This window comes from Pseudomonas multiresinivorans, from assembly GCF_012971725.1.
GTDB lineage: Bacteria > Pseudomonadota > Gammaproteobacteria > Pseudomonadales > Pseudomonadaceae > Pseudomonas > Pseudomonas multiresinivorans.
On record NZ_CP048833.1, the window covers coordinates 2,312,133 to 2,419,427 of the forward strand.

The 107,295-nt window shown below is 62.2% G+C and carries 130 protein-coding genes and 2 tRNA genes (2 of these 132 running past the window's edge); 77 read left to right on the forward strand and 55 right to left on the reverse strand.

What is annotated here, in order from left to right:
* A protein-coding gene (locus G4G71_RS10715) for a UTRA domain-containing protein (RefSeq protein ID WP_054911168.1) crosses the window boundary here: on the forward strand, window positions 1-490 show its 3' portion. The gene continues 227 nt to the left of window position 1, outside the view; 490 of the gene's 717 nt are visible here — the last part of the coding sequence; its start codon lies beyond the left edge, outside the window; its stop codon occupies window positions 488-490.
* A 181-nt stretch (window positions 491-671) separates the two neighbouring features.
* On the opposite strand, the gene G4G71_RS10720 is transcribed toward G4G71_RS10715, so the two are convergent.
* The 6 genes from G4G71_RS10720 to minC all read right to left on the reverse strand — a co-directional run bounded on the left by G4G71_RS10720 (window position 672) and on the right by minC (window position 5,375).
* Window positions 672-1,073, reverse strand: a complete 402-nt coding sequence (locus G4G71_RS10720; RefSeq protein ID WP_169937460.1) for a GFA family protein — start codon at window positions 1,071-1,073, stop codon at window positions 672-674.
* 59 nt (window positions 1,074-1,132) lie between these two features.
* On the reverse strand, window positions 1,133-2,422 hold the full coding sequence (locus G4G71_RS10725) for a M18 family aminopeptidase (RefSeq protein ID WP_169937462.1): 1,290 nt from the start codon (window positions 2,420-2,422) through the stop codon (window positions 1,133-1,135).
* Between the two features lie 178 nt (window positions 2,423-2,600).
* Window positions 2,601-3,236: an RluA family pseudouridine synthase gene (locus tag G4G71_RS10730; protein ID WP_169937464.1), complete on the reverse strand. Its 636-nt coding sequence runs from the start codon at window positions 3,234-3,236 to the stop codon at window positions 2,601-2,603.
* 75 nt (window positions 3,237-3,311) lie between these two features.
* On the reverse strand, window positions 3,312-3,566 hold the full coding sequence (minE, locus tag G4G71_RS10735; protein WP_045210300.1) for a cell division topological specificity factor MinE: 255 nt from the start codon (window positions 3,564-3,566) through the stop codon (window positions 3,312-3,314).
* Complete coding sequence (gene minD / locus G4G71_RS10740; RefSeq protein WP_169937466.1) at window positions 3,563-4,378, reverse strand: septum site-determining protein MinD; 816 nt, start codon at window positions 4,376-4,378, stop codon at window positions 3,563-3,565. Before minD ends, minE begins: the two co-directional genes overlap by 4 nt.
* Window positions 4,379-4,439: 61 nt before the next feature.
* Complete coding sequence (gene minC, locus G4G71_RS10745) at window positions 4,440-5,375, reverse strand: septum site-determining protein MinC (RefSeq protein WP_169937468.1); 936 nt, start codon at window positions 5,373-5,375, stop codon at window positions 4,440-4,442.
* A 144-nt stretch (window positions 5,376-5,519) separates the two neighbouring features.
* Here minC and G4G71_RS10750 point away from each other — a divergent pair, with 144 nt between their 5' ends.
* Both G4G71_RS10750 and G4G71_RS10755 read left to right on the forward strand, forming a co-directional pair.
* Window positions 5,520-6,449: a lipid A biosynthesis lauroyl acyltransferase gene (locus G4G71_RS10750; RefSeq protein ID WP_169937470.1), complete on the forward strand. Its 930-nt coding sequence runs from the start codon at window positions 5,520-5,522 to the stop codon at window positions 6,447-6,449.
* Between the two features lie 45 nt (window positions 6,450-6,494).
* Window positions 6,495-7,679: a patatin-like phospholipase family protein gene (locus G4G71_RS10755; protein WP_169937473.1), complete on the forward strand. Its 1,185-nt coding sequence runs from the start codon at window positions 6,495-6,497 to the stop codon at window positions 7,677-7,679.
* A gap of 121 nt (window positions 7,680-7,800) precedes the next feature.
* Here the strand turns inward: G4G71_RS10755 and G4G71_RS10760 are convergent, their stop codons facing one another.
* From G4G71_RS10760 to G4G71_RS10780, 5 genes are all read right to left on the reverse strand, one after another.
* Window positions 7,801-8,661 (reverse strand): pirin family protein, encoded by an 861-nt coding sequence (locus G4G71_RS10760; RefSeq protein WP_169937475.1) that lies wholly within the window; start codon window positions 8,659-8,661, stop codon window positions 7,801-7,803.
* 140 nt (window positions 8,662-8,801) lie between these two features.
* Window positions 8,802-9,614, reverse strand: coding sequence for an MlaA family lipoprotein (locus tag G4G71_RS10765; RefSeq protein WP_169937477.1), 813 nt, complete (start codon window positions 9,612-9,614; stop codon window positions 8,802-8,804).
* Window positions 9,615-9,618: 4 nt separating this feature from the next.
* Window positions 9,619-10,968, reverse strand: coding sequence for an alpha/beta fold hydrolase (locus G4G71_RS10770; protein ID WP_169937479.1), 1,350 nt, complete (start codon window positions 10,966-10,968; stop codon window positions 9,619-9,621).
* Window positions 10,969-11,053: 85 nt separating this feature from the next.
* Complete coding sequence (locus G4G71_RS10775; protein ID WP_169937481.1) at window positions 11,054-11,539, reverse strand: GNAT family N-acetyltransferase; 486 nt, start codon at window positions 11,537-11,539, stop codon at window positions 11,054-11,056.
* 70 nt (window positions 11,540-11,609) lie between these two features.
* Complete coding sequence (locus G4G71_RS10780) at window positions 11,610-12,176, reverse strand: hypothetical protein (protein WP_169937483.1); 567 nt, start codon at window positions 12,174-12,176, stop codon at window positions 11,610-11,612.
* A gap of 111 nt (window positions 12,177-12,287) precedes the next feature.
* On the opposite strand from G4G71_RS10780, the gene G4G71_RS10785 reads away from it, so the two are divergent.
* Window positions 12,288-12,653, forward strand: a complete 366-nt coding sequence (locus tag G4G71_RS10785) for a hypothetical protein (RefSeq protein ID WP_169937485.1) — start codon at window positions 12,288-12,290, stop codon at window positions 12,651-12,653.
* 1 nt (window position 12,654) lies between these two features.
* Here the strand turns inward: G4G71_RS10785 and G4G71_RS10790 are convergent, their stop codons facing one another.
* Both G4G71_RS10790 and G4G71_RS10795 read right to left on the reverse strand, forming a co-directional pair.
* Window positions 12,655-14,211 (reverse strand): glycoside hydrolase family 17 protein, encoded by a 1,557-nt coding sequence (locus tag G4G71_RS10790; RefSeq protein ID WP_169937487.1) that lies wholly within the window; start codon window positions 14,209-14,211, stop codon window positions 12,655-12,657.
* A gap of 74 nt (window positions 14,212-14,285) precedes the next feature.
* Window positions 14,286-14,498, reverse strand: a complete 213-nt coding sequence (locus tag G4G71_RS10795; RefSeq protein WP_169937489.1) for a DUF2061 domain-containing protein — start codon at window positions 14,496-14,498, stop codon at window positions 14,286-14,288.
* Between the two features lie 285 nt (window positions 14,499-14,783).
* Here G4G71_RS10795 and G4G71_RS10800 point away from each other — a divergent pair, with 285 nt between their 5' ends.
* The 10 genes from G4G71_RS10800 to G4G71_RS10845 all read left to right on the forward strand — a co-directional run bounded on the left by G4G71_RS10800 (window position 14,784) and on the right by G4G71_RS10845 (window position 23,258).
* The gene (locus tag G4G71_RS10800; protein WP_169937491.1) at window positions 14,784-15,638 is read left to right on the forward strand and encodes a glycine betaine ABC transporter substrate-binding protein; all 855 of its coding nucleotides are present in this window, start codon (window positions 14,784-14,786) and stop codon (window positions 15,636-15,638) included.
* 212 nt (window positions 15,639-15,850) lie between these two features.
* Window positions 15,851-16,162, forward strand: a complete 312-nt coding sequence (locus tag G4G71_RS10805) for a DUF485 domain-containing protein (RefSeq protein WP_169937493.1) — start codon at window positions 15,851-15,853, stop codon at window positions 16,160-16,162.
* Complete coding sequence (locus G4G71_RS10810; protein WP_169937495.1) at window positions 16,159-17,814, forward strand: cation acetate symporter; 1,656 nt, start codon at window positions 16,159-16,161, stop codon at window positions 17,812-17,814. Before G4G71_RS10805 ends, G4G71_RS10810 begins: the two co-directional genes overlap by 4 nt.
* Window positions 17,815-17,888: 74 nt before the next feature.
* Complete coding sequence (locus G4G71_RS10815) at window positions 17,889-19,679, forward strand: DUF294 nucleotidyltransferase-like domain-containing protein (RefSeq protein ID WP_169937497.1); 1,791 nt, start codon at window positions 17,889-17,891, stop codon at window positions 19,677-19,679.
* Entirely contained in the window at window positions 19,676-20,302 is a 627-nt protein-coding gene (locus G4G71_RS10820) for a 3'-5' exonuclease (protein WP_169937499.1), read from the forward strand. The genes G4G71_RS10815 and G4G71_RS10820 overlap by 4 nt, the downstream gene beginning before the upstream one ends.
* Before the next feature lie 120 nt (window positions 20,303-20,422).
* Window positions 20,423-20,581, forward strand: a complete 159-nt coding sequence (locus tag G4G71_RS10825; protein WP_017522017.1) for a DUF3309 family protein — start codon at window positions 20,423-20,425, stop codon at window positions 20,579-20,581.
* A 231-nt stretch (window positions 20,582-20,812) separates the two neighbouring features.
* Window positions 20,813-21,112, forward strand: a complete 300-nt coding sequence (locus tag G4G71_RS10830; RefSeq protein WP_169937502.1) for a hypothetical protein — start codon at window positions 20,813-20,815, stop codon at window positions 21,110-21,112.
* A gap of 168 nt (window positions 21,113-21,280) precedes the next feature.
* A complete protein-coding gene (locus G4G71_RS10835; RefSeq protein ID WP_054911111.1) occupies window positions 21,281-22,093 on the forward strand; it encodes an SDR family oxidoreductase in 813 nt (270 codons plus the stop codon).
* Between the two features lie 380 nt (window positions 22,094-22,473).
* Entirely contained in the window at window positions 22,474-22,899 is a 426-nt protein-coding gene (locus tag G4G71_RS10840) for a hypothetical protein (RefSeq protein ID WP_024766159.1), read from the forward strand.
* Between the two features lie 29 nt (window positions 22,900-22,928).
* Complete coding sequence (locus G4G71_RS10845; protein ID WP_169937504.1) at window positions 22,929-23,258, forward strand: YnfA family protein; 330 nt, start codon at window positions 22,929-22,931, stop codon at window positions 23,256-23,258.
* A 156-nt stretch (window positions 23,259-23,414) separates the two neighbouring features.
* On the opposite strand, the gene G4G71_RS10850 is transcribed toward G4G71_RS10845, so the two are convergent.
* From G4G71_RS10850 to G4G71_RS11005, 33 genes are all read right to left on the reverse strand, one after another.
* A complete protein-coding gene (locus tag G4G71_RS10850; RefSeq protein WP_169937506.1) occupies window positions 23,415-23,645 on the reverse strand; it encodes a YheU family protein in 231 nt (76 codons plus the stop codon).
* 59 nt (window positions 23,646-23,704) lie between these two features.
* On the reverse strand, window positions 23,705-24,925 hold the full coding sequence (locus tag G4G71_RS10855) for an osmoprotectant NAGGN system M42 family peptidase (RefSeq protein WP_169937508.1): 1,221 nt from the start codon (window positions 24,923-24,925) through the stop codon (window positions 23,705-23,707).
* Complete coding sequence (ngg, locus tag G4G71_RS10860; protein WP_169937510.1) at window positions 24,922-26,721, reverse strand: N-acetylglutaminylglutamine synthetase; 1,800 nt, start codon at window positions 26,719-26,721, stop codon at window positions 24,922-24,924. The genes G4G71_RS10855 and ngg overlap by 4 nt, the downstream gene beginning before the upstream one ends.
* Before the next feature lie 70 nt (window positions 26,722-26,791).
* Window positions 26,792-28,561, reverse strand: coding sequence for an N-acetylglutaminylglutamine amidotransferase (locus G4G71_RS10865; protein WP_169937512.1), 1,770 nt, complete (start codon window positions 28,559-28,561; stop codon window positions 26,792-26,794).
* Window positions 28,562-28,590: 29 nt separating this feature from the next.
* On the reverse strand, window positions 28,591-29,733 hold the full coding sequence (locus tag G4G71_RS10870; RefSeq protein ID WP_240964946.1) for a site-specific integrase: 1,143 nt from the start codon (window positions 29,731-29,733) through the stop codon (window positions 28,591-28,593).
* Window positions 29,616-29,954, reverse strand: coding sequence for a hypothetical protein (locus G4G71_RS29935; RefSeq protein WP_240964905.1), 339 nt, complete (start codon window positions 29,952-29,954; stop codon window positions 29,616-29,618). The genes G4G71_RS10870 and G4G71_RS29935 overlap by 118 nt, the downstream gene beginning before the upstream one ends.
* A 47-nt stretch (window positions 29,955-30,001) precedes the next feature.
* Complete coding sequence (locus tag G4G71_RS10875) at window positions 30,002-30,490, reverse strand: DNA N-6-adenine-methyltransferase (RefSeq protein WP_169937517.1); 489 nt, start codon at window positions 30,488-30,490, stop codon at window positions 30,002-30,004.
* Window positions 30,487-30,960 (reverse strand): ead/Ea22-like family protein, encoded by a 474-nt coding sequence (locus tag G4G71_RS10880; RefSeq protein WP_169937519.1) that lies wholly within the window; start codon window positions 30,958-30,960, stop codon window positions 30,487-30,489. The genes G4G71_RS10875 and G4G71_RS10880 overlap by 4 nt, the downstream gene beginning before the upstream one ends.
* Window positions 30,957-31,160: a winged helix-turn-helix domain-containing protein gene (locus G4G71_RS10885; RefSeq protein ID WP_169937521.1), complete on the reverse strand. Its 204-nt coding sequence runs from the start codon at window positions 31,158-31,160 to the stop codon at window positions 30,957-30,959. Before G4G71_RS10885 ends, G4G71_RS10880 begins: the two co-directional genes overlap by 4 nt.
* Before the next feature lie 2 nt (window positions 31,161-31,162).
* On the reverse strand, window positions 31,163-31,438 hold the full coding sequence (locus G4G71_RS10890; RefSeq protein WP_169937523.1) for a phiTE_015 family protein: 276 nt from the start codon (window positions 31,436-31,438) through the stop codon (window positions 31,163-31,165).
* Window positions 31,439-31,567: 129 nt separating this feature from the next.
* The gene (locus tag G4G71_RS29895; protein ID WP_205896248.1) at window positions 31,568-32,194 is read right to left on the reverse strand and encodes a hypothetical protein; all 627 of its coding nucleotides are present in this window, start codon (window positions 32,192-32,194) and stop codon (window positions 31,568-31,570) included.
* Window positions 32,187-33,467: a hypothetical protein gene (locus G4G71_RS10900; RefSeq protein ID WP_169937525.1), complete on the reverse strand. Its 1,281-nt coding sequence runs from the start codon at window positions 33,465-33,467 to the stop codon at window positions 32,187-32,189. Before G4G71_RS10900 ends, G4G71_RS29895 begins: the two co-directional genes overlap by 8 nt.
* Window positions 33,464-33,760, reverse strand: coding sequence for a phage tail assembly protein (locus tag G4G71_RS10905; protein ID WP_169937527.1), 297 nt, complete (start codon window positions 33,758-33,760; stop codon window positions 33,464-33,466). The genes G4G71_RS10900 and G4G71_RS10905 overlap by 4 nt, the downstream gene beginning before the upstream one ends.
* On the reverse strand, window positions 33,757-33,984 hold the full coding sequence (locus tag G4G71_RS10910) for a hypothetical protein (protein ID WP_169937529.1): 228 nt from the start codon (window positions 33,982-33,984) through the stop codon (window positions 33,757-33,759). The genes G4G71_RS10905 and G4G71_RS10910 overlap by 4 nt, the downstream gene beginning before the upstream one ends.
* On the reverse strand, window positions 33,981-34,160 hold the full coding sequence (locus tag G4G71_RS10915) for a hypothetical protein (protein WP_169937531.1): 180 nt from the start codon (window positions 34,158-34,160) through the stop codon (window positions 33,981-33,983). Before G4G71_RS10915 ends, G4G71_RS10910 begins: the two co-directional genes overlap by 4 nt.
* Window positions 34,141-34,626, reverse strand: coding sequence for a hypothetical protein (locus tag G4G71_RS10920; RefSeq protein WP_169937534.1), 486 nt, complete (start codon window positions 34,624-34,626; stop codon window positions 34,141-34,143). The genes G4G71_RS10915 and G4G71_RS10920 overlap by 20 nt, the downstream gene beginning before the upstream one ends.
* A 61-nt stretch (window positions 34,627-34,687) precedes the next feature.
* Window positions 34,688-35,038 carry a LytTR family DNA-binding domain-containing protein gene (locus G4G71_RS10925; protein ID WP_169937536.1) on the reverse strand — a complete coding sequence of 117 codons (351 nt, stop codon included), beginning with the start codon at window positions 35,036-35,038 and terminating at the stop codon, window positions 34,688-34,690.
* Window positions 35,035-35,661 carry a lambda exonuclease family protein gene (locus G4G71_RS10930; protein WP_169937538.1) on the reverse strand — a complete coding sequence of 209 codons (627 nt, stop codon included), beginning with the start codon at window positions 35,659-35,661 and terminating at the stop codon, window positions 35,035-35,037. Before G4G71_RS10930 ends, G4G71_RS10925 begins: the two co-directional genes overlap by 4 nt.
* Complete coding sequence (locus G4G71_RS10935) at window positions 35,645-36,565, reverse strand: recombinase RecT (protein ID WP_169937541.1); 921 nt, start codon at window positions 36,563-36,565, stop codon at window positions 35,645-35,647. The genes G4G71_RS10930 and G4G71_RS10935 overlap by 17 nt, the downstream gene beginning before the upstream one ends.
* Window positions 36,566-36,616: 51 nt before the next feature.
* Window positions 36,617-37,027 (reverse strand): hypothetical protein, encoded by a 411-nt coding sequence (locus tag G4G71_RS10940; RefSeq protein ID WP_169937543.1) that lies wholly within the window; start codon window positions 37,025-37,027, stop codon window positions 36,617-36,619.
* Window positions 37,028-37,192: 165 nt separating this feature from the next.
* Complete coding sequence (locus tag G4G71_RS10945) at window positions 37,193-37,336, reverse strand: hypothetical protein (protein ID WP_169937546.1); 144 nt, start codon at window positions 37,334-37,336, stop codon at window positions 37,193-37,195.
* Window positions 37,333-37,557 (reverse strand): hypothetical protein, encoded by a 225-nt coding sequence (locus tag G4G71_RS10950; protein ID WP_169937548.1) that lies wholly within the window; start codon window positions 37,555-37,557, stop codon window positions 37,333-37,335. Before G4G71_RS10950 ends, G4G71_RS10945 begins: the two co-directional genes overlap by 4 nt.
* Before the next feature lie 324 nt (window positions 37,558-37,881).
* Window positions 37,882-38,220 (reverse strand): hypothetical protein, encoded by a 339-nt coding sequence (locus G4G71_RS10955; protein ID WP_169937550.1) that lies wholly within the window; start codon window positions 38,218-38,220, stop codon window positions 37,882-37,884.
* Window positions 38,217-38,609, reverse strand: coding sequence for a hypothetical protein (locus G4G71_RS10960; RefSeq protein ID WP_169937552.1), 393 nt, complete (start codon window positions 38,607-38,609; stop codon window positions 38,217-38,219). Before G4G71_RS10960 ends, G4G71_RS10955 begins: the two co-directional genes overlap by 4 nt.
* The gene (locus tag G4G71_RS10965) at window positions 38,606-38,830 is read right to left on the reverse strand and encodes a hypothetical protein (RefSeq protein WP_169937554.1); all 225 of its coding nucleotides are present in this window, start codon (window positions 38,828-38,830) and stop codon (window positions 38,606-38,608) included. The genes G4G71_RS10960 and G4G71_RS10965 overlap by 4 nt, the downstream gene beginning before the upstream one ends.
* A 258-nt stretch (window positions 38,831-39,088) precedes the next feature.
* Window positions 39,089-39,331: a hypothetical protein gene (locus G4G71_RS10970; RefSeq protein WP_169937556.1), complete on the reverse strand. Its 243-nt coding sequence runs from the start codon at window positions 39,329-39,331 to the stop codon at window positions 39,089-39,091.
* Window positions 39,332-39,364: 33 nt separating this feature from the next.
* Window positions 39,365-39,634 (reverse strand): hypothetical protein, encoded by a 270-nt coding sequence (locus G4G71_RS10975; RefSeq protein WP_169934896.1) that lies wholly within the window; start codon window positions 39,632-39,634, stop codon window positions 39,365-39,367.
* An 11-nt stretch (window positions 39,635-39,645) separates the two neighbouring features.
* Window positions 39,646-39,816 (reverse strand): hypothetical protein, encoded by a 171-nt coding sequence (locus tag G4G71_RS10980; RefSeq protein WP_169937558.1) that lies wholly within the window; start codon window positions 39,814-39,816, stop codon window positions 39,646-39,648.
* Window positions 39,817-39,847: 31 nt separating this feature from the next.
* Window positions 39,848-40,354: an HNH endonuclease signature motif containing protein gene (locus G4G71_RS30200; protein WP_169937560.1), complete on the reverse strand. Its 507-nt coding sequence runs from the start codon at window positions 40,352-40,354 to the stop codon at window positions 39,848-39,850.
* Between the two features lie 508 nt (window positions 40,355-40,862).
* Window positions 40,863-41,879 (reverse strand): hypothetical protein, encoded by a 1,017-nt coding sequence (locus G4G71_RS10990; protein WP_169937562.1) that lies wholly within the window; start codon window positions 41,877-41,879, stop codon window positions 40,863-40,865.
* A gap of 61 nt (window positions 41,880-41,940) precedes the next feature.
* The gene (locus G4G71_RS10995) at window positions 41,941-42,519 is read right to left on the reverse strand and encodes a hypothetical protein (RefSeq protein ID WP_169937564.1); all 579 of its coding nucleotides are present in this window, start codon (window positions 42,517-42,519) and stop codon (window positions 41,941-41,943) included.
* A 17-nt stretch (window positions 42,520-42,536) separates the two neighbouring features.
* A complete protein-coding gene (locus tag G4G71_RS11000; protein WP_169937566.1) occupies window positions 42,537-42,962 on the reverse strand; it encodes a hypothetical protein in 426 nt (141 codons plus the stop codon).
* A 23-nt stretch (window positions 42,963-42,985) separates the two neighbouring features.
* Complete coding sequence (locus G4G71_RS11005) at window positions 42,986-43,768, reverse strand: S24 family peptidase (RefSeq protein ID WP_169937568.1); 783 nt, start codon at window positions 43,766-43,768, stop codon at window positions 42,986-42,988.
* Between the two features lie 79 nt (window positions 43,769-43,847).
* Between G4G71_RS11005 and G4G71_RS11010 the strand changes: the two genes are divergently transcribed.
* The 47 genes from G4G71_RS11010 to G4G71_RS11235 all read left to right on the forward strand — a co-directional run bounded on the left by G4G71_RS11010 (window position 43,848) and on the right by G4G71_RS11235 (window position 76,370).
* Window positions 43,848-44,078, forward strand: a complete 231-nt coding sequence (locus G4G71_RS11010; protein ID WP_420825993.1) for a Cro/CI family transcriptional regulator — start codon at window positions 43,848-43,850, stop codon at window positions 44,076-44,078.
* Between the two features lie 256 nt (window positions 44,079-44,334).
* A complete protein-coding gene (locus G4G71_RS11015) occupies window positions 44,335-44,928 on the forward strand; it encodes a hypothetical protein (RefSeq protein ID WP_169937570.1) in 594 nt (197 codons plus the stop codon).
* 66 nt (window positions 44,929-44,994) lie between these two features.
* A complete protein-coding gene (locus G4G71_RS11020; protein ID WP_169937572.1) occupies window positions 44,995-45,846 on the forward strand; it encodes a replication protein in 852 nt (283 codons plus the stop codon).
* Window positions 45,836-46,633 (forward strand): ATP-binding protein, encoded by a 798-nt coding sequence (locus G4G71_RS11025; RefSeq protein ID WP_169937574.1) that lies wholly within the window; start codon window positions 45,836-45,838, stop codon window positions 46,631-46,633. The genes G4G71_RS11020 and G4G71_RS11025 overlap by 11 nt, the downstream gene beginning before the upstream one ends.
* Window positions 46,630-46,857, forward strand: coding sequence for a hypothetical protein (locus G4G71_RS11030; protein WP_169937577.1), 228 nt, complete (start codon window positions 46,630-46,632; stop codon window positions 46,855-46,857). The genes G4G71_RS11025 and G4G71_RS11030 overlap by 4 nt, the downstream gene beginning before the upstream one ends.
* 113 nt (window positions 46,858-46,970) lie before the next feature.
* Window positions 46,971-47,171 (forward strand): TraR/DksA C4-type zinc finger protein, encoded by a 201-nt coding sequence (locus G4G71_RS11035; RefSeq protein ID WP_169937579.1) that lies wholly within the window; start codon window positions 46,971-46,973, stop codon window positions 47,169-47,171.
* Window positions 47,164-47,565 (forward strand): recombination protein NinB, encoded by a 402-nt coding sequence (locus G4G71_RS11040; RefSeq protein WP_169937581.1) that lies wholly within the window; start codon window positions 47,164-47,166, stop codon window positions 47,563-47,565. Before G4G71_RS11035 ends, G4G71_RS11040 begins: the two co-directional genes overlap by 8 nt.
* Window positions 47,562-47,960 (forward strand): hypothetical protein, encoded by a 399-nt coding sequence (locus G4G71_RS11045; protein WP_169937583.1) that lies wholly within the window; start codon window positions 47,562-47,564, stop codon window positions 47,958-47,960. The genes G4G71_RS11040 and G4G71_RS11045 overlap by 4 nt, the downstream gene beginning before the upstream one ends.
* Window positions 47,957-48,265 (forward strand): hypothetical protein, encoded by a 309-nt coding sequence (locus G4G71_RS11050; protein WP_169937585.1) that lies wholly within the window; start codon window positions 47,957-47,959, stop codon window positions 48,263-48,265. The genes G4G71_RS11045 and G4G71_RS11050 overlap by 4 nt, the downstream gene beginning before the upstream one ends.
* On the forward strand, window positions 48,262-48,585 hold the full coding sequence (locus G4G71_RS11055) for a hypothetical protein (RefSeq protein WP_169937587.1): 324 nt from the start codon (window positions 48,262-48,264) through the stop codon (window positions 48,583-48,585). The genes G4G71_RS11050 and G4G71_RS11055 overlap by 4 nt, the downstream gene beginning before the upstream one ends.
* Window positions 48,582-48,851 carry a hypothetical protein gene (locus G4G71_RS11060; RefSeq protein WP_169937589.1) on the forward strand — a complete coding sequence of 90 codons (270 nt, stop codon included), beginning with the start codon at window positions 48,582-48,584 and terminating at the stop codon, window positions 48,849-48,851. Before G4G71_RS11055 ends, G4G71_RS11060 begins: the two co-directional genes overlap by 4 nt.
* On the forward strand, window positions 48,848-49,054 hold the full coding sequence (locus tag G4G71_RS11065) for a hypothetical protein (RefSeq protein WP_169937591.1): 207 nt from the start codon (window positions 48,848-48,850) through the stop codon (window positions 49,052-49,054). The genes G4G71_RS11060 and G4G71_RS11065 overlap by 4 nt, the downstream gene beginning before the upstream one ends.
* Window positions 49,051-49,515 (forward strand): RuvC family protein, encoded by a 465-nt coding sequence (locus G4G71_RS11070; RefSeq protein WP_169937593.1) that lies wholly within the window; start codon window positions 49,051-49,053, stop codon window positions 49,513-49,515. The genes G4G71_RS11065 and G4G71_RS11070 overlap by 4 nt, the downstream gene beginning before the upstream one ends.
* Entirely contained in the window at window positions 49,512-49,805 is a 294-nt protein-coding gene (locus G4G71_RS11075; protein WP_169937595.1) for a hypothetical protein, read from the forward strand. Before G4G71_RS11070 ends, G4G71_RS11075 begins: the two co-directional genes overlap by 4 nt.
* On the forward strand, window positions 49,802-50,287 hold the full coding sequence (locus G4G71_RS11080; protein ID WP_205896262.1) for a dATP/dGTP diphosphohydrolase domain-containing protein: 486 nt from the start codon (window positions 49,802-49,804) through the stop codon (window positions 50,285-50,287). Before G4G71_RS11075 ends, G4G71_RS11080 begins: the two co-directional genes overlap by 4 nt.
* Window positions 50,287-51,423, forward strand: a complete 1,137-nt coding sequence (locus G4G71_RS11085; RefSeq protein ID WP_169937597.1) for an oxidoreductase — start codon at window positions 50,287-50,289, stop codon at window positions 51,421-51,423. The genes G4G71_RS11080 and G4G71_RS11085 overlap by 1 nt, the downstream gene beginning before the upstream one ends.
* On the forward strand, window positions 51,420-51,989 hold the full coding sequence (locus G4G71_RS11090; RefSeq protein WP_169937599.1) for a hypothetical protein: 570 nt from the start codon (window positions 51,420-51,422) through the stop codon (window positions 51,987-51,989). The genes G4G71_RS11085 and G4G71_RS11090 overlap by 4 nt, the downstream gene beginning before the upstream one ends.
* A gap of 363 nt (window positions 51,990-52,352) precedes the next feature.
* A complete protein-coding gene (locus tag G4G71_RS11095; protein WP_169937601.1) occupies window positions 52,353-52,529 on the forward strand; it encodes a hypothetical protein in 177 nt (58 codons plus the stop codon).
* A gap of 64 nt (window positions 52,530-52,593) precedes the next feature.
* Window positions 52,594-52,669: transfer RNA gene (locus G4G71_RS11100), tRNA-Thr, on the forward strand.
* A 45-nt stretch (window positions 52,670-52,714) separates the two neighbouring features.
* The gene (locus G4G71_RS11105; RefSeq protein ID WP_169937603.1) at window positions 52,715-53,116 is read left to right on the forward strand and encodes a hypothetical protein; all 402 of its coding nucleotides are present in this window, start codon (window positions 52,715-52,717) and stop codon (window positions 53,114-53,116) included.
* A complete protein-coding gene (locus G4G71_RS11110) occupies window positions 53,113-53,274 on the forward strand; it encodes a hypothetical protein (protein WP_169937605.1) in 162 nt (53 codons plus the stop codon). Before G4G71_RS11105 ends, G4G71_RS11110 begins: the two co-directional genes overlap by 4 nt.
* Window positions 53,274-53,474, forward strand: coding sequence for a hypothetical protein (locus tag G4G71_RS11115; RefSeq protein ID WP_169937607.1), 201 nt, complete (start codon window positions 53,274-53,276; stop codon window positions 53,472-53,474). The genes G4G71_RS11110 and G4G71_RS11115 overlap by 1 nt, the downstream gene beginning before the upstream one ends.
* Window positions 53,475-53,486: 12 nt before the next feature.
* Window positions 53,487-54,110, forward strand: a complete 624-nt coding sequence (locus G4G71_RS11120; protein WP_169937609.1) for a putative metallopeptidase — start codon at window positions 53,487-53,489, stop codon at window positions 54,108-54,110.
* A 31-nt stretch (window positions 54,111-54,141) separates the two neighbouring features.
* Window positions 54,142-54,603 carry a DUF2280 domain-containing protein gene (locus G4G71_RS11125; protein ID WP_169937612.1) on the forward strand — a complete coding sequence of 154 codons (462 nt, stop codon included), beginning with the start codon at window positions 54,142-54,144 and terminating at the stop codon, window positions 54,601-54,603.
* Window positions 54,590-55,885, forward strand: coding sequence for a terminase large subunit domain-containing protein (locus G4G71_RS11130; protein ID WP_169937614.1), 1,296 nt, complete (start codon window positions 54,590-54,592; stop codon window positions 55,883-55,885). The genes G4G71_RS11125 and G4G71_RS11130 overlap by 14 nt, the downstream gene beginning before the upstream one ends.
* A gap of 4 nt (window positions 55,886-55,889) precedes the next feature.
* A complete protein-coding gene (locus G4G71_RS11135; protein ID WP_169937616.1) occupies window positions 55,890-57,284 on the forward strand; it encodes a DUF4055 domain-containing protein in 1,395 nt (464 codons plus the stop codon).
* A complete protein-coding gene (locus tag G4G71_RS11140) occupies window positions 57,271-58,359 on the forward strand; it encodes a phage head morphogenesis protein (RefSeq protein ID WP_169937618.1) in 1,089 nt (362 codons plus the stop codon). Before G4G71_RS11135 ends, G4G71_RS11140 begins: the two co-directional genes overlap by 14 nt.
* A gap of 9 nt (window positions 58,360-58,368) precedes the next feature.
* Window positions 58,369-58,617: a hypothetical protein gene (locus G4G71_RS11145; protein ID WP_169937620.1), complete on the forward strand. Its 249-nt coding sequence runs from the start codon at window positions 58,369-58,371 to the stop codon at window positions 58,615-58,617.
* Entirely contained in the window at window positions 58,614-58,877 is a 264-nt protein-coding gene (locus G4G71_RS11150; RefSeq protein ID WP_169937622.1) for a phiTE_015 family protein, read from the forward strand. Before G4G71_RS11145 ends, G4G71_RS11150 begins: the two co-directional genes overlap by 4 nt.
* A 114-nt stretch (window positions 58,878-58,991) precedes the next feature.
* Window positions 58,992-59,750, forward strand: coding sequence for a hypothetical protein (locus tag G4G71_RS11155; protein ID WP_169937624.1), 759 nt, complete (start codon window positions 58,992-58,994; stop codon window positions 59,748-59,750).
* A gap of 19 nt (window positions 59,751-59,769) precedes the next feature.
* Entirely contained in the window at window positions 59,770-60,762 is a 993-nt protein-coding gene (locus G4G71_RS11160) for a major capsid protein (RefSeq protein WP_169937626.1), read from the forward strand.
* Between the two features lie 44 nt (window positions 60,763-60,806).
* Window positions 60,807-61,754 (forward strand): hypothetical protein, encoded by a 948-nt coding sequence (locus G4G71_RS11165; protein ID WP_169937628.1) that lies wholly within the window; start codon window positions 60,807-60,809, stop codon window positions 61,752-61,754.
* Between the two features lie 2 nt (window positions 61,755-61,756).
* Window positions 61,757-62,254, forward strand: a complete 498-nt coding sequence (locus G4G71_RS11170) for a DnaT-like ssDNA-binding protein (RefSeq protein ID WP_169937630.1) — start codon at window positions 61,757-61,759, stop codon at window positions 62,252-62,254.
* Window positions 62,251-62,631, forward strand: coding sequence for a hypothetical protein (locus G4G71_RS11175; protein ID WP_169937633.1), 381 nt, complete (start codon window positions 62,251-62,253; stop codon window positions 62,629-62,631). The genes G4G71_RS11170 and G4G71_RS11175 overlap by 4 nt, the downstream gene beginning before the upstream one ends.
* A complete protein-coding gene (locus tag G4G71_RS11180) occupies window positions 62,631-63,026 on the forward strand; it encodes an HK97 gp10 family phage protein (RefSeq protein WP_169937635.1) in 396 nt (131 codons plus the stop codon). The genes G4G71_RS11175 and G4G71_RS11180 overlap by 1 nt, the downstream gene beginning before the upstream one ends.
* 3 nt (window positions 63,027-63,029) lie before the next feature.
* On the forward strand, window positions 63,030-63,449 hold the full coding sequence (locus G4G71_RS11185; RefSeq protein WP_169937637.1) for a phage tail terminator-like protein: 420 nt from the start codon (window positions 63,030-63,032) through the stop codon (window positions 63,447-63,449).
* A 3-nt stretch (window positions 63,450-63,452) separates the two neighbouring features.
* Window positions 63,453-64,598, forward strand: coding sequence for a phage tail tube protein (locus G4G71_RS11190; protein ID WP_169937639.1), 1,146 nt, complete (start codon window positions 63,453-63,455; stop codon window positions 64,596-64,598).
* 284 nt (window positions 64,599-64,882) lie between these two features.
* Window positions 64,883-65,287, forward strand: coding sequence for a hypothetical protein (locus G4G71_RS11195; RefSeq protein WP_169937640.1), 405 nt, complete (start codon window positions 64,883-64,885; stop codon window positions 65,285-65,287).
* Window positions 65,288-65,391: 104 nt separating this feature from the next.
* The gene (locus tag G4G71_RS30205; RefSeq protein WP_420826008.1) at window positions 65,392-65,574 is read left to right on the forward strand and encodes a phage tail assembly chaperone; all 183 of its coding nucleotides are present in this window, start codon (window positions 65,392-65,394) and stop codon (window positions 65,572-65,574) included.
* Complete coding sequence (locus G4G71_RS11200) at window positions 65,567-68,029, forward strand: tape measure protein (RefSeq protein ID WP_169937642.1); 2,463 nt, start codon at window positions 65,567-65,569, stop codon at window positions 68,027-68,029. The genes G4G71_RS30205 and G4G71_RS11200 overlap by 8 nt, the downstream gene beginning before the upstream one ends.
* Window positions 68,029-68,895 carry a DUF2460 domain-containing protein gene (locus tag G4G71_RS11205; protein WP_169937644.1) on the forward strand — a complete coding sequence of 289 codons (867 nt, stop codon included), beginning with the start codon at window positions 68,029-68,031 and terminating at the stop codon, window positions 68,893-68,895. Before G4G71_RS11200 ends, G4G71_RS11205 begins: the two co-directional genes overlap by 1 nt.
* A 55-nt stretch (window positions 68,896-68,950) precedes the next feature.
* Window positions 68,951-69,838, forward strand: a complete 888-nt coding sequence (locus G4G71_RS11210) for a DUF2163 domain-containing protein (RefSeq protein ID WP_169937646.1) — start codon at window positions 68,951-68,953, stop codon at window positions 69,836-69,838.
* Window positions 69,835-70,263: an NlpC/P60 family protein gene (locus tag G4G71_RS11215; RefSeq protein WP_169937648.1), complete on the forward strand. Its 429-nt coding sequence runs from the start codon at window positions 69,835-69,837 to the stop codon at window positions 70,261-70,263. Before G4G71_RS11210 ends, G4G71_RS11215 begins: the two co-directional genes overlap by 4 nt.
* Window positions 70,260-73,478, forward strand: coding sequence for a phage tail protein (locus G4G71_RS11220; RefSeq protein ID WP_169937651.1), 3,219 nt, complete (start codon window positions 70,260-70,262; stop codon window positions 73,476-73,478). Before G4G71_RS11215 ends, G4G71_RS11220 begins: the two co-directional genes overlap by 4 nt.
* A complete protein-coding gene (locus G4G71_RS11225) occupies window positions 73,475-75,307 on the forward strand; it encodes a DUF2793 domain-containing protein (RefSeq protein WP_169937653.1) in 1,833 nt (610 codons plus the stop codon). Before G4G71_RS11220 ends, G4G71_RS11225 begins: the two co-directional genes overlap by 4 nt.
* Entirely contained in the window at window positions 75,307-75,840 is a 534-nt protein-coding gene (locus G4G71_RS11230) for a glycoside hydrolase family 19 protein (protein WP_169937655.1), read from the forward strand. The genes G4G71_RS11225 and G4G71_RS11230 overlap by 1 nt, the downstream gene beginning before the upstream one ends.
* On the forward strand, window positions 75,837-76,370 hold the full coding sequence (locus tag G4G71_RS11235; RefSeq protein ID WP_169937658.1) for a DUF2514 family protein: 534 nt from the start codon (window positions 75,837-75,839) through the stop codon (window positions 76,368-76,370). The genes G4G71_RS11230 and G4G71_RS11235 overlap by 4 nt, the downstream gene beginning before the upstream one ends.
* Here G4G71_RS11235 and G4G71_RS11240 read toward each other — a convergent pair.
* The gene (locus G4G71_RS11240; RefSeq protein ID WP_240964906.1) at window positions 76,333-76,986 is read right to left on the reverse strand and encodes an SOS response-associated peptidase; all 654 of its coding nucleotides are present in this window, start codon (window positions 76,984-76,986) and stop codon (window positions 76,333-76,335) included. The genes G4G71_RS11235 and G4G71_RS11240 overlap by 38 nt on opposite strands.
* A 120-nt stretch (window positions 76,987-77,106) precedes the next feature.
* Here G4G71_RS11240 and G4G71_RS11245 point away from each other — a divergent pair, with 120 nt between their 5' ends.
* The 8 genes from G4G71_RS11245 (at window position 77,107) to G4G71_RS11280 (ending at window position 86,201) form a co-directional block, all read left to right on the forward strand.
* Window positions 77,107-77,370: a hypothetical protein gene (locus G4G71_RS11245; protein WP_169937662.1), complete on the forward strand. Its 264-nt coding sequence runs from the start codon at window positions 77,107-77,109 to the stop codon at window positions 77,368-77,370.
* A 98-nt stretch (window positions 77,371-77,468) separates the two neighbouring features.
* Window positions 77,469-77,572 (forward strand) — tRNA-OTHER (locus tag G4G71_RS11250).
* A gap of 142 nt (window positions 77,573-77,714) precedes the next feature.
* The gene (gene tig / locus G4G71_RS11255) at window positions 77,715-79,025 is read left to right on the forward strand and encodes a trigger factor (protein WP_169937664.1); all 1,311 of its coding nucleotides are present in this window, start codon (window positions 77,715-77,717) and stop codon (window positions 79,023-79,025) included.
* Between the two features lie 93 nt (window positions 79,026-79,118).
* Window positions 79,119-79,757, forward strand: coding sequence for an ATP-dependent Clp endopeptidase proteolytic subunit ClpP (gene clpP, locus G4G71_RS11260; RefSeq protein WP_024763281.1), 639 nt, complete (start codon window positions 79,119-79,121; stop codon window positions 79,755-79,757).
* A gap of 107 nt (window positions 79,758-79,864) precedes the next feature.
* Complete coding sequence (gene clpX, locus G4G71_RS11265; protein ID WP_017519553.1) at window positions 79,865-81,145, forward strand: ATP-dependent Clp protease ATP-binding subunit ClpX; 1,281 nt, start codon at window positions 79,865-79,867, stop codon at window positions 81,143-81,145.
* A gap of 133 nt (window positions 81,146-81,278) precedes the next feature.
* Window positions 81,279-83,675, forward strand: a complete 2,397-nt coding sequence (gene lon, locus G4G71_RS11270) for an endopeptidase La (protein ID WP_169937666.1) — start codon at window positions 81,279-81,281, stop codon at window positions 83,673-83,675.
* A 136-nt stretch (window positions 83,676-83,811) separates the two neighbouring features.
* Window positions 83,812-84,084 carry a nucleoid-associated protein HU-beta gene (gene hupB / locus G4G71_RS11275; RefSeq protein ID WP_003087931.1) on the forward strand — a complete coding sequence of 91 codons (273 nt, stop codon included), beginning with the start codon at window positions 83,812-83,814 and terminating at the stop codon, window positions 84,082-84,084.
* A 227-nt stretch (window positions 84,085-84,311) separates the two neighbouring features.
* The gene (locus tag G4G71_RS11280) at window positions 84,312-86,201 is read left to right on the forward strand and encodes a SurA N-terminal domain-containing protein (RefSeq protein ID WP_169937668.1); all 1,890 of its coding nucleotides are present in this window, start codon (window positions 84,312-84,314) and stop codon (window positions 86,199-86,201) included.
* 89 nt (window positions 86,202-86,290) lie between these two features.
* Here the strand turns inward: G4G71_RS11280 and fabI are convergent, their stop codons facing one another.
* From fabI to gloB, 8 genes are all read right to left on the reverse strand, one after another.
* The gene (gene fabI / locus G4G71_RS11285) at window positions 86,291-87,088 is read right to left on the reverse strand and encodes an enoyl-ACP reductase FabI (protein WP_169937670.1); all 798 of its coding nucleotides are present in this window, start codon (window positions 87,086-87,088) and stop codon (window positions 86,291-86,293) included.
* A gap of 25 nt (window positions 87,089-87,113) precedes the next feature.
* Complete coding sequence (locus G4G71_RS11290) at window positions 87,114-88,724, reverse strand: ABC transporter ATP-binding protein (protein WP_169937672.1); 1,611 nt, start codon at window positions 88,722-88,724, stop codon at window positions 87,114-87,116.
* Between the two features lies 1 nt (window position 88,725).
* Window positions 88,726-89,745, reverse strand: a complete 1,020-nt coding sequence (locus G4G71_RS11295; RefSeq protein WP_169937674.1) for an ABC transporter permease — start codon at window positions 89,743-89,745, stop codon at window positions 88,726-88,728.
* Window positions 89,746-89,749: 4 nt separating this feature from the next.
* Window positions 89,750-90,832: a microcin C ABC transporter permease YejB gene (locus G4G71_RS11300; protein WP_024763285.1), complete on the reverse strand. Its 1,083-nt coding sequence runs from the start codon at window positions 90,830-90,832 to the stop codon at window positions 89,750-89,752.
* Window positions 90,832-92,697: an extracellular solute-binding protein gene (locus G4G71_RS11305; protein ID WP_169937676.1), complete on the reverse strand. Its 1,866-nt coding sequence runs from the start codon at window positions 92,695-92,697 to the stop codon at window positions 90,832-90,834. Before G4G71_RS11305 ends, G4G71_RS11300 begins: the two co-directional genes overlap by 1 nt.
* Window positions 92,694-94,523: an extracellular solute-binding protein gene (locus tag G4G71_RS11310; protein WP_169937678.1), complete on the reverse strand. Its 1,830-nt coding sequence runs from the start codon at window positions 94,521-94,523 to the stop codon at window positions 92,694-92,696. Before G4G71_RS11310 ends, G4G71_RS11305 begins: the two co-directional genes overlap by 4 nt.
* 117 nt (window positions 94,524-94,640) lie before the next feature.
* Entirely contained in the window at window positions 94,641-96,263 is a 1,623-nt protein-coding gene (locus G4G71_RS11315; protein WP_169937680.1) for a LysM peptidoglycan-binding domain-containing protein, read from the reverse strand.
* 79 nt (window positions 96,264-96,342) lie between these two features.
* Complete coding sequence (gloB, locus tag G4G71_RS11320; protein WP_169937682.1) at window positions 96,343-97,137, reverse strand: hydroxyacylglutathione hydrolase; 795 nt, start codon at window positions 97,135-97,137, stop codon at window positions 96,343-96,345.
* An 89-nt stretch (window positions 97,138-97,226) separates the two neighbouring features.
* On the opposite strand from gloB, the gene G4G71_RS11325 reads away from it, so the two are divergent.
* From G4G71_RS11325 to G4G71_RS11360, 8 genes are all read left to right on the forward strand, one after another.
* On the forward strand, window positions 97,227-97,982 hold the full coding sequence (locus G4G71_RS11325) for a class I SAM-dependent methyltransferase (protein WP_169942615.1): 756 nt from the start codon (window positions 97,227-97,229) through the stop codon (window positions 97,980-97,982).
* Window positions 97,983-97,993: 11 nt separating this feature from the next.
* Complete coding sequence (gene rnhA / locus G4G71_RS11330) at window positions 97,994-98,437, forward strand: ribonuclease HI (protein WP_024763291.1); 444 nt, start codon at window positions 97,994-97,996, stop codon at window positions 98,435-98,437.
* A gap of 72 nt (window positions 98,438-98,509) precedes the next feature.
* Entirely contained in the window at window positions 98,510-99,247 is a 738-nt protein-coding gene (gene dnaQ / locus G4G71_RS11335; protein ID WP_037011876.1) for a DNA polymerase III subunit epsilon, read from the forward strand.
* 207 nt (window positions 99,248-99,454) lie between these two features.
* The gene (locus G4G71_RS11340) at window positions 99,455-101,707 is read left to right on the forward strand and encodes an Orn/Lys/Arg family decarboxylase (protein WP_169937684.1); all 2,253 of its coding nucleotides are present in this window, start codon (window positions 99,455-99,457) and stop codon (window positions 101,705-101,707) included.
* A 118-nt stretch (window positions 101,708-101,825) separates the two neighbouring features.
* On the forward strand, window positions 101,826-104,000 hold the full coding sequence (locus tag G4G71_RS11345; protein WP_240964907.1) for a putative bifunctional diguanylate cyclase/phosphodiesterase: 2,175 nt from the start codon (window positions 101,826-101,828) through the stop codon (window positions 103,998-104,000).
* Window positions 104,001-104,192: 192 nt separating this feature from the next.
* Complete coding sequence (locus tag G4G71_RS11350; protein ID WP_169937688.1) at window positions 104,193-105,536, forward strand: amino acid permease; 1,344 nt, start codon at window positions 104,193-104,195, stop codon at window positions 105,534-105,536.
* Window positions 105,537-105,774: 238 nt separating this feature from the next.
* Window positions 105,775-106,587, forward strand: a complete 813-nt coding sequence (locus G4G71_RS11355; protein WP_169937690.1) for a crotonase/enoyl-CoA hydratase family protein — start codon at window positions 105,775-105,777, stop codon at window positions 106,585-106,587.
* 42 nt (window positions 106,588-106,629) lie between these two features.
* Window positions 106,630-107,295 carry the beginning of a FimL-related protein gene (locus tag G4G71_RS11360; RefSeq protein ID WP_169937692.1) on the forward strand. It continues 1,008 nt past the right edge of the window, so 666 of the gene's 1,674 nt are visible here — the first part of the coding sequence; its start codon is at window positions 106,630-106,632; its stop codon lies beyond the right edge, outside the window.

The window sequence follows — 107,295 nt, forward strand, 5'->3', positions numbered from 1 at the left end:
GCTGTACAACCCGCTGGTGCGCAGCCACTACCACGCCATGGTGGAAGGTCAGGGGCGTGTGCCGGCGACCGAGGTGCTGTCGGCGCGGCAGGTGCCGGCCAGCGCGGCAATCTGCGAGCTACTGGAGCTGCCGGCGCTGTCCAGCGTGTACCAGATTCGTCGCGTGCGACGTGTGGATGGGCGGCTGGTGCTCTACGTCGAGCACTACCTCAACCCGGCTTACTTCCCCGGTATCCTCGACAGCGACCTGACCTGCTCACTGACCGAGCTGTATGCCAGCCGCTACGACATCCGCTACGGCCGCGTGCGCTTCGACATGGTGCCCACTGCGTTGCACGGTGAAGCCGCCAGCGTGCTGCGCGTCGCCGAAGGCAGCCCGGCGCTGCGCATCACCCGCATCAACGGCGACCAGCACGGGCGCATCATCGATTGCGACCTGGAGTTCTGGCGACACGATGCCATTCACGTGAGTGTGGAAGTGCCGGATTGATCGCCTGCCATCGAGCCTGATTTGTAGGAAGTTATGGACTCGCCGGCTAACTTCGATCTATCAGCTTGCGCCGAACGGCTCCCTCTCCCTTCAGGGAGAGGGCGGGGGAGAGGGGGCTCCACGCCATTCCGAGGCTGGGTGGTTCGCGAGCAAGCTCGCTCCTACAGGATCAAAGGCTGATTCAGCGGTCCGGATTCCACTCCGGATAGGCTGGAATCCCATCCTGCGCCAGCCAGGGGCGGTCATGGGACACCCAGATATGCCGCGCCGGCCGAGTGCCCGGATCCTCGTCCAGGCTGGCTACCCGCACGATGACGTGAGGCTGGCCATCGCGCTCGGCGATCAGCTGCGTGCCGCAACGCGGGCAGAACTTGCGCAGCTTGCCGGGCGAGGATTCATAGGCTGCCAGCTTGTCCTCGCCGCGGGTCCAGCGGAAGTGCTCGCGCATGACTCCCGCCGTGCTGGCAAAGGCCGCAGCGTGCGCCTTCTGGCAGGTCCGGCAGTGGCAATGGCCGATAGGCATGTCCAGGCCGTCGATCTCGTAGGCAATATCGCCGCACAGGCAGCTTCCGCTGAAGGGCATGGCTGGCTCTCCTCGAAGACTCTTCATACAAAAACGCCCGGCGGTGCCGGGCGTTCGGGTCAGGGCAGGTCGGCGCTGTCGTAGAAGGCGCTGAGTACCTTGGCCAGATAGTGCAGGTCCTGGCTGCCGGCCAGCTCGCGGATGGAGTGCATGGCGAAGGTCGGCAGGCCGATGTCCACGGTGCGCACGCCGATCTGGCTGGCGGTGATCGGGCCGATGGTGGAGCCGCAACCCATGTCGCTGCGGGTTACGAAGCTCTGCACTGGCACTTCGTTTTCCAGGCAAAGATGGCGGAAGAAACCGGCAGTCTCGCTGTTGGTGGCGTAACGCTGGTTGCTGTTGATCTTGATCACCGGGCCGCCGTTGAGCTTCGGGCCGTGGTTGCCGTCGTGCTTGTCGGCGTAGTTCGGGTGTACGCCGTGGGCGTTGTCGGCGGAGACCAGCAGCGAGCGCTGCACGGTGCGGGTGAAGGCGTCGCCCTCGGGCAGCAGGCGGCGCAGCACCTGCTCCAGGAACGGACCGTCGGCGCCGCAGGCGGAGCAGGAGCCCACTTCCTCATGGTCGGTGCAGACCAGCACGCCGCTCTGCTCGTCACTGCTGCCCAGTAGCGCCTGTAGGCCGGCATAGCACGACAGCAGGTTGTCCAGGCGGGCACCGGCGATGAAGGCCTGGTCCAGGCCGATCACAGCGGCGCGCTGGGTATCGTAGAAGCTCAGCTCGTAGTCGAGGATGGCGTCGGCGGTGATGCCGTGTTCCAGCTGCAGCTGTTCGCCGAGCAGGTCGCGGAAGTCGCGGGTTTCGCCGGCGGCGACCTGGGCGAGGATCGGCGGCAGCTCAGTCTGCGCGTTGATCGACCAGCCGAGGTTGGCTTCGCGGTTGAGGTGGATCGCCAGGTTGGGGATAACGGCGATGGGCGCCCTGAAGTCGATCAGTTTGCTTTCCACCTTGCCGGCCAGGCGGAAGGTGACGCGGCCGGCCAGGGACAGGTCGCGGTCGAACCAGGGCGCGAACAGCGCGCCGCCGTAGACCTCGACGCCCAGTTGCCAATAGCCGTTACGCACCAGCTCGGGGTTCGGTTTGACGCGCAGGCACGGGCTGTCGGTGTGGGCGCCGACCAGGCGCAGGCCGTTCTCCAGCAGCGGCGCGGTGCCGAGCTTGAAGGCGATCAGCGAGGAGTCGTTGCGGGTGACGTAATAGCGGCCACCAGCTTCGGTGCGCCAGGCATCGCGCTCGTCCAGGCGCTGGTAGCCGGCCTCTTCAAGGCGGAGGGCGAGGGCCTGGGTGGCGTGGAAGGGGGTGGGGGAGGCCGCGAGGAAATCGATCAGGCCCTGGTTGAGTTCTGCACGCATGGGTAACTCCGGACAGCGAATGGCCGGAAGTTTAACGTAAATGGGCAAATCTGCGGCCAGGGGTCGCGCCAACAGATGGGGCGAGCGTAGGAGCGGACTTTGTCCGCGATCGTTTCCCGCCGGCTCCGAGCCGGCCGGACATACATCGCGGACGGAGTCCGCTCCTGCGAAAAAGGAATCAGAACGGTGCAGGTGACTCGAAGCGCAGGCGCTCGCCGGTCTGCGGGTGGGTCAGGGCCAGCATGCTGGCATGCAGGCACAAGCGGTCGCGCAGTTCCAGGGCCTCGCCTTCGGCATAGAGGCGGTCGCCGAGCAGCGGGTGGCCGATGGTCAGCATGTGCACTCGAAGCTGGTGCGAGCGGCCGGTGATCGGCGTGAGTTCGACGCGGCTCCAGTTGCCGTGGCGCTCCATGACGCGCCAGAAGGTCAGCGCATGGCGGCCCTGCTCGAAGTCCACCACATGGCGCGGCTTGGTTGGCGGGTCGTAGCGCAGCGGTGCCTCGATGCGGCCACTGTCCAGTTCCGGCTCGCCCCAGCACAGGGCGGTGTAGGCCTTCTCGGTCTCGCGGTCGTGGAACTGGCGGGACAGCTCGCGGTGGCTGTCGGCGTCACGGGCCAGCACGATCAGCCCGGAGGTTTCCCAGTCCAGCCGATGGACGATGCGTGCTTCCGGGTAGCCGTTCTCCTGCAGGCGGGTGATCAGGCAGTCCTTGTTGTCGTCCGCGCGACCGGGCACGGAGAGCAGCAGGGTGGGCTTGTTCACCACCAGCACGGCGGCGTCCTCATGGACGAATTCGATCTGGGAAAGCGGCATGGAAGCTCTTGCGCGAATAAGAATGACGAAAACGACTGCGGCGGCCGAAGCCGCCGCAGGTTCACCAAAGCCGGATCAACGCTCCGGCAGGGTGATGTTGAGTTCCAGGATCGAACAACTGCCCTGGTTGGCCAGCTCGACCTGGACTTGTTCCTGGTCGATGGGCACGTATTTGCGGATCACTTCCAGCAGGTCTTTCTGCAACTGCGGGAGGTAGTCCGGTTGCGAACGGTTGCCGCGCTCGTGGGCGACGATGATCTGGAGTCTTTCTTTCGCGATGGATGCGCTGTTTTGCGCCTTCCGGCTGCGGAAGAAATCTAAAAGGCTCATTCACGTCCTCCGAACAGTCGTTGCAGGAATCCTTTCTTCTGCACATCGAGGAACCGATGGGGCATTTCCTTGCCCAGCAGTCGCTCGACGGCGTCGCTGTACGCCTGGCCGGCATCGCTCTCTTCGTCGAGGATGACCGGTACGCCCTGGTTGGATGCCTTCAGCACGGCCTGGGATTCCGGAATCACGCCGAGCAGACGGATGGCCAGGATTTCCTCGACGTCTTCGACGCCGAGCATTTCGCCCTTGGTGACGCGCTCGGGGTTGTAGCGGGTCAGCAGCAGGTGTTCCTTGATCGCGTCCTCGCCTTTCTCGGCGCGGGCGGACTTGCTGGCCAGCAGGCCGAGCATGCGGTCGGAGTCGCGGACCGAGGAGACTTCCGGGTTGGTCACGACGATCGCCTCGTCGGCGTAGTACATGGCCAGGTGGGCACCCTTCTCGATGCCGGCCGGGGAGTCGCAGATCACGTAGTCGAAGGTCTTCTTCAGTTCTTCGATGACCTTGCCGACGCCTTCCTGGGTGAGGGCGTCCTTGTCGCGGGTCTGGCTGGCAGCCAGCACGAACAGGTTCTCGAGGCGCTTGTCCTTGATCAGGGCCTGGGTGAGGGTCGCTTCGCCGTTGATGACGTTGACGAAGTCGTAAACCACGCGGCGTTCGCAGCCCATGATCAGGTCGAGGTTACGCAGGCCCACGTCGAAGTCGACGATGACGGTCTTGTGGCCGCGCAGGGCCAGGCCGGTGCCGATGGCTGCGCTGGTGGTGGTTTTACCGACGCCACCCTTACCGGAAGTGACTACGAGGATCTTGGCCAAGGTGATTCACCCCAAAGAAAAAACGAAGAATTCTGGTCCCTGAAAGTCGCGGCAGTATCCGTTAAAGGCGGGTGATGTTCAACACGTCACCCGACAGGCTGACGTGCACCGCCTGCCCCCATTGCGGACTGCGTCGAAGGTCTTCGGCGACCTTGTAATTACCAGCGATGGACACGAGTTCCGCGGCCAGCTGCTGGCAGAAAATACGTGCGCTGGTATCGCCCTTGACACCTGCCAGGGCGCGTCCGCGCATCGGACCGTACACATGGATATTTCCGTCGGCGAGAAGTTCCGCACCCGGGCTGACGGGGGCGAGCACGATCAGGTCGCCGCCAGCGGCGTAGATCTGCACGCCGCCGCGTACCGGGGTGGTTACCAGCTTGGTCGGGCGGACGACCGGTGCCGGCGGTTCGGCCGGCTTTTGCTCAGCGGCTTCCTTGGCCGGCTCCAGCGATTCGGCAACTGCCTCGGCGGGCGCTTCTGCGGCGTTCTCCGGCTTGGCCTCGGCGGGCTGCTCGGCCGGTTTCTCGGCCTGCACGCCAGCGCCGGCGGCCTGCTCGACCACCTTTTCCGAGAGTTTCTCGCCGCGTGGGCGACGTACCGGCGCTGCGCCGGTCACTTGCGGGACGGCGTCCTTGGGCTCGACCGTACGCTCGCGAGAGGAGCCCGACGGCGGCAGCACGGGGATGTCGAACATGGTGGCCAGGCGGATGTCTTCTTCGCGGCTGGCGCGAATGGCCAGGGTACGCAGGCCATGGCGGCGGCAGATGTCCAGTACGCCTTGCAGGTCGAGCTGGCCTTCGCCGTCGGGCAGCTTGTCCAGCGCCAGCACCAGCGGGGTGTCTCGGAAGAAGTTGGGGGCCTGGGCGACCTTGTCGGCGAGCTGGCGGTCCAGGCGCGGCAGGTCATTGTGGGCCAGTTCCAGAACGGTGACGGCCAGCATGCTGCCCTTGAGCTGGAATACGGGATCGTGGTCGAGAAGGTCGGCTTGGCTCATGGTCAGGCTGCATCACTAAATGGTGTGGACTTATAACGGAGCGCCCCGGCAGCCGCAAGCGTGGCGGAGGGCCAGGGCGTGAAGGCGGGCGCGGTGTGCGTCGGCAAGGTAGAATGTCGGGCTTTGACCTAGCCGGAAAGTTCCATGGACCGCCCCACCTTTCGCCGTGAGTTCCTCCATCCCCGCCACTGGCCGCTCTGGCTCGGTCTTGGCGTGCTCTGGCTGGTGGTGCAGCTGCCGTACCCGGCGCTGCTGGGCCTGGGCCGCGGACTGGGGGCGCTGATGTACCGTGTGGTCGGCAGCCGTCGGGCGATTGCCGCGCGCAATCTGGAGTTGTGCTTCCCGGAGCTTTCCGCCGCCGAGCGCAAGCGCCTGCTGAAGGAAAACTTCGCCTCCACCGGCATCGCCTTCTTCGAGATGGCCATGAGCTGGTGGTGGCCCAAGGCCCGTCTGGCCAAGCTCGCCCACATCGAAGGCATCGAGCACCTGAAGAAAGCCGAGGCCGAAGGCAAGGGCGTGATCCTCATGGCCATGCACTTCACCACCCTGGAGATCGGCGCGGCGCTGCTGGGCCAGGTGCAGACCATCGACGGCATGTACCGCGAGCACGACAACCCGGTGTTCGACTTCGTCCAGCGTACCGGCCGCGAGCGGCATAACGCCGACGCCACCGCCATCGAGCGCGAGGACGTGCGCGCCATGCTCAAGGTGCTGCGCGCCGGCCGCGCCATCTGGTACGCGCCGGACCAGGATTATGGCGCCAAGCAGAGCCTGTTCGTGCCGCTGTTCGGCATCCAGGCCGCTACCGTCACTGCCACCACCAAGTTCGCTCGCCTGGGTCGTGCGCTGGTACTGCCCTTTACCCAGTCGCGCCTGGCTGATGGCTCCGGCTATCGACTGACCATCCACCCGCCGCTGGAGGATTTCCCCGGCGAGAGCGAAGAGGCCGACTGCATTCGCATCAACCAGTGGGTGGAGAGCGAGATTCGCCGTCAGCCCGAGCAGTACCTCTGGGCGCATCGGCGCTTCAAGAGCCGCCCCGAGGGTGAGCCGAAGCTCTACGACAAGAAGTAGGCCGGGGCGGTCTACGCTGGTATCGACGCGACAAGGACTTCAGCTGTGACCGACTCCGCCACTGCACCGACTTCCCCGGCCGTCACCGGCCTCATTCTTTCTGGCGGCGGCGCGCGGGCGGCCTACCAGGTCGGCGTGCTGGCCGCCATCGCCGAGCTGCTGCCCGAGGGGGCGGAGAATCCCTTCCCGGTGATCGTCGGCACTTCAGCTGGCGCGATCAACGCAGTCGGTCTGGCGTGTGGGGCAATGTCGTTCACGGGCGCCGTGGAGCGCCTCACTCAGGTCTGGAAGGGTTTTCGCACCGGGCAGGTGTACCGTTCCGACTGGCCGGGTGTGTTCAGTCAGGCCTTCAAGTTCCTCGGCCACAGCCTGCTGGGGCTGGGAAAACGCGAGCCGGTGGCGCTGCTGGACAGTACGCCGTTGCGCTATCTCCTGGAGCGTGAGCTGGACCTGTCCGGCATCGCCGCCGCCGTACGTCGCCGCAACCTGCGCGCGGTAGCAGTCACCGCATTCGGTTATGAGTCCGGCCAGGCGGTGACCTTTTACCAGGGCCGCGCCACCATCGATCCCTGGCTGCGCCACCGGCGTATCGGCGTGCCGACGCGCCTGCAGATCGAGCATTTGCTGGCCAGTTCGGCGATTCCGTTGCTGTTCCGCCCGGTGAAGATTCTCCGCGAGTTCTTCGGCGACGGTGCGGTTCGGCAGCAGGCACCGATCAGCCCGGCGCTGCACCTGGGCGCCAACCGAGTTCTGGTGATCGGAGTCAGCGGCAATCCCACCGTCGGCAGTGCCAACGAGTCCGTGGCGAACTACCGTACCGGCCAGCCGCCCAGCCTGGCGCAGGTGGGCGTCCACCTGTTGAACAGCACCTTCATCGACAGCCTGGAAGGCGATATCGAGTTGCTGCACCGCATCAACTTCCTCAGTTCACTGGTGCCCGAAGAGGCGCGCCGCTCGACGCTGGGGCTGGCGCCGGTGGATGTGCTGCTGATTTCGCCAAGCCGGCCGCTGGACGAGATCGCCGCGCAGTATCGCCACGAACTGCCGCGTGCGCTGCGCCTGTTCCTGCGCGGGCCGGGGGCGACCAAGGCGAGCGGGGCAGGCGTGCTCAGCTACCTGCTGTTCGAGCCGGGTTACTGCAATGCGCTGATCGATCTGGGGTATCGCGATGCCATGGAAAAGCGCGCGGAGATCGCGCGCTTTCTGGGGATGGAGGAGTGGTCGCTGTAGGCCCGCAGCGGTGTTTCCATGAGCGTAGGAGCGGACTCCGTCCGCGATTGGCATCAGGCGTGTGGGGAAACCATCGCGGACGGAGTCCGCTCCTACGCGCAGCCAGCCCTGTGCGTCTGGGTCAGACCGCGAAAACGCCATCGCGGTAGTCGCGCAGGGCCTGCTCGATTTCCTCGCGGCTGTTCATCACGAACGGGCCGTACTGCACGATGGGCTCGTTGAGCGGCTTGCCGGCCAGCAGCAGGACGCGCGCGCCCTGGTCGCTGGACAGCTGGATCTCGTCGCCCTGGCCCAGGCGCACCAGGTGGTTGGTGGCGACGGTCTCGTTGCCGCGCTCGCCCGGCACCTGCAGCGACCCTTCGTAGACGTACAGCATCACCCGATGGCCCGCCGGAATCTGCGGAGCCACCGAAGTGCCCGCCGGCAGGACCAGGTCGTAATAGTGCGGTTCGGTGTCCGGACGCTGCACCGCGCCATCGACGGCGTTCTCGCCGTCGTCGAAGCGCCCGGAGATCACGGTCACGCCCACGCCTTGTGTAGTGGTCACGCGCGGCACGTCTTCCGGCTCGATATCGCGGTAGCCGGCCGGGGACAGCTTGTCCTTCGCCGGCAGGTTCAGCCACAGCTGGAAGCCGCGCATGGCGCCTTCCACCTGTTCGGGCATCTCGCTGTGGATGATGCCGTGGGCCGCCGTCATCCACTGCACGCCGCCGGGCTTGAGCAGGCCGGTATTGCCCAGGTGGTCTTCGTGGCGCATGCGCCCTTCGAGCATGTAGGTGACGGTCTCGAAACCGCGGTGCGGGTGCGCCGGGAAGCCGGCGATGTAGTCGTCGGGGTTCTGCGTGTCGAACTGGTCGAGCATCAGGAACGGATCGAAGCGTTCGATGCCCGCGCCGCCAATGACGCGGGTCAGGCGCACGCCTGCGCCGTCGGAGGCGGGGTGGCCGATGTGCTGGTCGATCACGGTACGCAAACGGGTCATGGGGACCTCCTTGATCTGTGAATGGAGATCATCCTAGTCCCAATTGGTGGATCAATGGTTGCGAGTTTTTCAGCTTAACTATCGACTGGTTCGATGTGTCTTTAGAAAGAAAACCGCCGCCCGAAGGCGGCGGTGTCGTCTCACTCCTGGATCTGCAGGCGCCGGGCTTCGGTATAGAAGTAGCGCAGCTTCTCGTACTCGAAGGGCGTGTTCATCTGCCCGTAGCGGAAGCCGTTGCTGTAGCGCTTGTCGATGATCTCCAGCACCGGCAGTTCCCAGTACTCGCGGCTGATCTCGGAGTAGTTCAGGTAGTTCACTTCGCGCGCGGCGACGAAGTCGGTGACCAGCCCGCCGGTGTCGCGCAGGTTGGACGGGCCGAGGATCGGCAGCATCAGGTAGGGGCCATCGGGGACGCCCCAGTAGCCCAGGGTCTGGCCGAAGTCCTCGCTGAGCCTGGGCAGGCCCATGGCGGTGGCCGGGTCCCACAGGCCGCCGATGCCGAAGATGGTGTTGAACAGCAGCCGCGCGGTGCTGTTCGCCGCGCGCTGGGGCTTGAGCTGGGCAACGCTGTTGAGCAGCGTCGGCACTTCGCCCAGGTTGCTGAAGAAGTTGCTCACGCCAGTGCGCACGAAGTGCGGGGTGACGTACTCGTAGCCGTGCACCACGGGCAGGAAGACCCACTCGTCGAAGCGGTAGTTGAAGTGATAGACCCGGCGGTTCCACGACTCCCAGGGGTCGTAGACGTTGAGGGCGTCGAAGGTGGCGCGCTCGAACTCGCGCTGGTCCAGGCCGGGGTTGAACTTCAGCGCGTCGAGCGGGTGCTTGAAGCCGTCGTCGTCCGGCACCATGTCGAACTTGGTGGTGATGGGCGTCTGTACCGGTTGTGCGGTCTCGGCCTGGGCGACGCCGCAGGCCAGCAGCAGGGCAAGAGTCCAGGAATGGCGGAGTGGCATGGAGTCAGTTCCCTGTCTGCGCGGTGGCCAGGCCGTCGGCCGGGGCACCCTGTCCCTTGAAGAAGCCCAGCATGTCCTGGGCGTTCACGCGGTAATTGAGGTTGCCGCAGTGGCCGCCGCGCGGGTAGAGCGTCAGGCGGTCGCCAAAGGTGCGGCGCAGGAAGCCGATATCGCCGGGGCCGAGAATGACGTCGTCGGCGTTGTGCATGACGGCGATCTTCGGGCTCTGCTTCAGGTAGTCCTGAACGCCGTACAGGCTGACCTGGTCGACCAGCTGCGGGAGGCTGCCGCCGTCGTACTTGGCGCGCCATAGCGGCATCAACTGGTCAGTCATGTAGCACTCGAAGTCGCACTGCATGGCGCGCTTGAAGAACGGCGTCAGGCTGGTGCCTTCGGTGATCGGGTACTTGGGCGGGGTGATCAGGCCGCGGCGGTTGATCAGGTCGGAGGTGAAGGCGATGTCGGCGGAGGAGAAGCGGAACACCGCGCCGATCAGCATGGCCATCTCTTCATTGGAGAGGTGCTGCTTGGATTGCTGCAGGTCGAAGAGGAAGGCGTCGTTGAGGTCGACGTAGCCCTTCTGGTTGAAGTAGCGGGTCAGCTTGGCCAGGATCACCTGGTAGAAGGTGTTGGTGTCGTTGATGCCCTTGACCTGGGTCTGCACCAGCTTGTCGAGGTTGCTGACCGAGGTGTAGAGGTTCACCGGCGGGTTGAGCAGCAACACGCGCTTGAAGTTGAAGCTGCGGCGGGTTTCGTCGAGCTTGCTGACAAAGGCTGCGTGCAGCGCGCCCAGGCTGTAGCCGGTCAGGTAGTAGTCGCTGACAGGCAGGTCCGGATGCTGCGCGCGCACCGCCTGCATGACTCTGTACAGGTCGTCGGCATCGTCGGGCGTGTAGCCGGGAGTGGCGACGTGGGAAGCGCCGACCATGAAGTCCCAGCTGGTCGGCGAAGACAGTTGCACCACGTGGTAGCCGGCGCCGTAGAAGAGGCGCTTGAGGTACTCCGGCGTCGTGCTGGCGTAGTTGGCGCCGGTGCCGGCAATGATGAAGACCAGCGGCGCCTTGTGCTTCTGCCAGGCCAGGCGGTAGTGCAGCTTCTTCACCGGCCAGAAGTTGCTCGGCAGCTCGTACTCGCGCTCCGGGCGCAGCTTGAGTGCGTAGTCCGACTGGCGGATGTCCTCGTCCGCCGGCAGTTGCGGGCGCAGCTCCGGCGGGGTGGTGGCGATGGTCGCCTCGAACGGGTTGATCAATGGGTAGCCGTAACTGGCCTGATCCACATCGCGGGCAAATACCGACCCGGCGAGTCCCAGTGCGAGGCAACCGATCAGGGCTGCCACGCGGTCAAGAAATGTCATGGTTCGGAGTCCTTTCAAGAGGAGGCCAACTCTAGGGTGACCGGCGATTAAGACCAGCACATTTCCGACAAGTGCAACTCGCTTGTCAGCCTTTGCGCGCGAGGTCCTTGAGTGCGTCACCGGTTAGACGATAGACGGTCCATTCGTCCTGTGGGCGCGCGCCCAGGCTGCGATAGAAGCCAATGGCCGGTTCGTTCCAGTCCAGCACCGACCATTCCAGCCGACCACAGCCACGCTCCACTGCCAGCCGCGCCAGCTCCGTGAGCAGCGCCTTGCCCAGCCCGGCGCCGCGCGCGGCGGGGCGCACGTAGAGGTCTTCGAGGTAGATGCCGGGCTGGCTCAGCCAGGTGGAGTAGTTGTGGAAGAACAACGCAAAACCCTGGGGCGTGCCATCCACCTCCCCGATCAGCACCTCGGCGTAGGGGCGCGGGCCGAACAGATGGTCGTGCATGCGCTGGGCGTCGGCCTTTACCTCATGGACCAGCTTTTCGTAGTCGGCCAGTTCGCGGATCAGTTCGAGAATCAGCGGGATGTCGTCGGGGACGGCGGGGCGCAGGGTGGCACGAGGCATCGATAATTCCTTGCAGGGCGGGATCGCAACGAGGATGCCCAAAGGCGGGCGCGGCTGGCAACCGGGCGTCTCAGTAATGCTCCAGGCTCTCCACCCAGACCAGCTCGCAGGCGCCGGCGCCGGTGTCCTCGCGGGTCAGCGAACTGACCCAGCGCCAGCCGTCATCGCCCTCCACGCGCACCAGCTTGCCGGAGAGGCGAATGTGCTCGCCGGCGCTGACCTGGGCCAGGGTGCGCGCCACATCGTCGCTGGCCGGGATCATGTGCATGTTGGCGGCATGGGTCTCCAGCTCCCGGCGGGGAATCGGTAGCTTGTCGGCGTGCCAGTAGAACCAGCGGTTGCCCTGGGTGATGCGGATATCGGCCAGCACGCGCGGGTCATCCATCGGCCCCCAGCCCAGGGCGAGATCGGTGGGCGACAACTCCGCCTCGCGGCCCAGACGGTAATCCTCGCGGCCCAGCACGCGTGCCTCGATGTTGAAATCCTCCAGTGGATAGATGGAATAGCGCTCCAGGCGGAAGCCGCCATTGGCCAGTGTCTGGCTGTGTTGCTGCGGCGCCTGGGGACGCTCGGTCGGCCATAGCCACCAGAAGCTGCCCGCCAGGCAGGCCAGCAGGAACAGGGTCGATCGTTTCATCGAAGGCTCCATTGCTGGGCGAAGTCTAAGCTGCAACCGGCCCCCCTTGCATCGGCCCTTGCGCTGGTTATGCTGGGCGCCGATTTCCCGCCTGCCCGGAGTAGTGGCGCCATGTCCCGTCGTTTGCCCCTGATCCTCCTGCTGCTCGCCCTGGCCCTGTGGCTGGCCGCCAGTTATGGCGTGCGTTTCGGCCTGATGGAGGATGGCCGTTGGGTTGGCCTCTGCGCCGATGAAGCCACGCGCTGGGAGTGCGGCGTGCGTTCGCAACTGGGTTGGGCGATTCATTTCGGCGTGTTCGGCAAGCTCGCCCTGGGGCTTTCACTGCTGGCCTTCTTCGTGCCGCGCCAGGCCGGCTGGTGGCTGGCGGTGCTGGCGATGCTGGTCACGCTGCCGGCGCTGGTGCTGTACAACGCCGGGCTCGCGGTGTTCGCGGTGGTATTGACCGGTCTGCGACTGGTGCGGGCAGCGGGACTCTGAGTCAGGCCTTTTGCGGCATCAGCCGTCCGCGTAACAGTGCGCCGAGCAGGAGCAGGCTCACCGCTGCCCAGCCCAGTGCCTGAAGATTGCTCAAGCCTTCCGTTGCCAGCTGTGCGGGAATCCCGGCGGCAATGATCAATGCCAGCAACAGTGCTTCTCGACGTGGCGTCGCAACCGGCCGGCACAGATAGACCAGCGCCGGGAACAACAGTGCCGCGCTGGGGAAACTGCGGTAGCGCGCGTCGAAGACCATCCCGAGCATCAGCACCGCACCAGCGAAACCGGCCGCCGCCAGCCACAGGCCGGCGTGGCGTTGCAGCCAGTCGAACGCCTTCGCGCGCCAGCCGGCACGAGCCGACAGTGCCAGGCTGATGTGCAGCAGTACCAGCAGATTCAAGCCCACCAGTGCCGCCGACCAGAGCCACTCGCCCCAGAATCGGCTGATGATCACCGACAGTTCCAGCCACAGGCCGATGCAGCCGGCCCCGAGTGCGCCAACCAGCGGCAACAGGAAGGCATTGCGGGCAGAGGCGGGGCGGCCGCCGACCAGCAATCCACCGAGCAGGATCACGCCGGAAAGCCCCAGCCATAGCGGCCAGCCTGGCAGGTTGCTGACCGGCCCGGCGAGCACGCCCTTCTCCTCGCGGTCGGCGCTGAACAGGCCCCAGTAACCGCCCACCGCGCCTTCGCTCTGGCGCTTCCAGGGCTGGTCGAAGGCTTCGATCAGGTTGTAGCGCCAGCCTTTCTCCTCGGCCATGTGCACGAAACCGCGGATGAAGCGCGCCTCGTTGACGCGGCTGGGCAGGGCGGTTTCGCGCTGGCGGCCTTCGCTGGGCCAGCCGGTTTCGCCGATCAGGATGTCCTTGGGGGCGAACTCGCGGCCGAAGTCCTCGCGGATCTTCGCCACGTGGGCGAGTGCATCGTCGATCCCGCTGGGATTGTCTTCCCAGTACGGCAACAGGTGGATGGTGACGAAGTCCACCGCCGGGGCGATCTCCGGGTGCTGGTGCCAGAAGTCCCAGACGTCGGCGTAGGTCACCGGCTGGCGCACACGAGCCTTCACCTTGTGGATCAGCCCGGCGAGGTAGCGCCCGGTGACTTCCTTGCGCAGCAGGGTCTCGTTGCCGACGATCACCGCCTGTACCACGTCCGGGTACTGGTTGGCCGCCTTGATCAGCGCCTCGACTTCCCGATCGGTGTCCACCGGGTTGGCATTGACCCAGGCGCCGAGCATCAGCTTCAGGCCGTGCTTGCGCGCCAGCGCCGGGATGCCTTCCAGCCCGGTCATAGAATAGGTGCGCACGCACTCGAAGCGCGTCGCCAGCAGCGCCAGGTCAGCGTCCATCTGCTCCGGGCGCAGGACGAAGGGCTGGTCGAAGGGCGACTGGTCCTTGGCGAACGGGCTGTAGGACGCGCACTGCAGCTTGTGCGTGGGCGTGGCTGCGTCGGGCAGGACCACCGGTTTGCCCAGGCCGTACCAGAGGCCGCCGAGGGCGATCAGGGCAAGCAGCAGGGCGAGAAGGTAAGGGAGAAGCGGAAAGCGCGAGGACTGGGGCATGGGGGCACGCGAACCGTGGCGAGGCGCGCATCTTAGCAACGCCGCTCGCCGCCGTCAGTGCCCACGCGGGGTGCTCACGCGTGACGGTGAGCCCAGTTGTGCGTCGGTTGGGCCGCGTTGCCCTCGATGCACTTCCAGAACTTCTCGTGGAAGTGGAAGCCCACCGCGTTGCACAGCGGCTCGACGATCGCCACCAGGCCGCCCACGGTGATGCTGCCGGTCAGCGCGTAGGCGACGCTGAAGGCGATGGCGAAGTGCATCAGGGTGAAGGTGACGGTCTTGAGCATGGTGGCAATCCTCCAGTCGAGAATGATTCTCCGTTGCTGAAAGACTACTGCGCGGGAACCCCGCCGGGTAATCGAGCCTCTGTATGGAGGCGATAGGCCGGCACCTTCGTCGCGGATGGAATGGCGCGGTCGTGGATGGACGGATTCTGTCGTGGATCGGACCGTTTGGCGTCGTTCTCAGAGCAGTTCGCCAGCAGCGGGCGCCGATCATGAAAGGGCGGCCAAGACCGCGAATGGCGCCGGGTCCACTCGGACGCCGCAACGAAAAATCACGGGGAGAAAACCATGTCTATGATGCGACGCCTGTTGGGCCTGGGCGCAGGGCTGGTGCTGTCGGCAGCGGCCGGGCTGGCCGGTGCGGCAGCCAAGCCGGAAATCACCATCGGTTACGTGGACGGCTGGTCGGACAGCGTGGCCACCACGCACGTGGCCGCCGAGATCATGCGCGAGAAGCTCGGCTACCAGGTCAAGCTGATGCCGGTTGCCGCCGGGATCATGTGGCAGGGCGTGGCGCGCGGCAAGCTCGACGCCATGCTCTCGGCCTGGCTGCCGGTCACCCATGGCGCCTACTACGAGAAGATGAAGGACAAGGTCACCAACCTGGGCGTGAACTACCCGGGGGCGAAGATCGGCCTGATCGTGCCCGAGTATGTGAAAGCCAACAGCATCGAAGACCTCAAGGCGCAGAAGGCTGATTTCGATGGCCGCATCGTCGGCATCGACGCCGGCGCCGGGGTGATGCTCAAGACTGACCAGGCGATCAAGGACTACGGCCTGGACTACAAGCTGGTAGCCAGTTCCGGCAGCGGCATGATCGCCGAGCTGACCCGCGCGGAGAACGACAAGAAGGCCATCGCCGTCACTGGCTGGATCCCGCACTGGATGTTCGCCAAGTGGAAGCTGAAGTTCCTCGAAGACCCGAAAAAGGTCTACGGCGAAGAGGAGCATGTCGACAGCGTCGCCAACCCGGCGCTGGAGAAGAAGGCGCCGGAAGTCTGGGCCTTCCTGAAGAAATTCCAGTGGAAGGACGGCCAGGAAATCGGCGAAGTGATGCTGGCCGTGCAGAACGGCGAGAAGCCGGAAGTGGCCGCCAAGAAATGGGTCGAAGCGCATCCGGATCGGGTGAAGGAATGGCTGTAAGCAGCTAGACTGAACTTGCACGCGTAACAGAAAAATCCCCCGCGAACGCCATCGTTCGCGGGGGATTTTTTTATGCCGAGGCGTCTATTCCGGGCTTGTTCGCAAGAGGGGGCAAATCGCTACGACTAAAGTCGTCTGGAGCGCTTGCAGCGGACACATAAATTAGGGATCGACGACATCCGCGTCATCCCCGCTGTGAGGACAAGAACAAAATGAACGACAGCATCTACCAGCGGATTGATACCAATCCGCGCTTCAAAGAGTTGGTGGCCAAGCGCGAGCGATTCGCCTGGCTGCTCTCCCTGATCATGTTGGGCCTGTACGTGGTCTTCATCCTGCTCATCGCCTTCCAGCCGCAGCTGCTGGGTACGAAGATCAGTGCCGATTCGTCCGTCACCTGGGGCATCCCCATGGGCGTCGGGCTGATCCTCTCGGCCTTCGTGCTCACCGGCATCTACGTGCGCCGGGCGAACGGTGAATTCGACCGCATGAACCAGGAAATCATCAAGGAGGCCCAGCAATGAAAGGCCGAATCACAGCGGCGTTCGCTCTGGCGGCCTTCGCTCCCGCACTCTGGGCTGACGCCCTCACTGGCGAGGTGCAGCGTCAGCCGCTGAACGTCTCTGCCATCGTCATGTTCGTCGCCTTCGTCGGCCTGACCCTGTGCATCACCTACTGGGCTTCCAAGCGCAGCAAATCCGCCGCTGATTTCTACACCGCCGGCGGCAGCATCACCGGTTTCCAGAATGGCCTGGCGATCGCTGGTGACTACATGTCCGCCGCGTCCTTCCTGGGTATTTCCGCGCTGGTGTTCACCTCCGGCTACGACGGCCTGATCTACTCCATCGGCTTCCTCGTTGGCTGGCCGATCATCCTCTTCCTGATCGCCGAGCGCCTGCGCAACCTGGGCAAGTACACCTTCGCCGACGTGGCTTCCTACCGCCTCAAGCAGAAGGACATCCGCACCCTGTCCGCCTGTGGTTCGCTGGTGGTGGTGGCCTTCTACCTGATCGCGCAGATGGTCGGTGCCGGCAAGCTCATCGAGCTGCTGTTCGGCCTGAACTACCATGTCGCCGTGGTCCTGGTCGGCATCCTGATGGTTCTGTACGTGCTGTTCGGCGGCATGCTCGCCACCACCTGGGTACAGATCATCAAGGCCGTGCTGCTGCTCTCGGGCGCTACCTTCATGGCGATCATGGTGCTCAAGCACGTCAACTTCGACATCAGCACCCTGTTCTCCGAAGCCATCAAGGTTCACCCCAAAGGCGAGGGCATCATGAGCCCCGGCGGCCTGGTGAAGGACCCGATCTCCGCGTTCTCCCTGGGCTTCGCGCTGATGTTCGGCACCGCCGGCCTGCCGCATATCCTGATGCGCTTCTTCACCGTCAGTGACGCCAAGGAAGCCCGCAAGTCGGTGTTCTTCGCCACCGGTTTCATCGGCTACTTCTACATCCTGACCTTCATCATCGGCTTCGGCGCGATCCTGCTGGTCAGCACCAATCCTGACTTCAAGGACGCCACCGGCGCGCTGCTGGGCGGCAACAACATGGCCGCCGTGCACCTGGCCGATGCCGTGGGCGGCAGCCTGTTCCTCGGCTTCATCTCCGCCGTAGCCTTCGCCACCATCCTTGCGGTGGTCGCCGGCCTGACCCTGGCCGGTGCCTCGGCCGTGTCCCACGACCTGTACGCCAGCGTGCTGAAGGGCGGCAAGGCCAACGAGAAGGACGAGCTGCGCGTGTCGAAGATCACCACCGTCTGCCTCGGCGTGGTGGCCATCGTCCTCGGCATCCTGTTCGAGAAGCAGAACATCGCCTTCATGGTAGGCCTGGCCTTCTCCATCGCTGCCAGCTGCAACTTCCCGGTACTGCTGCTCTCGATGTACTGGAAGAAGCTGACCACCCGCGGCGCGAAGATCGGCGGCTGGCTCGGCCTGATCACCGCGGTGACTTTGATGATCCTCGGCCCAACCATCTGGGTACAGATCCTCGGCCACGAGAAAGCCATCTACCCGTACGAGTACCCGGCGCTGTTCTCCATGGCCGTGGCCTTCATCGGCATCTGGTTCTTCTCCATCACCGACAAGTCCGCCGCTGCCGACGAGGAGCGTGCACGCTTCTTCCCGCAATTCATCCGCTCGCAGACTGGCGTAGGTGCCACTGGCGCCGTTGCCCACTGATCGCGTGAGCTAACCTGCCGGGGCCGGAGGTGGAAACACCTCCGGCCCCGCTTTTTGACAGGGATGGATAACGGATGTCCGACGATTTCAACTTCGCCTCGCCGCCCTTCGACCAGCTTCGCCCGCTGGAGCGCGAGCAACTGCGCGACGCGCTGAGCGTGGGTTACTACACCGTCGACGAAGTGCTGCTCGAAGCCGGTGCGCCGGTGCCGTGCCTGTTCGTGCTGATGAAGGGCGTGATCGAGGAGCGCGGCGAGGACGGCAGGCTGTTCGCGCAATACGGCGCCGAAGACCTGTTCGACGTCCGCGGATTGCTCTCCGGCAGCAGCAAGCACCGTTACCAGGCAGTGGAAGAAAGCATCGTCTACGAACTGCCTGCCGCGGTTTTCCATCAGCTCTGCGCGGACAATCCCGAGTTCGCGCGATTCTTCCGCGCGGACCTGGCCAGCAAACGCCAGCTGGAGCGTCGCGACGGGCAGAACCTGGCCGAATTCATCCTCACCCGCATCGCATCCGAACACCTGTTGCCGGCCATCGAAGTCGAGCCCACGTTGCCGCTGGGCGATGCGGCGCGGCTGCAGCTGAGCCGCGGTGCCGACGCTCTGCTGGTACGCGAGGACGGTGCCCTGGGCATCGTCACCCGCACCGACCTGATGACCGCCCACTTCCGCGATGGCTTCAGCGAGGCGCAACCCATCGGCCCGCTGGCGCACCGCCCGCTGAGCCATGTCGAGCTGGGTGACTTTCTCTTCGACGCGATGATCCTCATGACCCGCCAGCGCATCGAGCGCGTGGCCGTGTGCGAGGCGGGCAGGGTGGTCGGCCTGCTGCACCTGACCCAGGTGCTCAGCCTGTTCTCTACCCATTCCCACGTGCTGGCGCTGCGCATCGCCCGCGCCGAAAGCGAGGCCGAATTACGTGCGGCAGCGGAAACCCTGCACACGCTGATCGCCACCCTGGCCGGCAACGGCATTCGCCTGCGCTTCATCATGCAGCTGGTCAGCGCCCTCAACGAACAGTTACTCGAGCGCCTGTTCGAGTTGCAGGTGCCGCCAGTGCTGCGTGGCCGTTGCTGCCTGCTGGTGATGGGCAGCGAAGGGCGCGCGGAACAGTTGCTGAAGACCGACCAGGACAACGCTCTGATTCTCGACGACGGTCTGCCGGTGGAGCAGGGCCTGCTATTGATGCAGCGCTTTTCCACCGCGCTGCTGGAGTTCGGCTATCCGCCATGCCCCGGCGGCGTGATGGCCAGCCGGCCGGAGTGGTGCAAGCCCTTGTCGGAATGGCAGCGCGAATTGCGCGAGTTGCCGTTGCAGGGGCGCCAGGAGCAACTGATGCGCCTGTCGATTCTTGCCGATGCCTGGCCGGTGGCGGGCAACCGGCGACTGTTCGACGGCCTGCGCGAAAGCCTTTGTGAACTGACTGGCGACAGCGGCCGCTGGATGAGCGACCTCGCCTTGCCGGCGCTGCAATTCGATACGCCGCTGACCTTTCTCGGCCAACTCAAGACTCAGGACGCGCAACTCGACGTGAAGCGCGGCGGCATCTTTCCCATCGTCCACGGCGCCCGCGTGCTGGCCGTGCGCGAAGGCCTGGAGGAGCGCGGCACGCTGGGCCGGCTGGCTGCGCTGAAGGCGCTCGGCGTGCTGGACGAGTCGCTGGTGGACAACCTGGTCGAGTCCTTCGAGCTGTTCCTTCAGCTGCGCCTGCGCCAGCAATTGGACGGCCAGCGTGACGGTCGCGAGCAGGGGCTCGATGTTTCCCGCCTGAGCCGCCACGAGCGTGACCTGCTGCGCTTCGGGCTGCACACGGTGAAGAAGTTCAAGCAGAGCCTGACCCGCCAATTCCACCTGGAGACCCGATGAACGCCTGCGTCGCCGCCCCCGATCCGCATTGGTCCGCCTGGCGCCGCCGCCTCTACTGGTGGCGGCATGATCCGGCCGAGGCGGAGGAACTGGTGTCGCTGGACCTGGAAACCACCAGCCTCGATCCGCGCAAGGCCGACATCCTCAGCATTGGCGCCGTGGTGATCCGCCGCGGCAAGCTGATCCTCGGCGAGCGCCTGGAACTGCTGGTTGAGCCGCCGCCATCGCTGGACGGCGAGTCGATCCGCATCCACAAGCTGCGCCGCGCCGACCTCGAAGGCCAGCTGCCGCTGGCGGAGGCGCTGAAGCGGGTACAGGTGTTCATCGGCGACCGCCCGCTGCTGGGTTACTACCTGTCCTTCGACGTCGCCGTGCTGCGCTGCCATCTGCGCGAGCAACTCGACGCGCGGCTGGACAATCCCCGCGTCGAGGTCTCCGAGATCTACCACCGCAAGATGAGCCGGCGCTTCCCCGACCTGCACCTGGACCTGCGATTCGATACCCTGGCACGCAACCTGGAAATCCCCATCGAAGGCCGCCACACCGCCATCGGCGATGCGCGCACTGCCGCGCTGATGTTCCTGCGCCTGCGCAAGGGCTCACTACCCCGCGATCTGAGCTGATCCCGGCGGCGCGCAGATTCTTTGAATCTTCCGCGCAGCTACCCGGTCGGAACTCATAAGCGCTGGCCAATCGCATCCCGCGAGCCATCGCCCCTCGTCGACTGAAAGAGGAGAGACGATATGGGACTCGGGACTATTCTGTTGATCATCCTGATCTTGATGCTGATCGGTGGCTTGCCGGTCTTCCCCCACTCGCGCAACTGGGGTTACGGCCCCTCGGGCGTCATCGGTGTCGTGCTGGTCGTCCTGCTGGTGCTGTTGTTGCTCGGACGTATCTGACTGGGCACTGGCAAGAGCATCGCGGATGAATCCGCTCCTACGTCGACCACGGGCCTCATCGCCGCATAGGAGCGGACTCCGTCCGCGATGATTCGATCCTCGCTCCATTTGGATTGGATGTTCTCGTTGCAAACGTCACCGCGCTGGTACGCCACAGGGTGATTCGTCGCACAGCCCGTTGGGGTGGCCTGTACTAACATACTGGGCCTTTGCCATCAGGGAGTCGTAGGGATGCTGGGCGTTGTACTGGTTGTGCTGGGCGTGGTGTGGTTGCTCGTCCAGTGCGGGCTGGGCCTGCCGCCGCTGGCCGAAGCCATGACCCTGGACCCGGTGGTCAACCCCGATCGCTATTGGCAGTTCGCCTTCCTCGGCCCGGCCCTTCCCGTGGCGCTGGGCATCTTCATCCTCCGCTACCGCATCCGGGGCTTTGCCCAGTTCAAGCGCGAGCGCATCAACTGTGCTGCCCACCTGCTCGTCTCCGCCGGCATCGCCCTGGTGCTGGGCAAGCTCTGCGTGCTCGTCCAGGCCTGACCCTGCAACCCGTGAAGCGCTAGTGCGCCGGCGGTTTGCCAGGGGCATTCAGCGCCCTGATTTCACCGCTGATGGTCGAAAGCCTTGGTTACACTTCGGGCCACAGTCGTCGACAAATCCTCGTCGACCACCCGTCCCGAACAAGACAAGAAAAGGCAGACCTCCCTTATGCAAAATCGCATCATGATCACCGGCGCCGGTTCCGGCCTCGGACGCGAAATCGCCCTGCGCTGGGCCCGCGAGGGCTGGAAGCTGGCGCTGGCCGACGTCAACGAAGCAGGCCTGCAGGAAACTCTCAAGCTGGTGCGTGAAGCCGGCGGCGATGGCTTCACCCAGCGTTGCGACGTGCGCGACTACAGCCAGCTGACCCAGCTGGCGCAGAACTGCGAAGAGAAGTTCGGCGGCATCGACATTATCGTCAACAATGCCGGCGTCGCTTCCGGCGGCTTCTTCAGCGAACTGTCGCTGGAGGACTGGGACTGGCAGATCTCGATCAACCTGATGGGTGTGGTCAAGGGCTGCAAGGCCTTCCTGCCGCTGCTGGAAAAGAGCAAGGGCCGCATCATCAACATCGCCTCCATGGCCGCGCTGATGCAGGGCCCGGCGATGAGCAACTACAACGTGGCCAAGGCCGGCGTGGTGGCGCTGTCGGAAAGCCTGCTGGCCGACCTCAGCCTGGTGGACGTGAAGGTCCACGTGGTCTGCCCGTCGTTCTTCCAGACCAACCTGCTGGACTCCTTCCGCGGCCCGAGCCCGGAGATGAAGACCCAGGTCGGCAAGCTGCTGGAAAGCTCGCCGATCAGCGCCGCCGACATTGCCGACTACATCCACCAGGAAGTGGGTCGCGATGTCTTCATGATCCTGCCCCACGAGCAGGGCCGCATGGCGTGGCAGATCAAGCAGCAGAACCCGCAGGCGATCTACGACGAGATGGCGAAGATGGCGGAGAAGATGCAGGCCAAGCGCCGCAGCCTCAGCTGAGAACCTGATTACGATCTGCTGCGCGTCGGCAGAACTGCGTTGAGTGCAGCTGAGAACTGCTCATGGACTGCGTGTCCACTCCGCTTTCTCAGCCGCCCTCGCCTTGTTCTGCTCTAGCTCGCTAGATCGTAAAGCAGGTTCTGAAGAAGGAATTTGCCCCCTTTCGGTGCAATGAAAGACAGGGCTTGCCCAGGCCGGTGCAAAGGTTTAGTTTTAGTCACCGGCCTGCCTGGCTGATGTACGTTGGACCCCGGTGAAAGCCCCGCTCATTTCGCGGGGCTTTTGCTTTTTCGGGCTACCGCCCAGCTCTTGGGATTCGTGCTTTGCGCATCGTCGGGCCTGTGTTAGAAGGCTCCGGTGTCATTGAAGGAAGAACCCGCTTGCACTGTGAATCCATCGTCTATGGCTGCATCCGCGACTGGCCCGGCGACTCGATGGAGCGCCGCCTGCGCCGCGCCGCCAACCGCAAGGTGCTCGACAGCCTGCCCATGGGCGAGGCCTGGCCGTTCCTCGGCCGCGAGATGTTCAGCCGCTGCGAGACCGAAGGCGCGGGCCTGTACCAGTCCCAGGTGATCCATTTCGGCGCCAGCTACCAGACCATCGAGTACGAGTGGAAACTCTGGGTCGAACAGTTCGAAGCGCTGCTGCGCCGGCTTTACTGGGCCAGTGCGGTGGTGCACCTGGAAACCGAAGTCAACGGCAGCCATACCTTCCGCTGGGAGTCCGAGAACGGCTTCCACAGCCCGCGCGAAGGTGAACTGAAAGTGCGTTGCGCCTGGGAACGCGAAGGCGGCCTGCGCGGCTGATTGCGCGCCTCCCGTTACGGAAAGAATCCATGATCAATTACCTCTGGTTCGTCCTCGCCGCGTTCTGCGAGATCGCTGGCTGCTATGCCTTCTACCTCTGGCTGCGCCTGGACAAGAGCGCCCTGTGGATAATTCCCGGTTTGCTCAGCCTGACGGTGTTCGCCCTGCTGCTCACCCGTGTCGAGGCAAACTACGCCGGGCGTGCGTATGCCGCGTACGGCGGCATTTACGTCGCCGCTTCGCTGTTCTGGCTGGCTTTCGTGGAAAAGAGTCGCCCGCTGTGGAGCGACTGGGTGGGCGTGGCGCTCTGCGTGATCGGCGCCAGCGTAGTGTTGCTCGGGCCCAAGCTCGCCCCCTGAGCAGCCCATCTCACCACTGAGCTTCATCGTAGGATGGGTGGAGCTTGCGATACCCATGCTGTGAGGGCGCGCAATCGATGGGTATCGCTGCGCTCCACGCCATCCTACGTGGTGTTCAGGAGGCGCAATGCGCTGGGGCGTTTCAGAACGCGCGTGTCAGTCCTCCAGCCACTCCCTCGGCACTTCGCTTTTCAGCATCAGCTGGCACTGCTGGCTTTCCGGGTCGAAGACGATCACTGCCGCGCCGCGCTTGAGCGCATGGCGCGCGCGCTCCACGCGCACGTCCAGCGGCGTGTCGTCGCCGTTGTCGGTGCCTTCGCGGGTGACGAAGTCTTCCAGCAGGTTGTTGAGGGTGTCGGCTTCGATCAGGTCGTACGGAATCAGCATGGCGGGGTACTCGGAATCGCAGCGCGGGATTGTAGTCCCGCGCTGAGCTGAGTGCAGCTTCACTTCTTGTTCCTGTCCGAGTCCTTGCCTTTGTCAGCTCCATCGCCACTGTCGATCAGGTCGTCCACCGGCGGCACATGGGTGGTGCTTTCCATGTGTACCGGATGCTCCAGCTGCTTGCTGAAGCGCTCCAGCGTGCCTTCGCTGGGTTCCGCGTCGCTGTCGAACACCGGCGGGCTGAGCATGTAGGCGGTGAGCAGTTTCGACAGCGCGGCCAGGCTGTCGATATGGGTACGTTCATATCCGTGGGTGGCGTCACAGCCAAAGGCCAGCAGCGCGGTGCGGATATCGTGGCCGGCGGTGATCGCCGATTGCGCATCGCTGTGGTAGTAGCGGAACAGGTCCCGGCGCACGGCGATCTCGTGGCGCTCGCCCAGCCGCAGCAGGTGCCGGGACAGGTGGAAATCGTAAGGCCCGCCGGAGTCCTGCAGCGCCACGCTGACCGCATGTTCGCTGGAGTTCTGCCCCTCGGCCACCGGCGCGATATCGATACCGACGAACTCGCTCACATCCCAGGGCAGCGCGCCGGCCGCACCGGAGCCGATTTCCTCGGTGATGGTGAACAGCGGGTGGCAGTCGATCGGCGGTACCTGGCCGGCCTCGACGATGGCTTTGAGCGAGGCCAGCAGCGCGGCCACGCCGGCCTTGTCGTCGAGGTGGCGGGCGCTGATGTGGCCGCTCTCGGTGAACTCGGGCAGCGGGTCGAAGGCGACGAAATCGCCGATGGCCACGCCGATGGATTCGCTGTCGGCACGGCTGGCGGTGTAGGTGTCCAGGCGCAACTCGACGTGATCCCAGCTGATCGGCAGCGTATCCACCGCGGTGTTGAAGGCATGCCCGGAGGCCATCAGCGGCAGCACGCTGCCGCGGAATACGCCGTTCTCACAGAACACCGTTACGCGGCTGCCTTCGGCGAAGCGGCTCGACCAGCAGCCCACCGGCGCCAGGGCCAGGCGGCCGTTGGGCTTGATCTCGCGGACGATGGCGCCAATGGTGTCCAGGTGCGCCGAGACGGCGCGGTCCGGGCTCTTGCGTCGCCCCAGCAGGGTGGCGCGGATGGTCCCGCGTCGAGTCATCTCGAAGGGCACGCCGATCTCCTCCAGCCGTTCGGCGACGTAGCGCACGATGGTGTCGGTGAAACCGGTGGGGCTGGGGATGGCGAGCATTTCCAGCAGCACGCGCTGCAGGTAGTTGAGGTCGGGTTGTGGCAGTTGGGTCATGCCGGGGCCTCTTCGTTGGCGTGAGGCTGATCACGGTTGTCGCGATGCAGGAGTTCGCGGCTCAGCGGGAAGAGCAGGTCGACGAAGCGCTCGGCGGTCGGCTGCGGCTCGTGGTTGGCCAGGCCGGGGCGCTCGTTGGCTTCGATGATCACGTAGTCCGCCTGGTCGGCCTCGGTGACCAGCAGATCGAGGCCGGTGACCGGGATTTCCAGCGCTCGCGCCGCGCGGATGGCGGCGTCGGCCAGGGCCGGGTGCAGGCGCTCGGTGACGTCTTCCAGGGTGCCGCCGGTGTGCAGGTTGGCCGTTCGGCGTACGGCCAGGCGCTGGCCGCTGGGCAGCACGTCGTCGTAGCTGAAGCCGGCGGCGGCCAGGGTGCGCTCGGTCTCGCCGTCCAGCGGGATGCGGCTTTCGCCACCGGTCGCGGCCTGGCGCCGGCGGCTCTGCGCCTCGATCAGCTTACGGATGCTGTGCCGACCATCGCCGATCACCTCGGCGGGGCGGCGAATGGCGGCGGCCACCACCTCGTAGCCGATCACCACGATGCGCAGGTCATTGCCGGGGTGGTAGCTCTCGAGGATGACGCGGGTATCGAACTGCTTCGCGTGGGCGATGGCGCTCTCCACTTCCTCGGCCGTGCGCAGGTCCACGGCGACACCCTGGCCCTGTTCGCCGTCCACCGGCTTGACCACCAGTGCGCCGTGTTCTTCGAGGAATGCGGCGTTGTCTTCGGCGCTAGTGGCCAGGCGTTGCTGCGGCTGGCGCAGGCCGGCGCGGTCGAGGGCGCGGTGGGTGAGGGTCTTGTCCTGGCACAGGCTCATGCTGACGGCGCTGGTGAGGTCGCACAGCGACTCGCGGCAGCGGATGCGCCGGCCACCCTGGGTGAGGGTGAAGAGGCCGGCGTCGGCGTCCTGTACCTGCACTTCGATGCCGCGTCGATGGGCCTCGTCGACGATGATCTTCGCGTAGGGATTGAGTCCCTTTTCCGGGCCGGGGCCAAGGAACAGCGACTGGTTGATGCCGTTCTTGCACTTCACTGCGAAGGTCGGCAGCTCGCGGAAGCGCAGTTTGCGGTACAGCGACTTGGCCTGCTGGTTGCCGTGCAGCACCGACAGGTCCAGATAGGCCAGGCCGCGGCTCATGAAGTGCTCGATCAGGTGGCGTACCAGCGCTTCGCCGACGCCGGGCCGGCTGGACTGCGGGTCCACCGCCAGGCACCAGAGGCTGGAGCCGCCTTCCGGGTCGCGGAAGGCCTTGGCGTGGTTGATGCCCATGACGGTGCCGATCACCGTGCCGGTCTCGGCGTCTTCTGCCAGCCAGTAGGCCGGGCCGCCCTGGTGGCGCGGCGTGACGTTGGAGGGGTCGACCGGCAGCATGCCGCGCGACAGGTAGAGGCGGTTGATCGCCGTCCAGTCGTCGTCGCTGTGCACGCGGCGGATGCGGAAGCCGCGGAAGGGTCGGCGCGCCGGGCGGTAGTCGGTGAACCACAGGCGCAGCGCGTCCGAGGGGTCGAGGAAGAGTTGCTGCGGGGCGTGGGACAGCACCTGTTGTGGCGCGGCGACGTAGAGGGCAATGTCGCGCTCGCCGGGTTGTTCGTTGAGCAACTCGGCGGCCAGCTTGTCCGGGCTGGAGAAGGTATGGCCGATCAGCAGGCGGCCCCAGCCGCATTGGAGGATCAGCGGGCCGTGGCTTTCCGCGTGGTCGCCGGCGAAGCGCGCCTGCAGCCTTTCGTAGGTCGGCGTCTGGCCGCGCAGCAGCCTCTGGTTGTGGGGATGGGGCAGGTTGGAATGGGGTTTCATCTTGCGCTCCCTGATAAGCATCTGTCCTGGGCTGTGGGAAAGGCGGCGCCACGCACGGCGCCGCCGGGCTCTAGAGGCCCTGTTCCGTCAGCCAGAGATTGAGGGCCGCCAACTGCCACAACTTGGAACCGCGCAGCGGAGTGAGGTCGCTCGCCGGGTCGCTGAGCAGGCGGTCGAACATCGCCGTCTCGAACAGTCCACGGTCCTGGCTCGGGTCCAGCAGCAATTCACTGACCCAGGCGCGGGTATTGCCTTGCAGGTGCTTGAGGCCGGGCACCGGGAAGTAACCCTTGGGCCGGTCGATCACCTCGCTGGGGATGACCTTGCGCGCGGCAGCCTTGAGCACCTGCTTGCCGCCGTCGCCGAGCTTGAAGCGCGACGGGATGCGCGCCGACAGTTCCGCGACGCGGTAGTCGAGGAACGGCACGCGGGCTTCCAGGCCCCAGGCCATGGTCATGTTGTCGACGCGCTTGACCGGGTCGTCCACCAGCATGATGGTGCTGTCCAGGCGCAATGCCTTGTCCACCGGGTCTTCCGCGCCGGGCTGGGCGAAGTGGTCGCGGACGAATTCGCTGGCCACGTCCTCGACCCGCATCGCCTCGCGTACGGTGTCCAGGTACTCGCCGTGGCTGCGATCGAAGAAGGCCGCGCGGTAGGCCTGCAGCGGGTCCTTCGCGCCGGCCACTTTCGGGTACCAGTGGTAGCCGGCGAACAGCTCGTCGGCGCCCTGGCCGCTCTGCACCACCTTGCAGTGCTTGGAGACTTCCCGGGAGAGCAGGTAGAAGGCGATGCAATCGTGGCTGACCATCGGCTCGCTCATGGCGCGGAAGGCCGCCGGCAGTTGCGAGATAACTTCGTTCTCGTCGATGCGCAGTTGGTGGTGGCGGGTGCCATAGCGTTTCGCGATCAGGTCCGAGTACTGGAATTCGTCGCCGCGCTCGCCGCCGGCATCCTCGAAGCCGATGGAGAAGGTCAGCAGGTCCTCGACGCCGGCCTCGTGGAGCAGGCCGACCAGCAGGCTGGAATCGACGCCGCCGGAGAGCAGCACGCCGACTTCGCGAGCAGCGCGCTGGCGCACGCTCACGGCATCGCGCAGGCTGCTCAGCAGGCGGTCTTCCCAGTCGTCCAGGGTCAGCTCGCGCTCATCGGGCAGCGGGCCGTAGTCCAGGGTCCACCAGCGCTGGCGCTCGGTATGGCCGTCGGCGTCGATGGTCATCCAGGTGGCCGGCGGCAGCTTCTGCACTTCGGCCAGCAGAGTGCGTGGCGCGGGAACCACGGCGTGGAAGTTGAGGTAGTGGTTGAGCGCCACCGGGTCCAGCGCCGGGTCGATGTCGCCGCCCTTCAACAGCGCTGGCAGGCTGGAAGCGAAGCGCAGGCGCTTGCCGGTCTGCGACAGGTACAGCGGCTTGATGCCGAGGCGGTCGCGGGCGATGAACAGGCGCCGTTTGTCGCGTTCCCAGATGGCGAAAGCGAACATGCCATTGAGGCGGGGCAATAGTTGTTCACCCCAGGCGTGGTATCCCTTCAGGAGTACTTCGGTGTCGCCTCCGGAAAAGAAGCGGTACCCAAGGGCTTCCAGCTCGCCGCGCAGTTCGGGGTAGTTGTAGATTGCCCCGTTGAACACCAGCGACAGGCCCAGCGAGGTGTCAATCATCGGCTGACCGGATGCTTCGGCCAGGTCCATGATCTTCAGCCGCCGATGGCCCAGGGCCAGGGGACCTTCGCTATGGAAACCCCAGGCATCGGGTCCTCGCGGTGCGAGGTGATGAGTGATGCGTTCGACTGCGGCAAGGTCCGCAGCCTGGTTATCGAAACGTAGTTCTCCTGCAATTCCGCACATAGTACTGTGGGCCCAGTAAAATCAGGGCCTCAGTCCTCCTTAGCTTTCCTCCGTACCAAATTCGTACCAGTTTTCAGCTTTTCCATCTCGCTCCAGTCGGACGTCGAGTTGAGCCACTTGGCGTAAGTCGAAAGCAGAACTGGCACGCTGTGGCCGAGCTGCGAGGCGATGAAAGCCGGATTCATCCCGGCCATCAGGCACATCGTCGCGTAGGTGTGGCGAGTGTCATACGTCCTGCGCTGACGCATGCCGAGCTTCCGCAAGGCGTCGCGCCAGTAGCGTTTCGGGCCGGTCTCCGACTTGATGTACAGGTCGGAGCGTTCTGCCTTCAGGCTGGGAGCAAACACGTAATCCGATCTCGCCGCAGTCAGCGGCCTAGCTTGTTCGAGGGCATGCAGCGCGCGATCGTTCAACAAAACTTCCCGAACGGTCTTCGTCTTGGTTCGTTCATGGATCTTGCCGCGGAGTTGGATTCGGCAGACCTTGGCCCTCCTGGCGCGTGTATCTACCTCGTCCCAGCGAAGCGCCATCGCCTCGCCCGGGCGCATACCTGTGTAGAACAGGAACTCGAACAGGCAGGCGTAGATTTGCTGCAGACCTGTAGCCACCTCATAGAGCTTGGCGATGATCAGGTCTGCTTCTTCCTGCGTGAATGGATCCAACTCACGCTTTGGAACCTTTGCCACAGGGACGGATATTGTCGGGTCGCGTTGCACGACCTCTTCCTTCATGGCCTGCTTGAACAGGCATGTCACTACGCGGACGACATTCTTTCTGCGGCTCGGCGATGGCCATTTCGTCGTAGCGACGATGCGTCGAATCATGGTCGCTGGGATCTGGTCCATTGGCAGTTGTGCCAGGTGTGGAATCCAGTAGCGCTGGAGGGAGATTCGATAGCCTTTGCGAGTGGCGTCGACAACTTCTAGCGAGTCGAGCCATTCCTGGGCGTATTCAAAGAAGGTTTGGCGGGCGGTGGAAGGAAGGTGCGCACGGGATGAAGGGAAGAACTCAAGATACTTCTCGTGTGTCAATACACCCATCTTGGCGTACTGAACTACCTGAGTACGTAGAGCTGCTGCCGCTGCGATTCCTTTCTGGGTCGGTGGGTAGGCAAGCGTTTCGCAACGTCGGCGCTTTCCCCATTGGAAGCGAATTCTGACTGATTGGCCGATGACTTCGACGCCGGTCGGCAGGTCCAGAGGCTTTCTAGCCACTCGTCATACCTCCTTTTGCTGTAGATGATTCGGCCGTCTATCTTCGCCCAAACCCATGCCGGGATGATCTTGCGCTCGCGCTTTCTCTGCAGCGCTTTGGCAGTGGTTCCGATCAGCTCGGCCATCCTTTTCTCGGTGACTTTATCGACCTCATCAATGAGGTTCTCTGCTGCGCTCATGGCAATACCTCATCTATCCGCAGTGCGGAGGTGTGAGTGGGGTAGGGTTAGGCTGCGTGACTAAGGTCGACGTACAGGCCAAGTCCAGATCGCTGTAGTGCAGCTTTCGCGCGTTCACCGCGGGCCAGAAGCACGACGCCGTGCCCAGGCGACCCGCCGATACTTCCATCAGGCCTGATGAACTTCGTCTTGCCGCGCGGGAAGAGCATCGCGTCAGCCTTTACGGCATGTTCATGGAACCAGGCGGCGCTGGTGTAGGCGCGGACGATGGCAATGCCGTTGCCGTGGTCCAGGAACTTCTCCAGCCACGGCACGTGCCCATTCCTTCCGCCGAATGGTGGGTTCATGAATACGAACCCATCCCAAGGCTGTGCCAGGCCGTCATCGCTGATGGTGAACACGCGGTCAGCCGGAACCCAGTGCGATGCGCCTGGACTGCAGGGGTCGAGATCAAAGCGCTCGCCAATCGCCTGCAGCATGTCCGGCGGCGTATACCAGTCATCTGAGTGGCCAATGCAGGGTTCGTGCTCGCTCATCTCCCGCCTCCTTCCAGGGCTGCGTCGATTGCAGCGTCGATATCTGGATACTTCCTATCGCCGCGAAGGTTATAGGCGTATGGGTTTATTGGCTTGAAATAGCACATGAACTGCCAGCCTTTGCCGGAGACGTAGGCTGTGCACCGAATCGCTTGGTACCGCTCGGCGTCCTTGCTCAATCCGTCGATCAGAGCAAGCCGTTCAGACACTCTGGTATCCCGCGCCTCCTCAAGATCGGTGACATGACCGCGCAGCAGCTCCACCTCGGCAATCAGCTCCAGAACTGCTGCGGGGTTGGCTGCCTTGATGAAGTTACGATTCGCCTTCTCGTCAGAGCCGAAGCATTCGCAGATCACCCAGCCGCTGTTGAGTTGATCGCTGTCCGCAATGACACTTTGGGCTGCGTCAGTCGTCCACGGCCCCGGCGTAGCCCGCTCCGCCAGCTCCTTCAGCTTGGTTAGGTCGGTCATGCGTGCGTACCTCGCAGTCCTGTTGCGACCCAGTAGGGAGTTCCGTTGCACTCAACCAGCCCTTTGCGCTTGAGCCGATTAAGGGCTTTGCTGATCGTCGGCCTGTCCTCACCAATGGCGTGACGCATTGCCCAGGCGGTAGATCCTTGAATCTTGCGCAGGTGCTTAAGCACCTTGGCGTCGATAGGATTGTCGGTCATGGCTACTTCACCTCTATTCCGGCTTGCTGGAGGACGTCTGCTACCGCTCCGGCTTGGTAGAGTGGAAGGTCGGTCTTGTGATCAACCTCATGCGGATATACCTCTGCCGGCAGCTCCACCTTCAGAGCCGCGCGGCTGGCTTGCCAGGCTTTCCATGCCGTTGCTACGACATAGAAGCCATAGTGACCATTAGGTCCTTTCTTGAGCGGATTGCCGCTTCCTACGTCAACGAAATGACTGGAAGCCCACGCTTCAAACGCTTCTCGAATTCCAGACATGCGAATGCCTCCCATACGGGTGTGCGGTTAAGGGGAAATAGGTGGCGGGTATGCTGATGCTGAATCGCCACTTTTATGAAGAGAAACCCAGCAGCTAAGCGGGTTAGAGGTTGGTGCTGGGGTGGCTGGTTAGGGGTGGAGGAGGGTGCTCAGCTCGTCTGCTAGCTTCACGTCGACGTTACCTGTCTCTCGCATCCCTTTCAGGCTGAGCACGGGTTCCGATTTCTCCGCTAGGCGCAGGATTGACTCGACCGCACTGCGCAACAGCCCCTCGCTCACCGCCTTGCCGTTGATGCGCACTCCAGCCTGGAACGCTTCGAATACGCAGTGAGTCATGAAGTCTGTATAACCGCCTACGCCGTGGTGATGGCGCTTCATCTTGTAGATGCTGAACAAGCGTTCGAACTCGGCATGCTCATCAACCACCACCCTTGCGCGCAGGGTTGCGACTTCCTCCAGCGCCGCATCACGGTCGCGCTCAAGCTCTGCGATTCCAGCAGAAAGGTAGCCGTCGAGTTCCTTCGTCGTGTCACGCTTCCGCCAAGCCTCAGCAAAGTGCCGGGTCATCATCCCCATCATGCGATGCTCAAGTGTGTCAGCGCGGCCGTGCGCAGCTGCGACTTCCTCCCTGAGCGCCTGGGCCTCGGCTTCGAGCTTGGCGTAGTGCTCATGCAGCACGAACGAACCTTCAGGGTCTGGCCGCATGTTGTAGCCGACGATGGTGTTCTCAGGCTCCCAGCGCTTTACGTCACTCATCACCGCCGTCCTCCAAACTGTCCAAGTAATCCGCGCGATCTCGATCGTCGTTCAGTTGCATATCGCGGTGCCAATCCTCTTCGGGATCAGCCCCTCCCTGCGCCGGCGCGGCGGCGAGCATGGCATCGTACTGCTCTATGACGCGGGCGTGCTCGCTGCGGTCCGGCTTACCGAACGATTCTTCATAACCAGCCTCTACCATTTCAATGGTTGGTTTAGTCGGAACCAGCTTCCAGCCCTCCGGCACCTGCCCAGCCTGGGAGACCGGGGAGGCGAGCCCAGCAATCAGCCGGTCAACGACGGCCTTGTTCTTGAAGTCGCCGTAGCGAGCGTCAGCGGTGGCGTCGAACAACTGTTGAGCCATGCGCAGCGTTCCTTCCTGCTCAGCGTTGGCCGCTACCTTGAACGAACCGAGCATTGCGGAAAGCCCGATTCGCAGCGGATCGTGCGCGCGGCTCAGCTTCTCCAGCTCCGCGACCCTGGCCTGGGCGGCGTCGCGTTCTTCACGCCGGCAGTTACGGTCGAATGTCATTCCAGTAAGCCGAACCTGCAAATTGGAATTTTCCACGCGCAGCGCCGCGACGATACGCTCGGTCTCGGCTTTGTCGTAGCCGAACACAACGCCGGAACAGTCGTTGTGCTGATACTGCCGCAGGGCGTTGACCAGCTCCGGCGCCGGGGAGGGTTGCGCTTTGCAGGTCGGGCAATCCTTCACGCACTTCACCGGCCCGTTTTCGTAGGGAATGCCGCCTTCGGAATGGGTTATCTCGCCATCATCGACCATGCCGGTATCGTTGCAGGTGGAGCAAGCCGGGGAGGGTTGCGCCAGGGCGGCGCGGGCTTCCTGAATCAGCAGGATGAACTGGTCGCGCATCCAGCCGCTGGTTCTGGTGTGATCCTCGCCGCCGAACCATGCCGGCATGTCGTTCAGCTTCGACTCAAGCCATGCCAGGACTGCCAGCTCCCCCTGCGCGCCCTCTGCCTGCTCGGGGTGCTCCGGTGGGCAGCTTGGGCAGCCGATGTACCAGACTCCGCAGCCGTCGCTGTCAGAAACCGTTCCGGAGCCGCTGCATTGCTGGCACTGCTCCCCCTGCTGCGAGGCGAGGAAGGCCTCTACGTTTGAGCGCATGACAGTGCCAACGGGAATCCAATCAACGGCATCAGAAATTAGCTCCTGTGCCTTCTTCGCCGCCAGCTTCAGGTTGATGTTCTCGATCCGAAGCCCTGCGATGTAGTTGTCGAGTTCGGCGCTCAGTTCGTGTTCTCGATTCATTCCGAATCCTCCCGAACCAGCATGAAGTAGGCGTGCTGGAGTCGCTGGTAATCGCTGAGCTTCAGGTCTTCAAGTTCGTCACGACCGATGCGGATCAGTGCGGCGAACAGATTCAGCTCGCGCTCTTCGTCGTCGTAAGCCAACTTGCTGGCCATGCGAATGTCGCGCACGGTTGGAGCGCGCAGACTGAGATCGTCGACCTCGACGCCGTTGCAGGTCACTGGCTTCGAAAGCTTCACCACAGCCACATCGGCAGACAGGCTCAGCCACTCAGGAATCTTCTTCTCGGTCATGCTGCCTTCTCCTGCTGCGCGCCGTACTTCCTGAAGTACTCGCAGATGTCTTCGCTGAGTTGCTGGCCGCCGATGGTGCTGAGCTGGCCGGTCATGTGTTTGCAGCTGCGGAGCAGGGCGTCTGCCTCGGCTTGGCGTCGTGCGGATTCGAAGATGTCGTCGAAAGACTGGTTGGTGATCGACTCGATCTTGCGTTGCTTGTCTGACTTGTCGAGGCCTTTCATGCTGCTTCCCTCCGATCAAGGACGGTGTCGTGGTAGCCGGCCAGCCAACGGCAGCGGCGGTCGAGTTCGTGGAGTCCCCAAGGGCAAGCGCGCTCGGTCAGGCCAAGCTGCTTGGCCTCTATGCCGTCCTGGTACTCGGCGGTGTTCTCTGGGTACTCAAGCTGCTGCCTGTTCATGGCGTTCCTCCCAGAGGCGCTGCGCATTGATGTCCTTGCGGGTCAGCATCAGCGCAAACCGCGTGTCATCGCGGAAGTGCGTGTAGATCAGCCGCAGGATTCGGTCGTTGCTGATGTGCAGGGCGCGCATCATGTGCTTGCGGGTGGGGAAGGTTTCGATCTCTGCGTCCATCCGCTTGATCAGATCGGCGTCACCCAGCGCGATGCGGGACTCAGCGCTGCGGCGACGTGCAACTTCGTGCATGCGTTCGAGCGGTGAACTCTTGTGGATGAACTGGCCGTTGAAGACCGGGATCAGGTCAGTGCGCTGGCCGAATCCGATCTCCTGCACTGCGCCGCCACTGGCCAGAAACTCAGCCATCAGCCGGTCAATGTCGTCGTGATTCAGCTTGTGCTCGCAGTGCACGATCTCCTGCCAAGCGTCCGCCTCGCAGGGTTCTTCAATCTCGGGGAAGTCTGTTTCCATGGCACACCTCAGGCGAAAAAGAGGGGCCATTGCGGCCCCTAGGTGACGTGGTGCAAGGGATTCATGCGGCTAGACGCCGACGTGATTCGATGACGCCAGTGATGCGGCGCAGGCATGTCTCGCTGACTGGTATCAGCTCGTCTACGCCTTCCAACTGAACCTCGCCGCGTTTCGATGCTATGTGGCGCACCAAGTGGACGATCAGGTGAGTCTTCACGAGAGCGCTGCGATGTGTTCGCGTCAGGTAGTCACCGAACTCGTCTTCGATGCGCTTCAGGGCCTCATCCAGCAGCAGTTCACCGCCCGGATAATGCGCACTGACGTACTTGTCGCCGCTGGTGAAGTGCGTGATCTCGGAGAAGGGGATCGACAGCTTCTTGCCGAATAGCTGGGCGGTGATGATGGTTCTCATGCGGCCATCCTCCCGCGCATGTCAGCCTCAAGCGCTGCCAGTTCGTCCAGGAACGCCTTAACCTCAGCCTCCATCTCGCGGATGCGCGCATCGTCCCTGTGGTAGCGGAAGCAGACGTACTGCAGTTCATCGGGCAGGCGGTCGTCGAAGGACACGAAGTCGACAGATTCCAGTTCAGCGCAGGCCATCTGGGCGAGCATTTGCCACTCGTACTGCGTGTCGTGCTTGCCAGACTGAATCACAGCGATGTGCTGGGCTGTGTTCGGGCATTTGATCTCCAGACCGCGGCGGCCGTCGTCCAGCAAGATCACCCCATCGGGACTTGCACCGAAGCCTTCGATGCTAGGATGCAGGATCAGTCCTACCTCCAGTACCTCGCAGTCTTCGTACATCTCGTATGCCGAGCGCGCGATAGGCTCCAAGTCGTTGCCGCGCTGCATGGCTGCGTTTGTGTAGCCTTCCTCTCGCGCTCCGGTCAGGCGTTCACACAGAAGCTGCATCATGTAGTTGGTGCGGACAGCAGAAGGGGCGCCTCCGCGCCCCTTTGCCATTACATCCTTCACCTTGCTCGCCGTTACCTTGCCGAGCCTCTGGGCGAACCAATCATCAGTCTGCTGGATCATGTTCCACCTCCGCCTCAATAGGCTCAGGCTGCACGGCAAGCGCGCTTTGACGCTGCTTCACGGCCTCTTTGAACTTGGCGAATGACTGCACATCGCGGGCTGACTGCATTTCGGCCTTACCGGCGAGCCACACGCTTTGCAGTGCATCGAGCGATTCGGCGTTAACTACCTGGGCTATCCACTTCTCGGCGAGCTCGCCGCCCTGCGCGTTTGCCGCAAGACTTGCCAGCCCTTCGCCTGAATCGGTGTTCAGGTGATGGATTGCCTTGTCCAGGCGGTCTGTCTTCGGCCAGTACTTGTAGGCCCGCTTCACGACCGTCTTCTTCGCCATCTCGCCGTAGTCGGTCTTCCAGGGGGAAGACTTGCCTGACTTCACCGACTGGGAGCGGTTCATGATCCCATCGATGTCATCGCGGCTCATGCAGGTGGTCAGGTAGTCGCCGTCTGCCGTCTTCACTACCACGTACACACCTACGATCTCCCCGCGCTCCTTGGCGAATGGGTTGTAGGAGTGGGTGGGCGGCTTATCGAAGCCGTTGAGGGAGAAGGAGTCGTGCGCGTAGACCAGTTCTGCCTGCGCCCACAGGATCGAGCCGGTAGCCATAGCAAGATCCATCAGGCCCATGTAGCTGATGTCCAGGCAGATACGCCCGTCACGCGGAACTAGATAGGCCTGGCGCTTCGCCGGATTCAGGCTGATCCCGATTGCCGCGATGTTGGTCACTGCGTTGACGACCGACTGACGGTTGCTGGAAGCGATCTTCGCGGCGTAGTCGTTGTTCTGGAAGGTCTGGATGGCGAACTCTGCTTCACGTTCGAAGTTGAGTGCCGAGTCGGTCAGCACGGACGCGAAGGAGCTGCGAGCCCCGTAGACATCTTGCTCGATGACCGCAAGATTGCTCATGTGGTAATACCTCGCCGCGCATGCGCAGCCAGTGAAGGGAGGGGTTGATTCTTAGCCTTCTCGCACTCGGTTGATCTGGTGCGGTTCTTTCAGGAATGGGCGAAGGCGCTCTTGCAGCTGCTTCACGTGTCCATCCATCTCAGCCACAAGCTGGCTCATGGTTTCCACGTTGTAGAAGGTGAGCAGACTGTGAATATCGGCATTGCGATCGCCCAGCGGTGTGTTTCCTTCTTCGAATGCCTCGGCTGGCGAGTACGACTGGTATCCGTCCTTGTAGCTGACGAAGTAGCCACCAGCTTGCGGTTGATGCTTTGCCATCCACGCTGCCGGCATGGCTATTGGGGCGTAAGCCTTGTCGACGGGGTGAAGCAAATTCGCATCGACGTCTATTCGCTCAAGCTTCAGTGCCCAAACCTGCTTGTGGCTTTGGTAGCGGGGCATCTCGATCATGCAATCGGTCATATCGTTCTCCAGATAGAAGGGAAAGGCGCGTAACGTGCGCCACTCGGATTTGTCATCCAGGCGTGAGAAAACCGCTGTACTAGCCGGCGAAAGGTGCGCTCCAGACCACATCTGGCGGCGTTGATGGCGCCGGACTAACCGCCAACCGGCTCACGGCTATCCGGCTTACCGGCGCCCCGTGCTGGCGTGCGTGATGGGGTAGGCAGGTGACTCAGCAGTCCAGCCGTTCGCAACGTCGAGGGCCTTGAAGAACAGAATCATCAGGGCAAGTGCCCATACCCAGCTTGGGTCGATGGTCTTGAGCTTCATGCTTCACCTCGCTCGATGGATTCTGTGTCCTCGCCTCGGTTGTCGAGCCAAGCGCGCATGTTGTCTGCGGCTGTCATCTCGTCGCACCAGCCGGCGCCAGTGACTACCGCGCCGCTCAGGTCTGATTGCTCAGCCATGCTCGTGGTGATCTGCTTCGCCAGCTCCATGAACTTGGCCTGATCGCTGATCTTGAACACGGCGGTGAAGTACTCTCGGCTCATTTCTGCACCTCCATTTCACAGACCCACCGTCCCTTGCACTTAAACGGCGATCTCCTGAACTCCAGATATGAAAAGCCCTGATTTCTCAGGGCTTGGATTATGGCGGGGAAGTTGGGCGCGATGATGTTCAAGTCTTCACCTCCGGATGCCACTTGGCCTTGTACTCAGCGATGAAGTCGGCTGGAAACTTCGACTCCCAACCGCAGCAGCCACATTTGAACTGTTCACCAGTCCAATTCGTGCGAGGCATGACGGTGCACTTATCCATGTTCCCGCAGTAGGGCGTGTAACCGGGGCGAGTCATCAGGTTCTCTCGGATGATGCTCATGTTGACTCCCTAGCTTTTAGAAGCCTTGAAACAAGTGACTCGATGTACCGACGCTTGTAATCGGCGCAGGTGTTCAGTTCATCGCGGAGTGCTTGAATTCCCTCGTCGGTGATCTGCAACACCTTGCCGAACGGAGTCCAGTAGCCGCTTCTACGGCGCCCATACCACTGAAAAAGGTCAGTTCCTGCCAGCTGTGCGAGGTTGCTGGCATCCACAACTCCCACTGCTGGTGGACGATTTGCCCGCGCAATAGGGTCGAGACGCAGGCAATCAGTTCCTTGCCCGTCACCGTTTGCATCGGGTATTGGCAGATCGGTTTCGATGAAGTAGCTCATGCCGCCTCCTGCACATACAGCCGGTAGATTTCGTCTTCCTTCGCGTTGACCAGATCGCCGGCCAGATCGCGGATTTTGTCCTTGCTGAGGAAGAGGTCAGCGAGGCGTCTGGCTTCGTCGTAGTTGCACGCCTTGAGCGCGACCAACAACTGGCCCAGGTTGCACTCGTGGTCCTGCTTGATGGCCTTCTCAGCGGCGTCCTGCACCTTGATGCAAAGCACGTCAGCTTCGATCAGCTTCCTGCCGTTGAAGCGCACGAAGCCGCGCTTGATCAGGTCGTCGACTGCGGCGTAGTGGATGTTCGCCCACTCCGAACTCTCGGCCCAGGTAGGCGAGTCGTCAGGCACCAAAGCGTCATACGCTTCCTGCAGCTTGCGGATGGCGGTCATGGCTGCTCCCTCCGGTAAAATCCAAGGCGATTTAGCGCGGCCTCAAGGTCGAAGTCTTCGGCGGTCTTGTCAGCCTCGCCAAGCAGCATCACGACAAACTTCTTTCCACGGTTAGGCTTGAATCCGAACTGGTAGCGCTGCCCGTTATCGCGATCCCAGCAAACCTTGGTGAAGCTTCCGACCAAGGTTGCGTCTCCGTCGTTTAGGTACATTTCGTTCATGTCTATGACCTCGTGGTCGCGTGCATGCGGCAGCGTCCTGTCTCGCTGTCGTCATACAGGCGAAAAAATGCCCGGACTTGCCGGGCTAAGAGGGGTAGGGTGGGGATGGCCGGCTCGCTAGACCGGCGCGCAGTGGATACTCCGTAGCAGAGCAGCGTCATGCCGTAGGAGATGACAGCACTCGCCGAATCTGACCGTGGCCGCCTTGGCAGGCCTGCGCATCATCCCCATTGAAGGGTGGCGTCCTTGCCGGGGAAGTCAGTTCTCGTATTGATCATCGGTGCTGAAGCTGTATTTGACGGTCGTTTCTACAAACGTCTCGACAATGAATCCTCGGCTACATGAGCCACACATTGCCTCGTGCGTTCCGCCATGGAACAGGCCGAGTTCTTCGGTCTTTTCCCTGTTCAGGAAAGCACCACAGTGAGGGCAGCGCGGGTTTGCGTTGTACGCAAATTCGTAGTTCTTGCCAGACTTCAGAGCTTCAAGTCGTTCGCTCATCTCGCCTCCAGGGTGTGTATGCGCAAGGGCGCGTTAGGCGGAGGCCCTGGCGATTGCCGCCATGGCTTTCTCTGCGACCCATTCATCTCCAGTCATGACGCCGTGGTCGATGACTGCTTGAAGAGCCTCCAGCAGCTCCGGCGCCGCCGCTATCAGGCGGGCGTTGGCGTCTATTGGGTGAGACGGATTGAAATCGCCAACCACTGCTATGCAGTCATTGCCCTGCATTACGCAAAGACCACCGCCCTCTGCGAGGTATTCGCTATCGTCGACCATCCAAGGTCCGGGAGTGTGCTTACTCATGTGGCCACCTGTTAGTCGGGGATTGCTGCGAACTGAAGCGCGCGATGCCATGCGAACTGGAAGAGTTCCCACCGCTTCTGAGTGTCTTCGTCGAGGTACTTGCCGGTCGACAATCTGGCCAGCGGGAAGACTTTTTTCTCAACGCTTTCGAACTCGCTGCGGATTACTTCGGTTTCGTCCATCTCTTTCTCCTGATTGGCGGAGCCATGGGGGCTACTTGCCGTGGTTGGCGTGATAGCCGTTCAGGGCGTATGCGGCGTCACGCGCAGCAATGGCCTCGTGCATCGTGGAAAAGTAACCAACGTGCTTTCGGCGACCAGTTCCTAGTGCTGACACTTGTACGCGCCATCTCTGCCGACCTGATTCGTAACTGATGCCATGCTCACCGGATGTGTTGTTCCGGCAACGACTAGCATTCCGTTGGTTCTCGGAATGACTTACCTCGCGCAGGTTTGAAAGCCTGTTGTCATCGCGCCTGTGGTTAAGGTGATCGACCTGCCCATCTGGCCATCTCCCGTGGCAGTACAGCCACGCAAGTCTGTGAGCCCGGTGGTATGTGCCGTCGATTGCGATGTGTATGTACCCTTGTCCGTCGTCGCTTCCAGCAACTGCACCCTTTTCAGCGCGTGATCCTTTGCGAACCAGCCACGTAAATTCGCCAGTGGCTTTGTCGTACTGCAGCAGCTTCATGAGCCGTTCCTGCGTCAACTGTTCTTGCATGTAGGCCTCCGCTTTCCACGACCTCCGTTTCTAGAGGTCCTGGAAAGCGCCGCGTACTGCGGCGCCTCAGCCGCGCTCAGCAATCTGGCGTCTCGCGCGGCGTGTTTCGCTTGTTCCTCCAGCCACGGTCTCTGCCTGCCGGAAAACTCGTTTTGGCGCTTTACGCTGCACGCCCGGGAGAGTTGCCATCCCTCTGGACTGTTGAGGCCAGTCCATCGCTGCCTTGGGTAGAGCTAAAGAGCGTTCGGCGCTTCGGCCTGGCCGGCGGTGTGTTGCTCGGCTTGGAATCAACAATACCGCCGGTATTGTTCAATGGTCAATACCTCCGGTCATAAAAATTTTGCAGGCACAAAAAATCCCGCTCTAGGCGGGCTTTGGATTTGGTATCAGGCGGGGCAGGGTGGCGCTGCTTTCGGTTCAGCGCCGGGGTGATGCTGTCGTCAGCTCAGGGCAGAGCCGGAAGGTAAGGGCAGGCAGAAACGAAAAGCCCCGCGGTGCGGGGCTTTTGTCATTCGGTAAGCGGTGGAAGTGTCTCGCGTGTAACGGTCGTTGTTTCATGGCTTTCTGGTTGAGCATCGACAGCTAGGATTTGCGTCTTCACTATCCCGCCAGCTTCCTCCGTTGCGTAATGAAAGAGGGGAATTGGTGTGCTGTCCCGAAATGCATCGAACACCTTAGGAAGAGAGTCAGGACTGAATAGCATTAGGTCGATTCTGCCAGTGAAGGTGGTTTCTTCGTTTGGCAGGCGCAAGGTCAGCGTCAGGTATTCTGGCGTGCGCTTGATCGACTCGATAATTACGGAGTCATGCCGCTCAAGACGTAGCCTTGAGGGGGCTTCATGAGAGGTAATCTCATGCATTTGCTCACGCGTGAAAGCCTTGCCATGCACGCTCGCCGAGGTCGCATCCGGCGCCCCAGCAAAGATGGCCTTATAGCCCTCCTGGGTGCGCTCGTGGACGCGACGCGCTTCCTGTGGGGTTTCAGGAGAGTTAAGCGCCTCTGTGAATTTGCCGAAAAGTCGCTCGTAATGGGATTCGGTTGCGGCTTGTGAGTCAAAGCGCTGCTGTTCTCGAACAGTCTCTTGCCATTCCGAGAATACGAAGTATCCAGCGACAGAGCCGATGGTGAGCGCTAAGCAAAGAGCGATTTGTCGTGGGGTCATCTTGTGAAAGGGGATCTTGTCCAGCAGCCGATTGGCCACGCCGTCAAGACTCCCATCTCCCTCCGTGCTTCCCTGGTCTATATGGAAGACAATTTCGAGCGAGGCCTTCTCCTCATTGGTCAGCCTCAGCAGCGATGACGTTCCGTACTTGAGCTCAGCGTAAGATCGCAGAACCTCTTCCTGGTACGAAATGAAGCCCTGCATGAGCTTCGATGTCATCGTACTATTATAACGTTCGCCGTTAATCTTGACCTCAAAATTAGGCCAACCATCAAACGTTATCTGCACATCTTCTAGACCGGACTCGATCCGTTCGAGCGCCTCAATAAACGACTCGCAATCCCTAATCGCAAGCAACTGCATCTGCTTCAAATCCCTTGGTTATGGTCGTAAAAGTTGCTGTCTAGAGCGGCGCGCATCGAATCTACTGCCCCATGATCCTCCGGTACTCCTGCTGGTACTGCTCGTAGGGCATCGACTTCTTGCTCAGCTCGTCAAGCTGCTGTTGCCGCCACTGGTCCTTGCTGAGCATTCCGATAGATGCTGGAACGGCGCCTTGCGGGGCGCTGGCAGCACTAGAGTAGGGGTATGGCGCTCGGCCGGTAGCGCTGATACCAGGATCGCCGCTCGCGTTGCGGAAGCCGCGGAACTGGTAGGCGTAGCCAGGCTTCAGTTCTACAGAGAGCTCCTGGAGTGTCCCTGAGCAAATCGAGGTTGGCTCGAATCCAATGATGGCCGGTCCAGGCGTCACGTAGAAGGTAGCTGTCTCAGATAAGCCAACGGAAGCAGCCTTGGTTCCATTGATGAAGAGCGTGTAATCGCAGGCATACCCATTCAGGCCAGAATCACGAGTGAAGATGATGCGGGCATCATTTGCATTGGATGGCTTTTGGAACGCATATAAGGATTCTGCCGGAACGCGATCAGCTTTAGCTGGATCGACAGCAGAAGTTGAGCACCCGACCAAAGCGGAGATGGCAAGACCTAAGGCAATGGTGCGCATGACTACCTCCTTGGCGATTATTGGATATCGATTTCAGCCTGCAGTCGATTTCTAGCTGTTTCATATGCTGATTTCTGAGCACCATCATCGGCCCATGAGTGAGGCGTTTTCAGCCAATCCATGTAGCCAACCCAGGCAGCATAGGCATCCGCCAATCTTTCCTTGAGGTTTGGTGACTTTAAAGCTTCTGACCTGAGCGCGTCCCTCCCTTTCGGAAGGCTCACTTGAACGCAACTGCTGGCAGCAGTATATGCATCGCCTAGCGCTGCCTTGTATTGCTTGCTGCTCTCACCGTGGTCGCGTAGCGCCAACTCAGCTTCAGTGTATTTCCTACTTCCATCAACCGCGCATTGTGCTGCCAATCCATCCAGCTTCTGGATGAATGTCGGCTCTGCCGCATTCGCGGTTGCGCAGAGGAAGAGAAGCCCAAAAAGTCTCCGCATAGCTGCCTCCTCGCTAGCTGAGGCTAAAGGTCTCCGCCACGCCAGATCACCTGGCCGATGACTTCGAATCTCTGGCCTTCTTCATCTGTGAATGGCATATCTCGATGCGCCCTGACCGATTTGTCAGAGTTGTCGCTACGAAGCAGCCAAGCATCACCTTCTCTCACAGCTCGCTTAACAATGGTTTCACCCTCATTGTTCAAGAAGGCAAAAACCCTGTCGTTCTTCAGTGTGTTGGAGCCTTTGTCTACGAGTAGGGCATCCCACTCATGAATCGTCGGCTCCATGCTGCGGCCAGACGCGAAAATTGCAGCCAGGTTATGAACCTTCAGCCCCTTTCGCTTAATCCATGACTTCTTGAATGCGAGCGTTCCGCGCACCTCGACGTGCGGGTTTTCTTCGCCCAGACCGGCGGCAGCCTTTGCGTCGAGCTGCTGGATATAGACGTGAACCTCGTCTTCGGTGATCGACGAATCATTCGCGGCAGTGCCAGCCGGGATGGTTGTCTTCTGCTGCTCATTGCCTTGGCTGAGCTTTTCCAGCTCGACGGCAAGAGTCGGGCTGAAGTCTGCGACGGGCACCTTCAGCATCCTTGCGAACACAGAAGCGGCCTTCAGACTCAGCGCTGTGCGCTTGTTCATGAAGTGGCTCACCGCCCCCTGGGTGACGCCGTCACCGAGCTCGGCAGCGATCATTTCCTGGGTCAGCTTGAGCTCGCCTTTTTTCTGCTGAAAAAGCGCTTTCAGGCGTTCGCTGTCTGCGATCTGCCAGTCAGTTAGGGGGAGTCTTCGGGAGTCTTTGGCCATCGGCGAATGCTATTACCTGCGGTATTCGCGCAGCCAATATCGCCGGTATTGACTAAGAACAATACCGGCGGTCATACTGGTGGCGAACGAAGAACCCGAGGACGCCGAAATGCGCCGCATCCCACTAGCTGATTTCGCCAAAGAACAGGGCCATACGAAGGCCGCACAGCTTCTTGGCTGCACTCAGGGCGCTATCAGCAAAGCGATCCGCTTGGGTCGTGATGTGTTTGTGACGGTGCTGGAAGACGGCTCTTTCAGCGCCGAGGAAATCAAAGCCTTCCCGACGCAGGGATCGAAGACAGCCGCCTGACCCTGATTCGCACGGTGGCGCAGGAGAAACCCGCTTTCCCAGCTTCACCGAGATTTGCCAGCAGTAGATCCGCCAGCTCATCGAACCGGCGCCAGACAGAAGCCTGAAGGGCGATAGGCGCGGTGTTCATCAGAGCAGCAACAGCGCATGTGAGGGCGAGCACTTCGCCCTGTAGTTCGGAGAGGTCGGCCATGGGGTGATTTCCCTGTCGGTTGATCGAGTGATGACAGGTTAGGGCCAGGAGGCCTTCGACAAAATGTCCAGCCCAAGACAGAACCACACCCAGACCCGCGACGCAGTGCTTATCGCTCATGCCAGCGACATGATCGCCCGCACCAATCTGAGCGCGCGCGACTTCGCTACCTCGCTGAGCAAGGCGATCCACAGCCGCATCCCGAACATCGAGCCGAATCACTCGGTGCCGAACTTCGAAGCGATGAACCTGGAAGACGCCGAGACCTACCTCAAGGCGGCTGACACCTGGCTGAAGCGTGTTCAGCGCTGGCTGAACGAATCCGTGGAAATCCCGAGCTGGCTGGAAGAGCCGTGGGTTGAAGCTCTGCTGCCTGAATGGCGCGAGCGCTGCCTGATCGAGCTAGCGAGCCGCTACGGCCTTCTGGCTGTGCGTGCAGTGGGTATCGATGGTGTCTGTGCCATGACCGCCTTCAGCGGCCTCGTAGGCCACTTCGGTGACGCCGCAGGCGCTGGTGGCCAGATCCTCGCCGACGGTCGTATCGACCACATAGACGCACCGCACCTTCCTGGCTTCGCCTTGTCCTGCCGAGCTCTGGCTGCTCACGCAGTGGCCATGGCTGAGAAGGCAGAGAAAGTCGCGGCTGAGATCGCCTGAATCCCAGGCACAAAAAAGCCGACGGGCAAGGTCGGCTGATTCGTTGAAGCTGTGACGAGGTAAATCATGACAAACGTAGTCCAGATTGACAAGTCCAGGGGGTTCACCCGGATGGACAACACCCTGATGGACGCGCTGATGCAGATTGACCTGCCGGCGCGGGAGTTGAAGGTGGCACTGTTCATCGCCAAGAAAACCCTAAACTTCAATATCGCCACTGCCCGCATCAAGGCAGACGACATCGCCAAAGCCACCAACATCCGCCCCGATGTGGCCTCCAAGGCAATCAGCCATCTCCTGCGCCGTCGAGTGATCTTTCGTGAGGGCGGTTCTCGTGGCGATATCGGCCTGTGCGACCCGAAAGAGTGGGTATTCGTTGAGCGTCTGACTCAGACCAAAACGTCTGACTCAGACCAACAGGACCGAATCGGACAAAGTCCGATCCAGACCAAAACGTCTGTCTCCCTTCTTTATTCTAAGAAACAAGAACCCCTAGTAACTCTTCCTTCGGAAGAGATTACTCCTCCCCAAGATCCAGCCTCGCCCCCGAAGCAAGACCGCAAGGCGCCGTTCGGCCTGACCAACTTGCTGGCAGACAACCCCCACGAGGTGTCCGAGCAGGTGCTGACCGACTGGGTCGCCCTGCGCAAGGCCAAGAAGGCTTCGCTGACCGCCACCGTATGGAAATCCCTGAACACCGAGCTGACCCGCTGCAAGGAACTCGGCATCGCCGCAGAAACCGCGCTGATCGAGGCCATCTCCGCTGGCTGGCATGGCTTCAAGGCGGAGTGGATTGCCAAGCGCCTGAGTGAAACCTTGTCCGCTGCAAAGCCAGCGATGAGCCGGCACCACGGCTTCGCCGAACGCGATTACACCGAAGGTCTCTTCGAACGCGAGGATGGCACCCATGGCTTCTAGCAACGTTGTCCAAATCGCCGAGGCGGTAGGTGCTCGTACTGAGCCTGCAGCTTGCGATGAACACGGCCCCTACGAGCAGCGAATCACCAGCTTGCTGGGTCGTGAGTTCCGCTCTCGCTGCCCTGCCTGTACCCAGCGTGCAGATGCCGAAGAACTGGCACACCGCAAGGCCATGGAAACCTGGGAGCGTCAACGCAACCTTGAGCACCGTCTTGGCCGAGCCGCCATCCCGAAGCGATTCGCTGAGAAGAACTTCGACGAGTACGTGACTGACCATGCAGGGAAGGCGAAAGCGCTGCGCGTATGCCAGGAGTTCGCAGAGAGATTCCCTGAGCATGCCGAGGTTGGCCGCTGCATGCTGCTGCTGGGTACCCCTGGCACCGGCAAGACTCACCTTGGTGCAGCAATCGCCAACGCTGTGATGAAGCTTCACGGCTGCACAGCTGTGTACCGGACCGTCGGCAGCGTTTTCCAGGAAATCCGCGATAGCTACGGCGACAACAGCTACAAGACCGAGGGCGAAATCCTCGCTCCGCTGGTTGCAGCAGACCTTCTCGTTCTGGACGAAATAGGCGTCAGCAAAGAGCAGCCGAGCGACTTCGAGCTGCGCACCATCTTCGCCATCGTCAACGGCCGCTACGAGCAGTGCCGGCCGACCGTGATCATCTCAAACCTTGGCGTTGATGAAGTGAAGGTAGCGCTGGGCGAGCGTTCGGCAGACCGCCTGCGCGAAGGCGGCGTGATCGTCCTGCTGTTCAACTGGGAAAGCGCGAGGGGCTCGAAATGACTCGCCGCGAATTCCTCGACAGCCTGACCGTTGGCGACCGCGTGAACATTGATATGGGTTCGCGCGGACTCGTCCCGGCCAAGATCATCAAATCATCACCCGGCCTGCTGCACGTGAAGTTCGGCAGCGAGGTCCGCCGCTTCGTTCGCAAGGATGGCGGAACCCTGTACTCGCCATCCAGCAGCAAGTCGTGGCTCGTCCCAATGGAGGTGGCTCATGTCTGACCTCTCCCTTCTCGTCATCCCCGCCGTCTTCGGTTTCCTCTCACTTGAGCGTGGGGATCTCATCGGCGCATGCATCTGCATCGCTCTGGCCGCAGTCATAGGAGTTGCCTGATATGGACATCGTCGATCTTGCCAACGACTACGCCGAGCAGGAGCTAGCAGACCGCTTGTTTGGCCGCGTGCAGTACATCGGCAACAGCGCTACTCACTGCGAGGACTGCGACTGTGAGATTCCGCTTCTGCGACGTGAGGCTGTGCCGGGTGTGACGCGCTGCATCGATTGTGCGGAGCTGGAGGAGAAGCGTCATGGCTAATCCCTCGTTCCCCATCCGCACCGAGCAGGACCGTGCCCGCGCTATCGCCATCTTGCAGCGCCTCGACCTGGGCGAAGGCAAGTCCTGGAGTCTGAAGGATGCTGCCCGCAGTGACGCTCAGAACCGACGTCTCTGGGCCATGCTCCGCGACATCTCCCAGCAGGTCGAATGGTACGGCCGGAAGCTGGACAGCGAATCGTGGAAGCACATTTTCAGCGCCGCAGTTCAGCAGCAGGACGCAGTTCCCGGAATCAACGGAGGGTTCGTCGTCCTCGGCGTCTCGACCAGCAAGCAGTCGAAGAAGTGGTTTAACGACATCTTCCTCGTCATGGAGTCCTTCGCAGCCGAGCACGGCGTGAAGTTTACCACTCGCGATTACTGGGAGGCCGCATGAGAGTCGGTCATGAGGCTCCAGTAAATGGCACCGCAGCCAAAGTCATCAAGAAGGGCGAGCACTTCGACTCACGCAAGAAGTACGGGGCGGTCTGCATCGATCTTCCCCTGCAGGTGCGGGCGCCGACCGAGGGCGAGATGGCTACCTCTGGGTTCATTGACCTGCGCGGCGTGAAGTTCGGCAGGTTTACTGTCCTCGGTATGTCGGCTAAGAAGGCCGCCCGCTGGGTTGTTCGCTGCGATTGTGGGAATTGGTCGCTGCGTACCTCGCGCTCAATCAAGAACCCGAGTAACGACGAAGACTGCTGTGAAGAGTGCCGCCATCTTCTTTTCCTGAAGCGTGAGGAAATCAAGAGGCGTACTGGCAAGTGGGCAGATTGGAGCGAAATCGCATGATCCTCTCCCAGCGCTCCCAACCCTACCGCTCCCGCAAATGGCTCGCAGCTGTCCACCAGATCGAATGCTGCATGCTGTGCGGTAAGTACGGCGTGCAAGCAGCACACCTCAACGAAGGAAAAGGCATGAGTCAGAAGACGGATGACTGTCTCTGCGCAGCACTGTGCCCGGAATGTCACTACGAGTTGGATAACGGCACCAAGTACACCCGTGAAGAGCGCCGCGAGGTTCTGCGCAAGGCTTCTTTGGACACCATCGCCCAGCTCGCGCGCATGGGCCTGATCGATGCGAAGGAGGGGGTATGAAAACAGTTATGACGACCATCTTTAGCGTGGCTTTGAGCTCGCTAGTTCTCTTCGGCCAGGGCCCATGGCATCTATTCGCGTTCTATGTGGTGTCCACGCTGACGGTTCTGTGCTGGGTTGCTGTGCTAGCCCTCGGTATCGACAAGGCGGTCACGGGCGATACGGGTAAGAACGTGTGGATCAGCATCCCATGCACTGCTTACCAACTCTATGCACTGGTTTCCACTGGCCATCAGGTGGTCGCAGCAGCTTCATGCATAGCCTCGCTTTTGATTCTGCTTCAGGTGTTTAGCCAGAAGGCCAAGGAGAAGCACGCATGAGCAACATCCGCCAAGTCCAGTGGAACGAAGGAGCACCCAAGCAATTGGAGCCAGGCATGGTCATCCGTTCTGCGGTGTATGAGGGGATTTTCCTGATCGGAACCGTCGACGCGGCGGGAGAAAGCTCTCTAACCACGCCGTGGACAAGGAAGGAGCTTGATGAAGAGCAGCGCTCAAACGTGATCGCTTGGGCCTGGCTCATCCAGCCCCACGAACTCAACTGGCTCGAAGACATGGCATCTCGGAAAACGAGGACGCAGGAATGAGCATAACCAAGCTTCCAGTTCGCTCCGACAAGTACGACCGCCTGGTAGTGGTTGCAGAAGACCTCGGCGAGTCGATCCACAAGGCTATCGATGAAGCCCGCGCCGCTGGACTCAATCCGGTCTGGGTGATCGGCGTCCTTGAGTCTGCCAAGTATGAGGCCCTGATGGGGACCATGGGGTTCGAACCGGGGGAGCCTGCATGATCATTGGTATCGACCCAGGCTGCAGCGGGGCAATCGTTGTGCTCACCGAGAGCCTGAACCATGTGGCCAGCCTCAACATGCCTACCGTCAAGGTTGGCACCAAGAGCCGCGTAAACGGTGCCGCAATAGCCGCGTTCCTGCGCGAGAAGGTGGGAGAGTTCGTCTCGCACGCTTACTTGGAGCAGGTTGGAGCGATGCCAGGGCAGGGCGTCTCATCCATGTTCACCTTCGGCCATGCGGCAGGCGTTGTGGAAGGCATCCTCCAAGGCCTAAGCATTCCTTATTCGTTGGTCACGCCGCAGGCATGGAAGAAACGCGCCGGCCTGATCGGCATGGATAAGGACGCTGCGAGGAGTCGCGCAATCCAGCTCTATCCGAATCTGCGGGACCTGGACACCAAATGCCGCGGGCAAGCAATCGCAGATGCGTTGTTGATCGCGCGGTTCGGAGAGAAGTCATGACGGCAGAGATGCAGGGTGTCCTGATCTTCACCTCGGCCTTTGCTCAGGTGTTCCTGCTCGGCCTGAACAGCAAGCTCCTTCGTGACGACAAGATCGCCGCTGGATTTGTGGTGTCCTGGATGATCACGCTCGCGCAGTTCGGCTACATCTGGGCCGTCGCGCATTCGCGGATAGATACCGTGCCTTTCCTGGTTATCTCCGGCTTCGGTGGATCGATTGGGATCACGTCCGCGCAGTACTTCTACCGCTGGTACGACAAGACCTTTCATCGCAAAGGGGAGAGCGCATGAGCGACGTCAAGCTGACCAACCCAAAAGACCTCATCGGTAGCGGAAAGCTGCCTCTCCATTTGTGGCCGACTACCGCAACTGCTATGGGCTGCATCGGCCTGCTAGAGGGAATGCTGAAGTACGGGCGAAGCAACTGGCGGGAGGCTGGCGTTCGGGCATCAATCTACGTCGACGCCTGCAAGCGTCACCTTGATGCCTGGTTCGAAGGGGAGGAGTGTGCGCCAGACAGCGGCTCGCCACACCTTGCCAACGCTCTGGCCTGCCTTGCAATCCTCGTGGACGCCAAAGCGGCCGGGAAGCTGATGGATGACCGCCAATACAACGGCGCCGGCTACCGGGAGCTGGTGGAAAGCTTGACGCCACAAGTGGCGCACCTGAAAGGCCTGTTCGCAGACAAGTCGCCTCGCCACTTCACCATCGCGGACAACCTCCCGCCGCACGACTCCCTTCAAGACCGAGTGACCAGACAGGAGCAAGCCTAATGGCCGCGCGCATCATCAGCGATAACGAACTGATCGAAGCTGTTCGCACGATGACCAACGCAAAGATCGCTAAGAAGTTCGGCATCAGTGTGCGTCAGGTTGAGCGCCGTCGTGCTGCTCTGGTGCGCAAGGGCTGGAGCCCTGAACACGACATGGTTCACACCGTGCCGGATGGCTACAAGGTCAAAGGGGTCAGCACCTACTACAACAAGGACGGTGCGGCGGCGGGGCAATGGGTGAAGTCCAGCATCGACGAAGATCGCCAGCGCGAGCTGTTCGAGGCATCTTGCCATGCTGCGGTGAAAGACCTTCCGGTAGTGGTGCCGCGAAAAGCTAAGGGTGAATACATCGACCACCTGCTGACCACATACCCCATAGGCGATCCCCATTTTGGTGAGTACATCTGGGGCGAGGAATGCGGCAAGGACTGGGATCTGGATATCGCCGAGCGTGTCCATTGTGGTGCCATGGCTGCACTGGTGGAATCTGCGCCGGCTACCCGCCAGGCGCTGATCATCAATCTTGGGGATGCAGCGCACTATGACTCGATGATCGCCGTCACCCCCCGGTCAGGCCATCACCTGGACGCCGATAGCCGCTACGCCAAGATGGTCGATGTGCTTATCCTCGCCATGCGCCAGGTAGTCGAATCGGCTCTGGATAAGCACGAGAGCGTCCATCTGGTCCACGTCATCGGCAACCATGACGAGACTGGAGCTGTATGGCTAAGCCGTCTATTCGCCCACCTCTACAGCAAAGAGCCTCGTGTCACCGTTGAAACCTCTCCCAGCGTCTTTAGCTACTACCGCTGGGGTAAGACCCTGATCGGCATGCATCACGGCCACACCAGCAAGGCGGACAAGCTGCCTGGAATCATGGCAACCGACCGAGCTCAAGAGTGGGGCGAAACCCGCCACCGCTACTGGTACACAGGTCATATCCACCATGAGAGCAAGAAGGAATACCCAGGCTGCGTGGTCGAGTCGTTCAACACGCTCGCCCCAGGCGACAGTTACGCACACTCAGGCGGCTGGCGTTCCCGGCAGAACATGAAGTGCATCGTGCTCCACAAGGAACACGGTGAAGTAGCGCGCCACACGGTGAATCCGGACATGTTGAAAGGGGAAGCAGCATGATCTATCGCGACGCAGAGCACGCCATTGCACGCATCATGAGCATCGAGACCATCGACGGCACGCAGAAGGCCGACTGGCAGCGCCGGTACGAGGCCGGATATCAGGAAGAGCCGCCTGCCGCTAATCCTTGCCCACTGACTGCATCTGAGCGCCTTGCTCAGGACGCCATGACTCGCGCCATGCTGCACCGTGAGCTGAAGCCTGAGCACTGGAGCGTGTTGGTTGCGAAGTACAGCATCAACGATCGTGAAGTTGCAGACTCTGTCCGCTGGCTCGCGCCGCGCGCTGTCACCCCTGCACACCACCTGTTCCGCATGAAGTGTGTCACGGCCTGGGCTATCCCACCGAAGCGTGGCGTGAAGGATGGCGTGAAGACGTCGCGTTACGGGCTGCCGGAGAAGTTCTATGAGATCCACACATGGGACACCGACGGAACGCCAGAAGGAACCCTGCGCCGCTGGAAGTCGATCACCAGGAAATGGCTGGAGGACCAGGTGACTGAGGCGATCAAGGCCGCAGCTCCTCTATTGAGCCAGGACCAGCTTCTGTTCGATGAGGCTGCGTGATGAATCATGATCCTTGGTTCGAATATGACTGTCCGAATTCGTTGATCGATTTCGACGTATGTCCGCCACCGAAACTTGGCGAAAGCATCTACTGCTCTGGTTGCGGTAAGGAGCACTTAGTTACTCGCGAGCTCGGTACTTGGTATGCATACGACGAGGACGGCAACATGATCGAAGTCGATCCGATGTAGTCATATTGACAACGAGCGAACAAGCGAGCAGAATTCTTCCCATGCTGCGGTAATTGCGAACTGAGATGCGTATCTCACAAATTCGCTTAAATTAGGCCAAATCTGGTCATATCTCCGCAGTCAAGAAATCCTAACCCGACCACTGGTCGGGTTTTTTATTTCTGGAGTCTCGATGGACCTGGACCTTCGCATCTCGCGCTGGATTCTCGAAGCGCAGCGAAGGGGAGTCCGTCTTGAGCGAATCCTTATCCATCCCGACGACTACCCATACGCCAGGAAGCACATGCGCTTTCTGCCGATGCAGGTAATCGGCAACAAAGTTCCGGTTATCGAGCCAGAAGAGCTCTAACCAGCACTTTAAGTCTTGTTGCGCTCCCCAGCGCTGCCGGCCCTCCGTCCGGCGTTTTCTTCAAGCCGCTATAGCTCAGCCGGTAGAGCAGCCGACTTGTAATCGGCAGGTCCCGGGTTCGATGCCTGGTGGCGGCACCATTCTCCCGCAGTGCCCGACCGGCGATGGTCGCAGGAACTCTCCCTATGAGGCTGAACGACATGACAGAGCCGGCCACTACTGCCGCTGGCGGGATTGCGCTGTACAAGCTCGGCGCGTTCGGCTGCATGGCAGCTCTGGCCGCTGTGGTGGTTATGGCGCTCACCATCCCGAAGACGGTGAAAGAATTCGTCGTTTCGCTGATCTGCACCCTGGTGGGTTCGATTGGCGGAGGCGCTGCACTGATCAAGGCCTTCGGGCTGATGGCATGGGCTGATGATGTTTTCGGCCTTTGCGCACTGCTCGGGATGGTCTTCGCCTGTGGTCTGCCCGGCTGGGTGCTAGTCCGCGGCTTCTTCGCCTATGCCGAATACCGGAAGGGCGGCAAGAACTTCATCCAGATGGTTGGCGACCTGATCACGGTGGCCAAGACGGCGCTGCTGAAATGAACTGGATCATCCTCGCCCTCTGCCTCGCCGGCCTCTTTCTCTACATCGGCTCGCACAGGACGGATGACGTGATCGTCGCCTATGTCCGGTTCTTCACTGGAATTGCGCTGTTCCTGATGGGGCTGGGTGCCTGGCTGATCAAGTGGTGGGTGAGCTGATGGAAAAGGTGAGTCGCATCTACTCCTCGAAGCCAGTGAGCCAAGAGACTGAATGCACCCTTGTCACCTTCTCCGAGGAGATCGCTGCAGCTGTCCAGAAGGCCAAGGATGCGGGAATCCTCCAGGGCTTCCTCGTCTCCATTCTTGCAGGCCACTTCGTACAGGAAACCAACGTCCTCAACGGCATGGCTGCTGAGTAACGGCAATGAACTATGGCGCGACCACTCCCGCCTGAGACCATCGGCCAGTTTTCCGAAGGCGCTGATTGGGCTGATGCCTTCATTCCTGCTCCTGAGGTAATGGAGTGGGCGATGAACACCTTCGTGCTGGAAGGCGGGAAGCTTCGTAACGAGGATCACGCTCACCTTGAGGATGCTCCGATTGCCTTTCTCTGGGCTGCATCTGGATTCGAAAAGCAAGGGCGCCTCGTGCTTGGCCAGTGTGAGGAAGTCACCTTCCGCTGCAGTGCATGGCAGAAGGGCAGGCAGGAGCAGCAGATGCTCCAGTGGTTCGGTTATCTCCCGAGCTTCCTGATTACTCTGGCTGCCGATTACTGCGCAGAGTGCTCAGACGCTGAGTTCTGCGCCCTGATCGAGCATGAGCTTTACCACATGGCACAGAAGCTTAATGCCGACGGTGAGCCGCAGTTCACCGATGAAGGCCAGCCAAAGCTCAAGCTTCGCGGCCATGACGTCGAGGAGTTCGTCGGCGTGGTCCGTCGATATGGCGCCAGTGAAGGGGTTAAGGCCCTGGTAGAGGCGGCAAACAACCCGCCCGAGGTGGCGAAGATCAACATCGCGAGGGCCTGCGGAACCTGTCTACTGAAGTCGGCCTGATATTTGACAGGCACTAGACGGATTCGAATCTATGGCAGCGCTCAAAGATGAGGTGAAAGCCTTCATCGTTCAGGCTCTGGCCTGTTTCGATACGCCGTCTCAGGTGGTTCAGGCCGTCAAAGAAGAATTTGGTATCGAGATTAGCCGGCAACAGTGTGAGACGCACGACCCAACGAAGCGTGCTGGCTCAACATTGGCGGCAAAGTGGGTAACCCTGTTTCAAGACACTCGCAAGCGATTCCGCGAGGACACCTCAGAGATTCCGATTGCGAACCGAGCCTTCAGGTTGCGCACATTGGGCCGCCTCGCCGAGAAGGCAGAGAGCAGCAAGAACGCCAGGCTTACGTTGCAGATCCTGGAGCAGGCCGCGAAGGAAACAGGCGATATGTACGTGAACCGTCAGGCCAAGATTGATTCTGGCCCGGATGACGTACCGCCTGCTCGCGTGGAGGTCGAGATCGTCGACGCCAGGAAGCGCGATGCCGACGCTTAACGTACCTCAGGGAAAATTCCTGGCTCTGCCGCACAAGTTCAGGGCATTTGTCGCAGGGTTTGGCTCTGGTAAGACCTGGGTAGGCTCCGCTGGAATCTGCAAGCACGTGTGGGAGTGGCCTGGGATCAACTCAGGGTACTTCGCCCCGACTTACCCGCAGATCCGCGACATCTTCTTCCCGACCATCGAGGAAGTCGCCTTCGACTGGGGCCTAAAAGTCAAGACGAAGGAGAGCGATAAAGAGGTCGAGTTCTACGCTGGCGGGCGATACCGCAGCACGACCATTTGCCGATCCATGGAGAAGCCGCAGACCATCGTTGGGTTCAAGATCGGGCACGGCCTAGTCGATGAGCTCGATGTGCTGCCAGTGCTCAAGGCGCAGCATGCCTGGCGCAAGATCATCGCCCGGATGCGCTACAACGAGCACGGGCTGAGGAACGGGGTGGACGTCACCACGACGCCTGAGGGCTTCAAGTTCGTCCACCAGCAGTTCGTGAAACAGCTGCGCGAGAAGCCACACCTTACCGACCTGTACGGCCTGATCCAGGCCAGCACCTACGACAACGAACTGAACCTGCCGGAAGACTACATTCCGTCACTGATGGAGTCGTACCCGCCGCAGCTGATCCAGGCATATCTGGAAGGCCTGTTCGTCAACCTGACGTCTGGATCGGTGTACCACGCCTACAGTCGCACGCTGAATGGCTGCAACGACGTCCAGCAGCCAGGAGAGCCGCTGCACATCGGTATGGACTTCAACGTCGGCAAGATGTCCGCGGTCATCCATGTGAAGCGTGACGGCCTGCCGCGGGCCGTCGACGAGATCATGAAGGGCTACGACACGCCGGACATGATCCAGAAGATCAAGGAGCGCTACTGGCGCTTCGACGGCAACACCTACCAGAAGACCTGCGAGATCACGATCTTCCCGGACGCCTCAGGGGATTCACGCAAGTCAGTGAACGCCAGCACCACCGATATCGCATTGCTCAAGCAGGCAGGCTTCAGGGTGAAAGCGCCCGAGGCCAACCCGCCGGTCAAGGACCGGATCAATGCGATGAACGCGATGTTCCTCAACGCGGCCGGCGAGCGCCGCTACCTGGTGAACGAGGACCGTTGCCCGACCTATGCAGACTGCCTTGAGCAGCAGGTGTGGGGAGAGAACGGCGAGCCTGACAAGTCCCAGGGCGCAGACCACGCGAACGATGCGGGCGGCTACTTCATTCACAACCAGTTCCCGATAGTCCGGCGCCTTGCCACCTCCGAGCCTCTAAGGATGTAACTCAATGAGCGATGATCCGAGCATCGTCAGCGACGACGTGCAGAAGATGCGTGCCCATTGGGCCATCGTCAGCCCGCTGATGGGCGGGACCGGGGCGATGCGTGCTTCCGGTGAAGCGCTACTGCCGCGCTGGCCGGCGGAGGACTCCGAGGCGTACAAGTGCCGCCTGATGACGTCGACCTTGCTGCCGGCCTACTCGGAAACCGTGATGAACATGGGCAGCCGGGTGTTCGCCGAGCCGATCCACCTGATGGACGACGTGCCGGAACGGCTGAAAGGGTACTGGCAGGACATCGACCAGCAGGGCAACAGCGGCACCGTATTCGGCCGCGCCTGGTTCGAAGATGCCCTGGCCAAGGCAATCAGCTTCGTCTACGTCGACTATCCGCAGACTCCAGCGAGCGAGGCAGACGGCGAGACGATCGTCACCGAGGCGGACGTCATCACCACGGGCGCCCGGCCGTATGCGATCCACATCAGGCCTGAGCAGGTGCTGGGCTGGAAGGAATCCGGCGGTCAACTGCTGCAGTTCCGTTACCTGGAATGCGTTTACGAAGACCAGGGCGCCTTCGCTCAACAGGCTGTCGAGCAGGTCCGCGTTCTCGAGCCGGGCAAGTGGGCTATCTACCGCAACGACGGTAAAGACGCCTGGACGCTCTACGACGAAGGCGCATCCAGTCTCAGCTACGTCCCCATCGTGCCGTTCTACACCAAGCGGACCGGCTTCCTCACCGGCAAACCGCCGCTGATGGAACTGGCCTACCTGAACGTGAAGCACTGGCAGAGCCAGAGCGACCAGGACACGATCCTGCACTACGCCCGGGTGCCAATTCTGTTCGGCGCCGGCTTCGAGCAGGACCACGCCATCGTGATTGGCGGCGGCACGCTGGCCAAGAACGACAACCCGGATGCCAAACTGACCTACGTGGAGCACGGCGGAAAGGCCATCGAGGCCGGCCGAGACTCCCTGAAGGACATGATCGAGGAGATGCGCATCGCCGGCGCCAAGCTCCTCCGCTTGGAGAATGCCGCGCCGAAGACCGCCGAGCAGGCCCAGGAAGACGCTGCGATCGAGATGTCTCCGTTGCAGATGATGTCTGGGCAGTTCGAGGATGCTGTGGCCCAGATGCTTCAGATCATGGCGGACTACATCGGCGAGGCTGAAGGCGGTCATGTCCAGGCCCGCGGAAACTTCGAGATCGATTACGCGCCGGAAGCGACCATGCCGACCCTGCTCAGCATGGCAGCCCAGGGCAAGCTCTCCGACGAGACCTTGTTCGGCGAGTACCAGCGCCGCGGTGTGCTCTCCAGTGAACTGGACTGGGAGTCGGAGAAGGAGCGCATCGAGTCGCAAGGCCCAGCGCTGGGCATGATGGGAACCGGCGGTGGCAACGGTTAACGACAAGCTGGCCGACGCCGAGATTGCGCACGCGGTCAGCCTTCAGCGGTTCAGCAATGGCGTAGTTCAGCGGATGATCTCGCTGCTGAACCGGGTCGACAAAGACCTCTTCGGCCAGTTGATGGACGCGATCGAGCAGATGCCTCCTGGCAGCTTCACTGTGCAACGATTGGATCAACTGCTGCAGTCGGTGCAGAAGATCAACGCGCAGGCCTATCAGGCGCTCAGGAGGGAGCTGGATGCCGAGATGCAGGCCTTCGTCGCCTACGAGGCGGAGTACCAGCACAAGCTCTTCCTGAACACGATCCCGGAGCCTGTCCAGGTAGTGGTGCCGATCAACTCGGTTAACGCCCAGCAGGTCTACGCCGCGGCGATGTCCAGGCCATTCCAGGGCAAGCTGCTCTCGGAGTTCACCAAGGACCTCGAGGCAGATCGCATGACCCGCGTGCGGGATGCCATTCGCACGGGGTTTGTCGAAGGCGAGACGGTCGACCAGATGATCCGCCGGATTCGTGGTACTCGCACCGGCGGGTACGCAGACGGCCTGCTGGAGATCGATCGCCGGAACGCCGAAGCAATCGTCAGAACCTCGGTCAACCACCTGTCGAACTTCACCCGCCAGGCCTTCTACGCGGAGAACGACGACCTGGTGGAAGAATGGCAGTTCCTGGCCACGCTTGACGGCCGCACCACAATCACCTGCGCAAGCCTGTCGGGTAAGACCTTCCCGATCGGCAAAGGCCCGATGCCGCCGCGGCATATCAACTGCCGCAGCACCTCGACCCCGGTCATCAAGTCATGGGAAGAGCTGGGCCTCACCAAGGAGCAGATCGGGAAGGGCACCCAGGCCAGCATGGACGGGTACGTCGCCGACGATGTGAGCTACAGTGATTGGCTGCGAGACAAGCCAGCAGCATTCCAGGATGAGGTCCTTGGCCCGACCCGCGGAAAGCTGTTCCGCGACGGCAAGGTGGACATCGATAAGTTCACCAACGACAAGGGCAAGGTTTACAGCCTGGATGAGCTCAAGAAGCGCGACGAAGACCTCTTTGAGCGTGCGGGGATTACGGCGTAAGATCGCTGCATGACAGATAAATACCCCTTCAAGGTAATCGACGGAACGCCGCCACCGGACACGGAAAAGCAGCGCGTGATCGATCGTGTGAAGGCATCCAGGCCGAGTTATACCGTCAGCTGCCACCGATGCGGCTGCATTGAGGTCATCGAGACCAAGATCGGCGTCATGATCAAAAACGGCAAGCCCTCCGGAGGCACCAAGCAGCTGCTTTGCGCGCACTGCTTCATGAAGGGTGAGAGGGTGGTTCTGGCATGAGCGACGTGATTCGCGAGAAGTTTGAGGAATGGGCATCTGTCTTCTACGGCAGAGAGCCCGTTCGCGAGTACGACAACGGCGACGGTTATGAGAGCGAAACCCTGAGCATTGCTTGGGAAGGGTGGAAGGCTTCCAGGGCATCGACATCTGTCCAACTGCCAGAGCAGGAATGGTTCGGCAACGACGATGCGGGTGGATTTGCATACGACCCTGATGCGGTAATTGCGGCATTGAGTTCCGTCGGAGTGAAAATCGAGTAGCACGTACCTGAACACCAGAAGCCCGCCACTGAGCGGGCTTTTTCATTTCCAGCCTCGGCAATGCCGGGGCTTTTTTATGCGCCAAGGGCGCCAACAGTCCCAAGGGGATAACACATGTTCCAACTCAAGCAGCTGTTCATGCAGGAAGAAGGCGGCGAAGGCGGTAACGGTGGTGGCGGCCAAGGGCCAGAGATCACCCCGGAAATCCAGGCTCTGATCGATGCACAGGTAACTGCGGCAGTGGGCGGTCTCAAGACCAAGAACTCCGAACTCCTGGGCAAGCTGAAAGAGCAGGGCGACAAGCTGAAGACCTTCGACGGAATCGACCCCGAGGCCGTGAAATCCATCCTGCAGCGCTTCTCGGACGACGAAGAGGCCCAGCTCATCGCAGCGGGCAAGATCGACGAAGTCCTGAGCAAGCGCACTGAGCGCATGAAGTCCGGCTATGACCGCGATCTGCAGGCCGCTCGCGACGAGGCAACCCGTCACCAGTCCCGCACCGAGAAGTTCGCTTCCCGCGTGCTCAAGGGCGAGGTGATCGGCGCCGCCACCGACGCGGGCGTCCACAAGTTCGCCATGGAGGACGCCATGCTGGCTGCTTCGCGCGACTTCGAGCTGGACGATGAGGGCAACCCCATCGCCAAAGAAGGACGCTTCGGCAAAGACGGCAAGCCGCTGACCCTCAAGGAGTGGTTCGCGGAGATGAAAGAGACTCGCCCGCACTGGTTCCCTGCCAACGGCAGTGGCAGCGGCGCCGGCGGCACTGGTAGCGACGTTCGGCCGGGCACCCCGCGGTCCAAGATGACCGCCAAGCAGAAGGCCGAATACATCAGCAAAAACGGGAAAGACGCCTACCTGGCGCTTCCCGCCTAAGCCATTGGGAGAATGAATCATGGCCGCAGGCAAAGCTTCTGACTTCAAGGTCTATCAGGACCAGTTCCAGGCCGGCGTCATCGAGACCCTGACCCAGAACAGCAGCGCGTTCAACGCGGCCTCGGCCGGCGCGATCGCCCTGTCCACCCTCAGCCGCCGCGGTGACTACTCGCAACAGGCGTTCTTCAAGAACGTTGCGAACCTGATCACCCGTCGCGACACCACCAGCACCTCGGCCGCGACCATCCTCGGCATGACCCAGGACGAGTGGGTCAGCGTCAAGCTGAACCGCAAGATCGGCCCGGTCGACCAGACCAAGGACGCCTTCCGCAAGATCATGGCCGGCCTGGCCGAAGACGAGATGTCCTTCATCCTCGGCGAGCAGGCAGCCAAGGCCATGCAGGTGGAAATGCTCAACTCCGCCCTGCGTGCCGGCCGCGCCGCTCTGAACGCCCAGGCTTCGGTGAAGTACACCATCCCCACCAACGGCACCCTCGGAACCGCCGGCCTGGTCTCCGGCCTGTCGAAGTTCGGCGACGCTGGCAGCCAGATCGTGTGCTGGGTCATGCACTCCAAGGCCTACTACGACCTGGTGCAGAACCAGATCACCTCCAACATCGATGGCGTGTCGAACTTCAACGTGGCCACCGGTACCCCGGTAACCCTGAACCGCCCGGTTCTGGTGACCGACTCCGACGCGCTGCTCGTGAACTCCGGCTCCGGTTCCACCGCTGTGACCGATTACTACACCCTCGGCCTCACCGCCGGCGGTCTGATCGTCGAGAACACCGAGGAAGAGGAACTGGTCATCGAGAACGTGACCGGCAACGAGAACCTGATCACCCGCCTGCAGGGTGAGTTCGCCTACAACCTGGGCGTCCGCGGCTTCAAGTGGGACATCGCCAACGGCGCTGCCAACCCCACCGACACCGCTCTGGGTACCGGTACCAACTGGGACCCGAACCGCGATTCCTTCAAGGACTTCGCGGGCGTGGTCATCCAGAGCCGCTAAGGCCAGAAGCCCCTCTTCGGAGGGGCTTTCTTTTGGAGGTTGCAATGAAGATCGGTATCTACGCGCGGGACCACCAGGTTGCCGCTGTGGCCATGAAGCATGGCTTCGAACTGCAGGGCCAGCGCGCACTGTTCCGCTCCCTGCCGGACTACGGACATGGCTGCATCGAGGACTTCGACCTCGTTGTGATCGTCGGCCTGCGCGGCAAGGGCGCTGATGCGCTGCGTGACTACCAGGAGCGCGACGTGCCGGTCCTTGTCATCGACTACGGCTACCTGAGCCGCGCCACTGCTGACGATGCCGAAGGCTATTGGCAGGTCGGCCTTGGCGGCCTGAACAAGATCCCCGAATTCGAATGCCCGACCGACCGTTTCGAGGCGCTTGGGCTGGATATCCAGAAGCCCGTGAAGGGCGACGGGCCGGTAATTCTCTGCGGCCAGGTCATCGGCGATGCGGCCCACCAGTTCGACACCGAAGCGAAGCTGGAGGCTTGGGCAGAAACCGTCGAGCATGACGAGTTCCGTGCTCATCCCGCTGCTGGCGGCGATGCTGAACCACTGGGAGACGTTCTGGCCCGTGCCGGCAAGATCGTCACATGGAACAGCAACATCGGCCACGATGCATTGCTCGCAGGCGTTCCTGTCGAAGCCCACGGCCCGGCGCCCTATGCCGGCGTTGAGCTGAAGGACCGTGAGGCCTATTTCGCCCGCGTCGCTTACGGCCAATGGACGGTACCTGAGATGGAGGAGGGCCTTGCTGCCGCCTTCGTGCTCGAGAAGCTGCTCGGCCAGCCTGCCGTGGTTGCTCAGGCTGAAGTGGTCACGAACACTCTGACCGAGACCGAGACCGAGACCGAGACCGAGACCGAGCAGACTCTGACTGTGGTCCAGAAGGGCCGCGGCAACTACTCAGTCGTTCGCGCTGATGGCTCTGTCGTCGCTGAAGGCCTTAAGAAGGCTGCCGCTGACGCTCTGGCAAAAGGTAAGGCCTGATCATGGCGCTCGTCATTGAGACTGGCGCCGGCCTGCCCGATGCCGACTCCTTCGTCACCGTGGATGAGCTGGTGCAGTTCGCCAGCGACTACGGTTGGACGATCCCGGGTGACACCACTGCGCGTGAGGCGATCCTTCGCCGCGCCGGCGTTGCCATGTGGGCTATGGAATGGGTTGGCACCCAGCTTCATGACGAGCAGGGCCTTCCATGGCCGCGCTACTACACCGTCCGCCGTGGCTTTATGGCGGATGGCTCATCGCTGCCTCGCAACATCAAGATGGGGCAGATGGCGCTGGCCTGTGAAATTCACCAGGACGATATCGACCCGCCAGAAGCTCGCACCGGAGCCGTCACCGAGGAGCGCGTGGAGGGCGCCGTCGACGTCAAGTACGGCGCCATCAGCGGGTACAAGGCGAAGGCCGCCGCTGGGCGTCAGTCCGATGGCTTCTTCGCCAGGTACACCTTCGGTCCCTACAACGGCCGCCTGGTGCGTGCATGAGTGCCTTCTACGACCGAATGGCTGCGACGGCCCTGCGCCTGATCAGCCGGTTCGGCTCTGAACAGACGTTGCGCGACATCACTCCGGGGACCTATGACCCGGTGAGCGGTGAAACAACCGGCGATACACCGATCAGCCAGCCGGCACAGCTTCTGCTGCTCGATTACACACTGCAGGAGTCTGGCCAGCAGTACGCGGAAGGCTCCGAGATTCGCCAGGGCGACAAGAAGATCATCATCGCCGCCAAGGGACTGACCTGGGCGCCGGCGCTTACCACCCGCATCGACGTCGACGGCGTGCTCTGGCAGGTCGTTAACGTGAAAGAAGCGAACCCAGCCGGAACTCCGCTCGTTTACTTCTGCCAGGGGCGAAAGTGATGAGCTTCACCAGCGACATGGACAGCGCAGTCCGGAAGATCATCGACGCCCAGGACAAGATTGCTCGGGCTGCGACCATCGACTTCTTCAGCGGCACCGTGAAGGACACGCCGGTCGACACAGGCCGGGCCCGCGGCAATTGGGTGACCACTGCCGACAAACCTGCTCAGGGCGAGATAAACCGAGAGGACAAGTCAGGATCGGCTGTCATTTCGGAGATCGTCGCCAAGACGCCGGAAGGGGCAGGGCAGGAGACCTTCATGTCGAACTCGCTCCCCTACATCGACAAGCTCGAGTACGGCAGTAGCAAGCAAGCCCCGAACGGCATGGTGCGCCGCAATCTGGCACGCGTGCAGCGCATCGTCGACCAGGCAATCGCCAAGTTCAGAGTCTGACCAATGTCCGAAATCAAGATCAACGCCGCCCTGGTCGCAGGGCTGACGGCGACGGCGCTCGGAATCCCGACTGCCAGCGAGGGGAAGGACTTCTCGAAGCCGGCAGTAACCCTGCCATGGGCGGCCTGGTTCAACCTGCCGGCCAGCACCGACCCTTCGAGCCTTGGCGCCGGAGGCATGGACGAGACAGTCGGCGTCTTCCAGGTTGACCTGAACTATCCGATGAACGACGGCACCGTGAACATCCTTGCCGCCGTGCAGAAGCTGCGCGACTACTTCGTCGCCGGGCGCCGCCTGGTTTACCAGACCCAATGCGTCCACATCGAGCGCGTCACCCGAAACAACCTCCGGCCTGTCGACGGCTGGCAGCAGATCAACGTCTCCATCTACTACAGCGCCAACACCATCCGTCCGGAGGTATAAACCATGGCCTGCTTTGCGAACGGCTCTGCCGTCAAGCTCTACTACGTCCTGGAGGGCGCTACCAAGACCGCCGCTACCATCAGCGCGACTGCGTCGGACTCCAGCTACAACGACTCCGGCAACGGCTTCCTGACCGCAGGCCTTGGCGTTGGGCAGATCATCACCGTCTCCGGGTTCGCCAATGCCGCGAACAACGGCAAGCGCAAGATTGCCACCGCCGCGGCCGGCAAGATCACCGTCACCAACGTCGACGGTTCCGCTGTTACCCTGGTGGATGCTGCTGCCAGCCCTGCGATAACCATCGTCATGGAAGGATCGATCCCGGGTAACCCCCAGTTCAAGCCGATCCGCTTCGTCACCGAGGGCCTCAGCCCGAACATCAACCAGATCGAGTCGGCCGAGATCAACCAGGCCCGCCAGCGTGCACCGAGCCGCGGCGGCAACTACAGCGTCCAGGGCGAAATCGCCGCCGAGGTGAGCTTCGGCAGCTTCGACGACCTGATCGAGGCGGCACTGCAGGGAACCTGGACCACCGACGTGCTGATCGTTGGCTCGACCGAGCGCTCCTTCGCCATCCTAGAGCGCCACTCTGACATCGGCGCCGACTACATCTACCGCGGCTGCCGCGTGAACACCATGAACATCGCGGCCCCGCTGGGCGACAAGGCTGGCATCACCTTCGGGATGATCGGCACCAAGGCCGAACCGTACACCATCCCGGGCGGCGCCACTTTCATGGCTGCTACCACCAGCGACATGATGGTCACCACCAACGGCTCCTTCACCGAAGGCGGTCAGGTGATCGCATATGCCACTGAGTGGAACCTGAGCCTCGATAACGGCATGGAGGCTGCATTCTCGCTGTTCCAGCGCGAGGCCTACTGCGTCACCAACGGCATTGCCGCTGTCACCGGCACCATGAACGCCTACCTCAAGGACGGCTCTCTGTGGGCGAAGGTGCTGAACGAGACCGAAACCAGCCACATCGTTGTGCTGGAGGAGGGCGCTGATAGCTACACCATCGAGTTGCCTAAGGTTCGCTACACCCAGGGCCAGAAGCAGGTCAGCGGCCCTGGCGCGGTCATCCCGCAGTACACCTACTCGGCCGGCTACGACGGAACCACCACCCTGCGCATTACCCGCAGCTGATGCTACAGTCCTCCTAGTCATGGACTGGGAGGGATATCTATGCGGCCGGTAGTAACAGAGCAAACAGCAAAGAGATTCAAAGGCATGATGGTCCTTGGGGTTGTTCTTTGCATTGTCGGCGCCATCGTTGCTGCTGCAAGTGAAAGCTCTAGGATTGGAATGCTCATCATGGCTGGAGGTGCAATTTTGTTCCTCTACGCAAAGTTCTCAGCCTGGTGGAATCACGGCTAATTGCATCCACGACGTAACCCGCTCCGGCGGGTTTTTTATTGCCTGGAGGGCGCATGAGAAAGGAAGATTTCTACACGAAGCCGAACGCCGACAAGGGCGTAAAAATGCAGCTGATGCTGGCTGATGGACGCCAGTCAGAGCACTGGCTGATGGTGCGCGGCACTGATTCTGACGCCTTTCGCAAAGTGAAGTTTGAAGGCGCTCGCACAATGCGCGACCTGCCCACCAGTGCAAGCGATTGGGACCGTGCCGTGGCCCGGGATGAGGTCGTCATGAATAGCCTTGTCTCCCTGGTGGCCGATTGGTCCTTCGAAGAGCCTTGCACCACGGAATCGGTTCAGGAGTTCCTCGCCAACGCCCCGCACATCGCGGAGGCCGTTGATAGAGCGGCGGCGGATCGTTCCCGTTTTTTCGAGATCGCCTCGGGGCCCTCGAGCGACACACCGAAGCAGAGCTGAGGCTACTCAAGCGCGCTCCGGGCTCGAAGCGCACGAATCGTGAGCATCTGGAGCAGATCGCCAGGGTCATCGGCGAACAGCCGCCAGAGCTCCAGACGCCTCCAATCCCCGACGAACTCGCCTACCTGCTTGGCGTTTTCTTCCAGATTCGCCGATCTCCCGACCCGCTTACCTACACCGAACTGCGCAACTGGTCGCTGATGACCCATCAGGAGCTCGATCCCCTGGAGGTCGAAGCGATCATGCGTCTCGACGCCATCGCCACCAAGGTCCGACACAATGACTGAATACGCCCGCCTGGTCCTATCGGTCGACTCTACGTCGGCGAAGAAGGCCACCGACGAGCTGCGCATCATGATCGATGTGACGGCGAAGGCGGATAAGTCGAACCAGGAGCTCACGAAGTCGACCAATGGGCTGGGGAAAGCGTTCGGCGCCCTGGCTGCGGCGATCAGTGTGCGGGCGATCATCGCGGCATCGGACCAATACGGCCAGATGGCTGCGCGGATTCGGATGGCGACCTCATCAACCGAGGAGTACACCAAGGTCCAGGATCGCCTGCTACAGACCGCAAACGCCACATACCGCCCGCTGAACGAGGCCCAAGAGGTCTACATCCGGACGGCGGATGCCATCCGCACGTTGGGCTACAACACCGACGACGCTCTGGATATCACGGACAGCTTCAGCTTCCTGTTGGTGACCAACGCCGCCTCGGCTGATAAGGCCTCGTCGGCCATCGACGCCTATTCGAAGGCCATCCAGACCGGCAAAGTCGAGTCTGACGGCTGGCAGTCGATCCTGGCGGCGATGCCGACCATCGTGAATGACCTTGCTGCAGCTACTGGGCGCTCGACCGCGGACATTCGCAAGCTAGGCATTGAAGGGAAACTGAGCCTGGCGGCGCTGAACGAGGCGCTGCGGCAGTCGCGTGACAGCAACGAAGAACTCGCTGCCGCGATGGAAACCTCTGTCCAGGATGCCACCACTGCGCTCGGCAACTCTTTCCAAGTGTTCGTCGGCAAGGTCAACGAGACCTCGAAGGCGTCCGGCATCCTGACCGAGAACATCGGCGAGATGGCAGATGCGCTCCAGGACCCTGAGACCATCAAGGCTGCACAGGATCTTGCAGCCGGCGTTGTTTCGGCTCTGAACGAGATCATCAAGGGCGTCCGCGAGACCGTCGGAATCGTGAAGTGGGGGGCCGAGAGCATCTCAGCAGCCCTGAATGGCGCAGCTGGTGATGATGTTGTGCGCCTGCAGGATCAGTTGGAAACCTACCAGTCCATGCTGGACAACCCGCTGAAGCGGCTTCGCATTGGCGGCAAGGGTCAGGCAGTCGCCTACTTCAATGAGGAAGAGATCAAGCAGAACATCGAGCTGACTCAAAAGCAGATCGATGCTTTCTGGAAGGAGCAGGAACAGCGCAAGCCGAACCTGCCAGAGCCAGTTCCTGAGCCGAAGGTCGACAGCAAAGAGAAGGCCAAGGTCGAGGCTGAAGCTGCCGCCGCACCGTCCAAGGCGAAGCGCGCGGCGATGACGGATGAGCAGAGAGCAGCGAACCAGCTCGCCACTGCCTACAAGAACGTCGAGAAGAGCCTAGCTCAGCAGGTGGCGCTGTTCGGTCAGTCTACCGAGGTCGCTCGGGTCAAGTACGACCTGGAAAACGGCGAGCTCTCCAAACTCAACGCCCAGCAGAAGCAGCACCTGCTCGACCTCGCCACCGAACTGGACGCCAAGCAGGATTTGGTGGACCAGGACAACATCCGTCTCGCGATCCTGCAGGAGACCGGGCAACTCCAGGCCGCGAACGACATGCAGTTCGAGCTCGACTACGCGAAGAAGATCGCGCAGTACGAGAAGGATGGGAACACCGCAGCGCTAGCCAGGCTGAAGACGCTGAAGGCTATCCAGGATGCCAACCGGGAGGCTGACGTTAAGCCAGGAACGGTAGAGGGCGTCACGAAGGCTCCACATACATCAGGCGTAGATGCCGATGTTGGCGGCGCCAGTAGCGAGATGATCAAACTCGACGAAGAGGCTAAGGCGCTTCAGGACTGGCGCGACACCGAACTCAAGAAGCAGCTGGAATACCTCGACGCCAAGGCCATCAACGAAGAGGAATACTCCAAGCGTGTGGCCAATATTCATCAGCAGTCCGCAGATGAGCAACGCGCCATTGATGCGGCCAAGAATCAGGCCCTGATGGCTGGCGGGGAAAGCCTCTTTGGCAATCTGGCCGGGCTGGCCAAGGAGTTCGCTGGAGAGCAGTCGGGGCTCTACAAGACGATGTTCGCTGTCCAAAAGGCCTTCGCAATCGCCCAGACAATCGTCAATACGGAGACAGCCTCGGCTGCGGCATTGGCGCCGCCTCCTATCGGCCTTGGCCCTGTTGCCGGGGCTCCATACTCCCAGGTCATTCGCGCCATGGGCTACACCTCGGCGGCGCTGATCGGTGCCACGGCAATTTCAGGTATGGCGCACGACGGCATCGACAACATTCCAAAGGAAGGCACTTGGCTGCTCGACAGAGGTGAGCGGGTGGTCGACAGGCGGACCAACGGCGACCTGAAGGATTTCCTAAACCGGCAGGGGAACACGTCGACGACTACCAATAGCAAGACCAACAACATCAGTCTCAATGTCTACGGCATCACCGACGCGAAGGGTATGCAGGAGTCAACTGCCCGCCTGGCTCGCCAGATTTCCAGTGCCGTTAGCAAATCCGACAGGTATGCATGATGGGGGAGTTTCTGGAAGAGCGCCTGGCCGAGAACATCGACTATGGCAGTGGTTTCGGGTCTAGTTATGCCGTAGATACCGTGCAAACCGCTGGCGGGAACGAATACCGATCGCTGAAGCATCCGTTCATCAAGGCCTCGATGACCATCGAATTCGAACGGCAGACGAATTTCATCATCAGCGAGATCCTGGATCTGAACAATCGGGCCGGCGGAACCTTCCGTGGATTCCGAGCAATGCATCCGGCCGACTATTCAACCAAGAACTACCGGGAGCCGCCGACTGCATTCGACCAGCCGATGGTTCTGGTGAATCCGACGGTGCCTGGCGTCTATCAGCTGATGCGCTGGTATGGCGATAGTTCGGATGCCTCGTGCATCCGCCGGCGGATCCGGAAGCCGGTTGCCGGCACTGTAAAGGTTGGCGTGCACGGCGCTGCCTTCCCGACGGCCCAGTGGAGTGTCGACAACACGACCGGCATCGTGACCATGGCGGGGAACAAGAACGGCACCATCACGAACATCACCAAGGGCTCGACGACAACCATCACGGTTGCGAACAGCATGGCCGTTGGCGAGTCGGTGCTGATCGCCAATGTGGTTGGGATGACTCAAATTAACGGGATGCGCGCGCCGATCACTGCCGCCAGCGGTACCTCAGTCACGGTCGCCATCAACTCCACAGGGTTCAGTGATTACGTCAGTGGCGGCGCGCTGAACACTGCTCCGCAGACTGGCGAGTCGGTAACGGCCGGCAGTGAATTTGACATCCCCATGCGCTTCTCCGCAGACCTCAGTAGCAGGTTCTCCAACTGGGACACGATCGATGCAGGAAGCATTGACCTCCTGGAAATCCTGAACCCCTAAGCAATTCCTCTCCAAGCAACCCGGCCTAGCGCCGGGGTTTTCATTTTGAGGCCCTATGAAATCTCACGTCGCTGACTGGAAGACGAGGGTTTACTGCGCCCGCATTGAGGCCGAAAACGGCACCGTCGTTCGCCTGGCTGCCTATCCGACTGACTTGGTGATGAGCAATGGAGCGGTCTATCCAACCGAATCCGGCTACGAGTTCAGCGGGGTGGATGCCACCGACAGCATGTCGCCGTCGAGCGTCGATCTAACCGGCATCTTGAACCATGGCATCACGCGCGAACAACTTGCTACGGGCGTCTTCGATAACGCCCGGTGCTACGTCTTCGCGACTTCCTGGAAAGCCCCGATTGAGGATGAAGAGCCACTAGGGCTCATGACGCTTGGCAAGACCACGCTCACCGACAACGCCTACAAGACCGAGATGATGAGCCTCGTGGATGCGCTGAATCAGTCGGTCGGCTCGACGTTCACCGCCCAGTGCCCATACACCCTATTCGACCAGGCGCTGGACGGCCGAATCATCGCGTCTACCCGTAGCCGTTGCACGGGGCCCCGCTCCAATCCAGACGGCCCGGACATCAACGAATACAAGGTCAGCGGCAGCGTCACTGGAGTGACCAGCCAGTACACCTTCACCGACTCTTCCAGGGCCGAGGCGGACGACTGGTTCAGCGCCGGCCAGGTGATGTTCACCACTGGGCTCAACGCTGGATTGAAGCCCCAGCAGATCAAGTCCTCGACCACTGCTGGCGTCATCACCACGCATGAGCCATTTCCTCACGCAATCGCGCCTACGGATCAGTACGTGATGATTCCGGGCTGCCGCAAACGGCTGATGGAGGATTGCGTAGGCAAGTACGGCAACGGCAAGAACAACGGTTCGCAGCCACACATGCCGACTGCTTCCCAGTCGGGTGCGGTAGGGAGGGGCGCATGACTCGCGACGAAGTCGTGAACGCCGCGCTCCAGGCGGAAGGCTCACCGTTCAAGCATCAAGGCCGTGTTGTTGGGCTCGGCCTGGACTGCGCCGGCCTGTACGTCTTCATCTGCCGGTCGCTCGATATCCCGCATCAGGATGCTACCGGCTACCCGCGCACGCCCTATGACGGCGAGATGGAGCGGCAGCTTGACGCCCAGCCAGCACTCCGGCGCATCGCTGTCGAGGATGCAGGGAAGGGCGACATCTTGGTCATGCGAATGACCAAGCAGCCGCAGCACATCGCAATACATGCCGGAGATGAGGCGGGCTACCCCTGCGTCATCCACGCAAGCGAAATGCACGGAAAGGTCTGCCGCCACCGAATCGACGAACTCTGGCGCGCCCGCGTGGTGCGCGCCTACCGCTTTGAGGGTCTGGAATGAGTACAGGCAACCTTCTTGGCGGCGCAGCGGGAGGCGTTGCTGGCTATTTCGCAGCGGGAGCGCTCGGCGTTTCCGTGGGGGGCGCCATCATCGGCGGCGCCATCATCGGCTCGCTCTTGGGCGGTCTGTCGTCCAGCCAAAAGATGGTCATGGAGTACGGCAAGCTGTCCAGCCGTAATTGGCAGGGTAGCGAGTACGGCGGCGATATCCCTCGCGGCTATGGAACATTCCCGGCCACTGGCAGCCAGATCGTTTGGCTTGAGCACAACAAGCTCAAAGAGAAGGTCAAGAAGAAGAAAAGCGGCGGGAAGGGTGGCGGCAGCTCAACAACCACCAAGACCTACACCTACTTCGCAACCTTCGCGCTCATGCTCTGCCAGGGCGAAGTGGCTGGTATCCGGCGCATTTGGTGTGGCGACAAGCTGATCTACAACGCAGGCAGCGATGACCTGGAAACGATCGTTGCGAGCAACCAGAAGGCCAAGGGCTGGAAGCTGTACCGCGGGACGGATGACCAGCTTCCTGACCCACGCTATGAGGCAGACGTCGGCGTAGGCAATGCCCCGGCGTTTCGCGGCTATACCTACATCGCCTTCTACGACTTTGCCCTGGCCGACTACTCGAACACTCTGCAAGCCGCACAGTTCAAGGTTGAGCTCTGTCAGTATCAGCAGCTTTCCTCTCCGGTTATCACGAATCAGACAACTCTCCCGGATCCGCTGAACACCTACCAAGCCACCGGCATGTATGTGAATCAATGGGGGGAGATGTCGGTCTTCAAATGCACGAGCCCGACGCTTCTGACCGATCTGTCCGCGCAAGTGTTCAAGACAAGCCTCAACGGTGGGTCGCGCCGCGGCCCTGTGATCATCCTGAACAACCAGCCATACATGCAGGGTTGGGCGGCATCGGAGCGCGCGGTACTGACCGATCCATCCGGTCACCTGACGATCGTCAATGGGGCCGGGGAACAACTATCGCTCTGGGACATTCAGGCTACTTGGAACAACTCCCGGATCTACCTGCCCGGCGGGACCGAGTACCTAATGCGCTGGCAGAACAACGCTGTAGCGAACACAACGGAGATCTATCGGAAGGATCAGAGTCTCACCAACCGCACGCCATCGCTGATTTCCACCACGGGTGCGGCATCGCCTCATGGGCAGATCTACGACATTTTCATCTGCCCGACCTGTATCTATGCGCTCACCTATAGCAAGCAGGTGGTCTGCTATGACTTTGAGTTCAATGAGCTGTGGAGTCAGGACCTTTCGTCACAATCTGATCTTGGTACTGGTCGAAACGGATCAGGAGATGACTCGATCCTGCGTACTGAGGACGATGAATTCATTCTTATCAGGACGAACGGGAAATTCTGGAGGGTAAGCCAAGGAGGATTCTCGTACCTCGGTGAAGCCGTTGGCTTCCCGATCAATTACGACGGGCTCGGTGGTGACTCCGTCGTTGGCGGTGTATGGGTGAACTACTCGGCGAACGCCAACACCGTCAGCAACATCCAGGTGTTCCCCAGTGTTTCCCCGCTCCCGACTCTTGCTGAAATAGTTCAGTCCGAATGCGCCCAGTCCGCGCTCATTGGTGTTGGCGATCTTGATACGTCTCTTCTGACGACAGAGGTTAGAGGCTATCGCGTTTCAGGAGGGACAATCCGATCTGTGATTGAGCCCCTCCAGGGCGCCTATCCGTTCGATGTAGTGCCGTCCGGGTACAAGATCAAGTTTGTCCCACGCGGCCAAGCTCCTGTAGTCACGATCCCCTGGGAAGACCTTGCTGCAGCCAATGGGGATGAAGTCGGCGATTCCTTGCCATATAGCCGGGAGATGGATTCACAGCTTCCGCAGAAGGTGACGATCACAGCGCTCAGTTCCACTCGTGAATACGGTAGCTCCACGCAATCATCGCCGGGACGCCCGAGCACCTCCGCAGTGAACATTGAGCAACGCGATATTCCTCTCGTCCTCAGCGACGACGAAATAGCGCAGATGGCCGAGAAGCTGGAGATGCTTCGCTGGCTTGAACGCGACGACTACAGCGGCCCATCACTTCCTCCAACCTATCAAGCGCTTGAGCCTTCTGATGTTGTCTTGGTCAAGGCGAAATTCGGTGACATCGAACTACGTCTCACTGAGGTCAACTATGAGGACGATGGACGCCTGACCTGCAAGGCTAAGGCGAACAGCGCGCCGCTCTATACAAGTCGCGCAGTTGGCGCACCAGGGCCTGGGCCGGACGGCACAATTCCGCTCGGCGGTGCCACTGACGTCTTCTTGGTCGATGGACCGATGATCTACGAGACCCTGCAGAACGATCCGGGGTTCTCTACTGCGGCCATGGGCTACACGGAAGGCTGGCCAGGCGGTGTCCTCGTCCGATCCGCTGACTCAGGCCAGACCTGGAACGACCTGCAGGGCTACGACGGCAAGGGCACCATTGGAATGGTGAGGAAGGCTCTAGCGGTCAATTCCGGTGCGCTCTTCGATCTCGGGTCATCGATGCAGGTTGATCTGCTCGATGGCGAGCTAGAGAGCGTTACCGAGGCCCAAATGCTCGGAGGCCAGAACATCGCGCTATATGGTGCCGATCAGCGCTGGGAGGTGATCCGCTTCCAGAATGCTGCCCTGCAGCCGGACGGTTCCTACATCCTCACCAAGTTGGTGCGTGGCGACAAGGGCACAGAGTGGGCGACTGGGCTGCACCAGGACTCCGACCTTTTCATCTTGGCTGAGGATCCGGACAACGCCTTCGTGGGGATGCCAATCGAGTCCATCGGCATTCAGAACCTCTACCGCGCGATCACCTTGGGCGACACGATCGATTCGGCAGAGAGCCAGACCTTTACCTACCGCGGCGTGAACCTGAAGCCGCTGTCGCCGGCTTACCCATTTGGCATCCGGAATAGCGGAGGCGACCTCTCCGTGAGCTGGACGCGTCGCAGTCGGTTCTCATCGGGCTGGTGGGTGACGGGGGTTCCGGCGCCTGTGGGAGAGGCCGTTGAGTCCTACGAGACCGAGGTTATGTCGGCACCTGGTCCTGGAGCATCGGTCAAGCGCACGCTTTCCGCCTCAGGACCGGCGATTCTTTATCCGGCCGCCGACCAGACGACTGACTTTGGTTCGCCTCAAGCCGCCATCACCCTTCGCATCTACCAGCTCAGCGCCACAGTTGGGCGCGGTCGGCCTTTGGAGGTCACTCTGTGAGCAGCAATACCCCTAAGCTGAAAATCCAGGAACTGGAGAACAGTGCCAGCCAAAGCCAGGTCGTGAATAGCAGCGGCTATGCCATCCTGGATGTGCTGGTCGACAAGACAGTGAAGAGCCGCGGTACCAACACTCCGCCTTCAACACCAGTAGATGGAGATGCCTATATCCTGGGGAGTAGCCCTACCGGACTGTGGAGCGGGAAGGGGACTCAGATTGCCTTCTGGCGCTCCTCCGCTAATGCCTGGCAATTCATCGTGCCTCTCACCGGGTGGACGCTCCGAGTCCAGGATGACCTGGACGCCAACGGCATCCCGAAGCAGTACGGCTACACCGGTAGTGCCTGGGCGGCCCCGGCCGATGGCGGTTCGTTCACCGGCGGCACGCTGGCGAGCGCGCTGAACGAGGCGCCGCCGGTAACTCTGGCCTCGGCCGCTACGGTGAACATCGGCGCGGCTGCAGCCAACACGGTCAACGTCACTGGCACGACCACCATCACGGCATTCGATACGATCGCGGCGGGCGCAACCCGGCGGGTGATCTTCGCTGGGATCCTGACGCTTACCCACAACGCGACCTCGCTGATCCTGCCGACTGGCGCCAACATCACCACCGCTGCAGGAGACGTTGCTGAGTTCGTCAGCCTGGGCAGCGGAAACTGGAAATGCATCTCCTACCAGCGCGCAAACGGCACGGCCCTAGCAACGGGCGGGTCGTCGCTATCGAACTTCACCGAGGCACTGAACACCACTGCCCCGAACGCCACGGTTCCAGTCGTTTCGCTGACTGCCACCAACGCTGCCACCAACGTCGATGTCGTCTATGCACCGAAGGGGACTGGCGCCGTGTTGGCCCAGGTACCTGATGCCACGGCAGCTGGTGGCAATAAGCGAGGGGCTGGGGCATTCGATTTCCAGACCAGCCGAAGCACTGCTGCACAGGTTGCATCCGGCACAAACTCGGTGATCGTTGGAGGTCAGCAGAACACAGCTTCTGGGATACGTAGTTTTGTCGGTGGAGGAATCGGAAACTCTGCATCAGGCGGAAATGACGTTGTTGTCGGGGGGAATGGCAACTCGTCCAGCGGCGGCCAGAACTTCATTGGGGCAGGTGGTTCGTGTTCGGCAGCCGGTTCGTACAATTCGATCGTAGGAGGAAGTTCGAACACCATCCAATCCGCGAACTACTGCTTTACCGGGGGCGGCCAATCAAACGTACATACAGGGACTGGGGATTATCGATGCCATCTTGGTGGTCAGTCGAACTCATCGCCAACAGGGGTAACTGGTTCAGCCACCACGGGCGGCCGGGAGAACGTGGCGAATGGTGATTACTCAATCACCTTGGGTGGCTATCAGACGCAAGGCCGCCAGATATATGGCGGCGTCCATCATGCCAATGGCCGCTTTGCAGCGAACGGCGATGCCCAGTGGAGCAACTATCTATTCCGCGCCCGCACGACGGCCGCAACGGCGGCAGACATGACCTCTGACGGCGCTGCGGTGTCGGCGAACAACGTCATGGTGCTGAACGGCGGACAGCAGGCGTGGTTCGGGAAAATCCAGTTGATTGCCCGAAACACTTCGAACGGCGAGCTCGCAGCTTGGGAGGCGAACGTACTGCTTCGCCGCACGAACACGGCAGCCACCATCGCCATTGTTGGGACGCCGAGCTTTAGCCTGATCGCTTCCGATGCGTCCCTGTCGACGCTTCCAACCCCGAACATCTACACCAACACCACTGTCGGCGGCGCTGTGATCAGCGTTACTGGACTCGCTTCGACCACCATCGACTGGGTCGCACGTGTAAATACCGTGGAGGCAGGATGATGCCCATCACCGAAGCGCAGCTCCTGCGCATCTACCCCAACGCCAGCCAGAGAGCTGGCGTTTTTGTTCCTGCGCTCAACCGGGCGATGGCGCGCTACCAGATCAACACGCCGGCGCGCCAGGCAGCTTTCCTTGCCCAGATCGGGCATGAGTCGATGCAGTTCAAGCGCACCAGGGAGATATGGGGGCCGACGCCGGCGCAGTCTCGGTATGAGGGGCGCAAGGACCTGGGCAACACCCAGCCAGGTGACGGGAAGCGCTACATGGGCCGTGGGCTGATCCAGATCACCGGTCGGGAGAACTACCGCCGGACTGGCGCCGCGCTGGGTGTGCCGCTGCTGGACAAGCCTGAACTGCTGGAGCAGCCGGAATGGTCTGCAGCTTCTGCCGCCTGGTGGTGGAAAAACCGGGGGCTGAATGAGCTGGCCGATGCCGGCGAGTTCGAGCAGATCACCCGCAGCATCAATGGCGGACTTAACGGTCAGCGTGAGCGCCTGGAACTGTGGGCGCGCGCCAAGGAAGTGCTGGCATGACCTGGCTGGTCAGCAACTGGAAACCGCTGCTGTGCGCTCTGATGCTGTTCCTGGCTGCCGCAGGCGGCTGGCACGAGGGCAGGGCGCGCTTGGATGCCACATGGCAGTCCAGATGGGATGAGCACGAGAAGCAGGACCAGCAGGCCGCCGCCGACTTCGAAGCGCGCGAACGCGCCAACGAACAGCGTTATCAGCAGAACATCAACAAGGTGCTGGAAAATGGCCAGAGGAACATCGATCAGGTTCGCGCCAATGCTTCTGTCGCTGCTGATCAGCGCGTGCGGGACGCCGGTATCCAATACGCCAACAGGATTGCTGCAGCTGAAGCCGGCCGCGATTCCTGCACTGCCGCCGCAAGCAAGGCAGCAGCCAAGCACGCCCGAGTGCTCGCCGAGCTGCTTGGAGAGGTTGACCGCCTGGCGGGTGTCTACGCAGAAGCTGCTGACGAATCCAGAGTGAGGGGTTTGGCCTGTGAAGCGGCTTACGATGGAGTTATATCGGCTCGATCAGCCGAGCGCCCTGGTTCCTGACACTCCCGACGTCCGTCGATATGCGGTAGGCCTCGAAGTCCTGCCGCGCCAAGGCGATTGTGTCGTAGGCTAGCTCCAGCGATGTCTCCGGCGATAGCCAAGTCTTAAACTGCTCCGGCGCCAAGATCACCGGCATCCGGTGGTGGATGGCAGAGACCAGGCCCTCGGCCTCCTTGGTCAGCAGAGCGCACGAGGTGATCGGTTCACCCTCCGGCGGTGACCAAGTCGACCAGATCCCGGCGATTGCCAGCACGTCGCCGTCGATGGCGTGATGATAGTAGGGCTGGTTCACGGCGCGGCCGGAGCTGTTCTTGACCGGCTCCTTCTCGTTCCACTCGTACCAGCCTGCCGCCGGCATCAGGCACCGCTTGTGCCGGATCGCGTCTCGCCACATCGGCTTCGTCGCCGCTTCCTCGCTCCGCGCGTTGAAGGTCAGCGCCGGCAGCTTGTCCTTCTTCCACCAGAACGGGATCAGCCCCCAGCGGGCGGCCACCACTTCCTGCTCTCCCGCCTCGTTCAGGAGCACCATGGGCACCTGACTGGTCGGCGCGACGTTGTACGCGCGGTCGATCCAGCGCCCGGAGTTCCTCCGCCCGATATGCCAGTACCGCTCCATGGCGGCTTCCTCTGGCGTCACGTACCGTCCGCACATCCTTCATACCTCCGCTCATCAAGCTCCCATTGTAGGAGATCGTCTCAACTCGTTACTGTATATACATACAGTTATGAGGCGATCATGAGCAAGCTCCCCAGATTCGAACCCATCCTGAAGGACGAGATGCGCGCCATGTGGGTCAAGCATCGTGATCCAGAGATTCGCCGGCTGCTGCTGGAGGTCGAGCACTCCAGGAGAGTCATGGCAGAAGTACACGAATGGTTCGAGGCGATCCACAAGCAGTACAGGGAGAAGGTCGGCGGAAGCTCGGTGGCAATCCATCAGCTCAAGACGCTACTGGCCGATGAGTGGAACATGGGGCGTTACGAGAAGAAGGGAAGGTAGTGCCCAGAACGGGCTAGGCGGGGTGTGTAGCGAGTTTGTGACACACGTTCAGGCGAAATGTGACATCATGCGCGCCAATCGGGACGCTGTAGCCATGTGCGGGCGGCGTAACGTCATGATTAATAAGAGTTTATGGTCGTCTATCTGGATTTAGGTTCCAGTGGCGCAAGCTGTGAGAGTTCGAGTCTCTCCGTCCGCACCATCTTCTTTCCATAAGCTCTCGCATCCGTGAATTTCCGCAGCTTCCGCTCAGGGTGACTTCTGCATTTCTAGCTACTAGAATGCTTGCCCTTGATTCTGGGAGCCGGAAGGACCGGCTTACGTCTGTGCCACGAGGAATATCCATGCAAGTTTCCGTTGAAAGCACCTCCGCTCTTGAGCGCCGCATGACCGTTGGCGTGCCGGCCGAGCGTATCGAGACCGAAGTCAACAAGCGTCTGCAGCAGACCGCTCGTCGCGCCAAGGTTCCTGGCTTCCGTCCCGGCAAGGTGCCGATGAGCGTGATCCGTCAGCGCTACGAAGCCGCCGCTCGTCAGGAAGCCCTTGGTGACCTGATCCAGGAAACCTTCTACGAAGCCGTGGTCGAGCAGAAGCTGAACCCGGCTGGCGCTCCGTCCGTCGAGCCGAAAGTGTTCGAGAAGGAGAAGGGCCTCGAGTACATCGCTACCTTCGAAGTCTTCCCTGAGTTCCAGGTTGCCGGTTTCGACGGCATCAAGGTCGAGCGTCTGCAGGCCGACGTGGCCGATTCCGATCTCGACAACATGCTGGAAATCCTGCGCAAGCAGAACACCCGCTTCGAAGCCGTTGACCGCGCCGCTCAGAACGACGATCAGGTGAACATCGATTTCGTCGGCAAGATCGACGGCGAAGCCTTTGCTGGTGGTTCCGCCAAGGGCACTCTGCTGGTGCTGGGTTCCGGCCGCATGATCCCGGGCTTCGAAGAAGGCCTGGTCGGCGCCAAGGCCGGTGAAGAGCGCGTGCTGAACGTGACCTTCCCTGAGGACTACCAGAACCTGGACCTGGCTGGCAAAGCCGCCGAGTTCACCGCTACTGTCAACAGCGTTGCCGAGCCGAAACTGCCGGAACTGAACGAAGAGTTCTTCGCTCTGTTCGGCGTGAAGGAGAGCACTCTGGAAGGCTTCCGCACCGAAGTTCGCAAGAACATGGAGCGTGAGCTGCGTCAGGCCATCAAGTCCAAGGTGAAGAACCAGGTGATGGAAGGTCTGGTCGAGACCAACCCGATCGAAGTTCCGAAAGCCCTGATCGGCAACGAAGTCAACCGTCTGCGCGTCCAGGCTGTCCAGCAGTTCGGTGGCAACATCAAGCCCGACCAACTGCCGGCCGAGCTGTTCGAAGAGCAGGCCAAGCGCCGCGTCGTGCTGGGTCTGATCGTCGCCGAGCTGGTCAAGCAGCACGAGCTGAAGGCTGATGAAGCCCGCGTTCGCGAAATGATCGAAGAGATGGCTTCCGCTTACCAGGAGCCGGAACAAGTTGTTTCCTGGTACTACAAGAACGACCAGCAACTGAACGAAGTCCGTTCGGTTGTACTGGAAGAACAAGTTGTAGATACTGTCCTGCAGAAGGCCAATGTGACCGACAAGCAGGTATCCTACGAAGACGCGGTCAAGCCTGCAGAAGCTCCGCAAGCGGCCTGATCCAGCGCTTCGTTCGATTGTCACAAGCCAGCCTTCGGGCTGGCTTGTGCGTCTATAGAGACATGACTTTTTATTAGGGAGTGATCGTCGGACATGCATAATCCTTATATGCCGCAAGTTCCGAACATTCAGGCCGCTGGCGGTCTGGTGCCGATGGTGGTGGAGCAGTCCGCCCGCGGTGAGCGTTCCTACGACATCTATTCGCGCCTGCTGAAGGAGCGAATCATCTTCCTGGTCGGCCAGGTAGAGGACTACATGGCCAACCTCGTGGTGGCCCAGTTGCTGTTCCTCGAGGCCGAGAACCCGGACAAGGACATCCACCTCTACATCAACTCCCCGGGTGGCTCCGTGACTGCTGGCATGTCGATCTACGACACCATGCAGTTCATCAAGCCCGACGTGTCCACCATCTGCGTGGGCCAGGCGTGCAGCATGGGCGCCCTGTTGCTGGCTGGCGGCGCCGCTGGCAAGCGCTACTGCCTGCCGCATTCGCGGATGATGATCCACCAGCCGCTGGGCGGCTTCCAGGGCCAGGCCTCGGACATCGAGATCCATGCCAAGGAAATCCTCTTCATCAAGGAGCGCCTGAACCAGGTGTTGGCGCATCACACCGGCCAGCCGCTGGATGTCATCGCCCGCGACACCGACCGTGACCGCTTCATGAGTGGTGACGATGCTGTCAAGTACGGTCTGATCGATCAGGTCTTCACTCAGCGTCCTTCTGCCGCCTGAGTCTCTCCGCTGTACCGCGGCCGGTAATCCGGCCGCTCGCGGGCTTGAAAATGCCTGCGAATGCCTTCATCTTGTCCTTCACGTATATCCCCGATTGGAACGATCGAATGACTGACACCCGCAACGGCGAGGACAACGGCAAGCTGCTGTATTGCTCCTTCTGCGGCAAGAGCCAGCACGAAGTGCGCAAGTTGATTGCCGGCCCCTCGGTCTTTATCTGCGACGAGTGCGTCGACCTGTGCAATGACATCATCCGCGAGGAGGTGCAGGAAGCACAGGCAGAGAGCAGTGCGCACAAGCTTCCGGCGCCGAAAGAGATCCGCACCATCCTCGATCAGTACGTGATCGGCCAGGAACGTGCCAAGAAAACCCTGGCAGTAGCGGTGTACAACCACTACAAGCGCCTGAATCAGCGCGAGCGCAAGGACGACGTCGAACTGGGCAAAAGCAACATCCTGCTCATCGGTCCGACCGGCTCGGGTAAGACCCTGCTCGCCGAGACCCTGGCGCGTCTGCTCAATGTCCCCTTCACCATCGCCGATGCCACCACCCTCACCGAGGCTGGCTACGTGGGCGAGGATGTCGAGAACATCATCCAGAAGCTGCTGCAGAAGTGCGATTACGATGTCGAGAAAGCCCAGATGGGTATCGTCTACATCGACGAAATCGACAAGATCTCGCGCAAATCCGACAACCCGTCGATCACCCGCGACGTGTCCGGCGAAGGCGTTCAGCAGGCCCTGCTGAAGCTGATCGAAGGCACCGTGGCTTCCGTACCGCCCCAGGGCGGCCGCAAGCACCCGCAGCAGGAGTTCCTGCAGGTCGACACTCGCAACATCCTGTTCATCTGCGGTGGCGCGTTCGCTGGCCTGGAAAAGGTCATCCAGAACCGTTCCACCAAGGGCGGCATCGGCTTCAACGCCGAAGTTCGCAGCCAGGAAGCGGGCAAGAAGGTCGGCGAAGCGCTGCGTGAGGTCGAGCCGGAAGATCTGGTCAAGTTCGGCCTGATCCCCGAGTTCGTCGGCCGTCTGCCGATCATCGCGACTCTCGACGAGCTGGACGAGCCTGCGCTGATGCAGATTCTGACTGAGCCGAAGAACGCGCTGACCAAGCAGTACGCCAAGCTCTTCGAAATGGAAGGCGTGGACCTCGAGTTCCGTCCGGACGCGCTCAAGGCTGTCGCCCGTCGTGCGCTGGAGCGCAAGACCGGTGCCCGTGGCCTGCGTTCGATCCTCGAAGGCATCCTGCTCGACACCATGTACGAGATCCCCTCGCAGAACGACGTCAGCAAGGTGGTGATCGACGAAAGCGTCATCGAGGGCTCCTCCCAGCCGCTGCTGATCTACGAGAACAGCGAGCAGCCGGCCAAGGCTGCACCTGACGCCTGAAACCAGAAGGGGCCCTAGGGCCCCTTTTTTCTTCCCATCTACCGCGCTTGTTTTTTCCCAGTCCTAACCCCATCTTAGGCCGAAGGGTCCAATCCCATCGTTTTGGCCAAGTGCCGCTGTAGAGCCGAATATCATGAAAACACTCGTCGAGTTGCCCCTGCTGCCCCTGCGTGACGTAGTGGTGTATCCGCACATGGTCATCCCGCTGTTCGTGGGACGTGAGAAATCCATCGAGGCCCTCGAGGCCGCCATGACCGGCGACAAACAAATCCTGTTACTGGCGCAGAAGAACCCGGCTGACGATGATCCGGGTGCAGACGGCCTGTACCGCATGGGCACCGTGGCCACCGTCCTGCAGCTGCTGAAGCTGCCCGATGGCACCGTCAAGGTGCTGGTCGAAGGCGAGCAGCGCGGCCAGGTAGAGCGCTTCATCGATGAGGAAGCCTACTGCCGCGCCGAGGTTTCGATCATTGACGAGGTTTCCGTCGGCGAGCGTGAGTCCGAAGTCTTCACGCGCAGCCTGCTCAGCCAGTTCGAACAGTACGTGCAACTGGGCAAGAAAGTGCCCGCCGAGGTCCTGTCCTCGCTCAACAGCATCGACGAGCCCGGTCGCCTGGTGGACACCATGGCCGCGCACATGGCGCTGAAGATCGAGCAGAAGCAGGAAATCCTCGAGATCACCGAGCTGTCCGCCCGCGTCGAACACGTGCTGGCCATGCTGGACGCCGAGATCGACCTGCTGCAGGTCGAGAAGCGCATCCGTGGCCGCGTGAAGAAGCAGATGGAGCGTAGCCAGCGCGAGTACTACCTCAACGAGCAGATGAAGGCCATCCAGAAAGAGCTGGGTGACATCGACGAGGGCCACAACGAAGTCGAGGAGCTGAAGAAGCGCATCGATGCCGCTGGTCTGACCAAGGAAGCCCTGGCCAAGGCCACTGCCGAGCTGAACAAGCTCAAGCAGATGTCGCCGATGTCCGCCGAAGCGACCGTGGTGCGTTCCTACATCGACTGGCTGGTGAATGTGCCGTGGAAGGCCGAGAGCAAGGTGCGCCACGACCTGGACAAGGCCGAGGACATCCTCGACGCGGACCACTACGGCCTGGAAGAGGTCAAGGAGCGCATCCTCGAGTATCTCGCCGTACAGAAGCGCGTGAAGAAGCTGAAAGGCCCGGTGCTCTGCCTGGTCGGCCCGCCCGGCGTGGGCAAGACCTCTCTGGCCGAGTCCATCGCCCGTGCGACCAATCGCAAGTTCGTGCGCATGGCCCTGGGGGGCGTGCGTGACGAGGCCGAGATTCGCGGTCACCGCCGTACCTACATCGGTTCCATGCCCGGTCGTCTGATTCAGAAAATGACCAAGGTCGGCGTGCGCAACCCGCTGTTCCTGCTGGACGAGATCGACAAGATGGGCAGCGACATGCGTGGCGACCCCGCGTCGGCGCTGCTGGAAGTGCTCGATCCGGAGCAGAACCACAATTTCAACGACCACTACCTCGAAGTCGACTACGACCTCTCCGACGTGATGTTCCTCTGCACGGCAAACTCCATGAACATTCCGGCAGCGTTGCTGGACCGCATGGAAGTCATCCGTCTGCCGGGTTACACCGAGGACGAGAAGATCAACATCGCTTCGAAATATCTTGTACCGAAACAGACTGCGGCCAATGGTCTCAAGAAGGGCGAGCTGGTCTTCGAGGAAGCGGCTACCCGCGACATCATCCGCTATTACACCCGCGAAGCCGGCGTGCGGAGCCTGGAACGCCAGATTGCCAAGGTCTGCCGCAAGGCAGTCAAGGATGGCGGCAAGTCCAAGCGCATCGACGCCGTGGTGACTCCCGATTCGCTCGAGAACTATCTGGGTGTGCGCAAGTTCCGCTACGGCCTGGCCGAGCAGCAGGACCAGATCGGTCAGGTGACCGGCCTTGCCTGGACTCAGGTGGGCGGCGAATTGCTGACTATCGAATCGGCCATGGTCCCCGGCAAGGGCGCGCTGATCAAGACCGGCTCGCTGGGTGACGTCATGGCGGAGTCCATCACCGCCGCGCTGACCGTGGTTCGTAGTCGTTCGAAGAGCCTGGGCATCGCCTCGGACTTCCACGAGAAGCACGATATCCACATCCACGTGCCGGAAGGCGCGACCCCCAAGGACGGCCCTAGCGCGGGCATCGGCATGTGCACGGCGCTGGTCTCGGCGATCACCCAGATTCCCGTTCGCGCCGACGTTGCCATGACCGGCGAAATCACCCTGCGGGGTCAGGTGCTGGCCATTGGTGGCCTGAAGGAAAAACTTCTGGCTGCGCACCGGGGTGGAATCAAGACTGTGATCATTCCCGAGGAAAACGTGCGGGACCTTAGGGAAATTCCGGATAATATTAAGGCCGATCTCGTTATTAAACCGGTTAAATGGATTGACGAGGTCCTGCAAATTGCGCTGCAATACGCCCCGGAGCCCTTGCCCGATGCGGCTCCCGAGATGGTTGCAAAGGATGAGAAGCGCGAGTCTGATTCCAAGGAGCGAATCAGCACGCATTAGTTGGGGGGCTTTCTTGACACTGTTTTTGAGCCCTTGTTATAAAGCGGCACTTGCTTTGTCAGTTGGCAAACCAGCACCTGCTTTTGCTTACACCTAACACATAGAAACATACTCAACAGAAATAAGGGGACTTAGAGTGAACAAGTCGGAACTGATCGATGCTATCGCCGCATCTGCTGATATCCCGAAAGCTGTTGCCGGTCGCGCTCTGGACGCGGTGATCGAGTCCGTAACTGGCGCCCTGAAGGCTGGTGACTCCGTCGTACTGGTAGGCTTCGGTACCTTCGCTGTCAAAGAGCGTGCTGCTCGCACCGGTCGCAACCCGCAAACCGGCAAGCCGATCAAGATCGCTGCTGCTAAGATCCCGGGCTTCAAGGCCGGTAAAGCCCTCAAGGACGCTGTCAACTAAGCGTCTTTTTGGACTTGACCTGGACCGGTTCCAACTTCGGTTGGGCCGGTCACGGAGCGATGACCCGGCTGGCGTAGGTCGGTTGGAATCATCAGGGGTCACGGGCTCAATGCCCGCAAGCTCCACCTGTTACGAGAAGGCGCATCCTCGGATGCGCCTTTCTTATATCCGCTTTTTTCCACGCCGCGCCGCCATTGACGGTGGGACGTGGCCGCGTCGGGGGCCGCATGCTGCAAAACATCAGGGACAACTCCCAAGGCTGGATCACCAAGACCATCCTGGGCGTGATCGTTGTCCTCATGGCTTTGACCGGGTTCGATCAGATCATTCGCGCAACCCACCACGAGAACGTCGCTGCTCAGGTCAACGGTGAGGACATCAGTCTGCCAGAACTGCAGCAGGCTGCGGACATGCAGCGTCGCCAGCTGATGCAGCGCCTGGGCAAGGACTTCGATTCGTCCATGCTCGACGACAAGCTGCTCAAGGATTCCGCGCTGAAGTCGCTCATCGAGCGCAAGCTGATCCTGCAGGCCGCCCAGAACGACAAGTTCGCCTTCTCCCAGCAGGCGCTGGATCAACTGATCCTGTCGACTCCTGAGTTCCAGGTGGACGGCAAGTTCAGCGCCGAGCGCTTCGACCAGGTCATCCGCCAGATGGGCTACGACCGCATGCAGTTCCGCCGCATGTTCGGTGAGGAAATGCTGATCGGCCAACTGCGCGCTGGCATCGCCGGTACCGGCTTCGTCACCGATGACGAACTGAACGCCTTCGCTCGCCTGGAGAAGCAGACCCGTGACTTCGCCACCCTGACCCTCAAGGCCGACCCGGCCAAGAGCAAGGTCGAGGACAGCGAGATCAAGGCGTACTACGACGCCCACAGCACCGAGTTCATGACTCCCGAACAGGTCACCATCGACTATGTCGAGTTGAAGAAGTCCGCCTTCTTCGACCAGGTCGAGGTGAAGAAGGAAGACCTCGATGCCCTCTATCAGAAGGAAATCGCCGGCCTGGCCGAGCAGCGCGACGCCGCGCATATCCTGATCGAGGTGAACGACAAGCAGAACGACCAGCAGGCCAAGGCCAAGATCGACGAGATCAAGGCGCGCCTGGACAAGGGCGAGGACTTCGCCAAGCTGGCCAAGGAACTGTCCAACGACACCGGCTCTGCCGCCAACGGTGGTGACCTCGGTTTCGCTGGTCGTGGCGTGTATGACCCGGCCTTCGAAGAGTCGCTGTACGCGCTGAAGAAGGGCGAAGTCTCCGCTCCGGTGAAGACTTCCTACGGCTGGCACCTGATCAAGCTGCTGGGCGTCGAAGCGCCGGAGGTTCCGACCTTCGACAGCCTGAAGGCCAAGCTGGAGCACGAAGCCAAGACCCAACTGGTCGAGCAGCGTTTCGTCGATGCGACCAAGCAGCTGGAAAGCTCCGCCTACGAGGCTTCCGATCTGGGCCAGCCGGCTCAGGACATGGGCCTGAAGGTGCAGACCAGCAAGCCGTTCGGCAAGGAAGGCGGCGAAGGTGTCACGGCCAACCGCCAGGTCATCCAGTCCGCTTTCAGCCCCGAAGTGCTGGAGGAGGGTGCCAACAGCGGCGCCATCGAACTGGACCCGGACACCGTGGTCGTGCTGCGCGTGAAGGCGCACCACAAGCCTGAGCAGGAAACCCTGGAGCAGGTCAGTGCCGATATCCTCAAGCGCCTGCAGGTCGAGCACGCTGCAGTCGATGCCAAGTCCCGCGGTGAAGCACTGCTGGCTGGCCTGCGCGACGGCAAGATCCCGCTGACCCAGGCCCAGGAAGGCCAGCAGTGGAAGGTCGTGGAAGCGGCCGCCCGTGGTCAGGAAGGCGTCGATCCGGTCGTGCTGCAGAGCGTGTTCCGCATGGCGCGTCCGGAAGGCGCCGACAAGCCCAGCCTGGGCGGTGTCGCGCTGCAGAACGGCGACTTCGTGCTGGTCAAGCTCAGCGGTGTGAGCGAGCCGGAAGCCAAGCCGACCGAGGAAGAGAAGGCGATGTACCAGCGCTTCCTCGCCTCGCGTAGCGGCCAGGATGATTTCTCCGCCTTCCGCCGTTACCTGCAGGATCAGGCGAAAGTCGAGAAATTCGACGAAGCCAAGAAGTAAGAGACCGGGGCCGCGCAAGCGGCCCTCGTTTTATCCGGTAAAGGAAAAAGGCCGCATTCGCGGCCTTTTTCTTTGTCTGGAGCAAAGCCTCAGTCGTCGCTGAGCGGACCCATCGCCGTGGTGTTGAAACCGCCATCGACATAGAGGATTTCGCCGCTGATGCCACTGGCCAGGTCCGAGCAGAGAAATGCACCGGCGTTGCCGACTTCCTCGATGGTCACATTGCGCCGCAGCGGTGTCTGGCGCTCGTTGGCGGCGAGCATCTTGCGGAAGCTCTTGATGCCCGAGGCGGCAAGCGTGCGAATGGGGCCTGCGGAGATGGCGTTGACCCGAGTGCCCTCCGGGCCGAGGCTGCCGGCCAGGTAGCGCACGCCGGCTTCCAGGCTGGCCTTGGCCATGCCCATGACGTTGTAGTTGGGCATCGTGCGCTCGGCGCCCAGGTAGGAGAGGGTGAGCAGGCTGCCGTTGCGGCTCTGCATCAGCTCGCGGCCGGCCTTGGCCAGGGCGATGAAGCTGTAGGCGCTGATGTCGTGGGCGATCCGGAAGCCTTCGCGGGTGGTGACCTCGGTGAAGTCGCCGTCGAGCTGGTCGCCTGGTGCGAAGCCCACCGAGTGGACGATGCAGTCCAGGCCATCCCATTGCTTCGCCAGCGCGGCGAACACGGCTGCGATGTCCGCGTCCTTGGCTACGTCACAGGGGAAGCACAGCTCCGCGCTGGAGCCCCAGCCAGCAGCGAACTCTTCCACGCGGCCCTTGAGCTTGTCGTTCTGGTAGGTGAAGGCGAGCTCGGCGCCTTCCCGGTGCATCGCCGCGGCGATGCCGGAGGCGATGGACAGCTTGCTGGCGACACCGACGATCAGTACGCGCTTGCCGGCGAGAAATCCCATATTCACTCCTTGATCATGTAATGGTTCAGGTCGGTGCCGGGACCATGAAGGCTGCTTCCAGCAGCTGCTGTGTGTACGCATGCTGCGGCGCGGCGAAGACGTCCTCGGCCATGCCCTGTTCGACCACCTTGCCGTGGCGGATCACCATCAGCTGGTGGCTGAGGGCTTTCACCACTGCCAGGTCGTGGCTGATGAACAGGTAGGTCAGGTTGTACTTGGCCTGCAGGCCGCGCAGCAGCTCGACAACCTGGCGCTGCACGGTGCGGTCCAGTGCCGAGGTCGGTTCGTCCAGCAGGATCAGCGCCGGCTTGAGTACCAGCGCCCGGGCAATGGCGATGCGCTGCCGCTGGCCTCCGGAGAACTCGTGGGGGTAGCGGTGCCGGGTGTCCGGGTCGAGGCCGACTTCCCTGAGCGCTTCGATGATCGCCTGCTCGCGTTCCTCCGCCGTGCCCATGCCATGGATCTCCAGGCCCTCGCCGACGATCTGGCCCACCGACATGCGCGGGCTGAGGCTGCCGAACGGATCCTGGAAGACTACCTGCATCTCGCGGCGCAGTGGCCTGACTTCCGCCTGGTTCATGCCTTCGATGGCCTGGCCCTCGAAGCGGATGCCGCCCTGGCTGTTGATCAGGCGCAGGATGGCCAAGCCCAAGGTGGACTTGCCCGAGCCGCTTTCGCCGACAATCCCTAAGGTCTGGCCGCGCGGCAGGCTGAAGTCGATGCCGTCCACGGCCTTGACGTGATCGACGGTCTTGCGGAACACGCCTTTCTTGATCGGGAACCACACGCGCAGGTCGTCGACCTCCAGCAAGGGCGCTCCTGGCTCGTTCTGTGCGGGGGTACCACTGGGCTCGGCTCCGAGCAATTCGCGTGTGTAGGGGTGCTGGGGGGCCTCGAAGAGGGCTTCGCAATCCGCTTGCTCGACAATGCAGCCGCGCTGCATCACGCAGACGCGGTGGGCGATGCGCCGCACCAGGTTGAGATCGTGGGTGATCAGCAGCATGGCCATGCCCAGGCGCTGCTGCAGGTCGCGCAGCAGGTCGAGGATCTTCAACTGCACGGTGACGTCCAGCGCCGTGGTCGGCTCATCGGCGATCAGCAGCTCCGGCTCGCAGGCCAGGGCCATGGCGATCATCACCCGCTGCCGCTGGCCGCCGGAGAGTTCATGCGGATAGGCCTTGAGGCGGCTGGCCGGATTGGGGATGCCCACCAGCTCCAGCAGCTCCAGCGTGCGTGCGCGTGCCTGGGCGCCGTTCATGCCCTTGTGCAGCGCCAATACTTCGCCGATCTGCTTCTCGATGCTGTGCAGCGGGTTCAGCGAGGTCATGGGTTCCTGGAACACCATGGCGATGCGGTTGCCGCGGATACCCCGAAGTTTGCGTTCGGGCAGCTTGAGCAGGTCCTTGCCGGCGTAGTGGATGCTGCCGGAGGGATGGCTGGCGGTGGGGTAGGGCAGCAGGCGCAGGATCGAGTGCGCGGTCACCGATTTGCCGGAGCCGCTTTCGCCCACCAGTGCCAGGGTCTCGCCCTTGCGGATGTCGAAGCTGATGTGTTCCACCGCGCGCACCTGTTCGTCGCCGCAGAGGAAATCGACGGACAGGTCGCGGACTTCGATGAGGTTCTCGTTCTGGGTCATCTCACTTCCTCGGGTCGAAGGCATCGCGGGCGGCTTCGCCGATGAACACCAGCAGACTCAGCATCACGGCCAGTACCACGAAGGCGGTGATGCCCAGCCAGGGCGCCTGCAGGTTGGACTTGCCCTGGGCGACCAGTTCACCCAGCGACGGCGCGCCGGCGGGCAGGCCGAAGCCGAGGAAGTCCAGGGAGGTCAGGGTGCCGATCGCGCCGGTGAGGATGAAGGGCATGAAGGTCAGGGTGGAGATCATCGCGTTGGGCAGGATGTGGCGGAACATGATCGCGCCGTTGCGCATGCCCAGGGCGCGCGCCGCGCGCACGTACTCCAGGTTGCGGCCACGGAGGAACTCGGCGCGCACCACGTCCACCAGGCTCATCCAGGAGAACAGCAGCATGATTCCCAGCAGCCACCAGAAGCTCGGCTGGACGAAGCTGGCGAGGATGATCAGCAGGTAGAGCACCGGCAGGCCCGACCAGATTTCCAGGAAGCGCTGGCCGAGCAGATCGATCCAGCCGCCATAGAAGCCCTGCAGTGCGCCCACGACGACGCCGACGATGGAGCTGAGCACGGTGAGGATCAGGGCGAACAGCACCGATACGCGGAAGCCGTAGATCACCCGCGCCATGACGTCGCGGGCCTGGTCGTCGGTGCCCAGCCAGTTTTCTCCGCTGGGAGCCGAAGGTGCTGGCACGCGCAGATCGTAGTTGATGGTGTCGTAGCTGTAGGCGATCGGCGGCCAGAGGATCCAGCCATCCTTCTGCGCGATCTGCTCGCGCATGTACGGGCTCTTGTAGTTCGCCTCCATGGGGAACTCGCCGCCGAAGGCGGTTTCCGGGTAGCGCTTGACCACCGGGAAGTACCACTGGCCGTCGTAGTGGATCGCCAGGGGCTTGTCGTTGGCGATCAGCTCGGCGCCCAGGCTGAGGATGAACAGCGTGAGGAACAGCCAGAGCGACCACCAGCCACGCTTGTTGGCCTTGAAGCGCGCCCAGCGGCGCAGATTGATGGGAGAAAGGCGCATCGGATTACTCCCGGTTCTCGAAGTCGATGCGCGGATCGACCAGCGTGTAGAGGACGTCGCTGACCAGCTTCATGATCAGGCCGAACAGGGTGAAGATGAACAGCGTGCCGAACACCACCGGGTAGTCGCGGTTCAGCGCCGCCTCGAAGCTGAGCAGGCCCAGGCCGTCGAGGGAGAAGATCACCTCGATCAGCAGCGAGCCGGTAAAGAAGATGCCCAGCAGGGCGGAGGGCAGGCCGGCGATGATCAGCAGCATGGCGTTGCGGAACACATGGCCGTAGAGCACGCGGCGTTCGGTCAGGCCCTTGGCGCGGGCGGTGACCACGTACTGCTTGCCGATCTCGTCGAGGAAGCTGTTCTTGGTCAGCAGGGTGATGGTGGCGAAGTTGCCGATCACCAGGGCGGTGATGGGCAACGCCAGGTGCCAGAAGTAGTCGCGGACCTTGCCGGCCCAGGTCAGTTCGTCGAAGTTGTTGGAGGTCAGCCCTCGTAACGGGAACCAGTCCCAGTAGCTTCCGCCGGCGAACAGCACGACCAGCAGGATGGCGAAGAGGAAGGCGGGGATCGCGTAGCCGACGATGATCGCCGAGCTGGTCCAGACGTCGAAATGGCTGCCGTGGCGCACCGCCTTGGCGATGCCCAGCGGGATCGACACCAGGTACATGATCAGCGTGCTCCAAAGCCCCAGGGAGATGGAGACGGGCAGCTTCTCGACGATCAGGTCGGTGACCTTGGCATCGCGGAAGAAACTCTGGCCGAAGTCCAGGTGCACGTAGTTCTTGAGCATGATCCAGAAGCGTTCGGGTGCCGGCTTGTCGAAGCCGTACATCTTCTCGATTTCCTTCACCAGCTCCGGGTCCAGGCCCTGGGCGCCGCGATAGTGCGTGCCTGCCGCGGCAACTTCGCCGCCGCCACCGGAGATGCGCCCGGTGGCGCCGCCGCTGGCGGCATCGAAGCCTTCCAGCTTGGCGATCATCTGCTCCACCGGGCCGCCGGGGGCGGCCTGGATGATGATGAAGTTGATTAGCAGGATGCCGAACAGGGTGGGGATGATCAGCAGCAGGCGCCGCAGGATGTAGGCCAGCATCAGTTGGCCCCTTGGGCGACGGCGCTGTCAGCCGGCGCTTCGGCTGCAGCCTTGGCAGCGGTTTTGGTCGGCTCGGCTTTTTCGCGGGCCTGCCACCAGGTTTGCAGCGCATAGCTGTAGGGCGGCAGCTTTTCCGGGTGGGCGATGCGGTTCCAGTAAGCGATGCGCCAGTTGCCCAGGTACCAGTTGGGCACCACGTAGTGGCCCCAGAGCAGCGCGCGGTCGAGGGCGCGGGCGTGGCGCACCAGGCTTTCGCGGGAGCCGGCGTTGATCAGGCCTTCGACCAGGGCGTCGATGCCCGGATCGCGCAGGCCGATGAAGTTGCGGCTGCCCGGCTTGTCGGCGCTGCTGGAGTGCCAGAACTCGCGCTGCTCGTTGCCCGGCGAGCTGGATTGCGGCCAGCTGCTGACGATCATGTCGTAGTCCCGCGAACGCAGGCGGTTGATGTACTGCGAGACGTCGACCCGGCGCAGCTGCATGTCGATGCCCAGCTCCGCGAGGTTGCGCTTGAAGGGCAGCAGCACACGCTCGAAGTCGGCCTGGGCGAGCATGAACTCGAAGCTCAGCTGCTTGCCGTCGGGACCGACCATCTTGTCGTTCTCGATCTTGTAACCGGCTTCCAGCAGCAACTGGTAGGCCTTGCGCTTCTGCTCGCGGATGATGCCGCTGCCGTCGCTGGTGGGCGGCACGTAGACCTGGCTGAAGACCTGCGGCGGCAGCTTGTCGCGCAGCGGTTCGAGGATTTTCAGCTCCTCCGCATCTGGCAGCTCCTTGGCGGCCATCTCGGAGTTCTCGAAGTAGCTGCCGTCGCGCAGGTAGGAGCCGAAGAACAGCTGCTTGTTGGTCCACTCGAAGTCGAACAGGTTGGCGATGGCCTCGCGCACGCGCGGGTCCTGGAACACCGGGCGGCGGATGTTGAAGGCGTAGGCCTGCATGCCCCACGGGTTACCGTTCACCGGCTCCTCGCGGACGATGCGGCCGTCACGCACGGCGGGCGAATCGTAGGCGGTCGCCCAGTTCTTCGCGATGCGCTCGTCGTTGAAGTCGAATTGCCCGGCCTTGAAGGCTTCCAGGGCGACGGTCAGGTCGCGGTAGGACTCCACCACCACGGCGTCGAAGTTGTTGAAGCCGCGGTTCACCGGCAGCTTGTCGCCCCACCAGTCCTTGACCCGCTCGTAACGGATCGAACGGCCGGCCTCCACCTTGGCGATGCGGTACGGCCCGCTGCCCAGCGGCGGTTCCATGTTGGTCTTGTTGAAGTCGCGGCTGGCCCACCAGTGCTTGGGCAGGATCGACAGCTGGCCAAGGATCAGCGGCAGTTCGCGGTTGTCGCCGTGCTTGAAGTCGAAGCGTACGCGCAGCTTGTCCTCGGCCACCACCTTGTCGACGTCCGCGTAGTAGTTGCGGTACATCGGATCGCCGTCCTTCATCAGCGTTTCGAAGGTGAATACCACGTCTTCGGCGGTGACCGGCGTGCCATCCTGGAAGCGCGCCTGGGGACGCAGGTAGAAGCGCACGAAGCGATGCTCCGGGTCCTTCTCGATCTTCTCGGCGAGCAGGCCGTACTCGGTGAAGGGCTCGTCGAGGGAGTGGAAGGTGAGGGTGTCGTAGATCAGGTTGATCTGTGGCGCCGAGTTGCCCTTGGCGATGAAGGGGTTGAGGCTGTCGAAACCGCCGAAGTCGGAGAGACGCAGCGTGCCGCCCTTGGGCGCATCGGCATTGACGAAGTCGAAATGCTTGAAGTTCGTCGGGTATTTCGGCGCCTCGTCATACAGGGTGATGGCGTGCTGCGGCGCGGCCTGCGCACTGCCCAGCAGTCCCAGCAACAGGCCGGCGCAGAGCGCGGCGCGGCGGGGGCTTTTCATAGGGTGTTCTCCTGGTCTTTTTGCCACCACGCGCGCAGGCCCAAGGTGTAGGGCGGCGTGGTGACGAAGGCGAAGCGGTTGCGGTACGCCAGTCGATGTTTGTTCAGGTACCAGTTGGGAATGCTGTAGTGCTGCCACAGCAGCACCCTGTCCAGGGCGCGGGCGGCGGCTTCCTGCTGGTCGCGGTCAGGGGCGCCCAGCAGTTTTTCGAGCATCGCGTCCACCACGGGGTTGACGATGCCCGCATAGTTCTTGCTGCCCTTCACCGCCACCTGGCTGGAATGGAAGTACTGCCATTGTTCGAGGCCGGGGCTGAGGGTCTGGGGCAGGGTCATCAGAATCATGTCGTAGTCGAACTGGTCCAGACGCTGTTTGTACTGGGCGCGGTCCACGGTGCGCAAGCTCGCATCGATACCGATGCTGGCGAGGTTCTCGCGATAAGGCTGGAGAATGCGTTCCAGGCTGGGGTTGACCAGCAGGATTTCGAAGCGCAGCTGCTTGCCGTTGGCGTCCAGCAGGCGATCGCCGGAGAGCTTCCAGCCAGCTTCGCCCAATAGACCCAAAGCGTGGCGCAGGGTTTCCCGCGGGATGCCGGCGCCCTTGGTCACCGGTACGGTGAAGGGGCGCTTGAATAGCGCTTCAGGCAGTTGCTGGCGATACGGAGAAAGCAGCAGCCACTCCTTGCCCTGGGGCGCCCCGGTGGCGGCGAAGGTGCTGTTGGGGTAGTAGCTGCTGGCGCGTACGTAGGAATCGTTGAACAGGGCGCGATTGGTCCACTCGAAGTCGAACATCATCCCTAGCGCCTCGCGCAGGCGGCGATCGGCGAAGGTTGCACGGCGGGTGTTGAGGAACAGCGCCTGGGTCTGGGTGGGGATCTGGTGGGGGATTTCCACCTTCACGACCTCGCCCCGGCGCACCGCCGGGAAGCGGTAGTTGCTGCGCCAGTTCTTCGCCTGGTGCTCGATGTAGATGTCGAATTCGCCGGCCTTGAAGGCTTCGAAGGCGATACCGGCGTCGCGGTAGAAGTCCACTTCGACGCGGTCGAAGTTGTACTTGCCGCGATTCACCGGCAGGTCCTTGCCCCACCAGTCCTTGACCCGTTCGAACACGAGGCGGCGTCCCGGCACTACTTCGGTGATGCGGTACGGGCCGCTGCCCAGTGGCGGATCGAAAGTGGTGGCCTGGAAATCGCGGCCTTTCCAGTAGTGTTGCGGCAGCACCGGCATTTCGCCCAGGCGCAGGATCAGCAACGGGTTGTCGTGGCGCTTGAAGACGAAGCGGATGCTCCGGGCGGAAAGAATGTCGACCCGCTGCACTTCCTGCAGGTTGGTGCGGTACATCGGGTGGCCGTGCTTGAGCAGGGTGCGGTAGGAGAATGCGACGTCATAGGCGGTGATCGGCTTGCCGTCGTGGAAGCGAGCTTCCGGGCGCAGGTTGAACACCACCCAGCTGCGGTCCTCGGCGTATTCCACGCTGCGGGCGATCAGGCCGTAGCTGGAGGCGGGCTCGTCACCGGACGGGTCATACAGGCCGGTACCGACCATCAGCGGCTCGTTCAACTCGCTGACGCCGTACTGCAGGAAGTCCGCAGTGCTCACCGGCGGGCTGCCCTTGAAGGTGTAGGGGTTGAGTGTGTCGAAGGTGCCCAGTCCCATCAGCCGCAGCAGGCCGCCCTTGGGGGCTTTGGGGTTGACCCAGGCGAAATGGTCGAAACTGGCCGGGTATTTGAGGTCGCCAAATTGCGCGTACCCGTGGCTTTCGGTGATCTGGGCGGAGACGGGGAGGCCCAGGAAGAGTCCCAGGAGCAGGAGAGACAAGCGACGCATCAGGCGTAGGATCCGATCCTGGCTGGCTGAGGGGTATTTGCGTCGTACAGTAGCAGCTTGTCCCTGCTGCCAGAAGTCATGCAGCCGGGGCGTGCAGGCCCCGGCGCAGAAGTGGGATCAGCGGCTGGCGGTGTCGAGGTACAGCGTGATGGTCTGGCCAGGCTTCAGAGCCTTGCCACTGCGCGGGTTCCAGCGCTTGATGTGCTGCATCTCGACGTTGAAGCGCTTGGCGATCAGGTACATCGAGTCGCCTTGCTTGACCTTGTAGTAGGTCGCGGTGTCCTGCTTGGCCTTGGCTTTGCTGTTGGCCGCCAGCTGGGTCGCGGCGGCACTCTGCAGCTTGAGTGTCTGGCCGGGCTTCACGCCGTGGCTGTCCAGGCCGTTCCAGCGCTTGAGGTCGGCCACGTCGACGCCGTTTTTCTTGGCGATCTGCCAGAGCGTGTCGCCGTTCTTCACGGTGTAGCTGCGGGTGGCGACGCGCGCGCTGGCGGTGGTCTTCGAGCTTTCCACCTGGGCCAGTTGGCGCGGGCTTTCCGGCTCGATGACCGGGCGGCCGGGCTGGCCGGGGATCACCAGAGTCTGGCCGTTGCGCAGGCGGTTGGCGCTCAGGCGGTTGGCTGCCTTGAGCTCGGCGACGCTCAGGCGGTAGCGCTGGGCGATGCTGTGCAGGCTGTCGCCCTTGCGTACCCGGTAGCGGCTGCCGGAGCTGGTTGCCACGGTAGCCGCCAGGGGCTTGAGTTCGACAGGCTGCAGGTTGGCGACACCCGCCTTGAGAGAGTCGGCCTTGTTCAGCGGCACCAGCAGGTGGTGCGGGCCGTCGAGGGTCACGCCGCGCTTGAAGGCCGGGTTGAGCTGCTGCAGTTCATCCTGGTCAAGGTCGGCGACCGCGGCGACCTGGGAGAGATCCAGGCCCGGCTTGACCCGGATCGAGGTGAAGTAGGGCTGGTTGGCGATGGGGCTGAGGTTGATGCCGTAGATGGTCGGGGCATTCACCAGTTGCGACAGGGCCAGCAGCTTGGGCACGTAGTCCTGGGTTTCCTGCGGCAACGGCAGGTTCCAGTAGTCGGTGGGCAGGCCGAGGCGCTCGTTGCGCTCGATCGCACGGCTCACAGTGCCTTCGCCGGCGTTGTAGGCCGCCAGGGCGAGCAGCCAGTCGCCGTTGAACATGTCGTGCAGACGGTTCAGGTAGGTCAGCGCGGCGTTGGTCGATGCGGTGATATCGCGGCGGCCGTCATAGAAGTTGGTCTGGCGCAGGTTGAAGTGCGTGCCGGTGCTGGGAATGAACTGCCACAGGCCCACGGCCTGGGCGCGCGACACGGCCATCGGATTGTACGAGCTCTCGATCATCGGCAGCAGCGCGAGTTCCAGCGGCATGTCGCGCTCTTCCAGGCGCTCGACGACGTAGTGCATATACGGTGCGCCGCGCTCGCTGGCGTTCTCCAGGAACGACTGGTTGCTCATGAACCACAGGCGCTGACGCTCGATGCGCGGGTTGGTGTTGAGCTGGTCCTGCAGCTGGAATCCGCCGCGCATGCGTTCCCAGATATCGTTCTGGGACGCCGTCCAGGCCGGATTGAACTGCACATCGACGGCGCGGGAGGTGTTGCGGGGCTGGCTGTCGCTGGCGGTATGCTGGGTCGACTGGCAGCCCGCCAGGCCTGCGGCAAGCAGCACGATGGAGACTCGGATGGCACGTGCCAATGCGTCTAGATCGGAGGTCTTTCTGGTCTTGGGCGGCATTGGCTGATGACTTTGTCCGGGGCAAAAATTTCGGCGATTCTAGAAACCGCGCCTGCCCTGGTCAAGATTTCGCCAGTGCTCAGAACTGGTCCTTCCAGCGGCGAATGGTCGCAAAGACCTCTTCCGGCGTGCGGATTTGCTGGCCATCCCGCTCGTCGGCCATTTTCTTAACGGATGTTTCTGACACGCGAAGGAAAGGATTCGTCGCCCTCTCCAGGACAATGGAAGAAGGCAGGCTGATCTTCCCCTGTTCGCGCCAGCGGCTGACTTCTTCGAAGCGCGCCAGGACTTCCGAGTTTTCCGGTTCTACCGCGCAGGCGAAGCGCAGGTTGCTCAAGGTGTATTCGTGGGCGCAGTACACCGCGGTGTGGCCGGGCAGGGCGGCCAGCCGGCTCAGCGACGCATGCATCTGGGCCGGCGTGCCTTCGAACAGGCGGCCGCAGCCCGCCGCGAACAGGGTGTCGCCGCAGAACAACAAGGGCTGCTCTGCGTCGTCATGGCTGTCTGTCGAGTGGAAATAGGCGATATGGCCGAGGGTGTGGCCCGGGACATGGATGACCTCGAAATCCAGTCCGAGCACCTCCACATGGTCGCCGTCTTCCAGCGCCACGTCGCGTCCTGGAATCTTCTCCCCGGCCGGCCCCAGCACGCGGGCGCCGGTCTCGGCCTTGAGGCGGGCGACGCCCCCGACATGATCGGCATGGTGATGGGTAATGACGATATCGGTCAGCTTCCAGCCCGGATGGGCCAGCAGCCATTGCTCGACCGGTGCGGCATCACCCGGATCGACCACCGCGCATTCGCGGCGGGTCACATCCTGCAACAGCCAGAGGTAGTTGTCGGAAAAGGCGGGCAGGGCATCTATCTGTATCATGGGTGGAAAGTCGCCAAGTGGTGGGCATTGGCGCATAGTAGTGCGGATACGCACTTTTGTGTCGCGCTGTGCCACAGGGGGACGTGATGATCGAAGAACCCTTCGCCCAGGCCGATGCCGACTGGCTGGAGCTGATCGACCAGGCTCGCCATTGGTTGACCGGGCCGATTGGCGGAATGATGCTCGCCGAAGAGCAACAGTTGCTGATCGACGAACTGGAGCGTTATTTCGGCGGTTACCTGGTCCATTACGGGCCGCATGCGGAGTTGCCGGCCCGCGTCGGCAACATCCAGCGCGGCGTGCGCCTCGGGCCGCCACTGCCCGGCGTGGAGATTGCCTGCGACGAGGCGGCCTGGCCACTGGGCGAGCACGCCGCGGACGTGGTGCTGCTGCAGCATGGCCTGGATTTCTGCCTGTCGCCGCACCGTTTATTGCGTGAAGCGGCGCGCAGCGTGCGTCCCGGTGGGCACCTGCTGGTCGTTGGGGTGAACCCCCGGAGCGCCTGGGGCATCCGCCACTACTTCGCGCGCGACGCCTTGCGCCGCGCGCGCTGCATCTCGCCCGGCCGGGTCTGCGACTGGCTCAACCTGCTGGGCTTCGCGCTGGAGAAACGCCGCTTCGGGTGTTATCGTCCGCCGCTTGCATCGGCGAAATGGCAGGGCCGCCTGGCCCGCATGGAAACCTGGGGCCCTGTGCTGCAAGGCTCTGGCGCCGGCTTCTATCTATTGGTGGCGCGCAAGCTGGTGGTCGGTCTGCGGCCCCTGCGTCAGCCCCGTCGTGAACCGCGCGGCCAACTGGTGCCGCTGCCGGTGGCCAAGGTCAGTCGCCGCGATTCCGAGTCCTGAAAGCGAGCCAAATGAGCGAAGAGAAAGTCGAGATCTACACCGACGGCGCCTGCAAGGGCAACCCGGGGCCGGGTGGCTGGGGCGCTGTGCTGTTCTACAAGGGCGCCGAGCGCGAACTGTGGGGCGGCGAGGCCGAAACCACCAACAACCGCATGGAACTGATGGCCGCCATCATGGCTCTCGCCGCGCTCAAGCGGCATTGCGACGTGCGCATCGTCACCGATTCGCAGTACGTCATGCAGGGCATCACCGAGTGGATGGTCAACTGGAAGAAGCGCGGCTGGAAGACCGCCGCCAAGCAGCCGGTGAAGAATGCCGACCTGTGGCAGGCGCTGGACGAGCAGGTGAACCGGCATACTGTCGAATGGCGCTGGGTGCGTGGCCACACCGGCCACCCCGGCAACGAGCGTGCCGACATGCTCGCCAACCGTGGCGTGAGCGAACTGCCGCGCTAAGCGTCCAGTTATCAGCATCAAGCTCGCCCGGATCAGTCCGGGCGAATCAACCGCAAGAAGGTTTCACACAGAATGCGCAGCGTCGTACTCGATACTGAAACGACCGGTATGCCGGTCACCGACGGCCACCGGATCATCGAGATCGGTTGCGTCGAACTCGAAGGCCGCCGCCTCACCGGCCGGCACTTCCATGTCTACCTGCAGCCCGACCGCGAGATCGACGAGGGCGCCATCGCCGTCCACGGCATCACCAACGAATACGTCAAGGACATGCCGCGCTTCCGCGAGGTGGCCAACGACTTCTTCGAGTTCATCAACGGCGCGCAGTTGATCATCCACAACGCGGCGTTCGACGTTGGCTTCATCAACAACGAGTTCGCCCTGATCGGTCAGAGCGAGCGCGCTGAAGTCGCCGACTACTGCTCGATCCTCGACACCCTGCTGATGGCGCGTGAGCGCCATCCGGGCCAGCGCAACAACCTCGATGCCCTGTGCAAGCGTTATGGCGTCGACAACTCCGGCCGTGATTTGCACGGCGCACTGCTCGATGCCGAGATTCTGGCCGACGTCTACCTGGCGATGACCGGTGGCCAGACCAGCCTGTCGCTGGCTGGCAATGGCGCCGAAGGTGACGGCAGCGGGCGCGCCACGGCCACGGCGATCCGCCGGCTGGCGGCCGAACGCGGATTGACCCGGGTAATTCGCGCCACCGATGCCGAAATCGAGGCGCATGTCGCGCGCCTGGCGGTGATCGAGAAGTCCGCTGGGGGCCCATCGCTGTGGGCGCAGATGGAAGCGCCGAAGGAGTGATCCTCCGCGTTGTCCGAGAAAAGGCCCCTGAACAGGGGCCTTTTCATTTCTGTGGACGCTAGCCAGGGCAAAGCGCTCGAGGTGAGCGTTCCTGTCAGCCACGCGACGTTTTCGTACAGCCGTCAGTCCAGCGCATTCCCCTACATTCCGTGAGTCCATACTCTGAAGAGGATCGACGCCAGTCGTACGTCTTTTCAGGGGTTCACAATGTATAAAGATCTAAAATTCCCCATCCTCATCGTTCACCGCGACATCAAGGCCGATACCGTGGCCGGCGACCGGGTGAGGGATATCGCGCGGGAGCTGGAGCAGGATGGCTTCAGCATCCTCTCCACCGCCAGCTCCGCCGAGGGGCGCATCGTCGCCTCCACCCACCATGGTCTCGCCTGCATCCTGGTCGCCGCCGAGGGGGCGGGGGAGAACCAGCGCCTTCTGCAGGACGTGGTGGAGTTGATCCGCATGGCGCGGGTCCGCGCGCCGCAATTGCCGATCTTCGCCCTTGGCGAGCAGATGACCATCGAGAACGCGCCGGCCGAATCCATGGCCGACCTGCACCAGTTGCGCGGCATCCTCTATCTGTTCGAAGACACCGTGCCATTCCTCGCCCGCCAGGTCAGCCGCGCTGCGCGCAAGTATCTGGAAGGTCTGCTGCCGCCGTTCTTCCGCGCACTGGTGGAACACACGGCGCAATCCAACTATTCCTGGCACACGCCCGGCCATGGTGGCGGCGTGGCGTATCGCAAGAGCCCGGTGGGGCAGGCCTTTCACCAGTTCTTCGGCGAGAACACCCTGCGTTCGGACCTCTCGGTCTCTGTGCCCGAACTGGGCTCGCTGCTCGATCACACCGGCCCGCTGGCCGAGGCGGAGGCTCGCGCCGCGCGCAATTTTGGCGCTGACCATACCTTCTTCGTGATCAACGGCACCTCCACGGCGAACAAGATCGTCTGGCATTCCATGGTCTGCCGCGATGACCTGGTGCTGGTGGACCGCAACTGCCACAAGTCGATCCTCCACTCGATCATCATGACCGGCGCCATCCCGCTGTACCTGACGCCGGAGCGCAACGAACTGGGCATCATCGGGCCGATCCCGTTGTCCGAGTTCAGCCGCGAATCCATCGCCGCGAAGATAGAGGCCAGCCCGCTGGCCCGCGGCCGCGAGCCGAGAGTGCGGTTGGCGGTGGTCACCAATTCCACCTATGACGGCCTCTGCTACAACGCACAGATGATCAAGCAGGCCCTGGGCGACAGCGTCGAGGTACTGCATTTCGACGAAGCCTGGTACGCCTACGCGGCGTTCCACGAGTTCTACCGCGGCCGCTACGGCATGGGCACCCGCCGCGATGACAGCGGCCCGCTGGTGTTCACCACTCACTCCACGCACAAGATGCTCGCGGCGTTCAGCCAGGCCTCGATGATCCACGTCCAGGACGCAGGCTCCCGGCGCTTCGAGCAGGCGCGCTTCAACGAAGCCTTCATGATGCACATCTCCACGTCGCCGCAGTACGGCATCATCGCCTCGCTGGACGTGGCCTCGGCAATGATGGAGGGCCCGGCGGGGCGTTCGCTGATCCAGGAGACCTTCGACGAGGCCCTGAGCTTCCGCCGGGCGCTGGCCAACGTGCAGCAGAACCTCGCCGAGGACGACTGGTGGTTCTGCGTCTGGCAGCCGCCGGGCGTCGAGGGGACCGACGAGGTGAAAACCCGCGACTGGGTGCTGGAGCCCAATGCCGACTGGCACGGTTTCGGCGACGCGGTGGAAGACTACGTCCTGCTCGACCCGATCAAGGTGACCCTGGCTACGCCGGGCCTGACCGCTGGCGGCCGGCTGGATTCGCGGGGAATTCCCGCCGCGGTGGTCAGCCGCTTCCTCTGGGAGCGCGGGCTGGTGGTGGAGAAGACCGGGCTGTACTCCTTCCTGGTGCTGTTCTCCATGGGCGTGACCAAGGGCAAGTGGAGCACCCTGGTCACAGAGTTGCTGGAGTTCAAGCGCAGCTACGATGCCAACCAGCCGCTGGCGGATGCCCTGCCCAGCGTCGCCCAGGCCGGCGGCGTGCGGTATGCAGGCATGGGCCTGCGCGACCTGTGCGATGAACTGCACCGCTGTTATCGCGACCACGCCACGGCCAAGGCGATGAAGCGCATGTACACGGTGCTCCCGGAGATCGCCATACGCCCGGCCGACGCATACGCACAGCTGGTGCGCGGCGAGGTCGAGGCGGTACCTATCGATCGGTTGGAAGGGCGCGTTGCCGCGGTGATGCTGGTGCCATATCCGCCAGGAATCCCGCTGATCATGCCGGGCGAACGGTTCACCGAATCCACCCGCTCCATACTCGATTACCTGGCCTTCGCCCAGAGTTTCGAGCACAACTTCCCCGGCTTCGATTCGGACGTCCATGGCCTGCAGGTGCGCGAGGTAGACGGGCAGAAGCGCTACACCGTGGAGTGTTGCAAATGACCGTCCGGCTACTGACAGAAGTGACATACATCACTGTATGAAAAGTGGAACTATCCTTGTGCGCATCGGTAAAGGGAGAACTTGAGGAAAAAGGGAGGTTTCCCCTATGCGCTGTCCCATGACGTTGCCGAATGAGAGTGAGCGCCTGAGCGCGCTCTCCGACTATGGATTCGACGACGAAAGCCTGCTGCCCAGCCTGGACCCGGTGGTGCAGATTGCGGTCCGCATGTTCGGCATGCCCGTTGCGGCGGTGAACATGATCGGCAGTGACCATGTGTTCTTCGCCGCCGCCACGGGCATCGGCGAGGTGGACATGGGGCGCGACGTTTCGTTTTGCGCCCATGCCATCGCCCAGGACGGGGTGATGGTGGTGGGCGACGCCAGCCGCGACGAGCGCTTCCACGACAATCCGCTGGTGACCGCGCCCAATGGCGTGCGCTTCTATGCCGGCGTGCCGCTGCTGTCGGTGGAAGGGCAGGCGTTGGGTGCTCTCTGCATCATTGACAGCAGGCCCCACGAGGACTTTTCCGGCGAGGACCGCGAACGCCTGGTCGAGCTGGCGCGCATGGCGTCGGACCGGCTCGAGTTGCGGCGCATTGAAGTCGCCTCGTCGCGCACCCGGCCCTTGTTCGAGGAGTACGCCGGCACCTCACCCACGCCCGTGGTGTGGTTCGACTGCTGGGGCGAGATTGGCGCCTGGAACGAGGCAGCGGCCAACCTGTTCGGTTACGACCTGGTCGAAGGCAGTGGACAGGCCTTCGAGCTGCTGTTGCCCGAGCGTGAGCGCGCGTCATTCCGCGCGCTGATCAGCGGAGCCAGCGACGCCACTTCCCTGGACGGCGTGGCCGTGCCGGGGGAAATCACCGGCGTGCGCAAGGATGGCTCCGAGCTGTCCCTGGGCCTGACGCTGTTCAGTTGGTCGGAGAAGGGCAAGCTCAAGTTCGAGGCCGTACTCAAGGACCTCACCGCCCGCCATCAGGAGGAAGAAGCGCTGCGCCAACTGGCCAGCGTCGACGTGCTCACCGGATTGGCCAATCGTGGCCAGTTCTATCGCCGAACCGAAGAACTGCTGGTGCAGTCGCGGCCGGCGACGGTGCTGATGATCGATCTGGATGGCTTCAAGGACGTCAACGATTCCCTCGGCCATGCGGTCGGTGACGGCATCCTGCGGCAAGTGGCCGAACGGCTGGAGCGTCTGGCAACCGACGGCGCCACGGTCGCGCGGATCGGCGGCGACGAGTTCGCCATCCTCGAGCCCAACCTGCTTTCGCCGGAACACGCCATGCGTTTCGCCCAGGCTGTGATCGCCAGCATCGCCGAGCCGATCCTCATTGATGCCCATGAAATCCACGTTGCCGCCAGTTGTGGGGTGGCGCTGGCGCCGCTGCACGCCCAAGAAGCGCTGGAGCTGGTCGGCGACGCCGACCTGGCCCTGTTCAAGGCCAAGATCAGTGGGCGCAGCCATGCCTTCGTGTTCGTCCCGGCGCTGAAGATGGAGGCAGCGGCGCGGCACCTTTACGGCATGGAGCTGCACCGCGCGGTGGCCAATGGGGAGTTCCTGCTGTTCTACCAGCCCCAGGTCAGCCTGCGCGATGGCTCGCTGCGCGGCGCCGAAGCGCTGATCCGCTGGCAGCATCCGCAACGCGGCCTGCTGTCGCCGGCGGCTTTCCTGCCGTCGCTGGAAGGCGGGCCGCTGGCGGCCATCGTCGGCGCCTGGATCCTGGATGAGGCCTGTGCCCAGGCGGCCTACTGGCGGCGCAACGGTGCGCCGGACCTGCGTATGGGCGTCAACCTGTTCGGCGCGCAGTTCCGCATGGGCAACCTGGTCACCCAGGTGCTGGAGGCGCTGGAACGTCACGGCCTGCCGGCCGAGGCGCTTGAGCTGGAAATCACCGAGAACATCGTGCTCAACCACGACGACAGCGTGCTCAGCACCCTGCAGAGCCTGCGCTCCTATGGGGTCGGCATCGCCTTCGACGACTTCGGCACCGGCTATGCATCGCTCAGCCTGCTCAAGACCTACCCCCTCTCGCGCATCAAGATCGATCGCACCTTCGTCATCGGCATGCTGGAAACCCAGCAGGACCTCTCGGTGATCCGCGCCATTCTCGACATGGCGCGCAGTTTCGACCTGGAAACCATTGCCGAAGGCATCGAGACCACCGCGCAGCGCGACCGCCTGCGTGCCGAACGCTGCAATGAAGGGCAGGGCTACCTGTTCGCCAAGCCGATGCCTGCGCAGCAGTTCGAGCAGCTGTACGGCCTTGGTGGGCGCCAGGTCGGCCGAGCCTGAGCGACGGATTTTCTGCAGCGACATTGACCGCGCGGGGCGAAACCGTTCGAAACGGGCGGTGTCGCCTCGCAAATCGGTTTCCTCCTTTGCCCGCCGCTGTCTACCCTGTAGGACAGATCGCTGCTCTGCGTCTTCGCAAGGGGCAGGGCAATTAAATGAAAAGTACAGGTCGCGGGCTTCTAAGGAGCGCAGATGGCGGAAGCGAAAAAGGGCAGCATGGGGTTCTGGAGCTGCACTGCGCTGGTGGTCGGCAACATGGTGGGATCGGGAGTTTTCCTGCTGCCCTCGAGCCTGGCGGCTTTCGGTGGGCTCAGCCTGCTGGGCTGGCTGGTGTCGAGCACCGGGGCGGTGATCCTGGCCTTCACCTTCGCCCGGTTGGCGCGGCTCAACCCCAGTGCTGGCGGGCCCTACGCCTATACCCGTGATGGCTTTGGCAGCTTTGCCGGCTATCTCTGCGCCTGGACGTACTGGAAAGCCGCGTGGATCGGCAATGCCGCGATCGCCGTCACACTGGTGGGCTACCTGCGGGTGTTCATTCCGGCGCTGGCCGACCCGCTGCTGATGGTCGCCACGGCCATCGGCGCCATCTGGCTGTGCACCCTGATCAACCTGCGGGGCATCACCGCCTTCGCCGTGGTGCAGAACTGCCTGACCGCACTCAAGCTGATCCCGCTGCTGCTGGTGGGCATTCTCGGCTGGTTCCACTTCAACCCTGACTACCTGACCATTCCGGCGCCCAGCGAGCTGCCGAATATGGGCTATGCCCAGGCGATTGCCACCACGGCGGCGCTGACACTCTGGTCCTTCATCGGCCTCGAGTCGGCTACGGTGCCGGCGGACGACGTGCGCGATCCGAAGAAAACCATCCCCCGCGCCACGCTGTTCGGTACCCTGGCGGCCGCCGCCGTGTACATCCTGTCGATTACCGCCGTGCAGGGCCTGATGCCGCCTGAAGTGCTGGCCAAATCCACTTCTCCTTTCGCCGATGCCGCACGCATCCTGCTGGGCACCTGGGGCTATTACCTGGTGGCTGGCGGTGCAGTGATCGCCTGCCTGGGCGCGCTCAACGGCTGGGTGCTGCTGCAGGGCCAGATCCCGGTGGCGCCGGCCCGTGACGGGCTGTTCCCCGAATCCCTGGGCAAACTCAACAAGAACGGCGCGCCGGCCAACGGCCTGCTGTCTTCCGGGCTGCTGGTGACGGCGCTGGTGATGGTCGACGGCCACGGCGAGCTGGTGGAGGTGTTCAACGTCATCATCCTGCTCGGCACCATGACCGGTGTCGTGCCGTACGCCTTCTGCACCGCGGCGCTGCTGCAGATGCTGGCGACCAAGCCGGATTCCTTCTCCCCACGCTCGCGCCCGCAGGTGCTGGCCATCGGTTCCCTGGGTTTCCTCTACTCGCTGTGGGCGCTGTACGGCACCGGCGAGCAGGCGATCTTCTGGGGCTTCCTGGTGTTCATGGCGGGCATCCCGATGTACACCTGGCGGCAGTACCGCAATCGCGTCCAGGGTTTACCGATGGCGGCCGGCGACTGATTGTCGCGTACCGGGCCTTGCAGCCAGATCAAGCACTTGCTGGCCGATCTGCGAGCCAGTTCCCGCCCGATGCCGTGGGCTGCGTCACAGACCACGGCATCGACTTTTAGTTTCGCCTTGTTATAGTGACGCGATTTCCAAAATCTGATTCCCAGCACGAATAAGAACTGTTGGCCCGGGCTCCAGCGGCACTGCGCCGCACCCAGACGAGAAGCAGGGCATACCCGAGGACATCCCCGTGAAAGAATACAAAGCCTTCCGCATCGAGCTGGCGGACAAGATCGCCCATGTGCAGATCAACCGTCCGGAAAAACTCAACGCGATGAATGCCGATTTCTGGAAGGAAATCATCGATATCTTCCAGTGGGCCGACGAAACGGATGAAGTCCGTGTCGTGGTCCTCAGCGGCGCCGGCAAGCACTTCTCCGCCGGTATCGACCTGGCGCTGCTGGCCCAGGCTGCCAGCCAGCTGGGCAAGGACGTCGGCCGCAATGCCCGCGCCCTGCGCAAGACCATCCTCCAGCTGCAGGGCTCCTTCAACGCCGTGGACAACTGCAGCAAGCCGGTCCTCGCGGCGATCCAGGGCTACTGCATCGGCGGTGGCATCGACCTGATCTCTGCGTGCGACATGCGCTACTGCAGCGCGGACGCGCAGTTCTCCATCAAGGAAATCGACATGGGCATGGCTGCCGACGTCGGCACCCTGCAGCGCCTGCCGCGCCTGATCGGCGACGGCATCATGCGCGAACTGGCCTACACCGGGCGCAACGTCAATGCCGAGGAAGCCCAGCGTATCGGCCTGGTCAACAGCGTCTACGCCGACCATTCCGCGCTGTTCGACGGCGTGATGGAGTTGGCCCGGCAGATCGCCGCCAAGTCGCCGATCGCCATCCGCGGTACCAAGGAAATGATCGGCTATGCCCGCGACCACCGCGTCGAGGACGGCCTGGAATACATCGCCACCTGGAATGCCGCGATGCTGCAGTCCGCGGACCTGCAAGCTGCCATGATGGCGCACATGAGCAAGAAGACCCCCGAGTTCGCCGATTGATGTCCGTCCACTCTTCTTGCGCGCAGGAGGCGCACTAGGCCGATGGTTACTGGAGCCACGTCCCTCAGTCTGGTCCGCGACGAGCTGTTCGCCACGATGGAAGAGGCCGAGCAGAACCTCGAGCACTTCATCGCCGAGCGTCAGAACGGCAGCCTGCTGCAACATTCCGTCGATTGCCTGAGCCAGATTCGCGGCACGCTGAACCTGATCGAGCTGGCGGGCGCCGAACTGCTGGCGCAGGAAGCGCTGGACCTGGCCACTGACATTCCCACCGGGGTCAGCGAGGACCGCGACGGCCAGCTGGCCGCGCTTGGCAACGCGCTCTACGTGCTGCGCCGCTACCTGGAAAACCTCGAGGCACATCGCCAGGAGATCCCCGAGCTGCTGCTGCCGGCGATCAACGACGTGCGCCAGGCCGCCGGCCAGCCCACGCTGCCGGAGAGCTTCTTCTTCAGCGCGCGCCTGGACCTGCCGCGCCCGCTGCGCAGCGTCACGGTACCGCAGGTGGACGATCCGGCCCGCGAAGTCCGCCGCCTGCGGCAGATGTACCAGGTCGGCCTGGTGGGGCTGATCCGCGAACAGAATCTCTACCCGAGCCTCAAGCTCATGGGCCGCGCGCTGGGCAAGCTCGACGTGCTGCTGGGCAGCGCCGCGCGCACCCGTCTGTGCTGGGTCGGTGCCGGCGCGCTGGAGTCGATGGTCGACGCG

What these genes read in the sequence shown, in the direction of transcription:
- G4G71_RS11110 (WP_169937605.1), top strand. Translation starts at nt 53,113, where the DNA reads ATGAACTGGATCATCCTCGCCCTCTGCCTCGCCGGCCTCTTTCTCTAC.
- G4G71_RS11150 (WP_169937622.1), top strand. Translation starts at nt 58,614, where the DNA reads ATGAGCGACGTGATTCGCGAGAAGTTTGAGGAATGGGCATCTGTCTTC.
- G4G71_RS10820 (WP_169937499.1), top strand. Translation starts at nt 19,676, where the DNA reads ATGAACGCCTGCGTCGCCGCCCCCGATCCGCATTGGTCCGCCTGGCGC.
- G4G71_RS10850 (WP_169937506.1), bottom strand. Translation starts at nt 23,645, where the DNA reads ATGCTGATTCCGTACGACCTGATCGAAGCCGACACCCTCAACAACCTG.
- G4G71_RS10875 (WP_169937517.1), bottom strand. Translation starts at nt 30,490, where the DNA reads ATGAGCGAGCACGAACCCTGCATTGGCCACTCAGATGACTGGTATACG.
- G4G71_RS10780 (WP_169937483.1), bottom strand. Translation starts at nt 12,176, where the DNA reads ATGAAACGATCGACCCTGTTCCTGCTGGCCTGCCTGGCGGGCAGCTTC.
- G4G71_RS11175 (WP_169937633.1), top strand. Translation starts at nt 62,251, where the DNA reads ATGAGTGCCTTCTACGACCGAATGGCTGCGACGGCCCTGCGCCTGATC.
- G4G71_RS11155 (WP_169937624.1), top strand. Translation starts at nt 58,992, where the DNA reads ATGTTCCAACTCAAGCAGCTGTTCATGCAGGAAGAAGGCGGCGAAGGC.
- ngg (WP_169937510.1), bottom strand. Translation starts at nt 26,721, where the DNA reads ATGAAACCCCATTCCAACCTGCCCCATCCCCACAACCAGAGGCTGCTG.
- G4G71_RS29935 (WP_240964905.1), bottom strand. Translation starts at nt 29,954, where the DNA reads ATGAGCGCAGCAGAGAACCTCATTGATGAGGTCGATAAAGTCACCGAG.
- dnaQ (WP_037011876.1), top strand. Translation starts at nt 98,510, where the DNA reads ATGCGCAGCGTCGTACTCGATACTGAAACGACCGGTATGCCGGTCACC.
- G4G71_RS11080 (WP_205896262.1), top strand. Translation starts at nt 49,802, where the DNA reads ATGAGCGACGTCAAGCTGACCAACCCAAAAGACCTCATCGGTAGCGGA.
- G4G71_RS10855 (WP_169937508.1), bottom strand. Translation starts at nt 24,925, where the DNA reads ATGACCCAACTGCCACAACCCGACCTCAACTACCTGCAGCGCGTGCTG.
- G4G71_RS10830 (WP_169937502.1), top strand. Translation starts at nt 20,813, where the DNA reads ATGCTGGGCGTTGTACTGGTTGTGCTGGGCGTGGTGTGGTTGCTCGTC.
- lon (WP_169937666.1), top strand. Translation starts at nt 81,279, where the DNA reads ATGAAAACACTCGTCGAGTTGCCCCTGCTGCCCCTGCGTGACGTAGTG.
- G4G71_RS11005 (WP_169937568.1), bottom strand. Translation starts at nt 43,768, where the DNA reads ATGGCCAAAGACTCCCGAAGACTCCCCCTAACTGACTGGCAGATCGCA.
- G4G71_RS10970 (WP_169937556.1), bottom strand. Translation starts at nt 39,331, where the DNA reads ATGAGCGAACGACTTGAAGCTCTGAAGTCTGGCAAGAACTACGAATTT.
- G4G71_RS11180 (WP_169937635.1), top strand. Translation starts at nt 62,631, where the DNA reads ATGAGCTTCACCAGCGACATGGACAGCGCAGTCCGGAAGATCATCGAC.
- G4G71_RS10950 (WP_169937548.1), bottom strand. Translation starts at nt 37,557, where the DNA reads ATGAGCCGAGAGTACTTCACCGCCGTGTTCAAGATCAGCGATCAGGCC.
- G4G71_RS10880 (WP_169937519.1), bottom strand. Translation starts at nt 30,960, where the DNA reads ATGACCGACCTAACCAAGCTGAAGGAGCTGGCGGAGCGGGCTACGCCG.
- fabI (WP_169937670.1), bottom strand. Translation starts at nt 87,088, where the DNA reads ATGGGATTTCTCGCCGGCAAGCGCGTACTGATCGTCGGTGTCGCCAGC.
- G4G71_RS10835 (WP_054911111.1), top strand. Translation starts at nt 21,281, where the DNA reads ATGCAAAATCGCATCATGATCACCGGCGCCGGTTCCGGCCTCGGACGC.
- G4G71_RS11135 (WP_169937616.1), top strand. Translation starts at nt 55,890, where the DNA reads ATGAGCGATGATCCGAGCATCGTCAGCGACGACGTGCAGAAGATGCGT.
- G4G71_RS11295 (WP_169937674.1), bottom strand. Translation starts at nt 89,745, where the DNA reads ATGCGCCTTTCTCCCATCAATCTGCGCCGCTGGGCGCGCTTCAAGGCC.
- G4G71_RS11200 (WP_169937642.1), top strand. Translation starts at nt 65,567, where the DNA reads ATGACTGAATACGCCCGCCTGGTCCTATCGGTCGACTCTACGTCGGCG.
- G4G71_RS11075 (WP_169937595.1), top strand. Translation starts at nt 49,512, where the DNA reads ATGACGGCAGAGATGCAGGGTGTCCTGATCTTCACCTCGGCCTTTGCT.
- G4G71_RS11095 (WP_169937601.1), top strand. Translation starts at nt 52,353, where the DNA reads ATGGACCTGGACCTTCGCATCTCGCGCTGGATTCTCGAAGCGCAGCGA.
- G4G71_RS11205 (WP_169937644.1), top strand. Translation starts at nt 68,029, where the DNA reads ATGGGGGAGTTTCTGGAAGAGCGCCTGGCCGAGAACATCGACTATGGC.
- G4G71_RS10765 (WP_169937477.1), bottom strand. Translation starts at nt 9,614, where the DNA reads ATGCCACTCCGCCATTCCTGGACTCTTGCCCTGCTGCTGGCCTGCGGC.
- G4G71_RS11165 (WP_169937628.1), top strand. Translation starts at nt 60,807, where the DNA reads ATGAAGATCGGTATCTACGCGCGGGACCACCAGGTTGCCGCTGTGGCC.
- G4G71_RS10790 (WP_169937487.1), bottom strand. Translation starts at nt 14,211, where the DNA reads ATGCCCCAGTCCTCGCGCTTTCCGCTTCTCCCTTACCTTCTCGCCCTG.
- G4G71_RS10785 (WP_169937485.1), top strand. Translation starts at nt 12,288, where the DNA reads ATGTCCCGTCGTTTGCCCCTGATCCTCCTGCTGCTCGCCCTGGCCCTG.
- G4G71_RS11035 (WP_169937579.1), top strand. Translation starts at nt 46,971, where the DNA reads ATGGACATCGTCGATCTTGCCAACGACTACGCCGAGCAGGAGCTAGCA.
- G4G71_RS10995 (WP_169937564.1), bottom strand. Translation starts at nt 42,519, where the DNA reads ATGCGCACCATTGCCTTAGGTCTTGCCATCTCCGCTTTGGTCGGGTGC.
- G4G71_RS11245 (WP_169937662.1), top strand. Translation starts at nt 77,107, where the DNA reads ATGAGCAAGCTCCCCAGATTCGAACCCATCCTGAAGGACGAGATGCGC.
- gloB (WP_169937682.1), bottom strand. Translation starts at nt 97,137, where the DNA reads ATGATACAGATAGATGCCCTGCCCGCCTTTTCCGACAACTACCTCTGG.
- G4G71_RS10945 (WP_169937546.1), bottom strand. Translation starts at nt 37,336, where the DNA reads ATGAAGCTCAAGACCATCGACCCAAGCTGGGTATGGGCACTTGCCCTG.
- G4G71_RS10920 (WP_169937534.1), bottom strand. Translation starts at nt 34,626, where the DNA reads ATGGAAACAGACTTCCCCGAGATTGAAGAACCCTGCGAGGCGGACGCT.
- G4G71_RS10975 (WP_169934896.1), bottom strand. Translation starts at nt 39,634, where the DNA reads ATGAGTAAGCACACTCCCGGACCTTGGATGGTCGACGATAGCGAATAC.
- G4G71_RS10750 (WP_169937470.1), top strand. Translation starts at nt 5,520, where the DNA reads ATGGACCGCCCCACCTTTCGCCGTGAGTTCCTCCATCCCCGCCACTGG.
- G4G71_RS10825 (WP_017522017.1), top strand. Translation starts at nt 20,423, where the DNA reads ATGGGACTCGGGACTATTCTGTTGATCATCCTGATCTTGATGCTGATC.
- G4G71_RS10925 (WP_169937536.1), bottom strand. Translation starts at nt 35,038, where the DNA reads ATGAGAACCATCATCACCGCCCAGCTATTCGGCAAGAAGCTGTCGATC.
- G4G71_RS10770 (WP_169937479.1), bottom strand. Translation starts at nt 10,968, where the DNA reads ATGACATTTCTTGACCGCGTGGCAGCCCTGATCGGTTGCCTCGCACTG.
- G4G71_RS11115 (WP_169937607.1), top strand. Translation starts at nt 53,274, where the DNA reads ATGGAAAAGGTGAGTCGCATCTACTCCTCGAAGCCAGTGAGCCAAGAG.
- G4G71_RS11190 (WP_169937639.1), top strand. Translation starts at nt 63,453, where the DNA reads ATGGCCTGCTTTGCGAACGGCTCTGCCGTCAAGCTCTACTACGTCCTG.
- G4G71_RS10805 (WP_169937493.1), top strand. Translation starts at nt 15,851, where the DNA reads ATGAACGACAGCATCTACCAGCGGATTGATACCAATCCGCGCTTCAAA.
- G4G71_RS11280 (WP_169937668.1), top strand. Translation starts at nt 84,312, where the DNA reads ATGCTGCAAAACATCAGGGACAACTCCCAAGGCTGGATCACCAAGACC.
- G4G71_RS10795 (WP_169937489.1), bottom strand. Translation starts at nt 14,498, where the DNA reads ATGCTCAAGACCGTCACCTTCACCCTGATGCACTTCGCCATCGCCTTC.
- G4G71_RS10730 (WP_169937464.1), bottom strand. Translation starts at nt 3,236, where the DNA reads ATGCCGCTTTCCCAGATCGAATTCGTCCATGAGGACGCCGCCGTGCTG.
- G4G71_RS11070 (WP_169937593.1), top strand. Translation starts at nt 49,051, where the DNA reads ATGATCATTGGTATCGACCCAGGCTGCAGCGGGGCAATCGTTGTGCTC.
- G4G71_RS11130 (WP_169937614.1), top strand. Translation starts at nt 54,590, where the DNA reads ATGCCGACGCTTAACGTACCTCAGGGAAAATTCCTGGCTCTGCCGCAC.
- clpX (WP_017519553.1), top strand. Translation starts at nt 79,865, where the DNA reads ATGACTGACACCCGCAACGGCGAGGACAACGGCAAGCTGCTGTATTGC.
- G4G71_RS11305 (WP_169937676.1), bottom strand. Translation starts at nt 92,697, where the DNA reads ATGAAAAGCCCCCGCCGCGCCGCGCTCTGCGCCGGCCTGTTGCTGGGA.
- G4G71_RS10955 (WP_169937550.1), bottom strand. Translation starts at nt 38,220, where the DNA reads ATGAGCTACTTCATCGAAACCGATCTGCCAATACCCGATGCAAACGGT.
- G4G71_RS11160 (WP_169937626.1), top strand. Translation starts at nt 59,770, where the DNA reads ATGGCCGCAGGCAAAGCTTCTGACTTCAAGGTCTATCAGGACCAGTTC.
- G4G71_RS11220 (WP_169937651.1), top strand. Translation starts at nt 70,260, where the DNA reads ATGAGTACAGGCAACCTTCTTGGCGGCGCAGCGGGAGGCGTTGCTGGC.
- G4G71_RS11215 (WP_169937648.1), top strand. Translation starts at nt 69,835, where the DNA reads ATGACTCGCGACGAAGTCGTGAACGCCGCGCTCCAGGCGGAAGGCTCA.
- G4G71_RS11050 (WP_169937585.1), top strand. Translation starts at nt 47,957, where the DNA reads ATGATCCTCTCCCAGCGCTCCCAACCCTACCGCTCCCGCAAATGGCTC.
- G4G71_RS11105 (WP_169937603.1), top strand. Translation starts at nt 52,715, where the DNA reads ATGAGGCTGAACGACATGACAGAGCCGGCCACTACTGCCGCTGGCGGG.
- G4G71_RS10865 (WP_169937512.1), bottom strand. Translation starts at nt 28,561, where the DNA reads ATGTGCGGAATTGCAGGAGAACTACGTTTCGATAACCAGGCTGCGGAC.
- G4G71_RS10940 (WP_169937543.1), bottom strand. Translation starts at nt 37,027, where the DNA reads ATGACCGATTGCATGATCGAGATGCCCCGCTACCAAAGCCACAAGCAG.
- G4G71_RS10800 (WP_169937491.1), top strand. Translation starts at nt 14,784, where the DNA reads ATGTCTATGATGCGACGCCTGTTGGGCCTGGGCGCAGGGCTGGTGCTG.
- G4G71_RS11315 (WP_169937680.1), bottom strand. Translation starts at nt 96,263, where the DNA reads ATGCCGCCCAAGACCAGAAAGACCTCCGATCTAGACGCATTGGCACGT.
- G4G71_RS10725 (WP_169937462.1), bottom strand. Translation starts at nt 2,422, where the DNA reads ATGCGTGCAGAACTCAACCAGGGCCTGATCGATTTCCTCGCGGCCTCC.
- G4G71_RS29895 (WP_205896248.1), bottom strand. Translation starts at nt 32,194, where the DNA reads ATGAGTGACGTAAAGCGCTGGGAGCCTGAGAACACCATCGTCGGCTAC.
- G4G71_RS10845 (WP_169937504.1), top strand. Translation starts at nt 22,929, where the DNA reads ATGATCAATTACCTCTGGTTCGTCCTCGCCGCGTTCTGCGAGATCGCT.
- G4G71_RS10810 (WP_169937495.1), top strand. Translation starts at nt 16,159, where the DNA reads ATGAAAGGCCGAATCACAGCGGCGTTCGCTCTGGCGGCCTTCGCTCCC.
- G4G71_RS10885 (WP_169937521.1), bottom strand. Translation starts at nt 31,160, where the DNA reads ATGACCGACAATCCTATCGACGCCAAGGTGCTTAAGCACCTGCGCAAG.
- G4G71_RS11300 (WP_024763285.1), bottom strand. Translation starts at nt 90,832, where the DNA reads ATGCTGGCCTACATCCTGCGGCGCCTGCTGCTGATCATCCCCACCCTG.
- rnhA (WP_024763291.1), top strand. Translation starts at nt 97,994, where the DNA reads ATGAGCGAAGAGAAAGTCGAGATCTACACCGACGGCGCCTGCAAGGGC.
- G4G71_RS10760 (WP_169937475.1), bottom strand. Translation starts at nt 8,661, where the DNA reads ATGACCCGTTTGCGTACCGTGATCGACCAGCACATCGGCCACCCCGCC.
- G4G71_RS11170 (WP_169937630.1), top strand. Translation starts at nt 61,757, where the DNA reads ATGGCGCTCGTCATTGAGACTGGCGCCGGCCTGCCCGATGCCGACTCC.
- G4G71_RS11240 (WP_240964906.1), bottom strand. Translation starts at nt 76,986, where the DNA reads ATGGAGCGGTACTGGCATATCGGGCGGAGGAACTCCGGGCGCTGGATC.
- G4G71_RS11340 (WP_169937684.1), top strand. Translation starts at nt 99,455, where the DNA reads ATGTATAAAGATCTAAAATTCCCCATCCTCATCGTTCACCGCGACATC.
- G4G71_RS11120 (WP_169937609.1), top strand. Translation starts at nt 53,487, where the DNA reads ATGGCGCGACCACTCCCGCCTGAGACCATCGGCCAGTTTTCCGAAGGC.
- tig (WP_169937664.1), top strand. Translation starts at nt 77,715, where the DNA reads ATGCAAGTTTCCGTTGAAAGCACCTCCGCTCTTGAGCGCCGCATGACC.
- G4G71_RS11210 (WP_169937646.1), top strand. Translation starts at nt 68,951, where the DNA reads ATGAAATCTCACGTCGCTGACTGGAAGACGAGGGTTTACTGCGCCCGC.
- clpP (WP_024763281.1), top strand. Translation starts at nt 79,119, where the DNA reads ATGCATAATCCTTATATGCCGCAAGTTCCGAACATTCAGGCCGCTGGC.
- G4G71_RS10960 (WP_169937552.1), bottom strand. Translation starts at nt 38,609, where the DNA reads ATGACCGCCATCCGCAAGCTGCAGGAAGCGTATGACGCTTTGGTGCCT.
- G4G71_RS11145 (WP_169937620.1), top strand. Translation starts at nt 58,369, where the DNA reads ATGACAGATAAATACCCCTTCAAGGTAATCGACGGAACGCCGCCACCG.
- G4G71_RS11235 (WP_169937658.1), top strand. Translation starts at nt 75,837, where the DNA reads ATGACCTGGCTGGTCAGCAACTGGAAACCGCTGCTGTGCGCTCTGATG.
- G4G71_RS11030 (WP_169937577.1), top strand. Translation starts at nt 46,630, where the DNA reads ATGACTCGCCGCGAATTCCTCGACAGCCTGACCGTTGGCGACCGCGTG.
- minE (WP_045210300.1), bottom strand. Translation starts at nt 3,566, where the DNA reads ATGAGCCTTTTAGATTTCTTCCGCAGCCGGAAGGCGCAAAACAGCGCA.
- G4G71_RS11290 (WP_169937672.1), bottom strand. Translation starts at nt 88,724, where the DNA reads ATGACCCAGAACGAGAACCTCATCGAAGTCCGCGACCTGTCCGTCGAT.
- G4G71_RS10935 (WP_169937541.1), bottom strand. Translation starts at nt 36,565, where the DNA reads ATGAGCAATCTTGCGGTCATCGAGCAAGATGTCTACGGGGCTCGCAGC.
- G4G71_RS11185 (WP_169937637.1), top strand. Translation starts at nt 63,030, where the DNA reads ATGTCCGAAATCAAGATCAACGCCGCCCTGGTCGCAGGGCTGACGGCG.
- G4G71_RS10890 (WP_169937523.1), bottom strand. Translation starts at nt 31,438, where the DNA reads ATGTCTGGAATTCGAGAAGCGTTTGAAGCGTGGGCTTCCAGTCATTTC.
- G4G71_RS11195 (WP_169937640.1), top strand. Translation starts at nt 64,883, where the DNA reads ATGAGAAAGGAAGATTTCTACACGAAGCCGAACGCCGACAAGGGCGTA.
- G4G71_RS10720 (WP_169937460.1), bottom strand. Translation starts at nt 1,073, where the DNA reads ATGCCCTTCAGCGGAAGCTGCCTGTGCGGCGATATTGCCTACGAGATC.
- G4G71_RS11345 (WP_240964907.1), top strand. Translation starts at nt 101,826, where the DNA reads ATGACGTTGCCGAATGAGAGTGAGCGCCTGAGCGCGCTCTCCGACTAT.
- G4G71_RS10980 (WP_169937558.1), bottom strand. Translation starts at nt 39,816, where the DNA reads ATGGACGAAACCGAAGTAATCCGCAGCGAGTTCGAAAGCGTTGAGAAA.
- G4G71_RS11045 (WP_169937583.1), top strand. Translation starts at nt 47,562, where the DNA reads ATGAGAGTCGGTCATGAGGCTCCAGTAAATGGCACCGCAGCCAAAGTC.
- G4G71_RS11085 (WP_169937597.1), top strand. Translation starts at nt 50,287, where the DNA reads ATGGCCGCGCGCATCATCAGCGATAACGAACTGATCGAAGCTGTTCGC.
- G4G71_RS10930 (WP_169937538.1), bottom strand. Translation starts at nt 35,661, where the DNA reads ATGATCCAGCAGACTGATGATTGGTTCGCCCAGAGGCTCGGCAAGGTA.
- G4G71_RS11040 (WP_169937581.1), top strand. Translation starts at nt 47,164, where the DNA reads ATGGCTAATCCCTCGTTCCCCATCCGCACCGAGCAGGACCGTGCCCGC.
- G4G71_RS10915 (WP_169937531.1), bottom strand. Translation starts at nt 34,160, where the DNA reads ATGAACAGGCAGCAGCTTGAGTACCCAGAGAACACCGCCGAGTACCAG.
- G4G71_RS10905 (WP_169937527.1), bottom strand. Translation starts at nt 33,760, where the DNA reads ATGACCGAGAAGAAGATTCCTGAGTGGCTGAGCCTGTCTGCCGATGTG.
- G4G71_RS11230 (WP_169937655.1), top strand. Translation starts at nt 75,307, where the DNA reads ATGCCCATCACCGAAGCGCAGCTCCTGCGCATCTACCCCAACGCCAGC.
- G4G71_RS10965 (WP_169937554.1), bottom strand. Translation starts at nt 38,830, where the DNA reads ATGAACGAAATGTACCTAAACGACGGAGACGCAACCTTGGTCGGAAGC.
- G4G71_RS11310 (WP_169937678.1), bottom strand. Translation starts at nt 94,523, where the DNA reads ATGCGTCGCTTGTCTCTCCTGCTCCTGGGACTCTTCCTGGGCCTCCCC.
- minC (WP_169937468.1), bottom strand. Translation starts at nt 5,375, where the DNA reads ATGAGCCAAGCCGACCTTCTCGACCACGATCCCGTATTCCAGCTCAAG.
- G4G71_RS10990 (WP_169937562.1), bottom strand. Translation starts at nt 41,879, where the DNA reads ATGCAGTTGCTTGCGATTAGGGATTGCGAGTCGTTTATTGAGGCGCTC.
- G4G71_RS10910 (WP_169937529.1), bottom strand. Translation starts at nt 33,984, where the DNA reads ATGAAAGGCCTCGACAAGTCAGACAAGCAACGCAAGATCGAGTCGATC.
- G4G71_RS11055 (WP_169937587.1), top strand. Translation starts at nt 48,262, where the DNA reads ATGAAAACAGTTATGACGACCATCTTTAGCGTGGCTTTGAGCTCGCTA.
- G4G71_RS11060 (WP_169937589.1), top strand. Translation starts at nt 48,582, where the DNA reads ATGAGCAACATCCGCCAAGTCCAGTGGAACGAAGGAGCACCCAAGCAA.
- G4G71_RS10815 (WP_169937497.1), top strand. Translation starts at nt 17,889, where the DNA reads ATGTCCGACGATTTCAACTTCGCCTCGCCGCCCTTCGACCAGCTTCGC.
- G4G71_RS10900 (WP_169937525.1), bottom strand. Translation starts at nt 33,467, where the DNA reads ATGAATCGAGAACACGAACTGAGCGCCGAACTCGACAACTACATCGCA.
- G4G71_RS11025 (WP_169937574.1), top strand. Translation starts at nt 45,836, where the DNA reads ATGGCTTCTAGCAACGTTGTCCAAATCGCCGAGGCGGTAGGTGCTCGT.
- G4G71_RS11065 (WP_169937591.1), top strand. Translation starts at nt 48,848, where the DNA reads ATGAGCATAACCAAGCTTCCAGTTCGCTCCGACAAGTACGACCGCCTG.
- G4G71_RS10775 (WP_169937481.1), bottom strand. Translation starts at nt 11,539, where the DNA reads ATGCCTCGTGCCACCCTGCGCCCCGCCGTCCCCGACGACATCCCGCTG.
- G4G71_RS11020 (WP_169937572.1), top strand. Translation starts at nt 44,995, where the DNA reads ATGACAAACGTAGTCCAGATTGACAAGTCCAGGGGGTTCACCCGGATG.
- G4G71_RS11350 (WP_169937688.1), top strand. Translation starts at nt 104,193, where the DNA reads ATGGCGGAAGCGAAAAAGGGCAGCATGGGGTTCTGGAGCTGCACTGCG.
- G4G71_RS11000 (WP_169937566.1), bottom strand. Translation starts at nt 42,962, where the DNA reads ATGCGGAGACTTTTTGGGCTTCTCTTCCTCTGCGCAACCGCGAATGCG.
- G4G71_RS11090 (WP_169937599.1), top strand. Translation starts at nt 51,420, where the DNA reads ATGATCTATCGCGACGCAGAGCACGCCATTGCACGCATCATGAGCATC.
- G4G71_RS11125 (WP_169937612.1), top strand. Translation starts at nt 54,142, where the DNA reads ATGGCAGCGCTCAAAGATGAGGTGAAAGCCTTCATCGTTCAGGCTCTG.
- G4G71_RS11015 (WP_169937570.1), top strand. Translation starts at nt 44,335, where the DNA reads ATGTCCAGCCCAAGACAGAACCACACCCAGACCCGCGACGCAGTGCTT.
- G4G71_RS30200 (WP_169937560.1), bottom strand. Translation starts at nt 40,354, where the DNA reads ATGCAAGAACAGTTGACGCAGGAACGGCTCATGAAGCTGCTGCAGTAC.